At 72.9% G+C, this 115,343-nt stretch carries 86 protein-coding genes and 1 tRNA gene (2 of these 87 cut by a window edge); 58 read left to right on the top strand and 29 right to left on the bottom strand.

All coding sequences use genetic code 11. The features are described from left to right. Window positions 1-704 carry the 5' portion of a hypothetical protein gene (locus tag WA788_RS08760; RefSeq protein WP_335973643.1) on the bottom strand. Its footprint begins 223 nt before the window's first position, so 704 of the gene's 927 nt are visible here — the first part of the coding sequence; the start codon lies at window positions 702-704; its stop codon lies off the left edge, out of view. Window positions 705-856: 152 nt separating this feature from the next. Here WA788_RS08760 and pepN point away from each other — a divergent pair, with 152 nt between their 5' ends. The 3 genes from pepN to WA788_RS08745 all read left to right on the top strand — a co-directional run bounded on the left by pepN (window position 857) and on the right by WA788_RS08745 (window position 6,696). Next, window positions 857-3,358, top strand: a complete 2,502-nt coding sequence (pepN, locus tag WA788_RS08755) for an aminopeptidase N (protein ID WP_335973639.1) — start codon at window positions 857-859, stop codon at window positions 3,356-3,358. Between the two features lie 426 nt (window positions 3,359-3,784). Beyond that, on the top strand, window positions 3,785-5,170 hold the full coding sequence (locus WA788_RS08750) for a pyridoxal phosphate-dependent decarboxylase family protein (protein WP_335973633.1): 1,386 nt from the start codon (window positions 3,785-3,787) through the stop codon (window positions 5,168-5,170). Continuing rightward, the gene (locus tag WA788_RS08745; RefSeq protein WP_335973632.1) at window positions 5,167-6,696 is read left to right on the top strand and encodes a lysine N(6)-hydroxylase/L-ornithine N(5)-oxygenase family protein; all 1,530 of its coding nucleotides are present in this window, start codon (window positions 5,167-5,169) and stop codon (window positions 6,694-6,696) included. The genes WA788_RS08750 and WA788_RS08745 overlap by 4 nt, the downstream gene beginning before the upstream one ends. Here the strand turns inward: WA788_RS08745 and WA788_RS08740 are convergent. Next, on the bottom strand, window positions 6,665-8,494 hold the full coding sequence (locus WA788_RS08740; RefSeq protein WP_335973630.1) for a bifunctional metallophosphatase/5'-nucleotidase: 1,830 nt from the start codon (window positions 8,492-8,494) through the stop codon (window positions 6,665-6,667). The two genes, WA788_RS08745 and WA788_RS08740, sit on opposite strands and share 32 nt — an antisense overlap. Before the next feature lie 285 nt (window positions 8,495-8,779). Here WA788_RS08740 and pyk point away from each other — a divergent pair, with 285 nt between their 5' ends. From pyk to WA788_RS08710, 6 genes are all read left to right on the top strand, one after another. After that, window positions 8,780-10,216 carry a pyruvate kinase gene (gene pyk / locus WA788_RS08735; protein WP_335973628.1) on the top strand — a complete coding sequence of 479 codons (1,437 nt, stop codon included), beginning with the start codon at window positions 8,780-8,782 and terminating at the stop codon, window positions 10,214-10,216. Between the two features lie 533 nt (window positions 10,217-10,749). Then, window positions 10,750-11,997, top strand: a complete 1,248-nt coding sequence (locus WA788_RS08730; protein WP_335973622.1) for a branched-chain amino acid ABC transporter substrate-binding protein — start codon at window positions 10,750-10,752, stop codon at window positions 11,995-11,997. A gap of 147 nt (window positions 11,998-12,144) precedes the next feature. After that, complete coding sequence (locus WA788_RS08725; RefSeq protein ID WP_335973620.1) at window positions 12,145-13,074, top strand: branched-chain amino acid ABC transporter permease; 930 nt, start codon at window positions 12,145-12,147, stop codon at window positions 13,072-13,074. Between the two features lie 5 nt (window positions 13,075-13,079). Further along, window positions 13,080-14,990, top strand: a complete 1,911-nt coding sequence (locus WA788_RS08720) for a branched-chain amino acid ABC transporter permease (protein ID WP_335973618.1) — start codon at window positions 13,080-13,082, stop codon at window positions 14,988-14,990. Window positions 14,991-14,998: 8 nt separating this feature from the next. After that, window positions 14,999-15,901, top strand: a complete 903-nt coding sequence (locus WA788_RS08715; protein ID WP_335973615.1) for an ABC transporter ATP-binding protein — start codon at window positions 14,999-15,001, stop codon at window positions 15,899-15,901. Continuing rightward, entirely contained in the window at window positions 15,898-16,614 is a 717-nt protein-coding gene (locus WA788_RS08710; protein WP_335973613.1) for an ABC transporter ATP-binding protein, read from the top strand. Before WA788_RS08715 ends, WA788_RS08710 begins: the two co-directional genes overlap by 4 nt. 106 nt (window positions 16,615-16,720) lie before the next feature. Here WA788_RS08710 and WA788_RS08705 read toward each other — a convergent pair whose 3' ends face one another. Continuing rightward, a complete protein-coding gene (locus tag WA788_RS08705; protein ID WP_335973610.1) occupies window positions 16,721-17,356 on the bottom strand; it encodes an ANTAR domain-containing response regulator in 636 nt (211 codons plus the stop codon). Between the two features lie 104 nt (window positions 17,357-17,460). On the opposite strand from WA788_RS08705, the gene WA788_RS08700 reads away from it, so the two are divergent. Together WA788_RS08700 and WA788_RS08695 are read left to right on the top strand one after the other, a co-directional pair. Beyond that, a tRNA-Leu gene (locus WA788_RS08700) sits at window positions 17,461-17,535 on the top strand. 107 nt (window positions 17,536-17,642) lie between these two features. Continuing rightward, window positions 17,643-18,392 carry a transcriptional regulator gene (locus tag WA788_RS08695; RefSeq protein WP_335973608.1) on the top strand — a complete coding sequence of 250 codons (750 nt, stop codon included), beginning with the start codon at window positions 17,643-17,645 and terminating at the stop codon, window positions 18,390-18,392. Window positions 18,393-18,457: 65 nt separating this feature from the next. On the opposite strand, the gene WA788_RS08690 is transcribed toward WA788_RS08695, so the two are convergent. Both WA788_RS08690 and WA788_RS08685 read right to left on the bottom strand, forming a co-directional pair. Continuing rightward, window positions 18,458-18,946, bottom strand: a complete 489-nt coding sequence (locus WA788_RS08690; RefSeq protein ID WP_335973605.1) for a PaaI family thioesterase — start codon at window positions 18,944-18,946, stop codon at window positions 18,458-18,460. Window positions 18,947-19,060: 114 nt separating this feature from the next. Beyond that, complete coding sequence (locus tag WA788_RS08685) at window positions 19,061-21,346, bottom strand: FdhF/YdeP family oxidoreductase (protein ID WP_335973603.1); 2,286 nt, start codon at window positions 21,344-21,346, stop codon at window positions 19,061-19,063. Window positions 21,347-21,615: 269 nt separating this feature from the next. Between WA788_RS08685 and polA the strand changes: the two genes are divergently transcribed. Together polA and WA788_RS08675 are read left to right on the top strand one after the other, a co-directional pair. Then, the gene (gene polA, locus WA788_RS08680; RefSeq protein ID WP_335974152.1) at window positions 21,616-24,282 is read left to right on the top strand and encodes a DNA polymerase I; all 2,667 of its coding nucleotides are present in this window, start codon (window positions 21,616-21,618) and stop codon (window positions 24,280-24,282) included. Window positions 24,283-24,487: 205 nt separating this feature from the next. After that, entirely contained in the window at window positions 24,488-25,774 is a 1,287-nt protein-coding gene (locus tag WA788_RS08675; protein WP_335973600.1) for a lytic transglycosylase domain-containing protein, read from the top strand. A gap of 78 nt (window positions 25,775-25,852) precedes the next feature. Here WA788_RS08675 and hrpB read toward each other — a convergent pair whose 3' ends face one another. Both hrpB and WA788_RS08665 read right to left on the bottom strand, forming a co-directional pair. Continuing rightward, window positions 25,853-28,369 carry an ATP-dependent helicase HrpB gene (gene hrpB, locus WA788_RS08670; RefSeq protein ID WP_335973597.1) on the bottom strand — a complete coding sequence of 839 codons (2,517 nt, stop codon included), beginning with the start codon at window positions 28,367-28,369 and terminating at the stop codon, window positions 25,853-25,855. Further along, the gene (locus tag WA788_RS08665) at window positions 28,366-29,235 is read right to left on the bottom strand and encodes a class I SAM-dependent methyltransferase (RefSeq protein WP_335973593.1); all 870 of its coding nucleotides are present in this window, start codon (window positions 29,233-29,235) and stop codon (window positions 28,366-28,368) included. The genes hrpB and WA788_RS08665 overlap by 4 nt, the downstream gene beginning before the upstream one ends. A gap of 293 nt (window positions 29,236-29,528) precedes the next feature. Here WA788_RS08665 and rpsA point away from each other — a divergent pair, with 293 nt between their 5' ends. The 5 genes from rpsA to WA788_RS08640 all read left to right on the top strand — a co-directional run bounded on the left by rpsA (window position 29,529) and on the right by WA788_RS08640 (window position 34,325). Beyond that, complete coding sequence (gene rpsA, locus WA788_RS08660; RefSeq protein ID WP_335973589.1) at window positions 29,529-31,031, top strand: 30S ribosomal protein S1; 1,503 nt, start codon at window positions 29,529-29,531, stop codon at window positions 31,029-31,031. Window positions 31,032-31,226: 195 nt separating this feature from the next. Then, window positions 31,227-32,162 (top strand): PAC2 family protein, encoded by a 936-nt coding sequence (locus WA788_RS08655; protein WP_335973584.1) that lies wholly within the window; start codon window positions 31,227-31,229, stop codon window positions 32,160-32,162. An 85-nt stretch (window positions 32,163-32,247) separates the two neighbouring features. Next, window positions 32,248-32,856: a dephospho-CoA kinase gene (coaE, locus tag WA788_RS08650; protein ID WP_335973580.1), complete on the top strand. Its 609-nt coding sequence runs from the start codon at window positions 32,248-32,250 to the stop codon at window positions 32,854-32,856. A gap of 135 nt (window positions 32,857-32,991) precedes the next feature. Further along, the gene (locus WA788_RS08645) at window positions 32,992-33,357 is read left to right on the top strand and encodes a tetratricopeptide repeat protein (protein ID WP_335973576.1); all 366 of its coding nucleotides are present in this window, start codon (window positions 32,992-32,994) and stop codon (window positions 33,355-33,357) included. A gap of 32 nt (window positions 33,358-33,389) precedes the next feature. After that, window positions 33,390-34,325, top strand: a complete 936-nt coding sequence (locus WA788_RS08640) for a slipin family protein (RefSeq protein WP_335973572.1) — start codon at window positions 33,390-33,392, stop codon at window positions 34,323-34,325. Between the two features lie 63 nt (window positions 34,326-34,388). Here the strand turns inward: WA788_RS08640 and WA788_RS08635 are convergent, their stop codons facing one another. Continuing rightward, window positions 34,389-34,916: a methylated-DNA--[protein]-cysteine S-methyltransferase gene (locus WA788_RS08635; protein WP_335973568.1), complete on the bottom strand. Its 528-nt coding sequence runs from the start codon at window positions 34,914-34,916 to the stop codon at window positions 34,389-34,391. A gap of 141 nt (window positions 34,917-35,057) precedes the next feature. On the opposite strand from WA788_RS08635, the gene uvrB reads away from it, so the two are divergent. From uvrB to WA788_RS08610, 5 genes are all read left to right on the top strand, one after another. Beyond that, on the top strand, window positions 35,058-37,154 hold the full coding sequence (uvrB, locus tag WA788_RS08630; RefSeq protein ID WP_335973564.1) for an excinuclease ABC subunit UvrB: 2,097 nt from the start codon (window positions 35,058-35,060) through the stop codon (window positions 37,152-37,154). A 182-nt stretch (window positions 37,155-37,336) separates the two neighbouring features. Beyond that, entirely contained in the window at window positions 37,337-37,915 is a 579-nt protein-coding gene (locus WA788_RS08625) for a TerD family protein (protein ID WP_335973561.1), read from the top strand. Window positions 37,916-38,001: 86 nt separating this feature from the next. Next, a complete protein-coding gene (locus WA788_RS08620; RefSeq protein WP_335973556.1) occupies window positions 38,002-39,915 on the top strand; it encodes a TerD family protein in 1,914 nt (637 codons plus the stop codon). A 115-nt stretch (window positions 39,916-40,030) separates the two neighbouring features. Then, window positions 40,031-41,095: a TerC family protein gene (locus tag WA788_RS08615; protein ID WP_335973554.1), complete on the top strand. Its 1,065-nt coding sequence runs from the start codon at window positions 40,031-40,033 to the stop codon at window positions 41,093-41,095. A gap of 138 nt (window positions 41,096-41,233) precedes the next feature. Further along, complete coding sequence (locus WA788_RS08610) at window positions 41,234-42,283, top strand: cytochrome c oxidase assembly protein (RefSeq protein ID WP_335973551.1); 1,050 nt, start codon at window positions 41,234-41,236, stop codon at window positions 42,281-42,283. Between the two features lie 62 nt (window positions 42,284-42,345). Here the strand turns inward: WA788_RS08610 and WA788_RS08605 are convergent, their stop codons facing one another. Then, window positions 42,346-43,002: an MBL fold metallo-hydrolase gene (locus tag WA788_RS08605; protein WP_335973549.1), complete on the bottom strand. Its 657-nt coding sequence runs from the start codon at window positions 43,000-43,002 to the stop codon at window positions 42,346-42,348. Between the two features lie 245 nt (window positions 43,003-43,247). On the opposite strand from WA788_RS08605, the gene uvrA reads away from it, so the two are divergent. The 11 genes from uvrA (at window position 43,248) to WA788_RS08550 (ending at window position 56,404) form a co-directional block, all read left to right on the top strand. Continuing rightward, window positions 43,248-46,226: an excinuclease ABC subunit UvrA gene (uvrA, locus tag WA788_RS08600; RefSeq protein ID WP_335973546.1), complete on the top strand. Its 2,979-nt coding sequence runs from the start codon at window positions 43,248-43,250 to the stop codon at window positions 46,224-46,226. Window positions 46,227-46,343: 117 nt separating this feature from the next. Next, window positions 46,344-46,775 (top strand): Rieske (2Fe-2S) protein, encoded by a 432-nt coding sequence (locus tag WA788_RS08595; RefSeq protein ID WP_335973541.1) that lies wholly within the window; start codon window positions 46,344-46,346, stop codon window positions 46,773-46,775. Between the two features lie 59 nt (window positions 46,776-46,834). Next, a complete protein-coding gene (gene uvrC, locus WA788_RS08590; protein ID WP_335973538.1) occupies window positions 46,835-48,979 on the top strand; it encodes an excinuclease ABC subunit UvrC in 2,145 nt (714 codons plus the stop codon). 296 nt (window positions 48,980-49,275) lie between these two features. Beyond that, a complete protein-coding gene (gene rapZ / locus WA788_RS08585; protein ID WP_335974149.1) occupies window positions 49,276-50,133 on the top strand; it encodes an RNase adapter RapZ in 858 nt (285 codons plus the stop codon). 2 nt (window positions 50,134-50,135) lie between these two features. Beyond that, a complete protein-coding gene (locus WA788_RS08580; protein ID WP_335973536.1) occupies window positions 50,136-51,155 on the top strand; it encodes a gluconeogenesis factor YvcK family protein in 1,020 nt (339 codons plus the stop codon). Next, the gene (whiA, locus tag WA788_RS08575; protein WP_103884000.1) at window positions 51,146-52,123 is read left to right on the top strand and encodes a DNA-binding protein WhiA; all 978 of its coding nucleotides are present in this window, start codon (window positions 51,146-51,148) and stop codon (window positions 52,121-52,123) included. The genes WA788_RS08580 and whiA overlap by 10 nt, the downstream gene beginning before the upstream one ends. Window positions 52,124-52,312: 189 nt before the next feature. After that, window positions 52,313-53,320 (top strand): type I glyceraldehyde-3-phosphate dehydrogenase, encoded by a 1,008-nt coding sequence (gene gap / locus WA788_RS08570; RefSeq protein WP_335973531.1) that lies wholly within the window; start codon window positions 52,313-52,315, stop codon window positions 53,318-53,320. A 149-nt stretch (window positions 53,321-53,469) separates the two neighbouring features. Continuing rightward, window positions 53,470-54,684, top strand: coding sequence for a phosphoglycerate kinase (locus WA788_RS08565; RefSeq protein WP_335973527.1), 1,215 nt, complete (start codon window positions 53,470-53,472; stop codon window positions 54,682-54,684). Between the two features lie 6 nt (window positions 54,685-54,690). Then, window positions 54,691-55,476, top strand: coding sequence for a triose-phosphate isomerase (gene tpiA, locus WA788_RS08560; protein WP_335973525.1), 786 nt, complete (start codon window positions 54,691-54,693; stop codon window positions 55,474-55,476). Window positions 55,477-55,602: 126 nt separating this feature from the next. After that, on the top strand, window positions 55,603-55,839 hold the full coding sequence (gene secG, locus WA788_RS08555; RefSeq protein ID WP_335973522.1) for a preprotein translocase subunit SecG: 237 nt from the start codon (window positions 55,603-55,605) through the stop codon (window positions 55,837-55,839). Window positions 55,840-56,068: 229 nt separating this feature from the next. Further along, window positions 56,069-56,404: an RNA polymerase-binding protein RbpA gene (locus tag WA788_RS08550; RefSeq protein ID WP_073497103.1), complete on the top strand. Its 336-nt coding sequence runs from the start codon at window positions 56,069-56,071 to the stop codon at window positions 56,402-56,404. A gap of 61 nt (window positions 56,405-56,465) precedes the next feature. Here the strand turns inward: WA788_RS08550 and WA788_RS08545 are convergent, their stop codons facing one another. After that, complete coding sequence (locus WA788_RS08545) at window positions 56,466-57,353, bottom strand: MurR/RpiR family transcriptional regulator (protein ID WP_335973515.1); 888 nt, start codon at window positions 57,351-57,353, stop codon at window positions 56,466-56,468. Between the two features lie 58 nt (window positions 57,354-57,411). On the opposite strand from WA788_RS08545, the gene WA788_RS08540 reads away from it, so the two are divergent. From WA788_RS08540 to pgi, 3 genes are all read left to right on the top strand, one after another. Continuing rightward, a complete protein-coding gene (locus tag WA788_RS08540) occupies window positions 57,412-58,554 on the top strand; it encodes a BadF/BadG/BcrA/BcrD ATPase family protein (protein ID WP_335973513.1) in 1,143 nt (380 codons plus the stop codon). 137 nt (window positions 58,555-58,691) lie between these two features. After that, entirely contained in the window at window positions 58,692-59,456 is a 765-nt protein-coding gene (locus tag WA788_RS08535) for an SIS domain-containing protein (RefSeq protein ID WP_335973512.1), read from the top strand. A gap of 127 nt (window positions 59,457-59,583) precedes the next feature. Continuing rightward, the gene (gene pgi / locus WA788_RS08530; protein ID WP_335973511.1) at window positions 59,584-61,242 is read left to right on the top strand and encodes a glucose-6-phosphate isomerase; all 1,659 of its coding nucleotides are present in this window, start codon (window positions 59,584-59,586) and stop codon (window positions 61,240-61,242) included. A 67-nt stretch (window positions 61,243-61,309) separates the two neighbouring features. On the opposite strand, the gene pgl is transcribed toward pgi, so the two are convergent. From pgl to tkt, 5 genes are read right to left on the bottom strand one after another with little or no spacing between them, the layout of a single operon-like run. Beyond that, window positions 61,310-62,092: a 6-phosphogluconolactonase gene (pgl, locus tag WA788_RS08525; RefSeq protein WP_335973510.1), complete on the bottom strand. Its 783-nt coding sequence runs from the start codon at window positions 62,090-62,092 to the stop codon at window positions 61,310-61,312. Beyond that, window positions 62,089-63,162 (bottom strand): glucose-6-phosphate dehydrogenase assembly protein OpcA, encoded by a 1,074-nt coding sequence (opcA, locus tag WA788_RS08520; protein ID WP_335973508.1) that lies wholly within the window; start codon window positions 63,160-63,162, stop codon window positions 62,089-62,091. The genes pgl and opcA overlap by 4 nt, the downstream gene beginning before the upstream one ends. Then, entirely contained in the window at window positions 63,159-64,700 is a 1,542-nt protein-coding gene (gene zwf / locus WA788_RS08515; RefSeq protein WP_335973504.1) for a glucose-6-phosphate dehydrogenase, read from the bottom strand. The genes opcA and zwf overlap by 4 nt, the downstream gene beginning before the upstream one ends. A 1-nt stretch (window position 64,701) precedes the next feature. After that, entirely contained in the window at window positions 64,702-65,820 is a 1,119-nt protein-coding gene (tal, locus tag WA788_RS08510) for a transaldolase (RefSeq protein WP_335973501.1), read from the bottom strand. Window positions 65,821-65,855: 35 nt separating this feature from the next. Further along, window positions 65,856-67,943, bottom strand: coding sequence for a transketolase (tkt, locus tag WA788_RS08505; protein ID WP_335973498.1), 2,088 nt, complete (start codon window positions 67,941-67,943; stop codon window positions 65,856-65,858). 316 nt (window positions 67,944-68,259) lie between these two features. On the opposite strand from tkt, the gene WA788_RS08500 reads away from it, so the two are divergent. The 4 genes from WA788_RS08500 (at window position 68,260) to WA788_RS08485 (ending at window position 74,627) form a co-directional block, all read left to right on the top strand. Continuing rightward, complete coding sequence (locus WA788_RS08500) at window positions 68,260-69,219, top strand: heme o synthase (protein ID WP_335973494.1); 960 nt, start codon at window positions 68,260-68,262, stop codon at window positions 69,217-69,219. A gap of 489 nt (window positions 69,220-69,708) precedes the next feature. Beyond that, the gene (locus WA788_RS08495) at window positions 69,709-72,837 is read left to right on the top strand and encodes a GH92 family glycosyl hydrolase (RefSeq protein ID WP_335973490.1); all 3,129 of its coding nucleotides are present in this window, start codon (window positions 69,709-69,711) and stop codon (window positions 72,835-72,837) included. Window positions 72,838-73,010: 173 nt separating this feature from the next. After that, on the top strand, window positions 73,011-73,346 hold the full coding sequence (locus WA788_RS08490; RefSeq protein WP_335973489.1) for a hypothetical protein: 336 nt from the start codon (window positions 73,011-73,013) through the stop codon (window positions 73,344-73,346). A 213-nt stretch (window positions 73,347-73,559) separates the two neighbouring features. Beyond that, a complete protein-coding gene (locus tag WA788_RS08485) occupies window positions 73,560-74,627 on the top strand; it encodes an amidohydrolase (protein WP_335974145.1) in 1,068 nt (355 codons plus the stop codon). Window positions 74,628-74,675: 48 nt separating this feature from the next. On the opposite strand, the gene WA788_RS08480 is transcribed toward WA788_RS08485, so the two are convergent. Beyond that, window positions 74,676-75,749 carry a COX15/CtaA family protein gene (locus WA788_RS08480; RefSeq protein ID WP_443033993.1) on the bottom strand — a complete coding sequence of 358 codons (1,074 nt, stop codon included), beginning with the start codon at window positions 75,747-75,749 and terminating at the stop codon, window positions 74,676-74,678. Between the two features lie 74 nt (window positions 75,750-75,823). Between WA788_RS08480 and WA788_RS08475 the strand changes: the two genes are divergently transcribed. Continuing rightward, a complete protein-coding gene (locus WA788_RS08475) occupies window positions 75,824-77,128 on the top strand; it encodes a glycosyl hydrolase family 28-related protein (RefSeq protein ID WP_335973482.1) in 1,305 nt (434 codons plus the stop codon). A gap of 97 nt (window positions 77,129-77,225) precedes the next feature. Here the strand turns inward: WA788_RS08475 and WA788_RS08470 are convergent, their stop codons facing one another. Next, on the bottom strand, window positions 77,226-77,807 hold the full coding sequence (locus WA788_RS08470; RefSeq protein WP_335973479.1) for a TetR/AcrR family transcriptional regulator: 582 nt from the start codon (window positions 77,805-77,807) through the stop codon (window positions 77,226-77,228). A 111-nt stretch (window positions 77,808-77,918) separates the two neighbouring features. Here WA788_RS08470 and WA788_RS08465 point away from each other — a divergent pair, with 111 nt between their 5' ends. Further along, a complete protein-coding gene (locus tag WA788_RS08465; protein WP_335973474.1) occupies window positions 77,919-78,899 on the top strand; it encodes an NADP-dependent oxidoreductase in 981 nt (326 codons plus the stop codon). Here the strand turns inward: WA788_RS08465 and WA788_RS08460 are convergent. From WA788_RS08460 to WA788_RS08445, 4 genes are all read right to left on the bottom strand, one after another. Then, on the bottom strand, window positions 78,896-79,681 hold the full coding sequence (locus tag WA788_RS08460; RefSeq protein ID WP_335973472.1) for a hypothetical protein: 786 nt from the start codon (window positions 79,679-79,681) through the stop codon (window positions 78,896-78,898). The genes WA788_RS08465 and WA788_RS08460 overlap by 4 nt on opposite strands. 97 nt (window positions 79,682-79,778) lie before the next feature. Continuing rightward, the gene (locus tag WA788_RS08455) at window positions 79,779-81,491 is read right to left on the bottom strand and encodes an MFS transporter (protein WP_335973470.1); all 1,713 of its coding nucleotides are present in this window, start codon (window positions 81,489-81,491) and stop codon (window positions 79,779-79,781) included. Between the two features lie 40 nt (window positions 81,492-81,531). Continuing rightward, complete coding sequence (locus tag WA788_RS08450; protein WP_335973467.1) at window positions 81,532-82,329, bottom strand: ABC transporter permease; 798 nt, start codon at window positions 82,327-82,329, stop codon at window positions 81,532-81,534. 13 nt (window positions 82,330-82,342) lie between these two features. Then, entirely contained in the window at window positions 82,343-83,269 is a 927-nt protein-coding gene (locus tag WA788_RS08445; protein WP_335973465.1) for an ABC transporter ATP-binding protein, read from the bottom strand. Window positions 83,270-83,426: 157 nt separating this feature from the next. On the opposite strand from WA788_RS08445, the gene WA788_RS08440 reads away from it, so the two are divergent. The 11 genes from WA788_RS08440 (at window position 83,427) to WA788_RS08390 (ending at window position 94,532) form a co-directional block, all read left to right on the top strand. Further along, window positions 83,427-84,329 (top strand): helix-turn-helix transcriptional regulator, encoded by a 903-nt coding sequence (locus WA788_RS08440; RefSeq protein WP_335973461.1) that lies wholly within the window; start codon window positions 83,427-83,429, stop codon window positions 84,327-84,329. Then, window positions 84,326-85,747, top strand: coding sequence for a Fe-S cluster assembly protein SufB (gene sufB, locus WA788_RS08435; RefSeq protein ID WP_335973457.1), 1,422 nt, complete (start codon window positions 84,326-84,328; stop codon window positions 85,745-85,747). Before WA788_RS08440 ends, sufB begins: the two co-directional genes overlap by 4 nt. A 64-nt stretch (window positions 85,748-85,811) precedes the next feature. Then, window positions 85,812-86,993 carry a Fe-S cluster assembly protein SufD gene (sufD, locus tag WA788_RS08430; RefSeq protein WP_335973453.1) on the top strand — a complete coding sequence of 394 codons (1,182 nt, stop codon included), beginning with the start codon at window positions 85,812-85,814 and terminating at the stop codon, window positions 86,991-86,993. An 8-nt stretch (window positions 86,994-87,001) separates the two neighbouring features. After that, complete coding sequence (locus WA788_RS08425) at window positions 87,002-87,319, top strand: non-heme iron oxygenase ferredoxin subunit (protein WP_335974141.1); 318 nt, start codon at window positions 87,002-87,004, stop codon at window positions 87,317-87,319. Window positions 87,320-87,326: 7 nt separating this feature from the next. Continuing rightward, window positions 87,327-88,091, top strand: coding sequence for a Fe-S cluster assembly ATPase SufC (sufC, locus tag WA788_RS08420; protein ID WP_335973450.1), 765 nt, complete (start codon window positions 87,327-87,329; stop codon window positions 88,089-88,091). A gap of 23 nt (window positions 88,092-88,114) precedes the next feature. Then, window positions 88,115-89,365, top strand: coding sequence for a cysteine desulfurase (locus WA788_RS08415; protein WP_435129808.1), 1,251 nt, complete (start codon window positions 88,115-88,117; stop codon window positions 89,363-89,365). Window positions 89,366-89,378: 13 nt separating this feature from the next. After that, window positions 89,379-89,834 (top strand): Fe-S cluster assembly sulfur transfer protein SufU, encoded by a 456-nt coding sequence (gene sufU, locus WA788_RS08410; RefSeq protein ID WP_335973447.1) that lies wholly within the window; start codon window positions 89,379-89,381, stop codon window positions 89,832-89,834. Then, a complete protein-coding gene (locus WA788_RS08405) occupies window positions 89,831-90,190 on the top strand; it encodes a metal-sulfur cluster assembly factor (RefSeq protein WP_335973444.1) in 360 nt (119 codons plus the stop codon). Before sufU ends, WA788_RS08405 begins: the two co-directional genes overlap by 4 nt. A 287-nt stretch (window positions 90,191-90,477) precedes the next feature. After that, window positions 90,478-91,209: a DUF4232 domain-containing protein gene (locus WA788_RS08400; protein WP_335973440.1), complete on the top strand. Its 732-nt coding sequence runs from the start codon at window positions 90,478-90,480 to the stop codon at window positions 91,207-91,209. Between the two features lie 188 nt (window positions 91,210-91,397). Next, window positions 91,398-93,071 carry an MGH1-like glycoside hydrolase domain-containing protein gene (locus WA788_RS08395; RefSeq protein ID WP_335973434.1) on the top strand — a complete coding sequence of 558 codons (1,674 nt, stop codon included), beginning with the start codon at window positions 91,398-91,400 and terminating at the stop codon, window positions 93,069-93,071. Between the two features lie 138 nt (window positions 93,072-93,209). Then, a complete protein-coding gene (locus tag WA788_RS08390; protein ID WP_335973430.1) occupies window positions 93,210-94,532 on the top strand; it encodes a ricin-type beta-trefoil lectin domain protein in 1,323 nt (440 codons plus the stop codon). Window positions 94,533-94,653: 121 nt separating this feature from the next. Here the strand turns inward: WA788_RS08390 and WA788_RS08385 are convergent, their stop codons facing one another. The 3 genes from WA788_RS08385 to WA788_RS08375 all read right to left on the bottom strand — a co-directional run bounded on the left by WA788_RS08385 (window position 94,654) and on the right by WA788_RS08375 (window position 102,217). Further along, window positions 94,654-98,832, bottom strand: a complete 4,179-nt coding sequence (locus WA788_RS08385) for a carboxypeptidase regulatory-like domain-containing protein (protein ID WP_335973429.1) — start codon at window positions 98,830-98,832, stop codon at window positions 94,654-94,656. 460 nt (window positions 98,833-99,292) lie between these two features. Continuing rightward, window positions 99,293-100,285, bottom strand: a complete 993-nt coding sequence (locus tag WA788_RS08380) for a hypothetical protein (protein ID WP_335973425.1) — start codon at window positions 100,283-100,285, stop codon at window positions 99,293-99,295. Window positions 100,286-100,525: 240 nt separating this feature from the next. After that, window positions 100,526-102,217 (bottom strand): MFS transporter, encoded by a 1,692-nt coding sequence (locus tag WA788_RS08375; protein ID WP_335973423.1) that lies wholly within the window; start codon window positions 102,215-102,217, stop codon window positions 100,526-100,528. 340 nt (window positions 102,218-102,557) lie between these two features. Here WA788_RS08375 and WA788_RS08370 point away from each other — a divergent pair, with 340 nt between their 5' ends. Next, window positions 102,558-104,513, top strand: a complete 1,956-nt coding sequence (locus tag WA788_RS08370; RefSeq protein WP_335973420.1) for a protein kinase domain-containing protein — start codon at window positions 102,558-102,560, stop codon at window positions 104,511-104,513. Window positions 104,514-104,651: 138 nt separating this feature from the next. After that, window positions 104,652-106,511, top strand: coding sequence for a DUF2264 domain-containing protein (locus WA788_RS08365; protein WP_335973416.1), 1,860 nt, complete (start codon window positions 104,652-104,654; stop codon window positions 106,509-106,511). Between the two features lie 90 nt (window positions 106,512-106,601). On the opposite strand, the gene WA788_RS08360 is transcribed toward WA788_RS08365, so the two are convergent. Further along, window positions 106,602-107,879 (bottom strand): MFS transporter, encoded by a 1,278-nt coding sequence (locus WA788_RS08360; RefSeq protein WP_335973411.1) that lies wholly within the window; start codon window positions 107,877-107,879, stop codon window positions 106,602-106,604. 116 nt (window positions 107,880-107,995) lie between these two features. Here WA788_RS08360 and WA788_RS08355 point away from each other — a divergent pair, with 116 nt between their 5' ends. Beyond that, entirely contained in the window at window positions 107,996-108,895 is a 900-nt protein-coding gene (locus WA788_RS08355; protein ID WP_335973408.1) for a LysR family transcriptional regulator, read from the top strand. A gap of 21 nt (window positions 108,896-108,916) precedes the next feature. Here the strand turns inward: WA788_RS08355 and WA788_RS08350 are convergent, their stop codons facing one another. Further along, window positions 108,917-111,094 carry an alpha-L-rhamnosidase-related protein gene (locus tag WA788_RS08350; RefSeq protein ID WP_335973407.1) on the bottom strand — a complete coding sequence of 726 codons (2,178 nt, stop codon included), beginning with the start codon at window positions 111,092-111,094 and terminating at the stop codon, window positions 108,917-108,919. 421 nt (window positions 111,095-111,515) lie between these two features. Between WA788_RS08350 and dapD the strand changes: the two genes are divergently transcribed. Further along, window positions 111,516-112,493, top strand: a complete 978-nt coding sequence (gene dapD, locus WA788_RS08345; protein WP_335973406.1) for a 2,3,4,5-tetrahydropyridine-2,6-dicarboxylate N-succinyltransferase — start codon at window positions 111,516-111,518, stop codon at window positions 112,491-112,493. A gap of 40 nt (window positions 112,494-112,533) precedes the next feature. On the opposite strand, the gene WA788_RS08340 is transcribed toward dapD, so the two are convergent. The 3 genes in view from WA788_RS08340 to WA788_RS08330 are tightly spaced (at most 46 nt apart) and all read right to left on the bottom strand, a layout consistent with a single transcriptional unit that may run on beyond the window. Next, window positions 112,534-113,823 (bottom strand): hypothetical protein, encoded by a 1,290-nt coding sequence (locus WA788_RS08340; protein WP_335973403.1) that lies wholly within the window; start codon window positions 113,821-113,823, stop codon window positions 112,534-112,536. Window positions 113,824-113,869: 46 nt separating this feature from the next. After that, window positions 113,870-114,511, bottom strand: a complete 642-nt coding sequence (locus tag WA788_RS08335) for a histidine phosphatase family protein (protein ID WP_335973400.1) — start codon at window positions 114,509-114,511, stop codon at window positions 113,870-113,872. Further along, on the bottom strand, window positions 114,508-115,343 hold the 3' portion of the coding sequence (locus WA788_RS08330; RefSeq protein WP_335973397.1) for an FGGY-family carbohydrate kinase. Its footprint extends 691 nt past the window's final position; 836 of the gene's 1,527 nt are visible here — the last part of the coding sequence; its start codon lies off the right edge, out of view — the gene reads right to left on this strand; it ends in the stop codon at window positions 114,508-114,510. The genes WA788_RS08335 and WA788_RS08330 overlap by 4 nt, the downstream gene beginning before the upstream one ends.

The following is a 115,343-nucleotide window of genomic DNA, read 5'->3' as shown; positions in this document are numbered from 1 at the left end:
GGCCGGCGCAGGTCCTGCCGGGCCCGCTCGAGCCCCGCCCGGTAGGCGTCCGCGGCCTGCGGACTGCGCAGCCAGGGCTCGATGTCGTCGCCGAGGGCGAGCGCCCGCTTGGCCAGGACGTACCCGAACTCCTCGGGCGTGAGGTAGCCGAGCTTGTACGCGGCCATGGTGATCCGCTCCGCGCGCAGTGCGGGCTCCTCCCGGTAGGCGTCCAGCAGCAGCCAGCCCGCGCCGAGGTAGGCGGCCGCGGTGTCGGTGAGGATCTCGTTGTCGCGGGTGCCGGGGAACTCCAGCCCCAGCCGGTGCAGGTAGACGTGCGTCACCTCGTGGGCGAGCGCGGCGCCCACGTCCCGGCGGTCGGTGCGGAACCGGGCGTGCAGCTCCACGAAGTACTCCGGGCCCGCGGCCAGTTCGACGCTGCCCGCGTGCGCCATGTCGCGGAACCCCACCACCATGCGGGCGTCCGGCAGCCGCAGGTGCCGCACCATCACCCGGGCCACCCGCAGCGCGCCCAGATACGGGTCCTCGTCGTCGGGGAAGTCCACCAGCTCCGGCCGCACACTCGCCGCGAACCGGGCCACCCCGTCCGCCGACAGCCGCCGGTACAGCGCGGTCAGCGCCCGCCGCACCGTGTCCAGATGCGGGAAGCCGTGCACGATCGGCCCCCCGGCCGCCTCCGCGCCGCCCCGCGCCGACCCGTCCATGGCCACCTCCCCGCGCCCCTGCGAGCGTAACCCCTCCACCGGTACGCGCGCCGGGCCCCGCGGCACCGCGGCCTCGCACAGGTGCGCCGGCCTCGTATCCATGATCGGCGAAGGCGTTCCACCAGCGGCTTTCGTGCGGCAGCATGAAGGGCATGCCTGCTCTCAACCGCGCCGAGGCCGAGACCCGCGCCCGTGACCTGGCCGTAGCGCACTACGCGATCGACCTTGACCTCACCCGGGGAGCCGAGCGCTTCGGATCGACCACCGTCATCCGCTTCGCGGCCCTGCGCGACTGCGACACCTTCGCCGAGGTCGAACCGGCCGCCCTGCACCGGGTGCTGCTCGACGGCACCCCGGTCGACACCGCACTGCTGGACGGCAACCGGCTGCCGCTGCCCGGACTCGCGCAGGGCCCGCACGAACTGCGCGTCGAGGCCGACATGGCCTACTCGCACACCGGCGAGGGCATGCACCGCTTCACCGACCCCGCCGACGGCGAGACCTACCTCTACACGCAGATGTTCCTCGCCGACGTACGGCGGGTCTTCGCCGCCTTCGACCAGCCCGACCTGAAGGCCCGCTTCGAGGTGGCCGTCACCGCGCCGGAGCACTGGACGGTGCTCGGCAACGGCATCGCCACCCGCACCGCTCCCGGCCGCTGGCAGATGGCCCCCACCCCGCCGCTGCCCACCTACGCCGTCGCGGTCGCCGCCGGCCCCTACCACGCGGTGCGCGCCGAGCACGCCGGGCTGCCCTTCGCGCTGCACGCCCGCCGCTCGCTCGCCGCGCACCTGGACCGCGCCGCGCCCGACCTGCTCGCCTTCACCTTCCGCTGCTTCGACCGCTACCGCGAGATGTTCGCCGAGCCGTACCCCTTCGACTCCTACGACCAGGCGTTCGTGCCCGAGTTCAACTTCGGCGCCATGGAGAACCCCGGACTGGTGGTCCTGCGCGACGAGTACGTCTACCGCTCGGACGCCACCCCCACCGAACTGCGCAACCGCGCGGTGGTCATCGCCCACGAGATGGCCCACATGTGGTTCGGGGACCTGGTCACCCTGCGCTGGTGGGACGACATCTGGCTGAACGAGTCGTTCGCGGAGTACATGGGCTACCAGGTGGTCTCCGAGGACCCGCAGTTCGCCGGCGCCTGGACCGACTACGGCGCCAACCGCAAGTACCGCGGCTCCGACAGCGACCAGCGCCCCTCCACGCACCCCGTCGCACCGCTGCCCGAGGACGTGCCCGACACCGCGTCCGCGCTCACCAACATCGACGGCATCTCCTACGCCAAGGGCGGCTCCGCGCTGCGCCAACTGGTCACCTGGATGGGCCGGGAGGACTTCCTGGCCGGCCTGAACGCGCACTTCGCCCGCCACCGCTTCGGCAACGCCCGCCTCGCCGATCTCATCGCCTCGCTGTCGGCCGCCACCGAACGCGACGTGCCCGCCTGGGCCGAGGCGTGGCTGCGCAGCACCGGCATCGACACCCTCACTCCGTCCGCGTCCCTCGCGCCCGGCGGCTGGCGGCTGGAGATCGGGCACAGCGGCCACCGCCCGCACCGCATCGACGTCGGGCTCTACGACCGCGCGCCCGGCGACACCGCGCGGCTGGTGCTGCGCGAACGCGCCACCGTGGACATCACGGCCACCGCCGCCGTCGAGCGCCGCACCTTCGACGGCGCCCGGCCCGACCTGGTGCTGCTCAACGACAACGACCTCAGCTACGTCAAGGTCCGCTTCGACGACCGCTCGTGGGAGGCGGTGCGCGACGCGCTCGGCAGCATCCCCGACCCGCTGTCGCGCTCCGTCGCCTGGAACGCGGCGCGCGACCTGGTACGGGACGCCCGGCTGGCGCCCGCGCAGTACCTGGACCTGGTGGGCCGGCACCTGCCGGGGGAGGCCGACCCGTCGATCGTGCACGGGGTGCTCACCTTCGCCCGGGTGACCGTCGCCGACCGCTACCTCGGCCCGCAGGCGCGGCCCGCGGCGCTCGCCGTACTCGCCGCCACCGCCCGCGCGCTGCTCGCCGAGGGCCGCCCCGGCAACCGGCTCACCGCCCTGCGCGCACTGGCCGCCTCCGCGGCGGGCGACGCCGGGACGGCCGAACTGCGCGGCTGGTACGACACGGGCACCGGGCCCGGCGGCGCCACCCTCGACCAGGAACTGCGCTGGCTGCTGCTGGCACGGCTGGCCGTCCTCGGCGCGGCCGACAGCGCCGACATCGACGCGGAACTGGCCCGCGACCCCGGCGCCGCCGGACACGAGGCCGCCGCCCGCTGCCGCGCGTCCCTGCCCGACCCCGAAGCCAAGGCCGCCGCCTGGCAGGCGATCTTCCACGAGTCGCGCTCCGCGCACCTGGTCGGCGCGGCCGCGGACGGCTTCTGGCACCCCGAGCAGCGGGAGGTGCTCGCCGACTACCTGCCGCGCTACTACCCCGACGCGGCAGCGGCCGCCGCCCGGCGCGGCCCCGCGATCTCCGACGCCGTCGCCCGCCGCGGCTTCCCCGGCACCGAAGTCACCCCACCCGCCTTGGCGTTGGGCCGCGCCGCCCTGGACGACCCCACCCTCACCCCGGCCCTGCGCCGCGCCCTGACCGACCAAGTCGACGACCTCGCCCGCGCCCTGCGCATCCACCAGGTCTTCCCCGCCTGAGCGGGCCCCTTTCCCGCACCGACGCCAGGGCGTCACGGGGTGCCGCGCGGGCGGTCCGTGAGGCCAGCGCGGTGCGTGGGCCGCGGGGCTTTGTGGGGTGCCCTGGCGGGTGCGGGGGCCCGGTCCGCTCTGGGGCCGAGCCCGTCCGCTCGTTCGGCCCCGGCCGGAAGGCCGTTCGGCTCGGGGAGCGGAGAGGCGGCGCCCCTCCGTCCACACCCCGGCCCCGCCCGGCGGGAGATGTGACGTAGCGTGGATCTTCAACTGGCCTGAAATCGAGGCGAGTTGGGGAGAGTTCGGGGGACGGGCGCGGGTCGGGGTGGGGACGTACCCATTCGGGGCAGCGGTCGTTGAACACAACGCCCTTGTCGTGCGCGCCGGCGGGCGCCGGTCGGGCCGCGCCGTGCCGCCGCTGAGTGAGGAACACCCATGCCGATGCCCGGACTTGCCGGAGGACGTGGAACCGCCGAGGCGCTGCGCCCCCTGGTGGACACCGTCTGCGGCGCGCTGGCGGACGGCGCCCGCGACCGCGGCGGTCCGATGCCGGGCGGCGGACCGCAAGGCGTCGCCCGGCTCGTCGAGCAGGCCGCCCCCGACGTACTGCCGCTGGCCGGCACCGGCGAGCACGAAGCACTCGCCACCCTGGTGCACCTCATGGCGGCCGGCGCCGCCGACCCCGCCGACCCGCTGTGCGCCGCCCACCTGCACTGCCCGCCGCTGGCGGTCGCGGTGGCCGCGGACCTCGCCGCCTCCGCGCTCAACCCGTCCATGGACTCCTGGGACCAGGCCCCCGCCGCCAGCGCCCTCGAAGCACGGGTGACCGCGGCGCTGGCCGCCCTCGTCTACCCCGACCTGCCCGCGCCCGACGCGCTGGTGACCACCGGCGGCACCGAGTCCAACCAGCTCGCCCTGCTGCTCGCCCGCGAGCGCGCCGCCGGCGGCCCCCGGGTCCAGGTGGTGTGCGGCGCCAACGCCCACCACAGCGTCCAGCGCGCCGCCTGGCTGCTCGGCCTGCCGCAGCCGATCGTGCTCGACACCCCCGCCGGCGTCCTCGACCCGGCCGCCGTGGACACCGCACTCGACCAACTGCCCGGCCGCCCCCTGGTGGTGGCCACCGCCGGCACCACCGGCAGCGGCGCCATCGACCCGCTGCCCGCGATCGCCCACGCCGCCGGGCAGCACGGCGCCGAACTCCACGTCGACGCCGCCTACGGCGGCCCCCTGCTGTTCAGCAGCCGCGAGGCCGCCAAGCTCGACGGGTTGCAGTCCGCCGTCTCCGTCACCCTCGACCTGCACAAACTCGGCTGGCAGCCGGTCGCCGCCGGACTGCTGGCCGTACCCGACGGCACCGCGCTGCGCCCGCTGACCCACCAGGCCGACTACCTCAACGCCGCCGACGACACCGAGGCCGGCCTGCCCGACCTGCTCGGCCGCTCGCTGCGCACCAGCCGCCGCCCCGACATCCTCAAGGTCGCCGTCACCCTGCGCGCCCTGGGCCGCGAGGGCGTCGCCGCCCTCGTCGACGCCGTCTGCGACCTCGCCCACGACCTCGCCGACCGCATCGAGCGCCACCCCGCGCTCACCCTGCACGCCCGGCCCGCGATCAGCACCGTCCTGTTCCGCCCGACCGCCGCGGACGACGAGGAGACCGCCGAGCTGCGGCGCCGCCTGCTCCACGAGGGCCGCGCCGTACTCGGCCGGGCCCGCGCCGACGGCCGGCTCTGGCTCAAGGCCACCCTGCTCAACCCGCACCTGCGCCCCGACGACCTCGACCGGCTGCTCCACCTCACCACGGAAGGCACCACGGCACGATGAACCCCACCCCGTCCGGCGCCGACGGCGCCCCCGGCACCGCCGCGCCCGCGGAGGAGCCCTTCGACCTGCTCGGCGTCGGCATCGGCCCGTTCAACCTCTCCCTGGCCGCGCTCGCCGACGGCGTCCCGGAGCTGACCGCCGCCTTCTACGACCAGCGCCCCGACTTCCGCTGGCACCCCGGGTTGCTCATCGACGGCGCCACCCTCCAGGTGCCCTTCCTCGCGGACCTGGTCACCCTCGCCGACCCCACCAGCCGCTGGAGCTTCCTCAACTGGCTGCGCGGCCGCGACCGGCTCTTCCCGTTCTACTTCGCCGAGCGCTTCCATGTGCACCGCGCCGAGTACGACGCCTACTGCCGCTGGGTCGCCCAGGCACTGCCCACCACCCACTTCGGCCAGCAGGTCGACAGCGTGCGGTGGAACCCGGCCCGCGCCCTGTTCGAGGTGGACCACACCCACGTCGACGCGCACGGCGAGGCCGAGGCGCTGGCCCGCACCTACGCCCGGCACCTGGTGATCGGCGTCGGCACCCGGCCGCACGTCCCCGAGCCGCTGCGGCCGCTCGCGGACTCCCCGGCGGTGCCGGTCGTGCACTCCTCGCGCTACCTCCAGGAGCGCGAACGGCTGCTGGCCGCCGAGCACATCACCGTGGTCGGCTCCGGGCAGTCCGGCGCCGAGGTCTTCCTCGACCTGCTGCGGCAGCGCCCGCCCGGCCGGGAGCGGATCACCTGGCTGGCCCGGACCCCGGCGTTCGCGCCCATGGAGTACAGCAAGCTCGGCCTGGAGCACTTCACCCCCGACTACACCCGCTACTTCCACCAGCTCGCCGAGCCGGTCCGGGACCGGCTGGTGCCGCAGCAGTGGCAGCTGCACAAGGGCATCGACACCGAGACGATCAGCGAGATCCACGACGAGCTGTACCGCCGCTCCCTGGAGGGCGGCTGGCCCGACGCGGTGCTCGCGCCGGGCGTCAGCGTCCGCACCGCCGGCCGGCTGGGCACGCAGAGCGTCGAGTTGCACGTGGAGCACGCCGAACAGGGCACCCGCACCCGGCTGGTGACCAACGCGGTGGTGCTCGCCACCGGTTACGAGGAGCGCCCGCTGGACCGGCTGCTCGACCCGCTCGCGCCGTACGTCGGGCGGGACGCGTCGGGCCGGCCGCAGATCGACGCCCGCTACCGGATGCGGCTGGACCCCTCGGTCTCCGGCCGGATCTACGTGCAGAACGCCGAGCGCCACACGCACGGCGTGGGCGCGCCCGACCTGGGGCTCGCCGCCTGGCGGTCCGCGGTGGTGCTCAACGACCTGACCGCGCTGCTGACCGGCACGGAGCACTACCGGCTGCCGGACCGGACCGCGTTCACCACCTTCGGCCTGCCCGGCCCCGCCCCGGCCGGCGGACCGGGCGCGGGGCAGGGGACAGGGCAGGGGACAGGGCAGGGGACGGGAGCGGGTGCGGGGACGGGGACGGGGGCTGCCGACACGGCCCAGGAGCTCAGCCGAACAGCGGAACTCCGTCGCGGGTGAGCTGCCACTGGTCGCCGCCGAAGCCGGCCGGGTCGATCGTGCCGTGCGCCTGCACCCACGCGATGATGGTGTTGCGGATCTCGTCGGAGGTGGACCACACCGACTGCGCGGCGGCCACGTGCGGGTAGTTGCTGCCGCCGCTGGAGCGGTAGTTGTTCACCGCGAGCACGAACTGCGCGGCCGGGTCGAGCGCCGCGCCGCCGTGCGTGAGGTTGGTGATCCGCGAGCCGGCCGGCTGCGCGATGTCGATGTCGTACGACACCCCGCTGAGCACGTCGTAGCTGAAGTCGGGGGTGTTGTTCGCGTTGGTGATCTTCGTGACGTCCACGGCGGCGTCCGGCGCGGTCTGCACGAAGTACTCCGCGGACCACTCCAGGTAGTCCTTGATCTGGGCGCCGGTCAGCAGCTTGGCGTCCAGGGTGTTCTCGTAGACGTACAGGCCCGCCACGTCGCGCAGCGAGACCTGCCCGGCGGGGATGGCCGCGGTGCGGGAGAAGGGCGACGCCTGGGAGAGCACCGGCAGGTCGGCGTAGTCGGTGCCGGCCAGCGCGGCGGTGACGGTGTCGGCCTGGACCTTGTTGATGAAGTCGATGATCGGGGTGTCCTTGTAGGTGGACTCCGCCGCGGACATCGCCTCGGTGCAGGTGCCGACGACCTGGTTGACGTAGTCGACGACCTTCTGGTGCTCGTCGCGCACCAGCTTGGCGACGGCCGGGTCCTCCTCGACGGTGTTGGCGTTGCGCACCTCGGCCTTGACGGAGGTGACCTTCCAGCGGCCGTGCTCCAGCTCCAGGTCGATGTCGAAGACGCTCAGCCGCATGCCCCACATCAGCGGCTCGGACAGCACCACGGTCCTGCCGGTCTCCTCGTTGACCACCAGGGTCTGCGGGCGCTCCACGTGGGTGTGGCCGACCAGGATCGCGTCGATGCCGGGCACCTGCGCGGCGACCAGCGAGGAGGCGTTCTCCGGGTAGGGCACCGCGTCGCCGTAGGTGGTGCTGCCGTCCAGACCGGAGTGGTCGGTGCAGAACACCACGTCGCAGCCGAGCGCGCGCAGCTTGGGGACGTACACCCGGGCCTGCTCGACCAGGCCGGGGAAGGACAGCTGGCCTTGCACGTTGGCCTTGTCCCACACCGCGATGCCCGGGTTGGTCAGGCCCAGGATGCCGACCTTGATGTTCGGGCCGCCCTTCACCCGCAGTTCCTTGACGAGGTAGGGCGGGAAGGCCGGGCGCAGCGTCTTGGCGTCCACGGCGTTCGCCGCCAGCAGCGGGAAGTCGCACTGGTCCTGGAAGGCGCGCAGCAGCGGGATGCCGTAGTTGAACTCGTGGTTGCCCAGGGCGGCGGCGTCGTAGCGCATGTGGTTCATGGCCAGCGCCATCGGGTGCTGGGGGCCCTTCTTCGCGCCGGTGATCGGCTCGACGCGGGCGAAGTAGTAGGACAGCTGGGTGCCCTGGATGATGTCGCCGGCGTCGACGAGCAGGGTGCGGTCGTGGCCCTTCTCGGCGCGGGCGTCCTCGACGAGGGTGGCGAGCTTCGCCATGCCGACGTCGTTGTGGGTGGCGTCGTCGTACTCGGCGTCGGTGAAGTAGTCCCAGTTCAGGGCGTGGCCGTGGACGTCGGTGGTGCCCAGCACCCGCAGGCTGTAGGTGGTGGGCCGGTGGCCGTGGCCGGGCGCGGGCTGCCGGTCGGCCGCCTGCGCCGGTGCCGCCGCCACCGCACCGGCCGCTCCGGTGAGCGCGACGCCCGCACCTGTCGCGGCGGATCGGTTGATGAAGTCCCTGCGGTTGAGCGGCATGTCGGGTTCTCCCTGAAGGGGTCGGGCGGTGGGCGCGGCCGGACGGCATCGCGACGCGCGTAGATTCTGGACCAGAGGAGGGGCCCGGCAACACCCCCGGGGAGTGAACGGCCCGCCGCTCGTACACGATGGGCCGACGAAGACGGCGCGCGAGGACCCCGGACCGCTCATCGGAGCGGGTGCCCGCACACACTTCGACACTTGTCAACAACCGTTAATCCGAACGTCGTTGGGCTGTTGGCGTCACCGCGCTCCCTACCAACGAGTAAGTCATACGCTCGACACATGCGCCGAGCCAAAATTGTCTGCACCCTGGGTCCTGCCACCGAGTCCTACGACCAGATCAAAGCACTGGTCGAGGCGGGGATGGACGTCGCCCGCCTGAACCTGAGCCACGGCGGCTACGCCGAACACGAGGACCGCTACCGCCGCGTACGCAAGGCCGCCGACGAGACCGGGCGCAGCGTCGGCATCCTCGCGGACCTTCAGGGCCCGAAGATCCGGCTGGGACGTTTCGCCGAGGGGCCCGTACTGCTTGAACGCGGCGACGAGTTCACCATCACCGTCGACGACATCGAGGGCGACCAGACGATCTGCGGCACCACCTACAAGGGCCTGACCGCCGACGTCGCCCGAGGTGAGCGCATCCTCGTCGACGACGGCCGGGTCACCCTGGAGGTGACCGACGTCGAGGGCCCCCGCGTGCACACCATGGTGATCGAGGGCGGCATGGTCTCCGACAACAAGGGCCTGAACCTGCCCGGCGTCGCGGTCTCCGTCCCGGCGCTGTCCGACAAGGACATCCGCGACCTGCGCTGGGCGCTGCGCACCGGCGCCGACGTCATCGCGCTGTCCTTCGTGCGCAGCGGGCGCGACATGGACGACGTGCTGCGGATCATGGCGGAGGAGGGGCGCCGGGTCCCGGTGATCGCCAAGATCGAGAAGCCGCAGGCGGTGGAGAACCTGGAGGACATCGTCGACGCCTTCGACGGCATCATGGTCGCCCGCGGCGACCTGGGCGTCGAGATGCCGCTGGAGGCCGTGCCGATCGTCCAGAAGCGCGCGGTCAAACTCGCCCGGCGCAACGCGAAACCGGTCATCGTCGCCACCCAGATGCTCGACTCGATGATCGACAACTCCCGCCCCACCCGCGCCGAGGCCAGCGACGTCGCCAACGCGGTGATCGACGGCACCGACGCGGTGATGCTCTCCGGCGAGACCAGCGTCGGCAAGCACCCGATCGAGACGGTCAAGGTGATGTCCCGGATCGTGGCCGCCGCCGAGGAGGACATCCTCGCCGCCGGGCTGCCGCCGCTCACCGACAGCAACAAGCCGCGCACCCAGGGCGGCGCCGTGGCCCGCGCCGCCGCCGAGATGGGCGACTTCCTCGGCGCGTCGTACCTGGTGGCCTTCACCCAGTCCGGCGACACGGTGCGCCGGCTGTCCCGCTACCGCTCGCCGATCCCGGTGCTCGCCTTCACCCCCGAGGAGGACACCCGCTCCCAGCTCAACCTGACCTGGGGCGTCGAGACGTTCCTCGGCCCGACGGTGCAGACCACCGACGAGATGGTGCAGCAGGTCGACGAACAGCTGCTGCGGATCGGCCGCTGCAAGAAGGGCGACGTCGTGGTGATCACGGCCGGTTCGCCGCCCGGAATGCCCGGCACCACCAACATGGTCCGGGTCCACCACATCGGTGAGGACGACTCCCCGAAACGGTAATGCACCATTGCCGACGTTGGTGCTGACTTCCCAGCTTGGAGCGGTCGGCGCCCCTTCTCCAATAGCGGGCCCCGCCGGACGGACAGTCCGCGGGGCCCGTCGGTTTTCGGCCAGTGGCGGAAACTCCGAACCCTCGCAATTAACACTCTGTTACCTGTCTGCAATACGCAATCGGCGGCCCGCGCTCCCTCGTCGCCGCCGTGCGCCGCCGCCCCCGTATTCCCGTTGCGTCGATCTTGTCCGAAATGACGGCGTACCGCTGCCGCCGGCCTGCCGCGCCCACTCGAAGTGCACGTTCTCATCATGCGGACCCCGCGCAAAGCACCCAAACAGCACGGCAAACCTCAACTGAAGCTCAAGAACAGACGTTTGGCATAACAAGACAGTCACACTCTTCGCCGTACTGCTCCCCGACCCCCCATCACGCGCCTAGAGTCACGGCCAGTCACCGCGCCTCCGAATTAGCGATCGGACTGAAGCGTGCGACTTCGACCGTCCACGAGGACCGGTCGAGCCAGGGGAAAGGACCGCTTGTGCGACACCGCTCTTTGCTGCTGCTCACCTCCGTATTGACCACAGGAGCCCTCACTCTGACCGCCTGCGGATCGCGCAGCGACGACAGCAAGAAGAGCGGCGGCGACGGTGGTGGCAGCGGCGTCACGCTCACCATCGGCGTCGACGCGCCGCTCACCGGCCAGAACTCCGCCACCGGCCTGGGCCTGCAGTACGGCACGCAGCTCGCGGTGGACGACGCCAACTCCAAGAAGCTCGTGCCCGGCGTGACCTTCAAGGTCAAGGCGCTGGACGACAAGGCGCTGCCCGCCACCGGCCAGCAGAACGCCACCGCCCTGGTGCAGGACAACAACGTCATCGGCGTGGTCGGCCCGCTCAACTCCGGTGTGGCCGAATCCATGCAGCAGGTCTTCGCCACCGCCAACCTGGTGGAGATCTCGCCGGCCAACACCAACCCCGACCTCACCCAGGGCAAGAACTGGGCCACCGGCAAGAAGGTCCGCCCCTTCAAGACCTACTTCCGCACCGCCACCACCGACGCCAACCAGGGCGGCTTCGCGGCGGACTACGCCTACAACACCCTGAAGAAGAAGGACGTCTTCGTCGTCGACGACAAGCAGGCCTACGGCGCCGGCCTCGCGTCGATCTTCAAGAGCAAGTTCGCCGCCCTCGGCGGCAAGATCGCCGGCACCGACCACGTCAACACCGGTGACACCGACTACTCCGCGCTGGTCACCAAGATCAAGCAGTCGCACGCCGACATGCTCTACTACGGCGGCCAGTACGACGAGTCCGAGCTGATCACCAAGCAGCTCAAGGCCGGCGGCGTGAACATCCCGCTCATGGGCGGCGACGGCATGTACTCCGACACGTACATCAAGACCGCGGGCGCGGCCGCCAACGGCGACCTCGCCACCTCCGTCGGCGTCCCCGTCGACACCCTCCCGGCCGCCCAGAACTTCATCAAGGCCTACAAGGCCGCGAAGTACCCCGGCGACTACGGCACCTACGGCGGCTACTCCTACGACGCCGCCACCGCCATCATCAACGCCGTCAAGAGCGTCATGGACGCCAACGGCGGCAAGCTGCCGGCCATGAACGACGCCCGCTCCAAGGTCGTCGACGCCGTCCAGAAGACCGACTTCCAGGGCATCGCCGGCCACGTCTCCTTCGACCAGTACGGCGACACCACCAACAAGCAGCTCACCGTCTACCAGGTCAAGAACGGCAAGTGGACCGCCGTGAAGAGCGGCGTCTACACGGGCTGACCGACCCCGCAGCACCGAGGGCCGCGCGGCCGGTCACCCCGGCCGCGCGGCCCACTGCTTGCCACCCCCGCGACCCACCCGCCCGCCGCACCACCCACCCGCGACCCGTCCCCACCCACCTGCTCCCAGCGACATGGAGGCCATGCGGTGCACACCCTGCCGCAACAGCTGGCCAACGGGCTGTTCCTCGGCTCGATGTACGGGCTCATCGCCATCGGCTACACGATGGTGTACGGCATCGTCCAGCTCATCAACTTCGCCCACGGCGAGATCTTCATGACCGGCGCGTTCGGCGCGCTCACCGTATGGAACGTCCTGCCCGACGGCATGAACATCTGGGCCGCACTGCCCCTGATGCTCATCGGCGGCGCCATCGTCTCCGTGCTCATAGCCGTCGGCGCCGAACGGTTCGCCTACCGGCCGCTGCGCGGCGCACCACGCCTCGCCCCGCTGATCACCGCGATCGGCCTCTCCCTCGCCCTCCAGCAGGCGATCTTCGTCTGGTACCCCGGCGCCGACAACGCCAAGAACTTCCCGCAGCTCGGCACCCACCCGTACCACCTCGGCTCCATCAGCGTGCAGCGCAACGACATCTTCCTCGTCGTCGCCGCCGCGATCTGCATGATCGGCCTGGCCGCCTTCGTCCGCACCAGCCGCACCGGCCGCGCCATGCAGGCCACCGCGCAGGACCCGGACACCGCCCAGCTCATGGGCATCGACACCAACCGCATCATCGTGATCGCCTTCGCCATCGGCGGCCTCTTCGCCGCCGTCGCCGGCGTCGCCTTCGGCCTGAAGTACGGCCAGATCAACTACAACATGGGCTTCCAGGCCGGCCTGAAAGCCTTCACCGCCGCCGTCCTCGGCGGCATCGGCAACATCTACGGGGCCATGCTCGGCGGACTCGTCCTCGGCATCGCCGAAGCCTGCGCCACCGCCTACATCGCCAACATCCCCGGCATGCACCAGCTCGGCGGACAGGGCTGGGCCAACGTATGGGCATTCGTCCTGCTCATCGTGGTCCTCCTGGTCCGACCACAGGGCCTGCTGGGTGAACGCGTAGCGGACAGGGCGTGACACCCATGACCGACATCCCCGCCACCGAGGCGCTCCAGCCCACCCCGCTCGGCACCACCCGCCCCGACGCCCCGCGCGCCGACTCCTACCTCAGCCTGCCGCCCGCCGCCGCCCGCATCGCGACCCTCGTCGGCGCCGTCGGCACCGTGGCCTCCACGTTCATGTCGTGGACCTACACCTCCGACTTCCCCGGCGACCTCACCGTCAACGGCTACCCCGGCGGCCTCCAGGTCCTCACCCTGATCGGCGCCGTCCTCACCGGGCTCCTCGCCCTCGGCGCCTTCGGCGTCAAGGGCCTGACCTGGCTGGTGCCCAACCGCTCCGCCAACGCCGTCCTCCTGCTGGCCGCCGGCACCTTCGCCACCACCTGGTACGCCGTCATCGCCATCGCCCAGGAACTCGGCGGCCTGGCCAACCTCAACCCCGGCGGCTTCGTCGCCGCCGTCGCCTCGCTCGTCCTGCTCGTCGGCGCCCTGGCCCTGCCCATCAACCGCCAGCCGCTGGACGCCACCGACGCCGAGTACTACGAACTCGGCCGGCTGAGCGAGAACGGCGCCGCCCGCGCCACCTACCGCCGGCTGCGCCAGGCCCGACTGCACCACACCGAACTGTCCGTCCCCGACCCGGCCCGGGCCCCCGCGTGGGTGCAGTACCTGGCCATCGTCGTGGTCGCCGCCGTCGGCGTGAAGGTCCTCACCTACGGCCTGGCCACCGGATACACCGAACTCTTCGTCGGCTACCTGATCCTGGTCGCCTTCACCCTGTGGTCGTTCAACGCCGCCGGACTCACCCGGCAGTTCTCCAAGATCACCGCCGACCACCGGCCGTTCGCCATCCTGATGGGCATCCTCGCCGCCATCGCCTACCCGTTCGTGCAGAACAACGAGCACTGGGCGAACCTCGGCGTCAACATCCTCATCTTCGGCACCGTCGCCCTCGGCCTGAACATCGTCGTCGGCCTTACCGGCCTGCTCGACCTCGGCTACGTCGCCTTCCTCGGCGTCGGCGCCTACGCCGCCGCCCTGGTCTCCGGCTCCGAGTACTCCATCTGGTCCGGCGTCCAGTTCCCGTTCTGGGCCGCCGCCCTCACCGGCATGGCCGCCTCGCTCGTCTTCGGCGTCCTCATCGGCGCCCCCACCCTGCGGCTGCGCGGCGACTACCTGGCCATCGTCACCCTCGGCTTCGGAGAGATCTTCCGCATCGCGGTCAACAACCTCGACGGCGTCTCCGGCCCCAAGGTCACCAACGGCCCGAACGGCATCTCGCAGATCCCCGACCTGTCGATCTTCGGCTACAACCTCGGCGACCCGCACACCATGGGCTCCATCACGCTGGGCCGGTTCGCCAACTACTACCTGCTGATGCTCGTCATCACGGTGATCGTGGTCCTCGTCTTCACCCGCGCCTCCGACTCCCGGATCGGCCGCTCCTGGATCGCCATCCGCGAGGACGAGACCGCCGCCACCGCCATGGGCATCAACGGCTTCCGGGTCAAGCTCATCGCGTTCGCGCTCGGCGCCTCCCTCGCCGGCCTGGCCGGCACCGTCAGCGCCCACGTCACCTACAGCGTCGTGCCCAACCCGTACCAGTTCTCCGGCGCCGCACCGCCCAACTCGGCGTTCCTGCTCGCCGCCGTCGTCCTCGGCGGCATGGGCACCGTCACCGGACCCGTCCTCGGCGCGGCCCTGCTCTACCTCATCCCCGAGAAGCTCGGCTTCCTCCAGCGCTACGAACTCCTCGCCTTCGGCGTCACCCTCGTACTCATCATGCGGTTCCGGCCCGAGGGCATCATCGCCAACCGCCGCCGCCAGCTGGAGTTCCACAAGGACGAACCCCCGGCCCCGGACGAAACCCTCGTCCCCGCACAGCCGGCCGTCGGCGGCGACGGCGCGGCCGCCGGCGCGGCAGGGGCGTGAAGGACACCATGACCACGACGACCAGCACCCCCGCCGCCCCGGCGGCCACCCCCGGCAGCACCCCGCTGCTCCAGGCCAGCGGCGTCATCATGCGCTTCGGCGGCCTCACCGCCGTCCGCGACGTCAGCCTCACCGTCAACAGCGGTGAGATCGTCGGCCTGATCGGCCCCAACGGCGCCGGCAAGACCACCTTCTTCAACTGCCTCACCGGGCTGTACGTCCCCACCGAGGGCTCCGTCCGCTACCAGGGCACCGTCCTGCCGCCCAAGCCCCACCTCGTCACCAAGGCAGGCGTCGCCCGCACCTTCCAGAACATCCGGCTGTTCGCCAACATGACCGTGCTGGAGAACGTCCTCGTCGGCCGGCACACCCGCACCCGCGAGGGCCTCTTCTCCGCCCTCATCCGCGGACCGCGCTACCACAAGGCCGAGGCCCGCTCCCGGGAACGGGCCATGGAACTCCTGGAGTTCACCGGCCTCGCGACCAAGGCCGACCACCTCGCCCGCAACCTCCCCTACGGCGAGCAGCGCAAGCTGGAGATCGCCCGCGCGCTCGCCAGCGAGCCCGGGCTGCTCCTGCTCGACGAGCCCACCGCCGGCATGAACCCGCAGGAGACCCGCGCCACCGAGGAACTGGTCTTCGCCATCCGGGACCAGGGCATCGCGGTGCTCGTCATCGAGCACGACATGCGGTTCATCTTCAACCTCTGCGACCGCGTCGCCGTCCTCGTCCAGGGCCAGAAACTGGTCGAGGGCACCGCCGACGTCGTCCAGAGCGACGAGCGCGTCGTCGCGGCCTACCTGGGCGAGCCGTTCGAGGCGGAACCGGCGGCCGAACCGGAACCGGCGGCCGACGGCGACAACGAGGCCGGCACCGGCACCGGCGCGCAGGAGCAGGAGAACGACCGATGACCGCACTGCTCGAAGTAGAGGACCTCCGGGTCGCCTACGGCAAGATCGAGGCCGTCAAGGGCATCTCGTTCACCGTCGAGGCCGGCCAGGTCGTCACCCTCATCGGCACCAACGGCGCCGGCAAGACCACCACCCTGCGCACCCTCAGCGGCCTGCTCAAGCCGATCGGCGGCCGGGTCACCTTCGACGGCAAGGTGCTCACCCGGGTACCCCCGCACAAGATCGTCTCCCTGGGCCTGGCCCACTCCCCGGAGGGCCGGCACATCTTCCCCCGGCTCAGCATCGAGCAGAACCTGCTGCTCGGCGCCTTCCTCCGCCGGGACGCCGCCGGCATCACCAAGGACGTCGAGCGCGCCTACGAGCTGTTCCCGATCCTCGGGGAACGCCGCAAGCAGGCCGCCGGCACCTTGTCCGGCGGCGAGCAGCAGATGCTCGCCATGGGACGCGCCCTGATGTCCCAGCCCAAGCTGCTGATGCTCGACGAGCCCTCCATGGGCCTCTCGCCGATCATGATGCAGAAGATCATGGCCACCATCGTCGAGCTGCGGTCCCAGGGCATGACCATCCTGCTCGTCGAACAGAACGCCCAGGCCGCCCTCTCGCTCGCCGACCAGGCCCACGTCATGGAGATCGGCAGCATCAAGATCTCCGGCAGCGGCCAGGAACTCCTGCACGACGAGGGCGTCCGCAAGACGTACCTCGGCGAGGACTGACCGGCGCCCCGGGGCACACCGGGGACCGATCGACGGGTAAGGCCCGCACTCCTGGAGTGCGGGCCTTACCCGTACCGTGCAGCCGCCCTGTACCGCGGGCGGGGACCTACTTCTCCGTCACCTCGTCGATGACCGCCTGCGCCACCGCCTGCATCGACATCCGCCGGTCCATCGACGTCTTCTGAATCCAGCGGAACGCGGCCGGCTCGGTCAGCCCGTACTTGGTCTGGAGCACGCTCTTCGCCCGGTCCACCAGCTTGCGGGTCTCCAGCCGCAGCGACAGGTCGGCGATCTCCGCCTCCAGGGCGCGCAGTTCCTGGAAGCGGCTCACCGCCATCTCGATCGCCGGCACCAGGTCGCTCTTGGTGAACGGCTTCACCAGGTACGCCATCGCGCCCGCGTCCCGCGCCCGCTCGACCAGCTCGCGCTGGGAGAAGGCGGTGAGCATCAGCACGGGGGCCAGCTTCTCCCCGGCGATCCGCTCCGCGGCGCTGATGCCGTCGAGGACCGGCATCTTGACGTCCAGGATCACCAGGTCCGGGCGGAGCTCCTCGGCGAGCTTCACCGCGGTCTCGCCGTCGCCCGCCTCGCCGACGACCGCGTAGCCCTCCTCCTCCAGCATCTCCTTCAGGTCCAGCCGGATCAGCGCCTCGTCCTCGGCGATGACGACCCGCGTGGTCGCGGGCGGCACATGCGGGGCAGCGTCATCCTGCGCGGGTGTGGGCTCGTCGGGGGCGCTCACGGTGCGGTGCTCCTCGGGTCATGGCGTCGAATCCTGCTACCTGAGCCTACCTAGCTCGGGTAGAGTTTGAACACGGAGGTGGTAGGCTGACCTCTGTTTTGAAGGCCCCGGTAGCCCAATTGGCAGCAGGCAATGGATTCAAAACCCATACAGTGTCGGTTCGAGTCCGACTCGGGGCACTTTACCTTCGAATCGAAGGCTGACGCACTCGTGGGAGCTACTCCGACCGGGTGAACATCCCCGGCGGGCATTCCCTCCGTCGGATCATGTGTCGATCATGGTTCGTATGTACGATTCCGCGACGCGACGCCACGCGCTGGCGGAGATGGCCACCGGCCGCAGCCTGAACTCCGTGAGCCGCTCCACCGGCATATCGCGTGCCGCACTGCGGAGTTGGCGCGACCACGGCATCGAGCCGGTCAGCCGCGGCGCCGCGCCGCTGCGCACGGACGGCCCCGCCTATCCCTACCTGCTCGGCCTCTACCTCGGCGACGGCTGCCTCAGCGGCAACGGCCGCGGCGTGTACGCGCTGCGCATCGCGTGCGGCAACGCGTGGCCGGGGCTCATCGACGCCTGCGAGGCCGCGATCCGCGCCGTCCGCCCGGAAGGCCCCGTCTTCCGGGTGCAGCAACAGGGCTGCGTCCAGGTCACGTCGCTGAGCAAGCAGTGGCCGACCGTCTTCCCTCAGCACGGCCCGGGCCGCAAGCACGAGCGGAGCATCGCGCTCGCTCCCTGGCAGCAGGAGAGGGTGGACGCGTGTCCGTGGGAGTTCGTGCGCGGCCTGATCCACTCCGACGGCTGCCGGATCACCAACTGGACCGTCCGCACGATCGGCGGCCGGCCGAAGCGCTACGAGTATCCGCGGTACTTCTTCACCAACACCTCGGCCGACATCCGGGCCCTCTTCACCAACACGCTGGACGCCGTCGGCGTCACCTGGACCGAGAGCCGCCGCCGGGGCGGGGCGGCGAACATCTCCGTCGCCCGCCGGGAGGCCGTCGCGCTCATGGACCGCCACGTCGGCCCCAAGCACTGAGCGGCCGTCCCGGGGCGGGTCCGGCCGGGGCCGCTCAGGCGGGGCGGTGGGCCGGCCGGGGGCGCTCAGGCGGTGGCGGTGGGGGCGGGCTGGGGCGGGGAGGCGGGGCGCAGCATGCAGGTGAGGCGCGCGGTGCAGACCCGCTTGCCGCTGGCGTCGTCGGTGATGACGATCTCGTAGCTGGCCGAGGACCGCCCCCGGTGCACCGGCGTCGCCGTCCCCGTCACGCTCCCACTGCGCACACTGCGGTGATGCGTCGCATTGAGGTCCACCCCGACCGCGATCTTGCTCGGCCCCCCGTGCAGCATCGCCCCGACCGACCCCAGCGTCTCCGCCAGTACCGCGGACGCCCCGCCGTGCAGCAGCCCGTACGGCTGCGTGTTGCCCTCGACGGGCATGGTGCCCACCACCTTCTCGGACGTGGCCTCGACGATCTGGATGCCCATCCGCCCGCCGAGCGGCCCGGCCGAGAAGAACGACGGCAGGTCGATGCCGAGCCCGGCGTACTGCGCCAGGGTCTCCGGGGAGAACTGGGTGGGGGTCTGCTCGCCCATGCGGGTCGGCTCCGTTCTGCCGGTGGTGGTGCGGTCGGGAGGCGCGGGACGGCCGGTGCGGCCGGCGCGCAGATCGAGGGTAAGGGCCGGTCGGACCCGCCGTCCGGCCGGGGGTCAGGGCCGGTCCGGCCGGTGCGGTTCGAGCCGGATCACCACGGACTTCGACGCCGGGGTGTTGCTGGTGTCGGCGGTGTGGTCGAGCGGGACCAGCACATTGGTCTCGGGGTAGTACGCGGCGGCGCACCCGCGGGGGGTGGGGTAGTGCACGACGCGGAAGCCGTCGGCGCGGCGCTCGGCGCCGTCGGTCCACTCGCCGACGAGGTCGGCGTAGTCGCCGTCGGCGAGGCCGGCCGCGGCGGCGTCGTCGGGGTGGACGAGGACGACGCGGCGGCCGTTCCGGATGCCGCGGTAGCGGTCGTCGAGGCCGTAGATGGTGGTGTTGTACTGGTCGTGGGAGCGCAATGTCTGGAGCAGCAGCCGCCCGGCGGGGACCTCGGGGTACTCCAGGGGCGCGGCGGTGAAGTTGGCCTTGCCGGTGGCGGTGGGGAAGGTGCGGCTGTCGCGCGGCGCGTGCGGCAGGGTGAAGCCGCCGGGGCGGCGGACGCGGGTGTTGAAGTCGTCGAAGCCGGGGACGACGCGGGAGATGCGGTCGCGGATCTGGTCGTAGTCGGCTTCGAAGTCGGCCCAGGGGATGCCGTGCCGGGGGCCGAGCACCGCGCGGGCGAGGCGGCTGACGATGGCCGGTTCGGAGAGCAGCTGGGGTGAGGCGGGGGGCAGGTTGCCGCGGGAGGCGTGCACCATGCCCATGGAGTCCTCGACGGTGACGAACTGGTCGCCGCCGGCCTGCCGGTCCTTCTCGGTGCGGCCGAGGGTGGGCAGGATCAGCGCGCGGGCGCCGGTGACGGTGTGCGAGCGGTTGAGTTTGGTGGAGACGTGGACGGTCAACCGGGCGTTGCGGACGGCCGCTTCGGTGACGTCGGTGTCGGGGGAGGCGGCGACGAAGTTGCCGCCCATGGCGAGGAAGACCTTGGCGGTGCCGTCGCGCAGGGCGCGGATGGCGCGGACGACGTCGTAGCCGTGGTGGCGGGGCGGCGCGAAGCCGAACTCCCGTTCCAGGGAGTCGAGGAAGGCGGGCGCGGGGCGTTCGAAGATGCCCATGGTGCGGTCGCCCTGGACGTTGGAGTGGCCGCGGACGGGGCAGACACCGGCGCCGGGGCGGCCGACGTTGCCGCCGAGCAGCAGGAAATTGACGACCTCGCGGATGGTGGGGACGGCGTGCTTGTGCTGGGTCAGGCCCATGGCCCAGCACACGACGACGCTCCTGGCGCCGCGTACGAGGGTGTGCAGTTCCTCGATCTCGGCGCGGGTCAGGCCGGTGGCGCGTTCGACCTCGGCCCAGTCGGCGGCGCGGGCGGCGGCTTCGTACTCCTGGTAGCCGTGGGTGTGGGTGGCGATGAAGTCGTGGTCGAGGGCGTCGTCCTCGATCAGGAGGCGGCCCAGGGCGCGGAAGAGGGCCTGGTCGCCGCCGAGCCGGATGGGCAGGTGCAGGTCGGACAGCGCGGTGCCGCGCCCGGCCAGTCCGGTGGCGGTCTGCGGGTTCTTGAAGCGTTCGGTGCCGGCTTCGGCGAGCGGGTTGACGGTGACGATGCGGGCGCCGCCGTGCTTCGCCTTCTCCAGTGCGGAGAGCATCCGCGGGTGGTTGGTGCCGGGGTTCTGGCCGGCGACGATGATGAGTTCGGCGCGGTGCAGGTCTTCCAGGAGCACGCTGCCCTTGCCGACGCCGAGGGTCTCGGTCAGTGCGGAGCCGGAGGACTCGTGGCACATGTTGGAGCAGTCGGGGAGGTTGTTGGTGCCGTAGGCGCGGGCGAAGAGCTGGAAGAGGAAGGCGGCTTCGTTGCTGGTGCGGCCGGAGGTGTAGAAGACGGCCTCATCGGGGCTGTCCAGGGCGGTCAGTTCGCCGGCGATGATCTCGAACGCCCGCTCCCAGGGGACCGCTTCGTAGTGGTCGGCGCCTTCGGGCAGGTACATCGGCTGGGTGATCCGGCCCTGCTGGCCGAGCCAGTAGCCGCTGCGGCGCGCCAGCTCCGAGACGGGGTGGGCGGCGAAGAAGTCCGGGGTGACCCGGCGCAGCGTCGCCTCCTCCGCGACGGCCTTGGCGCCGTTCTCGCAGAACTCGAACGTGTGGCGGCGCTCGCCCTCGGGCCACGCGCAGCCCGGGCAGTCGAAGCCGTTCTTCTGGTTGACCTTCAGCAAGGTCAGTGCGGTCCGCCGCGCGCCCATCTGCGCGTCGGCGATCCTCATGCTCTTCGCGACCGCGGTCAGCCCCGCGGCAGCGTGCTTGGGCGCACCGACATCCGGCGCGTCCTGTACGGGGTCACCACCAGGGGGCTTCTTCGCCATGCCCCCATCCTCCCACCTGCTCACCTTCGAGCGCTTGCGGTCCGGCCCGCCCGTGGTAGCCGGTGAGCCGAAGGGCGCGCCGGTGTCGAAAGGGAGAACACGCGGAGTCCCCGAGGAACGAGGGGTCGAGCATGATCGACCGTCGACACCGGGTTAAAGCGCCCGGAGGCGAACCGGCGGCAAGAAAAAATGTCGGTGGGGCGTGGGAGGATCGGGATGTGGCTGAGAAAGTATCCGGATCGAAGACGACGACCGACCGACCGCGGCTGATGCTGCTCGATGGGCATTCGCTGGCGTACCGGGCGTTCTACGCGCTGCCCGTGGAGAACTTCAACACGGTCACGGGGCAGCCGACGAACGCGGTGTACGGGTTCGCGTCGATGCTGGCGAACACGCTGCGCGACGAGCAGCCCACGCATCTGGCGGTGGCGTTCGATGTGTCCCGCAAGACCTGGCGGTTCGACGAGTACCCGGAGTACAAGGCGACCCGTTCGAAGACGCCGGACGAGTTCAGCTCGCAGGTCGCGCTGATCGGGGAGCTGCTGGACGCGATGGTGGTGCCGCGCTTCGCGGTGGAGGGCTTCGAGGCCGACGACATCATCGCCACCTTGGCCACGCAGGCGGAGGCGCTGGGTTACGAGGTGCTGATCGTCACCGGTGACCGGGACGCCTTCCAGCTCGTCTCGGACCACGTCACGGTGCTGTATCCGACGAAGGGCGTCTCGGAGCTGACCCGCTACACCCCGGCGAAGGTCGAGGAGCGGTACGGCCTGACCCCCGCGCAGTACCCGGACTTCGCGGCGCTGCGCGGCGACCCGTCGGACAACCTGCCGGGCATCCCCGGTGTCGGCGAGAAGACCGCGGCCAAGTGGATCATGCAGTTCGGCTCGTTCGCGGAGCTGTGCGCGCGGGTGGACGAGGTGAAGGGCAAGGCGGGCGAGAACCTGCGGGCCCACCTGGACGCGGTGAAGCTGAACCGGCGGCTGACCGAGATGGTGCGGGACGTGGCGCTGCCCGCGAGCGCGGACGGGTTGGGCCGGGAGCCGTACGACCGCGAGTCGCTCGGCCAGGTGCTGGACGCGCTGGAGTTCCGCAACCCGAACTTCCGGGAGCGGCTGTTCGCCGCCGACCCGGGCGCGGCCGCGGAGGAGGCGGAGATCGCCGAGGGGGTGGCGGTCGAGGGTGTGGTGCTGTCGGCGGGTGAGCTGCCGGGCTGGTTGGAGGGGCACGCCGGGGGCCCGGTGGGGCTGGCGAGCGTGGACACCTGGGCGCTGGGGTCCGGCGCGGTCAGCCAACTCGCGCTGGCCGCGGGGGAGGACGCGGCGTGGTTCGACCCGGCGCAGTTGGACGGGGCGGACGAGAAGGCGTTCGCGCAGTGGCTGGCCGATCCGTCGCGCCCCAAGGTGGTGCACAACGCGAAGAACGCGATGCGGGTCTTCGCCGAGCACGGCTGGCAGTTGGCGGGTGTCGGGATGGACACGGCGCTGGCGGCGTATCTGATCAAGCCGGGCCGCCGGTCGTTCGCGCTGGACGTGCTGTCGGTGGAGTATCTGGGCCGTGAGCTGGCGCCGGCTGCCTCGGACGGCGGCCAGTTGGCGTTCGGCGAGGAGGACGACGGGGAGTCGGCCGCCGCCGAGGCGCTGATGGTGCAGGCGCGGACTGTGCTGGACCTGGGCGAGGTGTTCGGGCAGCGGCTGCCGGAGGTGGGCGCCGCGGAGCTGCTGCGGGACGTGGAGCTGCCGACGTCGGCGCTGCTGGCGAAGATGGAGCGGGCCGGGATCGCCGCGGACCGGGCCCATCTGGAGGGGCTGGAGCAGCAGTTCGCTGCCGCGGTGCGGCACGCGGTCGAGGAGGCGCACGCCTCGGTGGGCCACGAGTTCAACCTCGGCTCGCCCAAGCAGCTCCAGGAGGTGCTCTTCGGCGAGCTGGGCCTGCCCAGGACGAAGAAGACGAAGACCGGTTACACCACCGACGCCGACGCGCTGGCGTGGCTGGCCGGGCAGACCGACCACGAGCTGCCGGTGATCATGCTGCGCCACCGGGAGCAGGCGAAGCTGCGGGTCACCGTCGAGGGCCTGGTCAAGACGATCGCGCCCGAGGGCCGTATCCACACCACGTTCAGCCAGATCGTCGCGGCGACCGGCCGGCTGTCCTCCACGGACCCCAATCTGCAGAACGTGCCGGTGCGTACCGACGAGGGCCGGGCGATCCGCCGGGGCTTCGTCGTCGGCGAGGGGTACGACTCGCTGCTGACGGCCGACTACAGCCAGATCGAACTGCGGGTGATGGCGCACCTGTCGGAGGACGACGGGCTGATCGCGGCGTTCACCTCCGGCGAGGACCTGCACACCACGGTCGGCTCGCAGGTCTTCTCGGTGCCGCGCGACAAGGTCGACGCCGAGATGCGCCGCAAGATCAAGGCGATGTCGTACGGGTTGGCGTACGGGCTGTCGGCGTTCGGGCTGTCCCAGCAGCTCGGGATCGAGGCGGCCGAGGCGCGGGCGCTGATGGAGACGTACTTCGAGCGGTTCGGCGGGGTGCGGGACTATCTGCGCCGCGCGGTGGAGGAGGCCCGCGGCACCGGGTACACCGAGACGCTGCTCGGCCGGCGCCGCTATCTGCCCGACCTCAACAGCGACAACCGGCAGCGCCGGGAGATGGCCGAGCGCATGGCGCTGAACGCGCCGATCCAGGGGTCGGCCGCGGACATCGTCAAGATCGCGATGCTCCGGGTCGACCAGGCCCTCACCGACCGGCAGTTGGCCTCGCGCATGCTGCTCCAGGTGCACGACGAAATCGTGGTGGAGGTCGCTCCGGGCGAACGCGAGCAGGTGGAGGCGCTGGTGCGGCATGAGATGTCCACCGCGTACCCGCTGCGTGCGCCGCTGGACGTCTCCGTGGGCTCGGGCCCGGACTGGGAGTCGGCCGCGCACTAGGGGGAAGCGGCCGGGGGCGGCCGGGGCGCCCGGGGTGGGGGCCGCCGGAAGGGGCCTCGCGGGTCCGGGTGCACACCGCACGACAGCTCCCGGACGCTGTGGATTCACCGACGGGCCATGGTCGCGGGGCTGAAGTTGCCGTAGGGTCGTGCGAGTTGTGGAGCCGGGACAGGCTCACATATCGCTTTCGGGGAGGGACGCCGATATGGCAGCGCGGCGCTTCGGCACCAGCAAGAGGGTTCGTAGGGGAGCGGCGGGCACCGTGGTGGCCGCCGCGGCCATGGCGGCGCTGGGCGCCTCGCAGGCCCCCGGCCTGATCCAGGTCGCCCACGCCGCCGCGCAGGACCAGCAGCAGTCCCAGGCGAGCACCACTCCGGACGGCTCGATCGACGGCGACTCCCCGTACGTCACCGAACTCCCGCCGCTGAGCAGCCCGCAGGGCCCGGTCGCCTCGCCCACCGGCACCGGCACGGACACGGACGTGACGGTGTCCGGCGGCGCGAGCCTGCCGACGACGGTGCTCGCCGCCTACCAGCGCGCGCAGGCGTCGGTCGCGGAGTCCGACCCGGGCTGCCACCTGCCGTGGCAACTGCTCGCCGCGATCGGCCAGGTGGAGTCCGGGCAGGCCCGCGGCGGCGCGGTCGACGCCAACGGCACCACGTACAAGCCGATCCTCGGCCCGGTGCTCAACGGCGACGGCTTCGCGAACATCTCCGACACCGACAACGGCAAGTACGACGGGGACGCGGTGCACGACCGGGCCGTCGGGCCGATGCAGTTCATCCCGTCCACCTGGCGCACCTGGGGCGCGGACGGCAACGGCGACGGGGTGAGCGACCCGAACAACATCTACGACGCGGCGCTCGCCGCCGCGCACTACCTGTGCGCCGACGGCCGGGACCTGGCGGTGCCCGCCGACATGGACCGGGCGATCCTCGGCTACAACCACTCGCAGGACTACCTGAACCTGGTGATGGCCTGGTACGAGCACTTCCGGCAGGGCGGCACCGTCACGGTGCCGGACCGGTCGGGTTCGGCCAGCCCCGCGCTCAGCCCGTCGACATCCCCGACGCCCTCCCCGAGCAAGACGGCCACCCCGACGCCGTCCGCCTCGGGCACCGCCTCGCCGTCGCCGTCCCCGACGAAGAGCGTCAGCGGCACCGTGGCACCCAGCTCCCCGGCCTCCTCCAGCCCGACGACCAGCCCGAGCGGCGGCGCGTCCACCACCCCGCCCACCAGCAGCGACCCGTCGACCTCACCCACCACGCCGCCCACCAGCAGCACCCCGACGGACCCGGGCTGCACCACGGACACCCCGACGCCGACGGACTCCGCCACCGCGAGCCCGACCGACTCGCCGACCGACTCGACCACGCCCGACCCCACGTGCGGCAGCGACGACTCCGGCAGCTCGGACGGTACCTCCCCCTCGGCGACCCCCGACCCCACCGACACGGCGGGCACGGCCACGGGCGCAGCACTCAGCTCGTAAGCGGCCGACCCGCAAGCGGCCGGCTCGTAAGGCGTCAGTGTGTGAGGCGCGCCGGGCTCGTACCGCGGGCGCGGCTCCTCAGCGCCGGGTGGGCGGCGCCGCCGTCGGGTCCTGCGGCCAGGAGTGGCGCGGGTAGCGCCCGCGCAACTCCGCCCGCACCGCCCGGTACCCCTCGCGCCAGAAGGACGCGAGGTCGGCCGTGACCGCGGCCGGCCGCCCGGCCGGGGACAGCAGGTGCACCAGCACCGGCACCCCGGCCACCTGCGGGGTCTGCCGCAACCCGAACAACTCCTGGAGCTTGACCGCCAGTACGGGCTGCTCACCGCTGTAGTCGACGCGGATCTTCGACCCGGTCGGCACCGCGATCCGCTCGGGCACCAGCTCGGCGAAGCGCGCCGCCTCACCGGTCGCCCAGGGCAGCAGCCGCTGCAACGCCGCCCCGGCGTCGGCGCGTTCGAGGTCGGCGCGGCGCCGGGCGGCGGCCAGCTCGGGGCCCAGCCACTCCGGTGCCCGCTCCAGCAGGGCCTGTTCGGCCACGTCCGGCCACGCCCCGCCCAGCACCCGGTGCGCGAACGCCATCCGCTGCCGCAGGCCCGCCGCCTCGCGCGACCAGCGCAGCAGCCCCGTGCCCTCGGCCCGCAGCCCCTCCAGGAGCGCGGCCCGCAGCAAGGACGGCTCGGGGCGGCGCAGCGGCGCGGTGCCCAACTCGATCGCGCCCAGCCGTTCCACGCGGCGCGCGACCACGTCGCCGTCGCGCCACCGCACCTCCTCGTACGACTCCAGGACGCCGCCCGCCGCCTGCCGGGCGATGCCCTCGTCGATGACGGCCGCGACCCGCACCCGCGCACCGGCCCGGCCCGCGCCCCGGTCGGCGACCGCGACGGCGACCCACTCCGCCTCGCCGACGCCGCCGCCGACCTCGGCCGCGGTGCCGCCGGCCATGAGGTAGGCGCCCGGGCCGCGGCGCCGCGCGACCCGTTCGGGAAACGCCAGCGCGGCGACCAGCCCGGCCACCGCGTCGTCGGACAGCCGCCCGCCGCCCGCGGGCGGCTCGGCCGGCTGGCCGCCGCGCGGCAGTGCGGAGCGCAGGGCGGCCTCCAGGCGGCGGGCCTCGGCGCGCCAGCGCCGGGCGTAGGGGTCGCCGCCGCGGCCGGCCCGGTGCCAGGCGGCGGTCAGGTCGGAGCCGTAGGAGCCGGGGAGTTCCTCGGACAGCAGGGCGGTGACCTCCGCGGCCCGGGCGGCGCCCGCCTCGGGGGCGGCGTCCAGCAGGGCACGGCCCAGCCGGGGGTGCAGCCCGAGCAGGGCGAGCCGCCGGCCGCGGTCGGTGGCGCGGCCGGCACCGTCCACGGCGCCGAGCCCGTGCAGGGTGGCGCGGGCCGCGGCGAGCGCGCCGGGCGGGGGGGCGTCGAGCAGGGCGAGCCCCTCGGCGTCCGGCGCACCCCAGCAGGCGGCCTGGAGCGCGAACGCGGTCAGGTCGGCCAGCGCGATCTCGGGCGCGGGCAGCCGCGGCAGCCGGGCGTGCTCGGCCTCGGCCCAGCAGCGGTAGACGGTGCCGGGCGCCTCCCGCCCGGCGCGGCCGGCCCGCTGCTCGGCGGCGGCGCGGGAGACCCGCACCGTGGACAGGGTGCCAAGGCCGCGGGCGTGGTCCATCCGCGGCTCCCGGGCCAGCCCGCAGTCGACCACGACCCGCACCCCGGGCACGGTCAGGCTCGACTCGGCCACGGAGGTGGCCAGCAGCACCCGGCGGCGCTCCCCGGGCCGCAGCGCCGCGTCCTGTACGGCGGCGGGCGCGCGGCCGTACACCTGGAGCACCTCGGTCGGCCCGTCGGTGCCGAGCATCCCGGCGACCCGGGCGATCTCGCCCGCACCGGGCAGGAAGCACAGCACGTCGCCGTCCTGCTCGCGCAGCGCCCGCCGCACCGTGGCGGCCACGTGCTCCAGCAGCGCCGGGTCCACCCGGCCCCTGCTCGCGGCGGACGGAGCACCGCTGTGCGGGGGCCGCGGCGGGCGGGGCGGCGGCGCCCACCGCACCGCGACCGGGTGCAGGACCCCCTCGGCCTCGATCACCGGGCCGTCCAGCAGTTCCGCCCACGCCGCCGTGTCGGTCGTGGCGGACGCCGCCAGCAGCCGCAGTTCCGGGCGCAGCACGGAGCGTACGTCCAGCAGGAAGGCCGTCGCGGTGTCGGCGTCGAGGTGCCGTTCGTGGCACTCGTCGAGCATCACCGTGCCGACCCCGGCCAGTTCCGGGTCGCGTTGCAGCCGCTGGAGCAGCACTCCGGTGGTGACCACTTCCACCGCGGTCGCCGCCGACACCCGCCGCTCGCCGCGCACCGTGAAGCCGACGGTGCCGCCGACCTCCTCGCCCAGCAGCCACGCCATCCGCCGGGCGGCGGCCCGCGCGGCCATCCGCCGCGGCTCGGCCACCAGCACCCGGCCGGTGGACTCCGCGGCCAGCAGCAGCGGGACGAGCGTGGTCTTGCCGGTGCCGGGCGGCGCGGCCAGTACCGCGCGGCCCCGCTCCCGCAGCGCGGCCAGCAGCGCGGGCACGACCGCCGCGACCGGCAGGGCCAGGCCCTCGGGCCGCGGCCGGATCACGGCGCCAGGCAGACGAAGACCGCGGTGCCCGGCAGCAGCCGCCCGCGCAGCGGGGACCAGCCGCCCCACTCCTGCCCGTTCCAGTCCGGCCACTCGGGTTCGACCAGGTCGACCAGGCGCAGCCCGGCCGCGGTGATCTCCCGCACCCGGTCGCCCAGGGTGCGGTGGTGCTCGACGTAGACGGCCAGCCCCCGGTCGTCCTGCTCGACGTAGGGGGTGCGGTCGAAGTAGGAGGCGACGGCGGTCAGGCCCTCGGGGCCCGGCTCGTCGGGGAAGGCCCAGCGCACCGGGTGCGTCACGGAGAACACCCAGCGGCCGCCGGGCCGCAGCACCCGGGCCACCTCGCGGTGCACGCGGGCGGTGTCGGCGATGAAGGGCAGCGCGCCGTAGGCGGAGCAGACCAGGTCGAAGGAGGCGTCGGCGAAGGGCAGCGCGCCCGCGTCGGCCTGCACCAGGGCGGGCGCTGCGGCCGGGGCCGCCGCGGCGGGGACGTCTGCAACTGCATCCCCCGCCTCCAGGTCGATGCGGCGGGCGTGCTGGAGCTGGCGGTGGGACAGGTCGAGCGCGACCGGCCGGGCGCCGCGAGCGGCCAGCCAGCGCGAGCACTGGGCGGCGCCCGCGCCGACCTCCAGCACGTCCAGGCCCTTCAGGCCGGCGGCCGGGCCGAGCAGCGCGGCCTCGGCCTCGTCCAGGCCCTCCGGGCCCCACACGAAGCGGCCGTCGCCGAGGAAGTCGCCGTGCTCGCGCTGGTAGTCGTCGGCGTTGCGGTCCCACCAGCGGCGGTTCGCCCGGCTGCTCTCCGTGCTGCCCGCGGTGCGCCGGGTCGCTTCGGGTTCGGGTCCCTGGATCTCGGGTCCTTGGATCATCGCGGCAGTCGTCGTACTCTCTCAGAGGACCGGCAGGTGGCGGGTTTGCGTCGGTCGGGTCCGTTATGCGCCTGCTGTGCCTCTTCGCGCATTGACCGTGCCCGGCTGCCCCCGTATGCTACAAGTTGCGCTGCGAGCCTGCGCGCCTCAGACGGAGCAGGCCACGCTCGAACTGTTGCAGAACCCTCGGCCCCGCGGCCACGGGCCCTCACATGGTGGGGGCGACAGCTTGAAAAAGGTTCCCGGCGTAGCAGTACCTACGACTTACTGTCCGTACCGGAGTCCTTTCCCTAATGACGAGCAGCACCGAGGCCCCTCGTACCACCCCGCAGGTGGCGGTCAACGACATTGGCAACGAGGAAGCCTTCCTCGCCGCGATCGACGAGACGATCAAGTACTTCAACGACGGCGACATCGTCGACGGCGTCATCGTGAAGGTCGACCGGGACGAGGTCCTGCTCGACATCGGTTACAAGACCGAGGGCGTCATCCCCTCCCGCGAGCTGTCGATCAAGCACGACGTCGACCCCAACGAGGTCGTTGCCGTCGGCGACGAGATCGAGGCCCTGGTCCTCCAGAAGGAGGACAAGGAAGGCCGCCTGATCCTCTCGAAGAAGCGCGCCCAGTACGAGCGTGCCTGGGGCACCATCGAGAAGATCAAGGAAGAGGACGGCATCGTCACCGGTACCGTCATCGAGGTCGTCAAGGGCGGCCTCATCCTCGACATCGGCCTGCGCGGCTTCCTGCCCGCGTCGCTCGTCGAGATGCGCCGGGTCCGCGACCTCCAGCCGTACGTCGGCAAGGAGCTCGAGGCGAAGATCATCGAGCTGGACAAGAACCGCAACAACGTGGTCCTGTCCCGCCGTGCCTGGCTGGAGCAGACCCAGAGCGAGGTCCGCCAGACCTTCCTCACCACCCTCCAGAAGGGCCAGGTGCGCTCCGGCGTCGTCTCCTCGATCGTCAACTTCGGTGCGTTCGTGGACCTCGGCGGGGTCGACGGCCTGGTGCACGTCTCCGAGCTGTCCTGGAAGCACATCGACCACCCCTCCGAGGTCGTCGAGGTCGGCCAGGAGGTCACGGTCGAGGTCCTGGACGTCGACATGGACCGCGAGCGCGTCTCCCTGTCGCTGAAGGCGACCCAGGAAGACCCGTGGCAGCAGTTCGCCCGGACCCACCAGATCGGGCAGGTCGTGCCCGGCAAGGTCACCAAGCTCGTTCCGTTCGGTGCGTTCGTCCGCGTGGACGAGGGCATCGAGGGCCTGGTGCACATCTCCGAGCTGGCCGAGCGCCACGTGGAGATCCCCGAGCAGGTCGTCCAGGTCAACGACGAGATCTTCGTCAAGGTCATCGACATCGACCTGGAGCGCCGCCGGATCTCGCTGTCCCTCAAGCAGGCCAACGAGTCCTTCGGTGCCGACCCGGCCTCGGTCGAGTTCGACCCGACCCTGTACGGCATGGCCGCGTCCTACGACGACCAGGGCAACTACATCTACCCCGAGGGCTTCGACCCCGAGACCAACGACTGGCTCGAGGGGTACGACAAGCAGCGCGAGGAGTGGGAGGGCCAGTACGCCACGGCCCAGGCCCGCTTCGAGCAGCACCAGGCGCAGGTCATCAAGTCCCGCGAGGCCGACGAGCAGGCGGCGGCCGAGGCCGGCTCCGCCTCCCAGGCGGCGGCCTCCGGCGGCGGCGGTGGCGGTTCGTACTCCTCGGAGTCCGACGACAACAGCGGCGCCCTCGCCTCCGACGAGGCGCTCGCCGCGCTGCGCGAGAAGCTGGCGGGCGGCCAGAGCTGACGCTCCCCGCTCCAGGTTCCCCGGTGGGCCCGTTCCTCTCCTCGGAGAGGGGCGGGCCCACCGCCTTTCCGCCGGGCGGACACCCGGGGTGAACACCTGTGCACCGGCCGGAAAACGGGTTCGGGGCGCGCGGGCGGGAATGGCGGGCGGATACGGTTCGTTGTCGCTCACGAGGAGCAAGGGAGGACGATCACCGTGGCCGATCCGCAGGGGCTTTACGAGTACGTACCGGGCGGTGCCGAAGCCGTTGACGAAGCGGTCGGCGACACCGGACCCGTCCTGCTCTACTACTTCGAGGGGTACATGGACGCCGGCGAGACCGGCCAGCAGATCGCCCAGCACCTGCTGGACCGGCTCGACAACCAGCTCGTCGTGCGCTTCGACGCCGACCGGCTGGTCGACTACCGGGCCCGCCGCCCCCTGATGACCTTCGAAAGCGACCACTGGTCGTCGTACGAAGCGCCCTGCATCGACCTGTACCTGGTGCGGGACACCACCGGCACGCCGTTCCTGCTGCTCACCGGCTCCGAACCGGACGTGGAGTGGGAGCGCTTCAGCGCCGCCGTGCTCCAGGTCGTCGAGCGGCTCGGGGTGCGCCTGGCCATCAACTTCCACGGCATCCCGATGGGCGTCCCGCACACCCGCCCGGTCGGCCTGACCCCGCACGGCAACCGGGTGGACCTGGTGCCCGGCCACCGCGCCTGGTTCGAGGAGGCGCAGGTCCCCGGCAGCGCCGCCAGCCTGGTCGAGCTGCGGCTCGCCGAGGCCGGACGGGACGTCCTGGGCGTCGCCGCCCACGTGCCGCACTACCTGGCGCGCTCGCCCTACCCGGACGCCGCGCTCGCCGTCCTGGAGGCCGTCACCGGCGCCACCGGCCTGGTGCTGCCCGACGTCGCGCACGCGCTGCGCCGCGAGGCCCACACCGTCCGCGTCGAGATCGACCGCCAGGTCGCCGAGGGCGACAGCGAACTCGTCTCCGTCGTGCGGGGCCTGGAGAGCCAGTACGACGCGGTGACCGGCTCGCAGAGCCGGGAGAGCCTGATCGCCGAGCCGGTCGACCTGCCCACCGCGGACGACCTGGCCGCCGAGTTCGAGCGGTTCCTCGCCGACCGCGAAGACGACGGCCGCTGACGCCCGCTGACACCCCGTCGGGGCGCCCGCACCGCCCCGCCGGACCCGCCGGGGCCTGCCGAACGGCAGGCCCTAGGCTGCTGCCATGCTGAACGTGGGGCTGACCGGCGGCATCGGTGCCGGCAAGAGCGAAGTGACCCGGCTGCTGGGGTCGTACGGCGCGACAGTGGTGGACGCCGACCGTATCGCCCGCGAGGTGGTGGAGCCGGGCACCCCCGGACTGGCCGCCGTCGTCGCGGAGTTCGGGCCGGACGTGCTGCGCGCCGACGGCGCCCTGGACCGCCCCAGGCTCGGCGCGATCGTCTTCGCCGACGCCGACCGCCTCAAGGCGCTCAACGCGATCGTGCACCCGCTGGTCGCCGAGCGCTCCGCCGCACTCCAGCAGGCCGCCGGGCCGGACGCGATCGTGGTGCACGACGTGCCCCTGCTCACCGAGAACGGCCTCGCCCCGCGCTACGACCTGATCGTCGTCGTGGACGCCGCCCCCGCCACCCAACTCGACCGGCTGGTACGGCAGCGTGGCATGGCCGAGCCGGAAGCCCGCTCCCGGATGGCCGCGCAGGCCGCACGGGAGGAACGGCTGGCCATCGCGGACCTCGTCATCGACAACGACGGCCCGCTGGCGGACCTCGAACCGCAGGTGCGGAAGGTGTGGGAGCAACTGCGGGCACGGGCGGCCGCGGCGGGGGAGTAGCAGCACCCCGGGGCGGGCCGAGGGCGGGGCCGCGCAGGGGCCGGCCGGACCGGGAATGCGGTTGCCGCCGGTCGTGTTGGGTATGTCTGTCCAGACGATCAGTCGTCCCCGTGCCCGAGTTCCAGGGAGGCGGCCTTGCACGAGCGGTCCCCGGAAACCTTTGTCATCGACTACCGCGCCGCGGAGCAACTGCTCTCCGCCCGCGACCCGCGCGGCGCCGTCAAGCTGCTCGACCCCCTGGTCGCCGCGCACCCGGAGAACACCGCGGCCCGGCTGCTGCGGGCCCGCGCGTTCTTCGCCGCGGCCCAACTGCGCCCGGCCGAGCTGGAGTTCCAGATTGTTCTGGAACGGGAACCGGACAACGCCTTCGCACACTTCGCGCTGGCCCGTACCCTGGAGCGCGCCAACCGCTCCGCCGAAGCCCAGCGACACTTCCGGCTCGCCGCCGCGCTCGACCCGCGCCCCGACTACCTGGCAGCTGCCCGCTTCGACGCGAACTGACCCGCGAACCGACCTCGAGAAGGGGCCCGGGCATGGAAGCCGTCGTCGTCCTCGTGATCATCCTCGTCGTTGTCGGCCTGATCGGTCTGAAGAGCAGCGTCAAGGTGGTCAAGCAGTACGAACGCGGGGTGGTCTACCGCTTCGGCCGGGTCAGCGCCCTGCCGAAGCAGCCCGGCCCGCGGATGCTGGTGCCCTTCGTGGACCGTATGACGAAGGTCAACATGCAGGTCATCACGCTGCCGGTGCCCGCGCAGGACGGCATCACCCGCGACAACGTGTCGGTACGGGTCGACGCGGTGCTGTACTTCCGGGTGGTCGACCCGGTCCGGGCCACCGTGGACGTGCAGAACTACCAGTTCGCGATGCTCCAGGTCGCGCAGACCTCGCTGCGGTCCATCATCGGCAAGAGCGAGCTGGACGACCTGCTCTCCGGCCGGGAGCGCCTGCACGAGGGCCTGGAGCTGATGCTGGCCACCCCCGCCACCGGGTGGGGCGTGCACATCGACCGGGTCGAGATCAAGGACGTGGCGCTGCCGGAGTCCATGAAGCGGTCCATGGCCCGGCAGGCCGAGGCAGACCGGGAGCGGCGGGCCCGCATCATCACCGCCGACGGCGAACTCCAGGCGTCGCAGAAGCTCTCCCAGGCCGCGAAGACCATGGACGCCAACCCCTCCGCCCTGCAACTGCGGCTGCTGCAGACCGTGGTGGAGGTCGCCGCGGAGAAGAACTCCACGCTCGTCATGCCGTTCCCGGTGGAGATGCTGCGCTTCTTCGACCGGGCGGCGGCCGGCACCGGCGAGGCCGCCGGCAGCGACGGCACGAAGGCCGAGAGCGCAACGGGCGAGCCGGAGCGTACGGCCGAGGCCGGCGGCGGGACCGGGGCGGACGCGCCCGCGCCCGCGCCGGCCGAGCTGCCCCGGGCCGCCGGGCACCCCCAGATCCCCGACCCGCGCACCTCCGGGGAGTAGCGCGCCGGCGCCGACCGGCCAGAGCAGCGGCGCGGCCCGTTCCCTGGGAACACCGGAGCCCCGTCAGAACAGCGGGGCCGGGAGCACCCCCTCCAGCGCCAGCAGCGTCCGCTTGATCTCCAGACCGCCGCCGAAGCCGCCTATCCCGCCGCCGCTCTCCACCACCCGGTGGCAGGGCACGACCACCGGCAGCGGGTTCGCGCCCATCGCCGCGCCGACCGCCCGGGCCGCGCCCGGCTCGCCGACCCGGTCGGCCAGGTGCTGATACCCCACCACCGTCCCGTACGGCACGCCCGTGGCCAGCTCGCGCAGCACCCGCCGGTTGAACCCCGCGGTCAGCGACCAGTCCAGCGGCAGGTCGAACCGCCTCAGCTCCCCCGCGAAGTACGCGTCCAGCTGCTCGGAGACCGGCGCGGCGCGCACCGGGTCCTCCACCACCGGGCACCCCAGCCGCCGCTCCAGCGCGGCCACCTGCCGCGCCACCGTCCGCGGACCGGCCCGGAACGCCACCAGCACCAGCCCCTGACCGCTGCACGCGGCCATCAGCGGCCCCACCGCCGTCTCCTTCACCACCCACGCCACCTCGTCCATGCCCACCACGGTAGACCCGGGGTCCGACAACGCCCCCCGAACGCCCCCTGCCGCCGCGAAACCGCAGGTCAGAAGCGGTCCGCAGGGTGGGCCGGGGCGAGCGCGGCGCCGATTGTCACAGGGGAGCCGTACGGTGGTGTCATGCGGCCCGTTTCAGACATCGAACGCACTGTGGCGCCTTTCGAGGTCGTCAGTCCCTACCAGCCCAGCGGCGACCAGCCGGCGGCGATCGACGACCTCGAACGCCGTATCCGCGCCGGCGAGCAGGACGTGGTGCTGCTCGGCGCGACCGGCACGGGCAAGTCGGCGACCACCGCGTGGATGATCGAGCGGCTCCAGCGCCCCACCCTGGTGATGGCGCCGAACAAGACGCTGGCCGCCCAGCTCGCCAACGAGTTCCGCGAGCTCCTGCCGAACAACGCGGTCGAGTACTTCGTCTCCTACTACGACTACTACCAGCCGGAGGCGTACGTCCCGCAGACGGACACCTACATCGAGAAGGACTCGTCGATCAACGAGGAGGTGGAGCGGCTGCGCCACTCGGCGACGAACTCGCTGCTCACCCGCCGGGACGTCGTCGTGGTCGCCTCCGTCTCCTGCATCTACGGCCTGGGCACCCCGCAGGAGTACATCGACCGCATGGTCCGGCTCAAGGTCGGCGACGTGATCGACCGCGACCAGCTGCTGCGCAAGTTCGTCGACATCCAGTACACGCGCAACGACCTGGCGTTCACCCGCGGCACCTTCCGGGTCCGCGGCGACACCGTCGAGATCTTCCCGGTCTACGAACAGCTCGCGGTCCGCATCGAGATGTTCGGCGACGAGATCGAGGCGCTGTACACCCTGCACCCGCTCACCGGCGAGGTGATCACCGAGGACGAGCAGGTGTACGTCTTCCCCGCGACGCACTACGTGGCGGGACCCGAGCGGATGGAGCGGGCCATCGCCGGGATCGAGGCGGAGCTCGCCGACCAGCTCGCCCTGCTGGAGAGGCAGGGCAAGCTCCTCGAGGCCCAGCGGCTGCGGATGCGCACCACCTACGACATCGAGATGATGCGCCAGATCGGCACCTGCTCCGGCATCGAGAACTACTCGCGGCACATCGACGGCCGCGGCCCCGGCTCCGCGCCGGACACCCTCATCGACTACTTCCCCGAGGACTTCCTGCTGGTCGTCGACGAGTCGCACAACACGGTGCCGCAGATCGGCGCGATGTACGAAGGCGACGCGTCCCGCAAGCGCACCCTCGTCGACCACGGCTTCCGGCTGCCCTCCGCGCTGGACAACCGCCCGCTGAAGTGGGAGGAGTTCCTGACCCGGGTCGGCCAGAAGGTCTACCTGTCGGCGACCCCGGGGCCGTACGAACTCTCCCGCGGCGACGGCGTGGTGGAGCAGATCATCCGGCCGACCGGGCTGATCGACCCCGAGGTCGTGGTCAAGCCCACCGAGGGCCAGATCGACGACCTGGTGCACGAGATCCGGGTGCGCGCCGAGAAGGACGAGCGGGTCCTGGTCACCACCCTCACCAAGAAGATGGCCGAGGACCTCACCGACTACCTGCTGGAGCTGGGCGTGCAGGTGCGGTACCTGCACAGCGACATCGACACCCTGCGCCGGATGGAGCTGCTCCAGGAGCTGCGGGCCGGCGAGTTCGACGTCCTGGTCGGCATCAACCTGCTGCGGGAGGGCCTGGACCTGCCCGAGGTGTCGCTGGTGGCGATCCTCGACGCGGACAAGGAGGGCTTCCTGCGCTCGGGCACCTCCCTGATCCAGACCATCGGCCGCGCCGCCCGCAACGTCTCCGGCCAGGTGCACATGTACGCCGACCGGATCACCCCGGCGATGGAGAAGGCGATCGACGAGACCAACCGCCGCCGGGAGAAGCAGATCGCGTACAACACCGAGCGCGGCATCGACCCGCAGCCGCTGCGCAAGAAGATCGCCGGCATCCTGGATGCCTACGCCCGGGAGGAGGCCGACACCCAGGAGCTGCTCGGCTCCGGGCGGCAGCGCTCGCGCGGCAAGGCGCCGGTGCCGGCGCTGGGGGCGAAGTCCGGCGGGAAGCGGACGGCGGCCGCCCTGCCCGCCGAGGAACTGGCCGACCTCATCGCCGAGCTGACCGAGCAGATGCACACCGCGGCCGGCGAGTTGAAGTTCGAGGTCGCCGCCCGCCTGCGGGACGAGCTCGGCGACCTGAAGAAGGAGCTGCGGCAGATGCGGGAGGCGGGGATCGCGTAACCGCGGCAACACCGGCCCCGGCCACCCGTGTTGTGCCGCAGCGGCGCCGGCGGGCAAACGGAATCCCACGGCGACGAACCGGGATACGGTCCGGCGGCGTCTTGTTAGGGTGCGGACACGACTTTCCGTGCCAGAGCCGCGGACCAACCGATACGAACACAACGGGCGAGAGGGGACAGCGCGTGACGGTCAACATGACCAAGGGGCAGAAGATCAGCCTGAGCAAGGCTGACGGGGGGACGCTGACCGCGGTCAGGATGGGGCTGGGCTGGCAGGCCGCGCCGCGCCGGGGCCTGTTCGGCAGCCGCACCCGTGAGATCGACCTCGACGCCTCCGCGGTCCTCTTCGCCGACAAGCAGCCGGTCGACGTGGTGTTCTTCCGCCACCTGACCAGCGACGACGGCTCGGTCCGGCACACCGGCGACAATCTCGTCGGCGGCGCGGGCCAGGGCGGCGACGACGAGTCGATCATCGTCGACCTCCAGCGGGTCCCGGTGCACGTCGACCAGATCGTCTTCACCGTGAACTCCTTCACCGGCCAGACCTTCGCCGAGGTGCAGAACGCGTTCTGCCGCCTGGTGGACGAGACCAACGGCCAGGAGCTGGCCCGCTACACCCTCACCGGCGGCGGCCCGTACACCGCGCAGATCATGGCCAAGGTGCAGCGCGGCGCGAGCGGCTGGTCGATGACCGCGATCGGCACCGCGGCGAACGGCCGGACGTTCCAGGACCTGATCCCGGCGATCCTTCCCGCCCTCTAGGCGCAACACCGCGCGCCGCGCCCCGGAGCACCGGGCCGCGGTGCGCGGACGACCGGCACGACAACGAAAAGCAGGGGGCGGCTGGCATGACGGCCGAACTGGTCCGGGGGCAGAACCACCCGCTGCCCGGCAACCGGCTGGAGATCCGGGTGTCGGCAGGGACCCCGGTGGTGGCCGCGGTCACCCTGGGGGACGAGCACGGCCGCGCCGTCGGGCCGGACGGCGCCGACGCCACCGCCGGCCGGGAGTGGCTGGCCCACCCCGGCGCGCCGCAGTTGCCCGGCGTGGAGGTGCCGCGGCAGGCCGCCGCCGAGCACCGCCTCGCCGTGGACCTGGGCGCCATGCCGCAGCAGGTGCACCGAGTGCACATCCTGCTGGCCCTGCCGGCCGGCCGGGTCGGCGCCCCGGCGAACTTCGGTGCCGCGCCCGCCCCGCACGTGGCCGTCACCACCCCCGACGGCACCGCCATCGCCGGCTGCACCCTCACCGGCCTCGGCAGCGAGACGGCCCTGCTCGCCGTGGAGCTGTACCGGCGGCAGGGCGCGTGGAAGGTCCGCGCGGTCGGCCAGGGGTACGACGGCGGGCTGCCCGCGCTGCTGCTCGACCAGGGTGTGCCCGACGCCCGTACCGTCGCGGACGAGATCCATGAGGCGGTCGACCGCGAGCAGTCCCGTTCGGTGGACGCCCCCGTACCGCCCGCCGCCCCGGCGGCCGTCCCGGCGCCCGGTGCGCCCGGTGAGCCCGCGCGGTCCGGCCCGGTCGACTACCGCCACCCGCGCCGCCGTACGGCCGCCCAAGATGCCCAGGACGCCCAGGCCCCCGCGTCCCCGGCTCCGCCGCAGCCGCCCGCGGCCTCCGCCCCGGCCGCACAGCCCGCCCCGGCCGCCGCTCCCACCGGCCCGCCCGCCCCCGTCGCCGGGGACGCGGGCGGCTGGAGCATGGAGGAGCGGCTGCACAACCAGATCTGGGGCATGTTCGAGGACCTGGCCCGTACCGTCGCCGCCTACCGCAGCGCGGAGGACTTCGCGCAGTCCCGCTACGACCAGGAGTTGGACGCGCTCCTGGCCGATCCGCGCACCCGCGGCGGCGCGCAGGCCGAGGCCGCCCGGGACCAGGCGATGACCAAGCGGGTCGCGCTGATCGACCAGGCGCGGGCGGTCCTCGACCGCGACCTCGCCCAGCTCGCCGCCGAGGCCGAGGTGGTCGATCCCGCGCTGCCGCCCGCCTTCGCCGGCTGGGAGAACCCGGCCTGGCACGCCTACGAGGTGCCGCGCCGCCCGGCGATCGCGGTGCGGCTCGGTGGCCTGACCGTGCCCGAGGCGCCCGAGTTGGACATCCCGCTGCTGGTCCGGCTGCCGCTGGAGCGCGGCCTGTGGGTCGACAGCGCCGAGGACCGCGGGAAGGCGCTGGAGGTCGCCGTGGCGATCGCCGCCCGGCTGACCGCCTGCCACCCGGCCGGCGGCTTCGCGATGCAGGCGCTGGACCCGGCCGGTTCGGCCTCGGGCGCGCTCGCCCCGCTGTACGCCGGCGGCGCCCTGGTGCTGCCGCCGCCGGCCGCGGGCGCCGCGGGCGTCAGCGAGGTGCTCGGCCGCCTCACCGCGCGGGTCGACCTGCTCCACATGGCCATGCGCGGCGGCGCGGCCGACGCCCTGCCGCCCGGCTTCGACCAGGCCGAGCAGCTCCTGATCGTCAACGAGTTCCCGTACGGCTTCGACGACCGGGCGGTCAACCAGCTGCGCTACCTCGCCGACGAGGGGCCCGCCGCGGGCGTCCACCTGCTGCTGGTCGCCGACCGGGACGACGCCTCCGCGTACGGGCCGGTGCTGGACCCGCTGTGGCGCTCGATGCTGCGGCTGACCCCGCTGCCCAGCGACCACCTCGCCGACCCGTGGGTGGGCCACGCGTGGACGTACGAACCGGCGCTGGTGCCGCCGGGCAGCCAGGTGGTGGCGCAGGTGCTGCACAAGCTGGCGGCGGCGCGCCCGGCGTACGGCATGTGACGGTGCCCGGCGGGGCGGGGCGGGGCGCGGCCTCGCCCCGGCGGCGGTCTTTACCGTCTCTTGGCGATTCGGGTAAGGTCGCTTGACCGACCGAGACCGCCGGAGAGAGACCCCCGTGGATGTTTCCCTCACCGTCTGGTCGCTCACCATCGCCGGGCTGATCGCCCTCATCGGCGCCGACTTCCTCATCGGCCGCACCCCCCATGACGTGTCCGTCCGCGAGGCCGGGGTCTGGACCGCGGTCTGGGTCGTGCTCGCCGCGCTGTTCGGCGTCGGGCTGCTGCTCCTCGGCGGCGCCGCCCCGGCCGGGGAGTTCCTGGCCGGCTACGTCACCGAGAAGGCGCTCAGCGTCGACAACCTCTTCGTCTTCGTGCTGATCATGGCGAGGTTCTCGGTGCCCTCGCCCTACCAGCAGCGGGTCCTGCTGGTCGGCGTGCTCATCGCGCTGCTGCTGCGCGCGGTGTTCATCGCGGCGGGCGCGACGATCGTGGCCGCCTTCTCCTGGGTGTTCTTCGTCTTCGGCGCCTTCCTGGTGTGGACCGCCTGGAAGCTGGTCCGGGAGGCGATGGAGGGACCGCCCGCGGGTGAGGGGGAGTTCGAGGAGAACAAGCTGCTCAGGGCGGTGCGCAGGCGCGTTCCGTCGACCAGCCGCTACCACGGCACGCTGCTGTTCGTCACCGAGGACGGGCAGCGGCTGATGACCCCGATGCTCGTGGTGATGCTCGCCATCGGCAGCACCGACGTGCTCTTCGCGCTCGACTCGATCCCGGCGATCTTCGGCCTCACCCAGGACCCGTACATCGTCTTCACCGCCAACGCCTTCGCACTCATGGGCCTGCGCCAGCTGTACTTCCTCATCGGCGGGCTGCTCAGGCGCCTGGTGCACCTGTCGTACGGGCTGTCTCTGATCCTGGGCTTCATCGGCGTCAAGCTGCTGCTGCACGCCCTGCACGAAACCGGGGTGCACGTGCCGCAGATCTCCGTCCCCGTCTCCCTGGGGGTGATCCTGGCGGTGCTCGCGGTGACGACCGCCACGAGCCTGCTCGCCGGCCGCCGAGGGGTCCCGGCGGGGGCGCTGACCGTGGGGGAGCAGTCCCGTCAGGGTCCCGTCGACAGTGGCGCTGACCAGGGCGGACGGGACACGCGTCGGCAGGTCCGCGAACGCGGCCCGGACCTCTGACGGGCCCCTGCCGCAGCCCTCGGGGCGGGCTGCGGAAGCCGCGACACAGCCGCCCGCACCCGCCCCCCTGCGTCGGGCCGCGTCCGGCCGGGGACTAGCGTGTCAGCGTCGGTCCCGGACCCCGCGAAAGGCGCAGATGTGGCGACCACGGCAGCCGCACCCGGCTTCCAGGCACTGCCCGAGCTGACCGGGAGCCGCTTCCTCGGCACCTGGCACCTCGACGGCGTCGCGCTGGCCGCCGTCCTCCTGCTCGCCCTGGCATACGGCTACGGCGTACGGCGCAGGCTCGCGTCCGGCGGCCGCTGGCCGCTGTGGCGGGCCGCGCTGTTCTACGTCTTCGGCCTGGGCACCGTGGTCTTCGCGACCATGTCGGCGCTGGCGGTCTACAACCGGGTGCTGTTCTGGCCGGCCGCGGTGCAGAACATCCTGCTCGACCTGTTCGCGCCGCTCGGCCTCGCGCTCGGCGACCCGATCGGCCTGGCCGCCCCCGGCGGGCGGCTGCACCGCGCGTTCTCCTCCCGCCCGGTGCGCGCGCTGACCTACCCGCTGATCAGCTCGGTGCTGGTGCTCGTCTCCGAACTGACCATCTACTTCACGCCGTACTTCGCGCACTCGCTGGCGAACGACGCGGTACGGCAGCTGATGCACCTGCAACTGCTGCTCACCGGCTGCCTGTTCGTGCTGCCGATGCTCAGCCGCCAGGAGATGCTGCCGCGCTGGTGCAGCCACCCGGTGCGCGCGCTGCTGGTCTTCCTCGACGGGCTCTTCGACTCGGTGCCGGGGATCGTCGTGATGACCAGCGGCACCCTCGTGGCCGGGAACTGGTACCACGCGCACGGCCGCGACTGGGGGCCGTCGGTGCGGCGGGACCAGATGCTCGGCGGCGGCCTCATGCTGGCGCTGGCCGAACTCGTCGGGCTGCCGTTCCTGCTGCTGGTGTTCCTGGAGTGGTGGCGGGCCGAGCGGGACCGGACCGCGGCGCTCGACGCGGCCCTGGACCGCGAGGCCGCGCGGACCGCGCCCGCGCCCGTGGCGGCGCCCGAGATCCCGCAGGCGGCCCCTCCCACTGGTGCCGCTGCCTCCGCCGCTCCCGTGGCCGCGGCGGCGGCCGAGGTGCCGGCGACCACCCGCCCCTGGTGGGAGACGGACGAGGGCGAGATCGGCGCGCGGATGCGCCGGGGGCGCTGAGCGGCGCGGCCGGGGCCCGTACCTGACGGGGCCCCGGCCGCGATGAGAGTGCCCGGCGCTGCCTACCAGCCGCGCTCGCGCCACTCCGCGAGGTGCGGGCGCTCGGCGCCGATGGTCGTGTCGCTGCCGTGGCCGGGGTAGACCCAGGTCTCGTCCGGGAGCGCGTCGAAGAGCTTCGCCGACACTCCGTCCAGCAGGCTGGTGAAGGCGGCCGGGTCGTCGTGCGTGTTGCCCACGCCGCCGGGGAACAGGCAGTCGCCGGTGAACACGTGCGGGTGGCCGTGCGGATCGTCGTAGATCACCGCGATGCTGCCCGGGGTGTGGCCCACCAGGTGCCGGACGGTCAGGCGCAGCGGGCCCAGCGGGATGGTGTCGCCGTCGTCGAGCAGGGTGCCGGTGGGGACGGGGATGCCCGGGGCGTCCTCGCGCCCGGCGTACGTGGCCGCGCCGGTGGCCGTCACCACGTCCTGGAGCGCCTGCCAGTGGTCGCCGTGCTGGTGGGTGGTGACCACGGAGGTGAGACCATCGGAGCCGACGGCCTCCAGCAGGGCCCCCGCGTCGTCGGCCGCGTCGATGAGCAGCTGCTCGCCGGTGGCCCGGCTGCGCAGCAGGTACGCGTTGTTGTTCATGGGGCCGACCGCGATCTTCGTGATGATCAGGTCTTCCAGTTCGTGCACGTCGGGCTTGCCGCCGACCGTGACCTCTCCCGTATACGCCATGGGCACCAGCGTAGGGCCTGCGGCAACGGGGCCGCGGGCGCCACACGATCGGGTGAAACGGGTAGCGGAAGCCCGGAAATCGAATGCACGTGCTATAGGGTCGTAGATGTCGCCGCGGCCGGGACCGACGGCGGCGCCAGGGCCGGCAAGAGGTCCGACTGGAAGAAAAGCTGGCCGCTCCCCGTTTACGCTTTTCGGGGGGTAGCAGACTGTTCATCACCCCTCCTACGGAAAGGTGCACTGGCGTGGCCGACCGACTCACCGTCCGCGGCGCTCGCGAGCACAATCTCCGGAACGTCTCGCTGGACCTGCCCCGGGACTCGCTGATCGTCTTCACCGGCCTGTCCGGTTCCGGGAAGTCCTCGCTCGCTTTCGACACCATCTTCGCGGAGGGCCAGCGCCGGTACGTCGAGTCGCTCTCGTCCTACGCCAGGCAGTTCCTCGGGCAGATGGACAAGCCCGACGTGGACTTCATCGAGGGCCTGTCCCCGGCCGTCTCGATCGACCAGAAGTCCACCTCCCGCAACCCCCGCTCGACCGTCGGCACCATCACCGAGGTCTACGACTACCTCCGGCTGCTCTTCGCCCGGATCGGCAAGCCGCACTGCCCGCAGTGCGGCCGCCCGATCGCGCGGCAGTCCCCGCAGGCGATCGTGGACCGGGTGCTGGAGCTGGAGGAGGGCAGCCGCTTCCAGGTGCTCTCCCCGCTGGTGCGCGAGCGCAAGGGCGAGTTCGTCGAGCTCTTCTCCGACCTCCAGACCAAGGGCTACAGCCGGGCCCGGGTCGACGGCGCCACCATCCAGCTCACCGACCCGCCGAAGCTGAAGAAGCAGGAGAAGCACACCGTCGAGGTGGTCGTCGACCGCCTCACCGTCAAGGACAGCGCCAAGCGCCGCCTCACCGACTCCGTGGAGACCGCGCTGGGACTGTCCGGCGGCATGGTCGTCCTCGACTTCGTCGACCTGCCCGAGGACGACCCGCAGCGCGAGCGGATGTTCTCCGAGCACCTCTACTGCCCGTACGACGACCTGTCGTTCGAGGAGCTGGAGCCGCGCTCCTTCTCCTTCAACTCGCCCTTCGGCGCCTGCCCGGACTGCACCGGCATCGGCTCCCGGATGGAGATCGACCCCGAGTTGATCGTCCCCGACGACCAGAAGTCGCTCGACGAGGGCGCCCTGTCGCCCTGGTCCGGCGGCATGTCCAAGGGGTACTTCGACAAGCTGGTGCAGAGCCTCGCCGAGGAGCTCGGCTTCCGCACCGACATCCCGTACGCCGGGCTGCCCGCCCGCGCCAAGAAGGCGCTGCTCCACGGGCACAAGTCCGAGGTCCGGGTGGCGTACAAGACCCGCTTCGGCCGCGAGCGCTCCTACACCACGCACTTCGAGGGCGTGATCCCCTACGTCCGCCGCCGGCACAACGAGTCGGAGAGCGACTCCAGCCGCGAGCGCTTCGAGGGGTACATGCGGGCGGTGCCCTGCCCCACCTGCCAGGGCCGGCGGCTGAAGCCGATCGTGCTGGCCGTCACCGTGCAGGACAAGTCGATCGCCGACGTCGCCGCGATGTCGATCAGCGACTGCGCCGACTTCCTGGCCGGGATGAAGCTCGCCGCCCGGGACCGGAAGATCGCCGAGCGCGTCCTCAAGGAGGTCAACGAGCGGCTGCGCTTCCTGGTCGACGTCGGCCTGGACTACCTCTCGCTCAACCGCGCCGCGGGCACCCTGTCCGGCGGCGAGGCCCAGCGGATCAGGCTGGCCACCCAGATCGGCTCCGGCCTGGTCGGCGTGCTCTACGTCCTGGACGAGCCGTCCATCGGCCTGCACCAGCGCGACAACCACCGGCTGATCGAGACCCTGGTCCGGCTGCGCGACCTGGGCAACACCCTGATCGTCGTCGAGCACGACGAGGACACCATCAAGACCGCCGACTGGGTGGTGGACATCGGCCCCGGCGCCGGCGAGCACGGCGGCAAGGTCGTCCACTCCGGCTCCCTGAAGGAGCTGCTGGCCAACGACGAGTCGCTGACCGGCCAGTACCTCTCCGGCAAGCGCTCCATCCCGACCCCGGAGCTGCGCCGCCCGATCGACCGCTCCCGGCGGCTGACCGTGCACGGCGCCCGCGAGCACAACCTCCAGGACATCGACGTGTCCTTCCCGCTGGGCGTGCTCACCGCGGTCACCGGCGTCTCCGGCTCCGGCAAGTCCACCCTGGTCAACGACATCCTGTACACCCACCTCGCCCGCGAGCTGAACGGCGCGCGCAGCGTCCCCGGCCGCCACACCCGGGTGGACGGCGACGACCTGGTGGACAAGGTGGTGCACGTCGACCAGTCGCCGATCGGCCGCACCCCGCGGTCCAACCCGGCCACGTACACCGGCGTCTTCGACAACGTCCGCAAGCTCTTCGCCGAGACGATGGAGGCGAAGGTCCGCGGCTATCTGCCCGGCCGCTTCTCCTTCAACGTCAAGGGCGGCCGCTGCGAGAACTGCTCGGGCGACGGCACCATCAAGATCGAGATGAACTTCCTCCCGGACGTGTACGTACCGTGCGAGGTCTGCCACGGTGCGCGCTACAACCGGGAGACCCTCGAGGTGCACTACAAGGGCAAGTCCATCGCCGAGGTGCTGGACATGCCGATCGAGGAGGCGCTCGACTTCTTCGAGGCGGTGCCCGCCATCGCCCGCCACCTGCGCACACTCAACGAAGTCGGCCTCGGATACGTCCGGCTCGGCCAGCCCGCGCCGACACTCTCCGGCGGCGAGGCCCAACGGGTCAAGCTCGCCTCCGAGTTGCAGCGGCGTGCCACCGGCAGCACCGTCTACGTCCTCGACGAGCCGACCACCGGCCTGCACTTCGAGGACATCAGCAAGCTGATCAAGGTGCTCTCCGGGCTGGTCGACAAGGGCAACACCGTGATCGTCATCGAGCACAACCTCGATGTGATCAAGACCGCCGACTGGGTGGTGGACATGGGCCCCGAGGGCGGCAGCGGCGGCGGGCTGGTGGTCGCCGAGGGCACCCCGGAGCAGATCGCGGGCGTCCCGGCCAGCCACACCGGCAAGTTCCTGCGGGACATCCTCAGTCCGGAAGCGGTCAGCGACGCGGCCGTGCCGGCGCCGCGCAAGCGCGCCCCGGCGAAGAAGACCGCCGCGGCGAAGACAGCGGCGGCGAAGACCACCCCCGCCAAGAAGACCGCGGCGCCCCGCAAGCGGGCCGCCAAGGCGTAGGACCACCGGCGGATGGACCCGGTCGGGCGCGCACGGCATGCCGTGGCGTGGGCGCCCGGCGGCGGGCCGTAAGGTACCGACCGCAAGACCGGCCACATCCCGCACCTGGAGCACCCCATGTCCACCGAACTGCCCGCCACCCGCAGGACCGTTCTCCGCGGCGCGGCCCTGGCCGGCGCCGTCGGCGCCGCCGAGGTCGGCCTCAGCGCCTGCGGCGGCAAGAAGAGCGACTCCGCGGACGGGCCGACCAAGCAGGTGGACCTCGGCGCCGCCACCGCGGTGCCGGTCGGCGGCGCCAAGCTCTACCGCGAGGACAAGGTGCTGGTGTCGCAGCCGAGCAAGGGCACCTTCAAGGCGTTCAGCGCGGTCTGCACCCACCAGGGCTGCGTGCTCGACACGGTGGACGGCACCACCGCGTCCTGCCCCTGCCACGGCAGCGAGTTCAACGCCGAGACCGGCGCCGTGGTGCGCGGCCCGGCCGACAAGGCCCTGCCGGCCGTCGACGTCAAGGCGGCCGGCGGCCGCCTGACCGCAGGCCCCGGGGCCTGACCTCCCCACGCGTCCGGATCGTCCCGGGACCGTCAGGCCCCGACAGTAGGGTGGAAGGCATGGCAGACCCCAGCAGCTACCGACCGAAGCCGGGCGAGATCCCCGACTCCCCAGGGGTCTACAAGTTCCGGGACGAGCACCGCCGGGTGATCTACGTCGGCAAGGCGAAAAGCCTGCGCCAGCGCCTGTCGTCGTACTTCCAGGACATCACCCACCTGCACCACCGCACGGCCACCATGGTCACCACCGCTGCCTCCGTGGAGTGGACGGTGGTCTCCACCGAGGTCGAGGCGCTCCAGCTGGAGTACTCCTGGATCAAGGAGTTCGACCCGCGGTTCAACGTCAAGTACCGCGACGACAAGAGCTACCCCTCGCTCGCGGTGACGATGAACGAGGAGTTCCCGCGGGTCCAGGTGATGCGCGGGCCCAAGCGCAGGGGCGTGCGCTACTTCGGGCCGTACGCCCACGCCTGGGCGATCCGCGAGACCGTCGACCTGCTGCTGCGGGTCTTCCCGGTCCGCACCTGCTCCGCCGGGGTGTTCAAGCGCTCCGCGCAGATCGGCCGGCCCTGCCTGCTCGGCTACATCGGCAAGTGCTCCGCGCCCTGCGTCGGCCGGATCAGCCCGCAGGACCACCGCGAACTCGCCGAGGAGTTCAGCGACTTCATGGCCGGCCACACCGGCACCTACCTGCGCCGGCTGGAGCAGCGCATGAAGGACGCGGCCGCCGCCATGGAGTACGAGCAGGCGGCCCGGCTGCGCGACGACATCGAGGCGCTGCGCCGCGCCATGGAGAAGAACGCGGTGGTGCTCGCCGACGCCACCGACGCCGACCTGATCGCCGTCGCCGAGGACGAACTCGAAGCGGCCGTACAGATCTTCCACGTCCGCGGCGGCCGGGTGCGCGGGCAGCGCGGCTGGGTCACCGACAAGGTCGAGGCGGTCGACACCGCGGGCCTGGTCGAGCACGCGCTCCAGCAGCTGTACGGCGACGAGCTGGGCGACGCCGAGCAGTCCGGCGGCAGCGGCGGCGTACCCAAGGAGGTGCTGGTCCCCGCGCTGCCCGAGCCGACCGAGCCGGTGGCGCAGTGGCTGGCCGAGCGGCGCGGCTCGCACGTCAGCCTGCGGGTGCCGCAGCGCGGCGACAAGAAGGACCTGATGGCCACCGTGCAGCGCAACGCGCAGCAGGCGCTGGCCCTGCACAAGACCAAGCGCGCCTCGGACCTGACCACCCGCTCCCGCGCACTGGAGGAGATCGCCACCGCCCTCGACCTCGACACCGCTCCGCTGCGGATCGAGTGCTACGACATCAGCCACCTCCAGGGCGACGACGTGGTCGCGTCCATGGTGGTCTTCGAGGACGGCCTCGCCCGCAAGAGCGAGTACCGCCGCTTCCAGATCAAGACGTTCGCCGGGCAGGACGACGTCCGGTCCATGCACGAGGTGATCACCCGCCGGTTCCGCCGCTACCTCCAGGAGAAGCAGCGCACCAGCGAGTGGGAGGAGCATGAGGAGGACGGACCGGCCGCCGCGGCGGACGGGGGCGGGCCGCTGGGGGACGGGCCGGCGTTCGAGGGCGCCGAGGCCGCGGACGAGGGCGGCTCGGGGCCGGTCGACGGGCCGATCGACCCGGACACCGGCCGCCCCCGCAAGTTCGCCTATCCGCCGCAGCTGGTCGTGGTCGACGGCGGCCGGCCGCAGGTCGCCGCCGCGAGCCGGGCCCTGGCCGAGCTCGGCATAGACGACGTGGCGGTCTGCGGGCTGGCCAAGCGGCTGGAGGAGGTGTGGCTGCCGGGCGAGGACGACCCGGTGATCCTGCCGCGCACCAGCGAGGGCCTGTACCTGCTCCAGCGGGTGCGCGACGAGGCGCACCGCTTCGCCATCGCCTACCAGCGCAGCAAGCGCTCCAAGTCGATGAAGGCCGGCGCCCTGGACACCGTGCCCGGGCTCGGCGCCACCCGCAGGCAGGCCCTGCTCAAGCACTTCGGCTCGCTGAAGCGGCTGCGGGCGGCGACCGTGGCGGAGATCTGCGAGGTGCCGGGGATCGGCCGCGTCACGGCCGAGACGGTCGTCGCCACGCTGGCCGCCGCCGCGCCCGGCGGGCCCGCGGTGAACACGGCGACCGGCGAGATCATCGAGGACAGCGACGTACGGCCCGCCGGGCCCGTGGAAGAACCGTCCGACCATCGGGGGAAGAGCAGATGAGCGACCAGGAAGAACCGAGGACCGGGCTGCCGAACGCGGCCGCCGCCGACGAACGGGCCGGCGGACACGCCCATGACCAGGGCGCGCCTGGCGGCCGTACCCATGACCGCACCGACCGCACCGGCCGCACCGACCGCACCGGCGGCACCGGCGGCACCGATGACAACCGTACGATCGACGACGTCCGCACCACCGACGGGGACCGCACCATCGAAGCGCACCGCAGCGACCACGGCACCGACCAGCCCGGCAGCGCCCCCGGCGAGGCCGGGGCCGGCGGGGAGTCCGGCGCGGCCATCCCCGAACTCGTGATCATCTCCGGCATGTCCGGGGCCGGCCGCAGCACCGCGGCCAAGTGCCTGGAGGACCTCGGCTGGTTCGTCGTGGACAACCTGCCGCCCGCCCTCATCCCCACCATGGTCGACCTCGGCGCCCGCTCCCAGGGGAACGTGGCGCGGATCGCCGTGGTGGTCGACGTCCGCGGCCGCCAGTTCTTCGACAACCTGCGCGAGTCGCTCGCCGACCTCGCCACCAAGGGCGTCAAGCGCCGGGTGATCTTCCTGGAGGCGTCCGACGACGCGCTGGTGCGCCGCTTCGAGTCGGTGCGCCGCCCGCACCCCCTCCAGGGCGCCGGCCGGATCGTGGACGGCATCGCGGCCGAGCGCGACCTGCTGCGCGAACTGCGCGGCGACGCCGACCTGGTGATCGACACCTCCAGTCTCAACGTGCACGAACTGCGCGCCAAACTCGACGCGCAGTTCGCCGGTGAGGAGGAGCCGGAACTCCGGGCCACCGTCATGTCGTTCGGTTACAAGTACGGGCTGCCCGTCGACGCCGACCTGGTGGTGGACTGCCGCTTCCTGCCCAACCCGCACTGGGTGCCGGAGCTGCGGCCCTTCACCGGGCTCAACGACGAGGTCGCCACGTACGTGTTCAACCAGCCCGGCGCCAAGGAGTTCCTCGACCGGTACGCCGAGCTGCTGCACATCATCGCGGCGGGCTACCGGCGCGAGGGCAAGCGCTATGTGACCATCGCCGTCGGGTGTACCGGCGGCAAGCACCGCAGCGTGGCGATGTCGGAACGGCTCGCGGCGCGGCTGGCGGCGGACGGAGTGGAGACGGTGACCGTGCACAGGGACATGGGGCGCGAGTGATCATGACGGGTAGGCGGCGGCGCCGCGGCGGCAAGGACGCCGCGCCGGGCCGCCGGTCCGGGGTACCGCCGAAGGTGGTCGCCCTGGGCGGCGGCCACGGCCTGTCCGCCTCCCTGGCCGCGCTGCGCCGGATCACCGGCGACCTCACCGCGGTGGTCACGGTCGCCGACGACGGCGGTTCCAGCGGGCGGCTGCGCGCGGAGATGGGCGTGCTGCCCCCAGGCGACCTGCGCAAGGCGCTGGCCGCGCTGTGCGGCGACGACGAGTGGGGGCAGACCTGGTCGCGGGTGCTCCAGCACCGCTTCGTCAGCGGCGGGGACCTGCACGGGCACGCGGTGGGCAACCTGCTGATCGTCGCGCTGTGGGAGCAGTTGAAGGACGAGGTGGCCGCCCTGGAGTGGGTGGGCCGGCTGCTGGGCGCGCACGGCCGGGTGCTGCCGATGTCGGCGGTGCCGCTGGAGCTGGAGGCGATCGTCCGCGGCCACGACCCGGCGCGGCCCGACACCGTCTCGACCGTACGCGGGCAGGCCACGGTCGCGCTGACGCCCGGCGAGGTGCAGCAGGTGCAGCTGGTGCCGGCCGACCCGCCGGCGGTGCCGGAGGCGGTGCAGGCGGTGATGGACGCCGACTGGGTGGTGCTCGGCCCGGGTTCGTGGTTCTCCTCGGTCATTCCGCACCTGCTGGTACCGGAGTTGGCCGACGCGCTGGCGCAGACCAGGGCCAGGCGGGTGCTCACGCTCAACCTCGCGCCGCAGCCGGGAGAGACCGAAGGTTTTTCTCCGCAGCGTCACTTGGAGGTTTTGGGCCGACACGCCCCTAAACTCACCATCGACGTGGTTCTCGCCGACGAAGCCGCCGTACCCGATCGGGACAGCCTGGAACAGGCCGCCCAGAAGTTGGGCGCTACGGTCGAACTGGCCCGGGTCGCCGCCCCCGACGGGCCGCGGCACGACCCCGAGTCGTTGGCGGCCGCGTATGACCGGATTTTTCGTATGCGTGGAAGGATCGGCCCATGGCGATGACGGCAGCGGTGAAGGACGAGATCTCCCGGCTCCCCGTCACCCGGACCTGCTGCCGCAAGGCGGAGGTCTCGTCGATCCTGCGCTTCGCGGGCGGCCTGCACCTGGTGAGCGGCCGGATCGTGATCGAGGCGGAGCTCGACACCGGTATCGCGGCGCGCCGGCTGCGCAAGGACATCCTGGAGATCTTCGGGCACGCCTCGGACCTGGTGGTGATGGCGCCGGGCGGGCTGCGCCGCGGCAGCCGGTACGTCGTGCGGGTGGTGGCCGGCGGCGACCAGCTGGCCCGGCAGACGGGGCTGGTCGACGGGCGCGGCCGCCCGATCCGCGGGCTGCCCCCGCAGGTGGTCTCCGGGGCGACCTGCGACGCGGAGGCGGCCTGGCGCGGCGCGTTCCTGGCGCACGGCTCGCTCACCGAGCCCGGCCGCTCGTCCTCTCTGGAGGTGACCTGCCCCGGGCCGGAGGCGGCGCTCGCACTGGTCGGCGCGGCGCGCCGGCTGCAGATCCCGGCGAAGGCCCGCGAGGTGCGCAACGTGGACCGCGTCGTCGTCCGTGACGGTGACGCGATCGGCGCGCTGTTGACGCGGCTGGGTGCCCACGACTCGGTGCTGGCGTGGGAGGAGCGCCGGATGCGGCGCGAGGTGCGCGCGACCGCGAACCGGCTCGCGAACTTCGACGACGCGAATCTGCGCAGGTCCGCGCGGGCCGCGGTCGCCGCCGGCGCCCGGGTGCAGCGCGCGCTGGAGATCCTCGGGGACGACGTGCCCGAGCACCTCGCCGCCGCGGGCCGACTGCGGATGGACCACAAGCAGGCGTCGCTGGAGGAGCTGGGGTCGCTGGCCGAGCCGCCGCTGACGAAGGACGCGGTGGCCGGGCGCATCCGGCGGCTGCTGGCGATGGCCGACAAGCGCGCGTCCGACCTGGGCATGCCCGGCACCGAGGCGAACCTCACCGAGGAAATGGTCGGCTGAGTCCCGTCCCTCCTCCCGGGCGCGGATGCTCCGGCCGCCCGGCCCCGGCGTGTTGCCGCGGTGTGGCCGCGACGTGGCTTGCCGATGTCACCTCGTACACGTCGGGGAGGTAGGGTCGTGGGTGGTCGGGGACATCCCATATTTCGCAGCCGGAGAGGGACTCCGGCGACTGAGCGAGGAGATCGGTTCGTGACGATCCGGGTAGGCATCAACGGCTTTGGCCGCATCGGTCGTAACTTCTTCCGCGCCATCCTGGAACAGGGTGCGGACGTCGAGATCGTGGCTGTCAACGACCTGGGTGACACCGCCACCACGGCGCACCTGCTGAAGTACGACACGATCCTCGGGCGCCTGAAGGCCGAGGTCACGCACACCGCCGACACGATCACCGTGGACGGCCACACCATCAAGGTGCTCGCCGAGCGCGACCCCGCCGCCATCAAGTGGGGCGAGCTGGGCGTGGACATCGTGATCGAGTCCACCGGCATCTTCACCAAGGCCGCGGACGCGGGCAAGCACCTGGCCGGCGGCGCCAAGAAGGTCATCATCTCCGCGCCCGCCACCGACGAGGACATCACGATCGTGATGGGCGTCAACCAGGACGCGTACGACCCGGCCGCGCACCACATCATCTCCAACGCCTCCTGCACCACCAACTGCGTGGCGCCGATGGCGAAGGTGCTGCTGGAGAACTTCGGCATCGTCAAGGGCCTGATGACGACGGTGCACGCGTACACCAACGACCAGCGCATCCTGGACTTCCCGCACAAGGACCTGCGCCGCGCCCGCGCCGCCGCGGAGAACATCATCCCGACCACCACGGGTGCCGCCAAGGCCACCGCGCTGGTCATCCCGGAGCTGGCCGGCAAGCTGGACGGCATGGCCATGCGCGTGCCCGTCCCGACCGGCTCGGTCACCGACCTGGTGGTGGACCTGGAGCGCGAGGTCACCAAGGACGAGGTCAACGCCGCCTTCCAGAAGGCCGCCGAGGGCCAGCTCAAGGGCCTGCTGGAGTACACCGAGGACCCGATCGTCTCCTCGGACATCGTCAACACCCCGGCGTCGTGCACCTTCGACTCGAAGCTGACCATGGTGCAGGGCGGCAAGACCGTCAAGATCGTCGGCTGGTACGACAACGAGTGGGGCTACTCCAACCGCCTGGTGGACCTCGCGGTCTTCGTCGGCGGCCGGCTCTGAGGCACGCCGGAACCGCGGCCGCGTAGCCGTTTCCGTCAGCCACCGCACCGCGATGCGAGCGACAGGGTCCGGACGAGCGCGATGACGCGCCGTCCGGGCCCTGTTCGCGTGGCGTCAGGTGCCGGACCTACTCACAGGAGACCCGACAGATGAAGACGATCGACGACCTGATCGCCGAGGGGCAGGTCGAGGGCAAGCGGGTGTTCGTCCGCGCCGACCTCAACGTGCCGCTGGACGGCGCGACCATCACCGACGACGGCCGTATCCGGGCCGCCGTGCCGACCATCGCCAAGCTCGCCGAGTCCGGCGCCACGGTGATCGTCGCCTCGCACCTGGGCCGCCCCAAGGGCGCGCCCGACCCGAAGTTCTCGCTCGCCCCGGTCCGCGACCGGCTCGCCGAACTCCTGGGCGGCCAGGTGTTCTTCGGTACCGACACGGTCGGCGACCGGACCCGGCAGGCGCTGGCGGGCGCCGCCGCCGGCGACGTGGTGCTGCTGGAGAACCTGCGCTTCTTCCCCGGCGAGACCAGCAAGGACGACGCCGAGCGCGGCGCCTTCGCCGACCAGCTCGCCGCCCTCGCCGACACGTACGTGGGCGACGGCTTCGGCGCGGTGCACCGCAAGCACGCCTCGGTCTACGACCTGCCGGCCCGGCTGCCGCACGCGGCCGGCGGCCTGATCGCGACCGAGGTCGGGGTGCTGAAGAAGCTCACCGAGGACGTCTCCCGCCCGTACGCGGTGGTGCTCGGCGGCTCGAAGGTCTCCGACAAGCTCGGCGTCATCGACCACCTGCTGGAGAAGGCCGACCGCATCCTGGTCGGCGGCGGCATGGTCTTCACCTTCCTCAAGGCCCAGGGCCACGAGGTCGGCAAGAGCCTGCTGCAGGAGGACCAGCTGCCGGTCGTCACCGAGTACCTCCAGCGGGCGAAGGCCAAGGGCGTGGAGTTCGTGCTGCCGGTCGACGTGGTCGGCGCCACCAGCTTCCCGGACCTGGCGACGAAGGCCCCCGCGGACCCGGTCACCGCGCCGGTGGACGCCATCCCGGCCGACGTGATCGGCCTGGACATCGGCCCGGAGTCGCGCAAGCTGTTCGCCGCCAAGCTCGCCGACGCGTCGACGATCTTCTGGAACGGCCCGATGGGTGTCTTCGAGCACCCCGACTTCGCCGACGGCACCCGCGCGGTGGCGCAGGCGCTGGTCGACAGCCCCGCGTTCAGCGTGGTCGGCGGCGGCGACTCGGCCGCGGCCGTCCGCATCCTCGGCTTCGACGAGAACGCTTTCGGCCATATTTCCACCGGCGGCGGCGCCAGCCTGGAATACCTCGAAGGCAAGACCCTGCCCGGCCTTTCCGCTTTGGAGAACTGAAGACCGATGAGTGAGCAGAGCACCCGCACCCCGCTGATGGCGGGCAACTGGAAGATGAACCTCAACCACCTCGAGGCCATCGCGCACGTCCAGAAGCTCGCTTTCGGCCTCACCGACAAGGACCACGACGCGGTCGAGGTCGCCGTCCTGGTGCCCTTCACCGACCTGCGCTCCGTGCAGACCCTGGTGGACGGCGACCGGCTGCGGATCAAGTACGGCGCGCAGGACGTGTCCGCGCACGACCACGGCGCGTACACCGGTGAGATCTCCGGGCCGATGCTGTCCAAGCTGAAGTGCTCCTACGTCGCGATCGGCCACTCCGAGCGCCGCCAGTACCACGGCGAGGACGAGGAGGTCGTGAACGCCAAGGTGAAGGCCGCCTTCGCGCACGGCCTGACCCCGATCCTGTGCGTCGGCGAGGGCCTGGACGTCCGCAAGGCCGGCAACCAGGTCTCCCACACCCTTGCGCAGCTCGACGGCGCCCTGAAGGACGTCCCCGCCGACCAGGCGGCCCGGATCGTCGTCGCCTACGAGCCGGTGTGGGCGATCGGCACCGGCGAGGTGGCCACCCCCGAGGACGCCCAGGAGGTCTGCGGGGCGATCCGCGGCCGGCTCGCCGAGCTGTACGACCAGGAGCTGGCCGACGGCGTCCGCATCCAGTACGGCGGCTCGGTCAAGGCCGGCAACGTGGCCGCGATCATGGCCCAGCCGGACGTGGACGGCGCCCTGGTGGGCGGCGCCGCGCTGGACCCGGAGGAGTTCGTGCGGATCGTGCGCTTCCGCGACCAGTGACGGACCGGTGAAGTCAGGGGTCCGGTGAAGTACCCTGTCGGGGCCGGAGTGGTGTGATCGCACCGCGTCCGGCCCCGCGCCGTAATCGTGTGGTGCCGTCATGTAGCCGAGAGAGTTGGTCCAGCCGTGGTCATCGGGTTCTCCATCGCCCTCATCATCTTCAGCCTGCTGCTCCTGCTGCTCGTGCTCATGCACAAGGGGAAGGGCGGCGGCCTGTCGGACATGTTCGGCGGCGGCATGCAGTCGTCCGTCGGCGGTTCGTCGGTGGCCGAGCGCAACCTCGACCGGATCACCGTGGTGATCGGCCTGCTGTGGTTCGCGTGCATCGTCGCCCTGGGCATCGTGATGAAGACGAACAACTAGTCGCCGCCGCACGGCTCCTGCCCGTCCGACTCGCGCGGGTGGCGCATAAGGCCCGTCCGACTACCGCCGGTTCCAGGCGAATTGACGCCGCGTCGTGAAGACGACTTGTCCGCGACTTATCATGGACGCGCGTCTTGGGATACGGTGCCCTTTCCCGCCAGGTGCGGGGGCGAACCGGTCTCCGTCAAGTGGACGACCTCGCAGCACCATCACGCAGGGAGTTACGACCGTGGCAAGTGGCAACGCGATCCGTGGCAGTCGGGTCGGAGCGGGGCCGATGGGAGAGGCCGAGCGCGGCGAGTCCGCGCCGCGCCTGCGCATCTCCTTCTGGTGCTCCAACGGGCATGAGACCCAGCCGAGTTTCGCCAGCGACGCGCAGATCCCGGAGACCTGGGACTGCCCGCGCTGCGGCTTCCCGGCCGGGCAGGACGAGGAGAACCCGCCGGCACCGCCGCGCACCGAGCCGTACAAGACGCACCTCGCGTACGTACGCGAGCGCCGCTCGGCCGCCGACGGCGAGGCGATCCTCGCGGAGGCGCTGGCGAAGCTCCGGGGCGAGATCTAGCCCCCGGGCCGCTCCTGTCCGTCTCGGACCCGCACGTCCCGCCCCCGGCCGCCGGGCCGGCTCAGCTTCCTGAGCCCGCCCGGCGGCCGGGGGTTTTCCGTGCGCTGTGGGTCGCCCCGAGGTGCGCGGTCAGCGCGATGGACGCGGTCGCCCGCTCGTAGGTGAGCTGCGCGACGCGGGCGTACAGGCAGTCCACGATCAGCAGCACCGAGTGGCGGGTGCCGAAGTTGCCGCGCCGGAAGCTGGTCTCGCCGGAGAACGACGTCAGGCGGACGTCGGCGGCCTGCGCGATGGGCGAGCGCGGGTCGCCGGTGACGGCCACGGTCGCCGCGCCCCGCTCCGCGGCCGTCCGCAGCGGCTCCAGGACCTCCCGGGTGGCGCCGGAGTGGGAGACGGCCACCACGGCGTCGGAGGGCGTCAGCAGGGCCGCCGAGGTCGCCGCGGCGTGCACCTCGGTCCAGGCGTGGGCGGCGCAGCCGATGCCGAAGAGCCGGGCCTGCGTCTCGTGGGCCACGATGCCGGAGCCGCCGACCCCGTAGACGTCGATCCTGCGGGCCCGTGCCAGGGCCTGTGCGGCGCGTTCCAGCGCCTCCCGGTCCAGTTGCTCGGCGGTGTGCCGCAGGGCCCGCAGATCGGCCTCGGCGACCACGCCGATGACCTGCTCCAGGTCGTCGTCCGGCCCGATCCGCGGGCCGAGCGGGGCCGTGCGCGGCTCGGCAGCCGTACGCCCCTGCTCCTGCGCCAGCTCGATCAGCAGCTGCTGGTAGGACTCCAGGCCCAGCGCCCGGCAGAAGCGGGTCACCGTCGCCTGCGAGGTGCCGGTGCGGCGCCCCAGCTCCGCCGCGGAGCCGTGGGTGGCCGCGGCCGGGTCGGCGAGCACCAGCTCGCCGACCTTGCGCAGCGACCCCGACATCCGGGGGAGTTCGGTGCGGATCAGTGCGGTGATCATGACGACCCGTCCCGTCGGGGTTGTGCGCCGGTGAATCCTTCAACCACGATGCGTGGTGATGACGGAAATCTACAGCCACCCGGTGGGCGGCGGCAGCGGTGCCGGGGCGGCGGGCCGGCCGCCCCTGGTCGTGGGTATCGACGCGGGCGGCACCCGCAGCCGGGCGTGCCTGGCCGAGGGCGGGCCCGGCGGCCGGGTGCTGGGCCGGGGCACCGGCGGGCCCGGCAACGCGCTGAGCGTCGGCCGCGCCGACCTGACCCGCCACCTCGCCGCGGCCGTGGGCGAGGCGCTCGCGGAGGCCGCCTCCGCCCCGCGGTGGCGCGCGGACGGTGGCGAGCTGCGCGGCCGGGTCGGCGCGGCGTTCGGCGGGTTCGCGGGCGCGGCGCCGGGGGCGGGGCCGGAGCGCGGGGCGGAGCTGGCCGTGTCCTGCCTGCGCGACGCGCTGGCCGCGCACGGGATCACCGGGGTGCCGGTCGGCATCGGCGGCGACACCGAGGTGGCGCTGGCGGCGGCGCCGGGGGCGCCCGCCGACGGGTTGGTGCTCATCGCGGGCACCGGCGCGATCGCGGCGCGGCTGGCCGGGGGCCGCAGTGCGGCGGTCTCCGACGGCCACGGCTGGCTGCTCGGCGACGAGGGCAGCGGGTTCTGGCTGGGCAACCGCGCGGCCCGGGCGGCGCTGGAGGCGCTGGACGGCCGCGGCCCGTGGACGGCGCTGGTGCCGCGGGTGGTGGCGCACTTCCTGGGCGGGCCGGGCGGTGCGGGGGACACCGCAGGCGGTGAGGGGAGCCGGGGCGGCGGTGAGGGGAGTGCGGGCGGCGAGGAGTTGCGGCGGGCCCTGGCGGTGGGGCCGGCGAGCGACCCGGTGGCGCGCCATCTGCTGGGCGAACTCGTCGTCACGCGGGCCTACGCGCAGGCGCCGGCCCGGCTGGGCGCGCTGAGCCCGGCCGTGGTCGAGGAGGCGGCGGGCGGCGACGCGGTGGCGCGGGGCCTGCTCGACACCGCGGCCGGGCTGCTCGCGGCGACGGTGCGCTCGCTCGGTCCGCGGCCGGGCGAGCCGCTGGTGGTGACCGGCGGGCTGCTGGGGCCAGGCGGGCCGCTGCTGGCGCGGGTGGCCGAGCGGCTGGCCGACCGCGGCTTGCGGGTCTTCCCGGTGGCGGACGGCTCCGCCGGTGCGGCGGCGCTCGCCCGCGGCCTGCTGTGAGGGTGCCTTGACGGCCGGCGGTGGCTCAATGTTTCATCGAGCCAGCACGCGGTTGGTTCGATCAACCAGAAGTTCGGGGCCTGGACCGCGGGTCGCAGTCGTCCGAGCAGCAGCACTTCCGCAGGAGGGACCCGGGCATGGCCGAGGGACAGATCAGCGCCGCGACGTTCGCCGACGAGAGCCGCGCGGCGGTGGAGCGCGCGATCGCCGCGAACGGGGAGTCCGTACCGGCCGCCGCCCGGCTGCTCGCCGACAGCGTGGCCGCCGACGGGGTGATCCACGGCTTCGGCACCGGCCACTCCCAGGCCACCGTGCTGGAACTGGTCGGCCGGGCCGGCGGCCTGATCCCCACCAACCGGATCGGCCTCGCGGACCTGGTGCTGCGCGGCGGCGAGGACCGCGCGGTCCTCGCCGACCCGCTGCTGGAGCGCTCGCCCGGCCTCGCCCGCCGGCTGTACGACCTGGCCACCCCGCGCCCGCAGGACGTCTTCGTGATCGTCTCCAACTCCGGGGTCAACAACTCGATCGTGGACATGGCGCTGCACGTCAAGGAGGCCGGCCACCGGCTGGTCGCGCTCACCTCGCTCACCCACACCCGCGCGGTGCCCGCCCTGCACGCCAGCGGCAGGCGGCTGGCCGACATCGCCGACGCCGTGCTCGACAACTGCGCCCCGGCCGGCGACGCGCTGCTGCCGCTGCCGTCCGGCGGCGCCCTGTGCGGGGTGTCCACGATCACCTCCGCGCTGCTGGTGCAGATGGTCGTCGCCGAGGCCGTCGGCCTGCTGACCGCCGAGGGCCACGACGCGCCCGTCTACGTCTCCGCGAACCTCCCCGGCGGCCACGAGCGCAACGCCGTACTGGAGGAGCGCTACGCCGGCCGCATCCACCGCGGCGGCTTCTGACCTGCGGCACCCGGGTGGGACGCGGCCGCCCGACGGCAGTTGCGCGGCATACCCGGGTGCCGGATCTCGTTCGGCGGCGGCATCAATTAGTTTGGGTGTCGCAGCGAGGACGAGGAGAAGTGGACTGATGTCCGAAACGAACACGCAGGGCACGCCCCGGCTCGACCAGCGCCCCGAATGGCACGCGCTCGCCAAGCACAGCGAGGAGCTGTCCGGCACCCATCTGCGGGACCTGTTCGACCGCGACCCCGACCGGGGCAGCCGCTACACCCTCCAGGTCGGCGACCTCCACCTGGACTACTCCAAGCAGCTCGTCACCGACGAGACGCTCCGGCTGCTGCGGGAACTCGCCGCGGCCACCGGGGTGTTCGAGCTGCGGGACGCGATGTTCGCCGGTGAGCGGATCAACGTCACCGAGAACCGCGCGGTGCTCCACACGGCGCTGCGCGCCCCGCAGTCCGCGACGATCGCGGTCGACGGGCAGAACGTGGTGCCGGCCGTGCACGCCGTGCTCTACAAGATGACGGTCTTCTCCGACCGGGTCCGCTCCGGCGAGTGGACCGGCCACACCGGCAAGCGGATCAGGAACATCGTCAACATCGGCATCGGCGGCTCCGACCTCGGCCCCGCCATGGCCTACGAGGTGCTGCGCGCCTACGCCGACCGCGACCTGACGGTCCGTTTCGTCTCCAACGTGGACGGCGCCGACCTGCACGAGGCGGTACGCGACCTGGACGCGGCCGAGACGCTGTTCATCATCGCCTCCAAGACCTTCACCACCATCGAGACCATCACCAACGCCACCTCCGCCAAGCAGTGGCTGCTCGGACAGCTCGGCGCCGGCGAGGAGGCGGTGGCCAAGCACTTCGTGGCGCTGTCCACGAACGCGGAGAAGGTCGCCGAGTTCGGCATCGACACGCAGAACATGTTCGAGTTCTGGGACTGGGTCGGCGGCCGCTACTCCTACGACTCCGCGATCGGCCTGTCGCTGATGATCGCCATCGGCGCCGAGGCGTTCCGCAGCATGCTGGCCGGCTTCCACCTCGTCGACGAGCACTTCAGGACCGCGCCCCCCGAGCACAACGTGCCGCTGCTGCTCGGCCTGCTCGGCGTCTGGTACGGCGGGTTCCACGACGCCCAGTCGCACGCGGTGCTGCCCTACAGCCACTACCTGAGCCGCTTCACCGCCTACCTCCAGCAGCTCGACATGGAGTCCAACGGCAAGTCCGTGGACCGCGACGGCAAGCCGGTGGACTGGCAGACCGGCCCGGTGGTGTGGGGCACGCCCGGCACCAACGGCCAGCACGCCTACTACCAGTTGCTGCACCAGGGCACCAAGCTGGTGCCCGCCGACTTCATCGGCTTCGCCCGGCCGCTGCCCGAACTCGGCCCGCTCGCCGGGCAGCACGACCTGCTGATGGCGAACTTCTTCGCGCAGACGCAGGCGCTGGCGTTCGGCAAGACGCCCGAGGAGGTGCGCGCCGAAGGGGTGCCCGAGGAGCTGGTGCCGCACAAGACGTTCCGCGGCAACCACCCCACCAGCACCATCCTGGCCACCGAGCTGACCCCGTCGGTGCTCGGCCAGCTCATCGCGCTCTACGAGCACAAGGTGTTCGTGCAGGGCGCGGTGTGGAACATCGACTCCTTCGACCAGTGGGGCGTCGAGCTGGGCAAGGTGCTCGCCAAGCGGGTCGAGCCCGCACTCACCGACGGCGCCGACGTGCCGGGCCTGGACCCGTCCACGAAGGCACTCGTGGCGAAGTACCGCGAGCTGCGCGGCCGCTGAGCCCACACGCGAAGGGCCCGGAACCGACGAACGGTTCCGGGCCCTTCGCGTCCTGCTCCCCGCGTCCTTACGACGAGGCCGCCGGATACAGCTCCGCGGGGATCTTCGCGGCCGCCGCGCGGTCCAGCAGCCACAGCGTGCGGGACCGGCCGTAGGCACCCGAGGCGGGCGCCTGGATCTCGCCCGGCGCGGACAGCGCGAGCGCGACCGCACCCGCCTTGTCCTCACCGGCGGCCAGCAGCCACACCTCCCGCGCCGAGCGGATCGCCGGGAAGGTCAGCGAGATCCGGGTCGGCGGCGGCTTGGGCGAGCCGTGCACCCCGATGACGGTGCGCACGGTCTCCCGGGTGCCGGGGTGCTCCGGGAAGAGCGACGCCACATGGGTGTCCGGGCCGACGCCCAGCATGAGGACGTCGAACGACGGCACCCGGGTGTGGTCCTCCGGACCGGCCGCGGCCGCCAGCTCCGTCGCGTAGGCCGCCGCGGCGGCCTCCACGTCGGACTCGTAGCCGCCGTCGGACGGCGCCATCGGGTGCACCCGCGCCGGGTCGAGCGGCACCGCGTCCAGCAGCGCCTGACGGGCCTGCGTGTAGTTGCGCTCCGGGTCCCCCTCGGGGAGGAACCGCTCGTCGCCCCACCACAGGTCCAGCCGCGCCCAGTCCACGGCGTCCCGCGCCGGGGAGTCGGCGAGGGCGGCCAGCAGACCGTTTCCGTTGCGCCCACCGGTGAGCACCACCGAGGCGGAGCCGCGGGCGGCCTGGGCGTCCACGATCTTCGTGATCAACCTGGCCGCGGCGGCCCGCGCCATCAGCTCCTTGTCCCGGTGGACGACCACCTGCGGCGTGCTCACTTCTGCGCCGCCGCCTTGCCCGAGCCGGACCCGGCCGCCGCCTTCTTGGCCGGGGTGGCCTTGGCCGCGCCGACCGGCTTGTCCGCGGCGGGGCCGCCGGACCGGGAGGAGCCGTTCGCCGCGACCGCGCCGTCGGAACCGTCGGAGTTCAGCAGGTGCTGCACGCCGAACTTGACGGTGGCGCGGTATATGTCGTCCGGGTCCAGCCGGCGCAGCTCCTCGGCGATCAGCTCCGCGGTCTCCCGCCGCTTGAGCGCCACATGGCGGTCGGGCTGACCCGGCACCGCCAGCTCCGCCAGCCCGCCCTCGGGACGGTCCAGGCAGATGTCGCCGTCGGAGGTGACCAGCCGCACCGCGGTCAGCCCCGGACCGCCTGTGACCTTCCGCTCCACCGGCACCCCGAGCCGGTCCGCCAGCCACAGGGCCAGCAGCTCGGCACTGGGGTTGTACGCCTCGCCCTCCACCGCGGCACTGCTGATCTTCCCGTGCTTCTGGTCGAGCGCGGCGGCCAGCATGGAACGCCACGGGGTGATCCGGGTCCACGCCAGGTCGGTGTCACCGGGCACATACGTCTTCGCCCGCAGCGCCAGCGAACCGACCGGGTCCTCGGCCGCGGCCGAGTCGGTGATCCGGCGCGCCGCCAGCCGGCCCAGCGGGTCCTCCGCGGCGTTCTCCGGGGACTTGTCCGGCCACCAGCACACCGCCGGGGCGTCCGGCAGCAGCAGCGGCAGGACCACCGACTCGGCGTGGTTGGCCAGCTCGCCGTGCATGCGCAGCACCACGGTCTCGCCGGTGCCCGCCTCGTCGCCGACCACGACCTCCGCGTCCAGCCGGGCCAGCGCCCGGTCCCGCGGGGAGCGGCCCGGCCGCTTGATGACGACCAGTATCCGGGAGGGGTGCTCCTTGGACGCCTCGTGCGCGGCCTTCAGCGCGTCATAGGCGCTGCCCTCGTCGGTGACGATGACCAGGGTCAGCACCATGCCGACCGCGGGGGTGCCGATCGCCCGTCGGGCCTCGATCAACCCGGCGTTGATCTTCGAGGACGTGGTGTCCGTCAGATCGATTCTCATGGCCTGCGCCAGCTCCTGCCGTCTTGTGCGAGCATCTCGTCCGCCTCGGTCGGGCCCCAGGTGCCGGACGCGTACTGCGCCGGCTTGCCGTGCTTGTCCCAGTGCTGCTCGATCGGGTCGAGGATGGTCCAGGACAGCTCGACTTCCTGGTGCCGCGGGAAGAGGTTCGCGTCACCGAGCAGCACGTCCAGGATGAGCCGCTCGTACGCCTCCGGGCTGGACTCGGTGAACGACTCGCCGTAGGCGAAGTCCATCGTGACGTCCCGCACCTCGGTGGAGGTGCCCGGCACCTTCGAGCCGAACCGCACGGTCACACCCTCGTCCGGCTGCACCCGGATGACCAGCGCGTTCTCGCCCAGCTCCTCGGTGGCGCCGGACTCGAACGGCAGGTACGGGGCCCGCTTGAAGACCACCGCGATCTCGGTGACCCGGCGGCCGAGCCGCTTGCCGGTGCGCAGGTAGAACGGCACACCCGCCCAGCGGCGGTTGTTGATCTCCAGCTTCACCGCGGCATAGGTGTCGGTCTTGGACTTGGGGTCGATGCCGTCCTCCTCCAGGTACCCGAGCACCTCCTCGCCGCCCTGCCAGGCGTGCGCGTACTGGCCGCGCACGGTGTACTTGCCGAGGTCGTCCGGGAGCACGACCGCGCCGAGCACCTTCAGCTTCTCCGCGGTCAGCGCCTTCGGGTGGAAGGAGCCGGGCTCCTCCATCGCGGTCAGCGCCAGCAGCTGGAGCAGGTGGTTCTGGATGACGTCCCGCGCCGCGCCGATGCCGTCGTAGTACCCCGCGCGGCCGCCGATGCCGATGTCCTCGGCCATGGTGATCTGCACGTGGTCGACGTACGACCGGTTCCAGATCGGCTCGTACATCGTGTTGGCGAAGCGCAGCGCCAGGATGTTCTGGACGGTCTCCTTGCCCAGGTAGTGGTCGATCCGGAAGACCTCGTTGGGCGGGAAGACGTCGTGCACGATCTGGTTGAGCTGCTGGGCGCTGGCCAGGTCGTGGCCGAACGGCTTCTCGATGACGGCGCGCCGCCAGGAGTCGCCGCTGCCCTGCGACAGGCCGTGCTTCTTCAGCTGCTGCACCACGTTCGGGAAGAACTTCGGCGGCACGGACAGGTAGAAGGCGAAGTTGCCGCCGGTGCCGCGCGCCTTGTCCAGGTCCTCGATGGTGGACTTGAGCTGCTCGAACGCCTTGTCGTCGTCGAAGTCGCCCTGCACGAACCGGCAGCCCTCGGCGAGCTGCTGCCAGACCTCCTCCCGGAAGGGGGTGCGCGCGTGCTCCTTGACCGCGTCGTGCACCTCCTGGGCGAAGTCCTCGTTCTCCCACTGGCGGCGGGCGAAGCCGACCAGCGCGAAGCCCGGCGGCAGCAGGCCGCGGTTGGCCAGGTCGTACACCGCCGGCATCAGCTTCTTGCGGGACAGGTCGCCGGTGACCCCGAAGATCACCAGGCCGGACGGGCCCGCGATGCGCGGCAGCCGCCGGTCCAGCGGGTCGCGCAGCGGGTTGCCGGCCGTCTGCGTCTCGTCGGTTGCCACCTCACGCCTCCGAAGGGGCGAGGCGCTCGAGTTCGGCCTTGGTGGAGTCCAGCAGTTCGTTCCAGGCCGCCTCGAACTTCTCCACGCCCTCGTCCTCCAGCACCTGCACCACGTCGTCGTACGACACGCCGACCGAGGCCAGCGCGTCGATGTCGGCCTGGGCCTGCGCGTAGTGGGCGCGCACCGTGTCGCCGGTGACCTCGCCGTGGTCGGCGGTCGCCTGGAGCGTCGCCTCCGGCATGGTGTTCACCGTGTTCGGCGCGACCAGCTCCGTGACGTACAGGGTGTCGGGGTAGGCCGGGTCCTTCACGCCGGTGGAGGCCCACAGCGGGCGCTGCTTGTTCGCACCCGCCCGCTCCAGCGCCGCCCAGCGGTCGGAGCCGAAGACCTCTTCGTACGCCTGGTAGGCCAGCCGGGCGTTGGCGACGGCCGCCTTGCCCTTGAGCGCCTTCGCCTGGTCCGAACCGATCTTCTCCAGGCGCTTGTCGATCTCGGTGTCCACCCGGGAGACGAAGAACGACGCGACCGAGTGGATCTCGGACAGGTCCAGGCCGGCCGCCTTGGCCGTCTCCAGGCCGGTCAGGTACGCGTCCATCACCGCGCGGTACCGCTCCAGCGAGAAGATCAGCGTGACGTTGACGCTGATGCCCTTGCCGATGACCTGGGCGATCGCGGGCAGGCCCGCCTTGGTCGCGGGGATCTTGATCAGCGTGTTCGGGCGGTCCACCAGCCACGCCAGCTGCTTGGCCTCGGCGACCGTGGCCTCCGTGTTGTGCGCCAGCCGCGGGTCGACCTCGATGGAGACCCGGCCGTCCTGGTGGTCGCTGGACTCGTAGACCGGGCGCAGGATGTCGGCCGCGTCGCGGACGTCCGCGGTGGTGATCATCCGCAGCGCCTCCTCGACGGTCAGCCGGCGCACGGCGAGGTCCCTGAGCTGTCCGTCGTACCCGTCGCCCTGGGAGATGGCCTTCTGGAAGATCGACGGGTTGGTGGTCACACCCACCACATGCTGCTGGTCGATGAGTTCGGCCAGGTTGCCGGACGTGATGCGCTTGCGCGACAGGTCGTCCAACCAGATCGCGACGCCTTCGTCGGAGAGGCGCTTCAGTGCGTCTGTCATGGGATCTGCATCTCCTGAAATGTTGTGTACGAGCGTCAGCGGTCTGCGGCGGCCAGAGATTCCCGTGCCGCGGCGGCGACGGCCTCGGCGGTGAAACCGAACTCGCGGAAGAGCAGCTTTCCGTCGGCCGAGGCGCCGTAGTGCTCGATGCTGACGATCCGGCCGGCGTCCCCGACGTACCGGTACCAGGTGAGGGCGATCCCGGCCTCGACCGCGACCCGCGCCTTCACCGAGGACGGCAGCACGCTCTCGCGGTACGCCTCGTCCTGCTCCTCGAACCACTCCACGCACGGCATCGAGACCACCCGGGTCGGGATGCCCGCGGCCTGGAGCTCCTCGCGCGCGCCCACCGCGAGCTGCACCTCGGAGCCGGTGCCGATCAGGATCACCTGCGCCGGGCCGCCCTCGGCCTCGAACATCACGTAACCGCCCCGGGCGGTGTCCTCGTGCACCGGGTAGGTCGGCACGCCCTGCCGGGTCAGCGCCAGGCCGTGCGGGGCGCCCTTGCCGATCTCCTTCGTCCAGCGCTGCTGGATCTCGCGCCAGGCGATCGCCGTCTCGTTGGCATCAGCGGGGCGCACCACGTTCAGCCCCGGGATGGCGCGCAGCGAGGCCAGGTGCTCGACCGGCTGGTGCGTCGGTCCGTCCTCGCCGACACCGATCGAGTCGTGCGTCCACACGTACGTCACCGGCAGGTGCATCAGCGCGGACAGCCGCACCGCGTTGCGCATGTAGTCGGAGAAGACGAGGAACGTGCCGCCGTAGACACGGGTGTTGCCGTGCAGCGTGATGCCGTTCATCTCCGCGGCCATGGAGTGCTCGCGGATACCGAAGTGCACGGTCCGGCCGTACGGGTCGGCGCCCGGCAGCGGGTTGCCGGCCGGGAGGAACGACGAGTTCTTGTCGATGGTGGTGTTGTTCGACCCCGCGAGGTCCGCGGAACCGCCCCACAGCTCGGGGATGACCTCGCCCAGCGCCTCCAGGACCTTGCCGGAGGCGGCACGCGTGGCCAGCGAGGCGCCGACCTCGAACTCCGGCAGCCGGTCCTGCCAGCCCGCCGGCAGCTCGGCCGCGGCGACGCGGTCGAACAGCTCGGCGCGCTGCGGGTTCGCGGTGCGCCAGGCGGCGAACGACTTCTCCCACTGCGCCCGCGCGTCCCGGCCGCGGTCGCCGACCGCGCGGGTGTGCGTGATCACCGCGTCGGACACCTCGAAGTGCTGCTCCGGGTCAAAGCCCAGCACCTCCTTGGTGGCGCGCACCTCGTCCTCGCCGAGGGCCGAGCCGTGCGCGGCGCCGGTGTTCTGCTTGTTCGGCGCGGGCCAGCCGATGATCGAGCGGACCGCGACGAACGACGGCCGCTCCGTCTCGGCCTTGGCCGCGACCAGCGCGGCGTGCAGCGCGTGCACGTCGAGGTCGCCGTTCTCCTTCGGGGCCACGCGCTGGACGTGCCAGCCGTACGCCTCGTACCGCTTGACGGTGTCCTCGGAGACGGCCGTCTCGGTGTCGCCCTCGATGGAGATGTGGTTGTCGTCCCACAGCAGCACCAGGTTGCCGAGCTTCTGGTGGCCGGCCATCGAGGACGCCTCGGCGGAGATGCCCTCCTGGAGGCAGCCGTCGCCGGCGATCGCCCAGACGGTGTGGTCGAAGGGGGAGGTGCCCGGCGCGGCGTCCGGGTCGAACAGCCCCCGCTCGTACCGCGCGGCCATGGCCATGCCCACCGCGTTGGCCACGCCCTGGCCGAGCGGGCCGGTGGTGGTCTCCACCCCGCGGGTGTGGCCGTACTCCGGGTGGCCGGGGGTCTTGGAGCCCCAGGTGCGCAGGGCCTCCAGGTCGGCCAGCTCCAGGCCGTAACCGGCGAGGTAGAGCTGCGTGTAGAGGGTCATGCTGGAGTGGCCCGCGGACAGCACGAAGCGGTCGCGGCCGGTCCAGTCCGCGTTCGCCGGGTCGTGCCGCATGATCTTCTGGAACAGCAGGTAGGCCGCGGGGGCCAGGCTCATCGCCGTGCCCGGATGGCCGTTCCCGACCTTCTGCACGGCATCCATGGCCAGGACACGGGCGGTGTCCACGGCCCGCTCGTCCAGATCGGTCCACTCGAGGTCTGTGGTCGTCGGCTGCTTGCTCACCCTGGGTCAGGGCTCCTCTCCACACAAAAGTTGAAAAGCGCCGGTGACTGGTGCCTACCCGACGTTGTCGAGCCTACCGCCGCAGCCGTACGAGCCTTCGACCACGCTGCTGCTTCTGTGGACAACTCCGTTCCCGGTGGCGGCCGGGCGGGGCCGGAGCGCGCGGGACACGCCCGGCGGCGCGGGCACCCCCGGCGGAAAGCCGGGTGTTCCCTACGTCTAGAGTGGCGTGGTACGCGCAGGGACCGTGGTCCGCCGCCGCATCGCGGCCGGTAGGCAGCCGGGACCTGCTGGTCTCATCTCTCGTGGGGTGTTCGTGACAGCCGTCGATTCCCGACCCGCCGGGGTCATCGGGACGGACCCGGGACCGGCGAACTCCGGGCACCGGCCGCCGCGCGCCCGGGTCATGGCGTTCGTGGAGCTGACCAAGCCGCGCATCATCGAACTGCTGCTCATCACGACCGTTCCGGTGATGTTCCTGGCAGCCGGCGGAGTGCCCAGCCTGTGGCGGGTGGTGGCGACCGTGGTCGGCGGCTACCTGTCCGCGGGCGGCGCCAACGCGCTGAACATGTACATCGACCGCGACATCGACGCGCTGATGCACCGCACCGAACAGCGCCCGCTGGTGACGGGGATGGTCTCGCCGCGCGAGGCGCTGGTCTTCGGCGTCGCGCTGTCGGCGGTGTCCACCGCGTGGTTCGCGCTGCTGGTCAACCCGCTCTCGGCGGCGCTGTCGCTGGCCGCGATCCTGTACTACGTCTTCGTCTACACGCTGTGGCTCAAGCGCCGTACCGCGCAGAACATCGTGTGGGGGGGTGTCGCGGGCTGCCTCCAGGTGTTCATCGGATGGTCGGCCGTGCGCAACGAACTCGGCTGGGCGCCCTTCGTGCTCTTCCTGGTCCTGTTCTTCTGGACCCCGCCGCACTACTGGCCGCTGTCGATGAAGGTCAAGGACGACTACGCGCGGGTCGGCGTGCCGATGCTGCCGGTCGTCGCGGGCAACCAGGTGGTCGCCCGGCAGATCGTCCTCTACAGCTGGGTCATGGTGCTCACCTCGCTCACCCTGTGGTGGCCGCTGGGCGACACCTCATGGTTCTACCCGGTGGTCGCGGGCCTGCTCGGCGCGTTCTGGCTGAAGGAGGCGCACGGCCTGCACGCCCGCGCCAAGGCCGGCGTCATGGGCGCGAAGCTCAAGGAGATGCGGCTCTTCCACTGGTCCATCACCTACGCCACGCTGCTCTTCGTCGCCGTCGCCATCGACCCCTTCCTCCACTAGCCCGCCTCTGGCAGATCCCCGCCCGGCCGGTAGGCCCCTGGAGCTTTGGCCCGGTCCCGGCGGGGGCCTCCCCGTGCCCCGCCGCCGAGGTCCCGGTGCCGGGCGCCCGGCCCGGGGTGGGCCGAGGGACCCGAAGCGCTCCTGGGGGACGCCGCGACGGCGTTCGCGGTGCGCCACCCCGGTGAGCGGGCTCTCGGCGACCGTCCACGGATCGCGCCGGCGGGCGCCGCCCCCACCGGCGCCCCCGCGCGGCGGCATCCCAGGACGCTGACGAGGCTTCACCTGCCGGTCCCGGCAGGACTGTTGCTTTGCGCGTCGCCAGCCCCCAAGATGTGCTGGTCTCATCGGGGAGCCCTTGGGGAGGTACGTGTGAGAAGACCGCGCATGCTGCGTGGCACGTTCGCGGCAGCACTCGCCGCGGTGGCGACGCTCGTGGCCGCCGGTACGGCTTCGGCGAATGTGACAACGTTGTCCAACAATCAGACAACGTTGTCATCCACCTCGGCGTCCACGCTGGTGTCCGATCCGGCGAGCTATGTGGACCCGCTCATCGGCACCGGCCGCGGCGGTTCCACCGTCGGCGAGATCAACGACTTCCCCGGGCCGTCCACGCCGTTCGGGATGATGCAGTTCTCGCCGGACACCTCCGGCTCGTACGCCGGCTACCAGTACCACGACGACCAGATCCGCGGCTTCAGCCTGGACCACGCCTCCGTCGGCTGCCGGGCCTTCGGCGACGTGCCGATCCTGCCGATCACCGGCAGCGTCGGCAGCGCGCCGTGGAACCTCACGGAGCACTTCACGCACACCGGCGAGACGGCCGAGCCCGGCTACTACGCGGTGAACCTCGACGCGTCGGGCGTGCGCGCCGAGCTGACCGCGTCGACCCGGACCGGCCTGGCGGCCTTCACCTTCCCCGCGGGCTCCGCAGCCGCGCAGCTGCTGGTCAAGGCCGGCGGCAGCCTCAACGGCGACAAGAGCGCGGACGTGCAGGTGGTCGGCGACCGCGAGGTCACCGGTTCGGCGACCACCGGCGACTTCTGCGGCAAGGGCAACGAGTACACCGTCTACTACGCGATCACCTTCGACCAGCCCTTCACCGCGCACGGCACCTGGGACGGCAAGACGGTGACCGCGGGCGGCGACTCCGCAAGCGCCGCCGGTGCCGGTGCCTACCTGACCTTCGGCGACGGCGGCAGCCGCACGGTGCGGGCCAAGGTCTCGATGTCGTACGTGTCGGTGGCCGGCGCGGAGGCCAACATGGCCGCGGAGGTGCCCGGCTGGGACCTGGACGCGCTGCACCAGCAGACCCGCGACGCGTGGTCGCAGATGCTGGGCAAGGTGCGGGTCGCGGGCAAGGACACCGACGAGCTGAAGACCTTCTACACCGCGCTCTACCACTCGCTGATGCACCCGAACACCTTCAACGACGCCGACGGCCGCTACATCGGCTTCGACGGCAAGGTGCGCACCCTGGCCAAGGGCCACGCCCAGTACACGAACTTCTCCGACTGGGACACCTACCGCTCGCTGGCCCCGCTCCAGGCGATGCTCTTCCCGCAGCAGGCCAGTGACATGGCCCAGTCGCTGGTCAACGACGCGGAGCAGGGCGGCTGGTGGCCGCGCTGGCCGCTGGCGAACGCGTACACCGGCCAGATGACCGGCGACAACTCGGTGCCCCTGATCGCGAACCTGTACGCGTACGGGGCGCGCGACTTCGACCTGAAGACGGCGCTGAAGTACCTGGTCAAGGGCGCGACCACGGTGGACTCCACCCCGGGCGCCTACCAGGAGCGGCCCGGCGTCCAGGAGTACGTCGCGCGCGGCTACGCGCCCAACGACGACGCCGCCAAGGGCGACCACGGGCACGTCGGCGCCTCGGAGACCCTGGAGTGGGCGATCGACGACTTCTCGATCGCGCAACTCGCCAAGGCCGCCGGGCAGAACACCGTGGCGAAGACCTTCACCCGGCGCGGCCAGAACTGGCAGAACATCCTCGACCCGGCGAGCGGCTACCTCGAACCGCGCGGCGAGGACGGCCGCTTCCCGGACGAGACCGGCTTCCAGACCCCCTCGGACGGCCAGTTCGGCCAAGAGGGCTACGACGAGGGCAACGCCGCCCAGTACAACTGGCTGGTCCCGCAGGACATGGCGGGCCTGATCGCCTCGATGGGCGGCCAGAGCGCGGCCGCCGACCGCCTCGACACCTTCTTCTCCCAGCTCAACGTGGGCCCCAACGCGCCCTACATGTGGGCCGGCAACGAGATCGACTTCGGTGTGCCGTGGGTCTACAACCAGGTCGGCCAGCCGTGGAAGACGCAGAAGACGGTGCGGGAGATCGCCACCACGCTCTTCAGCCCGACGCCCGACGGCGAGCCCGGCAACGACGACCTGGGGGCGCAGTCCTCCTGGTACGTGTGGGCGGCGCTCGGCCTGTACCCCGCGACACCGGGCACGGCCGACCTCACCGTGCACAGCCCGATGTTCCAGCGCGTGGTGCTGGACCTGCCGGGCAAGGCCAAGGACCTGGACATCCGCGCGCCCCAGGCGGCGGACGACGCGCCTTACGTCCGTAACCTCACGCTCGACGGGCACTCCTGGGAGCGCACCTACCTGCCGTCGTCAGTGGTCTTCAGCGGCGGGAGGCTGGACTTCACTCTGTCCACCACCCCCGACACGCACTGGGCCGCCTCGTCGGGCGACGCCTCGCCCTCCTACCGCACCGGCGAGCGCGACTTCCTCGCCACCGCGACCCCGAACCAGTCGGTGGTGGCGGCCGGCGGGTCCGCCGCGGACCTGACCGTCCACGTGCAGCGGCTGGCCGGACACCAGGGCTCCCTTTCGGTCAGCGCCTCGCCGCCCAAGGGCCTGAGCGTCACCCCCGCCGCCACCTCCGTCGCGCTGGACCGGAAGACCGGCACCGGCACCGTGAAACTGGCGGTCACGGCGGCCGCGGGCACCGCGGACGGCTACTACGAGGTGCCGCTGACCGTGCGCGGCAACGGCGCCGGGGTCGATCCGGTGCAGCTCAGCGCGATCGTGCTGGTGGCGGCGAAGGACAGCCTGGCCGCGGACTACGACAACACCGGCGCCACACCGGACAGCGACCACGCCGCCGGGGACCTCGACGGCAGCGGCAGCAGCTACTCCCGCGAGGCGCTGGCCGCGGCCGGTCTGGACGGCGGCGCCCGGGTGCAGGTGGCGGGGACGTCGTTCGTGTGGCCCGACGCGCCGGTGGGGCGCCCGGACAACGCGGTTGCCGACGGCCAGACCATCCGGCTCGGGGACAGCGCCAAGGACGCCACCCGCCTGCTGTTCGTGGGCTCGGCGACCAACGGGGACCAGCAGGCCACCGCCCAGGTGACGTTCACCGACGGCAGCACGGCGCAGGCCGACCTGTCCTTCGGCGACTGGGTCAAGCCCGGCGGCGGCTCGACGCCGGTGCTGGGGAACACCGTGGTGGCCACCACCGACCACCGCAACCAGTCCGGTGGCGACGGCGCGCCCGCGTACGTCTTCGCCACCACGCCGTTCGCGGTGCCGGACGGCAAGCAGGTGGCGAGCGTGACGCTGCCGGTCAACGGGAACCTGCACGTGTTCTCGGTGGGCCTGGGCTGAGTCGGCGCGCCTGGCAGACCCCGGCCGGTCGATGGTTCGGCGGAACCGTCGCCCGGCCGGTCCGCCCGGCGGGGATCGGACCCCTTGGCCGATCCCCGCCGGGCCTCGCTTCCGCCGGCCTCGCTCCTTCCGGCTCCTTCCGCACCCGGGTTACCGGTAAGTAGGGTGGGGGTATGGCTGAGAGCAAGGTGGACAACGACCCCCGGGCCGAGCGGCGCGTGCGGCGGCTGACCAGGGAGATCCAGGCGTTCGGGCGGGCCCACGGCGGCACACAGGCGCAGGTCGCGTACCTCGGCGAGCGCGGTGCCCGCATCGTGCTGGTGGGCGAGGACGGCGCGTGGGGCGACCTGGTCGCGCCGGAGTACGAGCTGGCGCGGCGGGCCGTGGACGCGTCGGGGGCGACCGTCCACGAGGCGTTCGACGGGGAGTTGGCCGCGAAGGTGCGGACAGGGCCGTACGAGTGGTCCCGGATGGCCGGCATCCAGCTCGGCGGGCGCGCGGGCGGCTGACGGCGCCCCTGCCCGTACGGCCCCGCGCCGGGTTGTCCCAGGGTGTTCCGCCGTCCGGCGGCGCTCCGGGCCCGCGGTCTGCCCGTCCGACGGGTCCGCTCCCTATCACCCCCCAGGTCGTTAGGCCCTGTGCGGGCCGCCCCCGGTGGCGGCGCGTGCGGGGGCCGGGGCCTGGTCGGGTCCGTGGACGTCGGACGGGACGGGGTGCGGGCGATGGCCGGCGCGGCGCAGGCACACCTGGTGGACGCGCACTGCCACGGGGTGTACCCGGGCGATCTGGGCCTCGGCTCCTTCGAGGCGCGGCTGCCGGGTGCCGCCGCCCCGGGCACCACGCTCTTCGACAGCCCCACCGGGTTCGCGCTGCGCCGCTGGTGCCCGCCGCTGCTGGGGCTGGAGGCCCACTGCGCGCCGGCCCGCTACCTCGCCCGGCGCCGCGAGCTGGGCGCCTACGAGGCGACGCGGCGGCTGCTGCGCGGCGCCGGGATCGCGGCGTACGTCCTGGACACCGGGGAGTGCGCGGAGCTGACCTCGCCGAAGGACCTCGCGGCGGCCGCGGGCGTGCCCGTACGGGAGACGGTGCGGCTCGAACCGCTCGCCCAGCAGGTCGCGGACACCTCCGGCACGGTCGGCGCGTTTCTGGCGAACCTCGCGGAGGCGGTGCACGGCGCCGCGGTCGGCGCGGCGGGCTTCTCCTGCTGCGGGGACGGGACCGCCGGGCCCGCCGGGCTGGACGCGGGCGGCGCGGACGCAGGGCCGCCCGGGCCGGCGGAGGTGCGGCAGGCGGCGGTGGCGTGGCTGTCCGCCCGTACGGTGGGGGCCCGGCCCGACCACCCGGTGCTGCTGCGGCACATCCGGTGGCACGCCGTGGCGACCGGGCTGCCGCTGCTGCTGCGGTACGGAGCCGGCGGGCGCGGGCCGTCGGCCGCCGGGCAGTTCCTGCGGGCCACCGCGGGGCTGGGTACCGAGGTCGTCCTGCTGCCGGGCGGGCCCCATGAGGCGGCGGCCGCCGATCTCGCGGCCGAACTCCCGCACGTCTACGTGGGCATCGGCCGGGACCCGGCCGCGGCGCTCGGGCGGACCCCCTTCGGCAAGGTGCTCTACGCGAGCGGCGCGGGCGGGCTGCCGGAGCTGGCCGTGACGGCGGCGAAGGGGTTCCTGGCGGAGCTGGGGCGGGCGGTGGCGGTGCGGGTCGCCTCGGGGGAGTGGTCGGCCGCGGACGGCTGCCATGTGGCGTCCCTGGTGGCGGCGGGCAACGCGCGGCGGCTGTTCCCGTTCGGGTGAGGGGCCGCCGGGCGGGGCGCCCCGGTCAGGCCGAACTGCCGCCCCCGGTCACGCCGAGATGCCGGACGCCGCCGACTTCGGCGCCTGCGCGGCCGCGGGCACCGTCTCGCCGGGCTCGGCGAAGGGGCGTTCGCGGAAGGAGAGCAGCACCCGCAGGACCGCGATCCACACCAGGCACGCCCCGAACATGTGCAGGTCCACCAGGGCCGCCGGCAGGTGCGTGAAGTACTGGACGTAGCCGATGACGCCCTGCCCCATCAGCACCAGGAACAGGTCGCGGACGCGGTGCTGGGGGCCGACCGGCGCGTCGACGGCGCGCAGCACGAACCACAGGGCGACGGTCAGGCCGACCACCACCCACGCGAAGTCCGCGTGCAGTTGCGCGATCGTCTTCCAGTCCACGTCGATCCGCCGCACCTTGTACGCGCCGCTGGACTCCCCGGGGTGCGGGCCGGCCCCGCTGACCAGGGTGCCGACCACGATGAGGACCGCGGAGGCGGCGGTGAGCAGCTGCCCGAGCTGCCGTACCGGCTTGCCGACCAGCGGGCGGGGCGAGGCGTCGCCCTCGCGCATGCGCAGCCAGGTGAGCGCCGCCACCGTGATCAGGGCCGCGGACAGCAGGAAGTGCAAGGAGACGACGTACGGGTTGAGCTTGGTGAGCACCGTCAGCCCGCCCCACACGGCGTTGAAGACGACCACCCAGAACTGGGCCCACGCCAGCCGGTACGGGCCGCGCCGCAGCGGTGCCTGCGCGCGGATCGCGATGATCGCCCAGCCGACGGTGGCGCACAGCACGTACGTCAGCATGCGGTTGCTGATCTCGATGGCGTGGTGGACGCCCATCTCGCTGGTGCCGAGCAGGCTGTCGCCGCTGCACGTCGGCCAGGTGGGGCAGCCCAGGCCGGAGGCCGTGACCCGGACCGCGCCGCCGGTGATCACGATCACCACGGACATCACCAGCGCCGCGAGCACGGCGCGGCGCACCAGTGCGGGGCGGGGCGTCCACCGGGCGGCGATGAAGGCGAGCGGGTTTCGCACGATGTCGGGCAGCTTCGGCACGCAGCCATGGTAGGCGCACCCTTTGTGCACGGATTCACGAGGGGTGCGAGGTGGGCCGTACATCCCGGGAAAAGCCCCGCAAGCCGGGCCTTGTACCCCTAGCATCGTGGGTGGGACCGATGGGGGAGGGGGCCCGGATGGCCGGGGAGCACCGTGACACCGTCAACCGCAGGCGGCTGCTGTACGGGGGCGCGGCGGCGGCACTGGCCGGGACCGGCACGGCGGCCTGGGCGAGCGGGGCGTGGGACGCGCCCGCGGCCGGGGCGGCCTCCCGGGAGCACCCCGGGTACGCCGACGTGGTGGCCGACTTCGGCGCCAAGGGCGACGGCACCACCGACGACAGCGCCGCGTTCGAGGCGGCCTACGCGTACGCCGAGAAGCGGGCCGCAGGCGGGACCGGCCGCACCGTGATCCTGGTGCCGCCCGGCCGGTACCGGGTCACCCGGCCCGGTGCGCTGCTCGCCGCCGACTCGCCCTCCCACCGCAGGAACGGGCTGCGCTACGTGGGCGCCGGGCTGCGGATCAGCGAGATCGTCTTCGCGCCCGCGACCGTCGAAGGGCCCGACGGCGGCAGCTACCTGTGCCGCAACAACGATACCTGGCAGAACATCTCGTTCGAGGGTTTGCGCTTCACCTCCGGCACCCCGGGCGCCTCCTTCTTCTACTCCTACTCCACCGGCGGCGCGGCCAACTACCGCTTCTCGCAGTGCGAGTGGATGGGGGAGTGGGAGTACGGCGTCGCGCTCGACGGGAGCAACACCAACTCCGAGATGCGGTGGGAGGCGTGCCGGGTCGGCGGCGCCTACCGCAAGGCGTTCCTGTACGCCGGGATGTCGCTGCACTCGACCGACGTGAAGCAGCAGGACCAGTTCCTCAACTACTGGTTCACCGACATGAACGTCACCTACGAGTGGGGCAACTTCCTGGAGTTCCCCTACGGCGGCTCCGTGACCTGCCGCTCCGGCAGCTACATCGTCACCGGCCGCCGCCCCACCCCGCACCCCGACTACGGCTACGAGAGCGCCTTCTTCCGCTTTCCGCGCCCCGCCCACTTCGACGGGGTGCAGCGCTTCCACGCCGAGGACATCCGCTTCGAGCTGCGCGACGACGCGGTGGTCGTCATCGACTGCGCCTGGAACCGCGGCACCGTGCACTTCAACGACTGCGACGACACCGCGCACGCGTACCGGTCCTTCTCCGATGCCCTGCGCGCCCACCGCTACACCCTCACCGACGCAGGGCCGCTCGTCCGCTACGACTCCTGCCAGCTCGTCGGCACCCACCAGTACCGCACCACCCCGCCCGCCACCCCGCCCCCCTGCGTCCGCTACGACATGTGCCGCCTCGCCTCCCACCCCCCGGCCGCCTTCCTCACCCTCCCCCCCGCCCAGCCCCGCGACTTCGCCACCTTCGCGAACTGCCTCCCGTCATCCGCGCCCTGAGCGATCCGGCCGGCGTGCCTCGCGTCCTCGTCCTGTCCGGACAGCATGACGCGGGAGCGGCCTGCGGACACGGAGCGGCGCGGGGTGGTTCGGTCCGTCACGGGGTGGGGCGGAGGCCGTGGGTGAGGATGTCGAGGAGGCGGGCTGCTCGGGTGGGGTGGGTCGGGGGGTGGGCCACGGTGAAGACGCCGATGAGGGCGGCGGCGATGTCCTCGGCGGTGACGTCGGTGCGCAGTTCGCCGGTGGCGCGGCCCGCGTCGAGGATCTCGTCGATGGCCGCGAGCAGTTCGGTGCGGGTGCGGGCGTGGGAGATCTCGCCGGACTCGATCATCGCGAGCAGCGTGTCGAGCATGCCGTTCTTGGTCGCGATCCACTCCCCGAACAGGTCCATCCAGCGGCGCAGCGCCTCGGGCGGGGGGAGGGTGGCGAGCAGTTCGCGGGCGCCGTCGGTGAGCCGCGCGACCTGGTCGCGGTAGACCGCGTCGACGAGGGACTCGCGGGTGGGGAAGTGCCGGTAGAGCGTGGCGATGCCGACCCCGGCCTCGCGGGCGATCGCGCGCATCGACGGTTCGGCGTCGGTGTCGGCGGAGGCGAAGACGCGGGTGGCCACGTCGAGGAGCTGGGCGCGGTTGCGGGCCGCGTCCGCGCGGGGCTCGCGGGTCTCTGGCGGTGTCGGCAAAACGGATCACGCTCCGGTTGTGCTACGGTGCGAGGGCGGGTAACCGGATCATAGTCCGTTTACTGGCGCGCCCGCTCGCCGTCACCGTCACCGTCAAAGGAGACCCTGAGCATGGAACAACCGAGCACCCCCTCACCGGCGACCGCGAGCAGGGCGGTCCGGCTGGAGTCCTTCGGCGGCCCCGAGCGGCTGACCCTCCGCGAGGTGCCCGCGCCGCAGGCGGGCCCGGGGCAGCTGCGGGTGCGCGTCACCGCGGCCGGACTGAACCCGATGGACTGGTTCATGACCTCCGACGCGGACACCGCCGCCCGGTTCGGCCTGAGCCTGCCGTGCGGGTTCGGCACCGACTACGCCGGGGTGGTGGACCAGGTCGGCGAGGGCGTACGCGGGTTCGCCGTCGGCGACCGGGTGTTCGGCGGTGCCATGTCCCGCGCGATCGCCGACCACATCGTGGTGGACGCGGCGGGGGCCATCGCGGTGGGCGGCGACGCGCACCGCACCCCCGACGGCGTCGACGACCGTACCGCCGCCACCCTCACCATCGCGGGCTGCACGGCCGCCGCGGCCCTCGCCGTCGTCGAGCCCGGCCCGGACGACACGCTGCTCGTCGGCGGCGCGGGCGGCGGGGTCGGCGTGTTCGCCGTCCAACTCGCCCGCCGCGCGGGCGCACGGGTGATCGGTACGGGGTCGGCGGCGTCGGCCGACGCCCTGCGCGGCCTCGGCGCCGAGCCGGTCGCCTACGGCGAGGGCCTGGCCGACCGGCTGCGCGCCATGGCCCCCGGCGGCATCACCGCAGCCGTCGACCTCTACGGGACCGAGGTCGTGCAGGCGGCGCGCGAACTGGGCGTTCCCGACGCGCGCATCACCACCATCGCCGCACAGGTCGACGGCATCACCCCCGCGAACGGGGCCGACGCCGCCCCGGGCGCCCTGGAGGAGATCGCCCGCCTGGTCGCCACCGGCGAGCTCCGGGTGCCCCTCGCGGCCGCCTTCCCGGTCGAGCAGATCCGCGCCGCGGTCGAACTCCAGGCCGCACGCCACGTCCACGGCAAGGTCGTCATCGACCTCACGGGACAGGACGCCAGGCCCTAGCTGCCGCCGGGGGCCGAGCGGAGCTCGTCCATGAACTCCACGACCGCCCGGGCGTTGAGCAGCCGGAGCCTGATGGGCGGCCGGCCCGTCACCTTGATCTCCAGTTCGCCGTGGCCGGACGCCTTCACCGACCGCACCTGCGGCCACGCATACTCTCCGCCCTGCCCGTGCGCGGGGGCGTGGACCAGCCCGGTTCGGGTGATGGCGAGTTGTCCCCGGTCCAGCCGCACGCTCCCCTCGGCATGCAGCGCCTCCTCCAGATCGACCTGGAGGGCCGGCACGAGCCGGTGGTCGATCTCCTCGATCAGCCGGGCCATCCGCCGCACCTGTAGCAGCGTGATCGGCACGGCGGCCCCCTCCACCCAGATCAGGCTGCGCTCGTACGTACGGGTGGTCCGGGTCTGGGCTGCGCCCAGCCGCTCGTCCCGGTAGCCCTCCGGGGTGTACTCGGTGGCCCGGACGTCGTCCCACGACACGGCGCGGTCGGGCCCGACCTGGCCGGCGAGGAGCAGGCCGCCCTGGCACAGCAGCACTGCTTGCAGGCCCTGTACCGGCGCCAGGCGCCCGTACGCGATCCCCGCCGCGATCGCCGCGGCGACGGCCACTGCCAGGGGCCACCACGTGCCGGCCGCCACACCGGCGCCCATGCCGATGCCCAGCGCCGCACCGCCGAACCACGCCTGCATCGCCAGCGTCACCGGCCGGTACCGCGGGTGCACGGCGACTACTTCCCCCAGCCCGGCCGCGGCAGCGGCTCTCCCGTACGCTTCCGGCTTGACCACGTCGCCCCCTCTTCCTCGGCGATCGCGACCCTATCCGACCGGTAGGGCCTGCTTAAGCCGACCGGAAGCGATCAATACGTGATCGCAACGGTCGTCGTCATGGGGGTCCGCCCTCGTGTCGACCGCCGCGGCCGGCCTGGTGCGGGCCCGCGCCCCCGGCCCGGCCAACTGGGGCGATCAGGTGGCGGACCCTGGGCCCGGTGGTGGACAGCGCGCCGGCGCGGGCCGCCAGTTCGGCGTCGTACGCGGTCAGGCGGGACTCGTGCTGGCGCAGGTGCTCCTGCCAGGAGGGGACCTGGAACGCCTCCACCCAGGTGGTGGGCTGCTCGGCGTCCCGGTACAGCGACCAGTGCGAGGCGCCGGTGCGGCGGCGGGAGACGGCGAGGGCGGCCATGGCCGCACGGAACTCCGGCAGGCGCTCGACCGGGACCTCGTAGGTGACCTCGACCAGCACGGGGCCGTCGGCCGCGTCGTCGGCGGTGCGGTCGAACGCGAGCATCGGCTCCGGCCAGGGCGCGACGACATCCCGGTCGAAGGTGCCGGTGCGGGCGTGCATCGGCCACACCGCCAGCGAGGCCGCGGTCAGCAGCAGGAGCGCGGTGGCGGCCAGCAGCGCGGCGCGGGTGCTCGTCGCGTTCGCGACCAGACCCCACACCAGGGAGCCGACGCCCTGGCCGCCCATGAAGACCATCAGATAGACCGCGAGCCCCCGGGCCCGTACCCAGGACGGCAGGGCGAGTTGGAGTGTCGTGTTGAGCGTGGACAGCGCGTACAGCCACCCGGCGCCCGTCATGACCAGCACCAGCGCCACCACGGCCGGCTGCGTGACCAGCGCCGCCACGGCACTGCCCGCCGCGAACGCGGCACTGCTCAGCGCGAGCAGCACATTGCGGTCCAGCGCCGCACGAACCCGCTTGACGGTCACCGCCCCCGCGATCGCGCCCACGCCCAGCGCACCCAGCAGCAGCCCGTACCCGCCCGCGCCCTGGTGCAGCCGCTGCGAGGACACCACCGGCAGCAGGCCCCACAGCGCGGAGGCCGGCAGCACGAACAGGGCGGCCCGCAGCAGCACGCGCCGCACCCCGGGCGCGTTGCGGACGTAGCGGGTGCCCGCGGACAGCGCCGACCGCATCCGCTCCGGGGCGCCCCCGGCGGGAGCCGTCGCGCGGTGCCAGACCGCCAGTGCGGCCACCACCCCCAGGAACGAGGCGGCATTGATGCCGAACACGACGTCCGTGCCGGTCGCGGCGACCAGCACACCGGCCAGGGCCGGGCCGACCGCGCGCGCGAGGTTGACGTTGAGGCTGCCCAGTGCCGCCGCGGCCGGGATCTGCGCGCGCGGCACCAGTTCGGGCTGGATCGCCTGCCAGCCCGGGCCGCTCAACGCGCTGCCGCACCCCATCAGGAACACCAGGGCGATCAGCACGGTGGGCGTGGTCAGCCCGGCCGCGGTGAGGACCGCGAGCGCGGTGCTCACGGCCGCCATCGCCACGGACAGGGCGATCAGCAGCCGTCGGCGGTCCAGCACGTCGGCGAGGACACCCGCGGGAAGCGACAGGAACAGCACCGGCAGCAGCGAGGCCGCCTGCACCAGCGAGGTCAGCGTCGGGGCGTTCGGCTGGTGGACGAGCATCCACTGCGCGCCGACGGTCTGCATCCAGGTGCCGACGTTCGAGCCCAGCTGGGCGCACCACAAGGTGCGGTAGGTCGGCAGGCGCAACGGCGCCCACGCCGAGGAATCCGCGTCCCTGCCCGCACCTTCGCCCTCATCGCCCGCGCCGCCGCCGGGTGGTTCCGCCCGCGCCGTCATGCCGTGCCCCTCTCTCCCCGGCACGCCATGGCGCGCCCGCTCACTCCCAGCGGAACCAGCGCCCCGCCGCCGCCAGGCCCAGCACCGACCAGACCGCGAGGATGCCCAGATCGGACCAGGGCACCCCGGCGCCGTGCCGGAGCACCTCGCGCAGGCCGTCCGACAGCGCCGAGATCGGCAGCAGCTCCAGCACGTCCCGCACCGGCCCGGAGAACTTGTCCATCGGCACGATCACCCCGCCGCCGACCAGCAGCAGCAGGAACACCAGGTTCGCGGCGGCCAGGGTCGCCTCGGCCTTGAGCGTGCCGGCCATGAGCAGCCCCAGCCCGGAGAACGCGGCCGTACCCAGCAGCAGGAGCAGCAGCACCGCCGCGGGATCGCCGTGCGGGGACCAGCCCAGCGCGAAGGCGATCACCACCAGCAGCACCACCTGGAGCGCCTCGGTGACCAGCACCGAGCAGGTCTTCGCCGTCATCAGCGCCCACCGCGGCAGCGGCGAGGCGCCCAGCCGCTTCAGCACGCCGTACCGCCGCTCGAAGCCGGTCGCGATCGCCTGCCCGGTGAACGCCGTCGACAGCACCGCCAGCGCCAGCACCCCCGGGGCGAGGAAGTCCACCGACCTGCCCGGGCCGGTGTCCACGATGTCCACCGAGCTGAACAGCACCAGCAGCAGCGCCGGGATCACCACGGTCAGCAGCAGCTGCTCCCCGTTGCGCAGCAGCATCTTCGTCTCCAGCAGCGCCTGCGCCCGGATCATCCGCCCCAGCGGCGCCGCCCCGGGTGCCGGCGCGAACGCGCCCGCCCCGGTGGCGTGCGGGGTGTCGGTGGTGACGCTCATGGCCGCAGCTCCCTCATGCCCGCAGTTCCCTGCCGGTCAGTTCCAAGAAGACGTCCTCCAGGGTGCGCCGCTCGACCGCAAGGTGGTCGGGCATGACGCCGTGCTGGGCGCACCAGGAGGCGACGGTGGCCAGCAGTTGCGGGTCGATGCCGCCCTCGATCCGGTAGGAGCCGGGGGACAGCTCGGCGGCGCGGGTGTCGGGGGGCAGGGCGTTGAGGAGCGAGACGAGGTTGAGGGCGGGGCGGCCGGAGAAGCGCAGGGTGTTCTCGGCGCCCCCGCGGCACAGCTCCTCGGGGGTGCCGGCGGCGATGGTGCGGCCGGCGTCGATGATCGCGACCTGGTCGGCGAGCTGCTCGGCCTCGTCCATGAAGTGGGTGGTGAGGACCACGCTGACGCCGTCGGCGCGCAGCTCGCGGACCAGGTCCCAGGTGGCGTGGCGGGCCTGGGGGTCGAGGCCCGCGGTGGGCTCGTCGAGGAAGACGAGTTCAGGGCGGCCGACGACGGCCATGGCCAGGGCCAGGCGCTGCTGCTGGCCGCCGGACAGCCGGCGGTAGGCGGTGCGTCCGCAGGTGTCCAGGCCGAGGCGTTCGATGAGCAGGGCCGGGTCCACCGGGTCGGCGTGCAGGGCCGCGGCGTGCCGCAGCATCTCCTCGGCGTGGGCGCCGGGGTAGACGCCGCCGGACTGGAGCATCACGCCGATCCGCGGGCGCAGTGCGGCGCCCTGGGTGACCGGGTCCAGGCCGAGGACGCGGGCGGTGCCGCCGTCGGGGCGGCGGTAGCCCTCGCAGACCTCGACGGTGGTGGTCTTGCCCGCGCCGTTGGGGCCGAGCACCGCGGTCACCGAGCCGCGCGGGACGGTCAGGTCGAGGCCGTCGACCGCGGTCTTGGCGCCGTACCGCTTGACCAGACCGGTCACCTCGACCGCGGGCTCGTTTCTCATGGCCACGAGTCTAGGGAGGGCGGGGAGCGGGGTGGGCGGCAGGGCGGAATCCGGCCGGGGGCGGCCCGGAAGTGAGGTCACCCTAAGTGACGTAGCCCACCGTGGGTGCGCGGGGGTGAGCTTGCCCGGGCCCGGCGAATTAAGCAACAATGGCGTTGTGAAAAACGTAGGTGGTGCTGCCCGCAGGGCGGCGGAGGAGCCGACGACCGGTGAGCGGCGCACCCGCAACCGCGTCGCCCGCTCCATCCTGGGCCACGGGCCCTCCACCGCCGCGGACCTCGCCGAGCGGCTGGGCCTGACCCAGGCGGCGGTACGCCGCCACCTCGACGCGCTCGTCGCGGAGAACATCGTGGAGGCCCGCGAGCAGCGGGTGTACGGCAGCCGCGGCCGCGGCCGCCCCGCGAAGGTCTTCGCACTCACCGACTGCGGCCGGGACGCCTTCGACCAGGCATACGACCAGCTCGCCGCGGACGCGCTGGGCTGGATCGCCCAGTCCGCGGGCGGCGGCGAGCAGGGCGAGGCCGCGGTCACCGCGTTCGCGCGGGCCCGCGTCGCCGCCCAGGCCGAGCGGTACCGCAAGCTGCTCGACGCCGCCGCGCCCGGCGAGCGGGCGCAGGCCCTGGCCCGCGCACTGACCGCGGACGGGTACGCTGCAACGGCGCGGAGCGCGCCCGGCCCGGCCGGGGGCACCCCCGGGCGGAGCGTCGGGGGAGAGCAGCTGTGCCAGCACCACTGCCCGGTGGCCCATGCCGCCGAGCAGTTCCCGCAGCTCTGCGAGGCGGAGGCCGAGGTCTTCTCCCGCCTGCTCGGGACGCACGTCCAGCGGCTCGCCACCATCGCGCACGGCGACGGGGTGTGCACCACGTTCATCCCGCAGGCCCAGCAGGGGCGGTCCGCCGCCCCCGCCGACGAGTCGGCGGCGCAGACACCGGAAGCACCCGCACCAACGGCGCCACCGGCGCCCGCACGACCAGCGGCACCCGCATCACCCGCACCATCCGCAGCACCTGCACGCACCGACCACGCACCAGTCAGCACGTCCGGGAGGAACCCCGCATGACTGCTCCCACGGAGACCACTCACCCGGAGCTCGAAGGCATCGGCACCTACGAGTACGGCTGGGCGGACAACGACACCGCCGGCGCCGCCGCCAAGCGCGGCCTCTCGGAGGAGGTCGTCCGCGACATCTCCGCGAAGAAGTCCGAGCCGGAGTGGATGCTGAAGATGCGGCTCAAGGGGCTGCGGCTGTTCGGCAAGAAGCCCATGCCGACCTGGGGCAGCGACCTCACGGGCATCGACTTCGACAACATCAAGTACTTCGTGCGGTCCACCGAGAAGCAGGCGGAGTCCTGGGAGGACCTGCCCGAGGACATCAAGAACACCTACGACAAGCTCGGCATCCCCGAGGCGGAGAAGCAGCGCCTGGTCGCCGGCGTCGCCGCGCAGTACGAGTCCGAGGTCGTCTACCACCAGATCCGCGAGGACCTGGAGGAGCAGGGCGTCATCTTCCTGGACACCGACACCGCGCTCAAGGAGCACCCGGAGCTGTTCCAGGAGTACTTCGGCACCGTCATCCCGGCCGGCGACAACAAGTTCGCCTCGCTGAACACCGCGGTGTGGTCCGGCGGCTCCTTCATCTACGTGCCGAAGGGCGTGCACGTGGAGATCCCGCTCCAGGCGTACTTCCGGATCAACACCGAGAACATGGGCCAGTTCGAGCGGACCCTGATCATCGTCGACGAGGACGCCTACGTCCACTACGTCGAGGGCTGCACCGCGCCGATCTACAAGTCGGACTCGCTGCACTCCGCGGTGGTCGAGATCATCGTCAAGAAGGGCGGCCGCTGCCGCTACACGACCATCCAGAACTGGTCGAACAACGTCTACAACCTGGTCACCAAGCGCGCCGTCGCCTACGAGGGCGCCACCATGGAGTGGATCGACGGCAACATCGGCTCCAAGGTGACCATGAAGTACCCCGCGGTCTACCTGATGGGCGAGCACGCCAAGGGCGAGACGCTCTCCATCGCCTTCGCCGGCGAGGGGCAGCACCAGGACGCCGGCGCCAAGATGGTGCACATGGCGCCGAACACCTCGTCCAACATCGTCTCCAAGTCGGTGGCGCGCGGCGGCGGCCGCACCTCCTACCGCGGCCTGATCGAGATCGGCGAGGGCTCCACCGGCGCGAAGTCCAACGTGCTGTGCGACGCCCTGCTGGTCGACACGGTCTCCCGCTCCGACACGTACCCGTACGTGGACGTGCGCGAGGACGACGTGTCGATGGGCCACGAGGCGACCGTCTCCAAGGTCTCCGACGACCAGCTCTTCTACCTGATGAGCCGCGGCATGACCGAGTTCGAGGCGATGGCGATGATCGTGCGCGGCTTCGTCGAGCCGATCGCCAAGGAGCTGCCGATGGAGTACGCCCTGGAGCTCAACCGGCTGATCGAGCTGCAGATGGAGGGCGCGGTCGGCTGACCGGGCCGCCCCGGCACCACCGCACCCGATCGAAGCACATCCAACGAGGAGCAGCAGTACAGCTATGGCCGAGAACACCCCTGCGGGCAGCACCACGGACGGTGCCATCACGGTGGGGCAGCCGACCGAGCAGCCCGCCGACGCCCGGGTCAGCGCCGCCCCGTCGTACGACGTGGCCGACTTCCCCGTGCCGACCGGGCGCGAGGAGGAATGGCGCTTCACGCCGCTGGCCCGGCTGCGCGGCCTGCACGACGGCACCGCGGAGGCGACCGGCTCGCTGCGCGTCGAGGTGACCGCGCCCGAGGGCGTCACCGTGGAGACCGTGGACCGCACCGACCCGCGGATCGGCAAGGCCGGCAAGCCCGTCGACCGGGTCGCCGCCCAGGCGTTCAGCGCCTTCGAGAAGGCGTCGGTGGTCAGCGTCCCCAAGGACACCGTGCTCACCGAGCCGGTCCGGATCGCCGTGCACGGCGAGGGCGGCGTCTCCTACGGCCACCAGGTCGTGGAGGTCGGCGCGTTCGCCGAGGCGGTGGTGGTGCTGGACCACACCGGTGACGCCACGCTCGCGGCGAATGTCGAGTTCCTGGTCGGCGACGGCGCCAAGCTCACCGTGGTGTCCGTGCAGGACTGGGCCGACACCGCGGTGCACGCCGCCCAGCACACCGCGCTGATCGGCCGCGACGCCGCCTTCAAGTCCGTCGTCGTCACCTTCGGCGGGGACCTGGTCCGGCTGCACCCGCGGGTCGTCTACGGCGCCACCGGCGGTGAGGCCGACCTGTTCGGGCTGTACTTCACCGACCGCGGCCAGCACCAGGAGCACCGCCTGTTCATCGACCACGACACGCCGCACTGCCGGTCGAACGTGGCGTACAAGGGCGCGCTCCAGGGCCAGGACGCGCACGCGGTGTGGATCGGCGACGTGCTGATCCGGGCCGCGGCCGAGGGCACCGACACCTACGAGCTGAACCGCAACCTCGTCCTCACCGACGGCGCCCGGGTCGATTCCGTGCCGAACCTGGAGATCGAGACCGGCGAGATCGTCGGCGCCGGACACGCCTCCGCGACCGGCCGGTTCGACGACGAGCAGCTCTTCTACCTGATGAGCCGCGGCATCCACACCGAGGACGCCCGCCGCCTGGTGGTGCGCGGCTTCTTCGGCGAGCTGGTCCAGCAGATCGGGCTGCCCGACCTGGAGGAGCGGCTGATGGCGAAGATCGACGCGGAACTGGAGGCGGCGGTCGGATGACCAACACCGTGCCCTTCACCCGCGCCTGCGCGCTCAGCGAGCTGACCGACGACACCCCGCACCGCGTCGAGATCGACGGCGTGCCCGTCTCGGTGGTCCGCACCGAGGGCGAGGTGTTCGCGATCAACGACATCTGCTCGCACGCCAACGTCTCGCTCTCCGAGGGCGAGGTCGAGGACTGCCAGATCGAGTGCTGGCTGCACGGCTCCAGCTTCGACCTGCGCACCGGCAAGCCCTCCGGGCTGCCCGCCACCCGGCCCGTTCCCGTATACCCCGTCAAGATCGTTGGGGACGACGTGCTCGTCTCCGTCACCCAGGAGTCCTGAGTCACCCATGGCCACGCTTGAAATCCGCGACCTGCACGTCACCGTCGAAGCCGACAACGCCACCAAGGAGATCCTCAAGGGCGTCGACCTCACGGTGAAACAGGGCGAGACCCACGCCATCATGGGCCCCAACGGCTCCGGCAAGTCCACCCTGGCCTACTCGCTGGCCGGGCACCCCAAGTACACCGTCACCGGCGGCAGCGTCACCCTCGACGGCGAGGACGTGCTGGCGATGACCGTCGACGAGCGGGCCCGGGCCGGCGTCTTCCTCGCCATGCAGTACCCGGTCGAGATCCCCGGGGTCTCGGTCTCCAACTTCCTGCGCACCTCCGCCACCGCCATCCGCGGCGAGGCCCCCAAGCTCCGCACCTGGGTCAAGGAGGTGAAGGAGACCATGGAGCACCTGCACATGGACCCCTCCTTCGCCGAGCGCAACGTCAACGAGGGCTTCTCCGGCGGTGAGAAGAAGCGCCACGAGATCCTCCAGCTCGAACTGCTCAAGCCCAAGGTCGCGATCCTCGACGAGACCGACTCCGGCCTCGACGTGGACGCCCTGCGGATCGTCTCCGAAGGCGTCAACCGGGTCCGCGAGCAGGGCGAGGTCGGCACCCTGCTGATCACGCACTACACGCGCATCCTGCGCTACATCAAGCCCGACTTCGTGCACGTCTTCTCGGCCGGCCGGATCGTGGAGTCCGGTGGCGCCGAGCTCGCCGACAAGCTGGAGGAAGAGGGCTACGAGTCCTACGTGAAGGGTGGCGCTGCCGCGTGACTTCCCCCTCGTCGATCGGCAGGGTGCCGGCCGGCCTCCTCGACACCGAGGCGATCCGCAAGGACTTCCCGATCCTGGACCGCCAGGTCCATGACGGCCGCCGCCTGGTCTACCTCGACAACGCGGCCACCTCGCAGAAGCCCCGCCAGGTGCTGGACGCCCTCAGCGCCTACTACGAGCAGTCCAACGCCAATGTGCACCGCGGCGTCCACGTGCTCGCCGAGGAGGCCACCGCGCTGTACGAGGGTGCCCGCGACAAGATCGCCGCCTTCGTCAACGCACCCAGCCGCGACGAGGTGATCTTCACCAAGAACGCCTCGGAGTCGCTGAACCTCGTGGCGAACATGCTCGGCTGGGCCGACGAGCCCTACCGCGTGGACAGCGACACCGAGATCGTCATCACGGAGATGGAGCACCACTCCAACATCGTGCCGTGGCAGCTGCTGTCGCAGCGCACCGGCGCGAAGCTGAAGTGGTTCGGCCTCACCGACGACGGCCGGCTGGACCTGTCGGACATCGAGCAGGTCATCACCGAGAAGACGAAGATCGTCTCCTTCGTGCTGGTCTCCAACATCCTCGGCACCGTGAACCCGGTCGAGGCGATCGTCCGCCGCGCCCAGCAGGTCGGCGCGCTGGTCCTGATCGACGCCTCGCAGGCCGCCCCGCACATGCCGCTGGACGTCCAGGCGCTCGGCGCGGACTTCGTCGCCTTCACCGGCCACAAGATGCTCGGCCCGACCGGCATCGGCGTGCTGTGGGGCCGCCAGGAGCTGCTGGAGGACCTGCCGCCCTTCCTCGGCGGCGGCGAGATGATCGAGACCGTCTCGATGCACTCCTCCACCTACGCGCCCGCGCCGCACAAGTTCGAGGCCGGCACCCCGCCGATCGCGCAGGCGGTGGGCCTGGGCGCGGCGGTGGACTACCTCAACGCCCTCGGCATGGAGAACGTCGCCGCCCACGAGCACGCGATCACCGAGTACGCGCTCGCCCGGCTGCGGGAGGTGCCGGACCTGCGGATCATCGGCCCGACCACGGGCGAGGACCGCGGGGCCTCGATCTCCTTCACGCTCGGCGACATCCACCCGCACGACGTCGGCCAGGTTCTGGACGAGCAGGGCATCGCGGTCCGGGTCGGCCACCACTGCGCCCGCCCGGTGTGCCTGCGGTACGGAATTCCTGCGACCACCCGGGCGTCGTTCTATCTGTACTCCACCCCGGCCGAGGTCGACGCCCTGGTCGAGGGTCTGGAGCAGGTCCGGAACTTCTTCGGCTGATGGCGGTGCTGCTGTGAAACTCGACTCGATGTACCAGGACGTGATCCTGGACCACTACAAGCACCCGCACGGCCGCGGCCTGCGCGACGGCCAGGCGGAGGTGCACCACGTCAACCCCACCTGCGGGGACGAGGTCACCTTGCGGGTGCGGCTGGACGGCTCCGTGATCGGGGACATCTCGTACGAGGGGCAGGGCTGCTCGATCAGCCAGGCCAGTGCCTCCGTGCTCAACGAACTGCTGGTCGGCAAGGAGATCACCGAGGCGCAGAAGATCCAGGAGACCTTCCTGGAGCTGATGCAGTCGCGCGGCCGGATCGAGCCGGACGACGCGATGGAGGAGGTGCTGGAGGACGCGGTCGCGTTCGCCGGCGTCTCCAAGTACCCGGCGCGCGTGAAGTGCGCCCTGCTGAGCTGGATGGCATGGAAGGACGCCACCGCCCAAGCGCTGGCTGAAGGGAAGCCCGCATGACCGACAACGCTGTGTCCCCCGCGGTGCCCAACGGCCTGAGCACCACCCCGGCCTCCGAGGAGGAGGTGCGCGAGGCGCTCTACGACGTCGTCGACCCCGAACTGGGGATCGACGTGGTCAACCTCGGCCTGATCTACGGCATCCACATCGACGACACCAACGTCGCCACGCTCGACATGACGCTCACCTCGGCGGCCTGCCCGCTGACCGACGTCATCGAGGAGCAGGCGACCACCGCGACCGAGGGCATCGTCCGCGAACTGAAGATCAACTGGGTCTGGATGCCGCCGTGGGGCCCGGACAAGATCACGGACGACGGCCGCGAGCAGCTGCGCGCGCTGGGCTTCAACGTCTGACGGACCCGCTGGGTCCCCGGCTGCCACGACGGGCGGCCACCGCGTACGGACGCGGTGGCCGCCCGTCGCCGATGGCGTTGCCGGTGCCGAGGCCGCCGGGTGCTGCCGGTGGTGCCGGTCGGACGGTATGCGTGGCGTTCGTCGGAGGAATGTCGCGGCGGGTGACCCGTTGTGTCCCTGCGGCGTAACAGGACCCGGACGGCTGCTGACATGGCGAATCTGTGGGTACACGATCAGCACAGAGGCACACACGAGCCTCAGTGACCGCACAGGAAAGGGCAAGGGCCATGCGCACCAGGACCGTCAGGACCGGAACCCTCGTCGTCATGCTCGCCACCGCCGGCCTCGCGCTCGCGGCCTGCGGGCCCGACGACAGCAACGCGTCCGACTCCTCCTCGGCCTCGTCCTCCGCCACCGCCTCGGCGCCGTCCGGGACGGCCACCGTGCCCAACGACGACTCGGCGGACGGCACCGCGAACCCGGCCACCACCGGCGGCGGCACCGGCACGAGTGGCAGCGGCGGCACGAGCGGGTCGAGCGGTTCGAGCGGCGGCAGCGGTACGGGCGGCGCCACCGCGTCGGCCGGCACCACCGTGGCCGGCTGCGCCACCAGCCAGCTCAAGGCGACCACCGCGAACTTCTCCAACGGCGCCGGCAGCACCGGTTTCCAGATCGTCTTCCAGAACACCGGCTCCTCGCCCTGCACCCTGTCCGGCTACCCCGGGGTGTCCTTCGTGAAGTCCGGCGGCGCCCAGCTCGGCAAGGCCGCCCAGCGCACCGCCGACACCCCCGCCACCCGGGTCACCCTGATCCCGAACGCGCACGCCTACGCCGACGTCGTCACCGTCAACGGCCAGGCGGGCTACTCCGCCGCCCAGTGCGACCTGACCTCCGTGCCGGCCCTGCGGGTCTACCCGCCCAACCAGAAGGCGTCGCTGGACCTGCCCTGGAACAAGCAGGAGTGCGTCGGCTCCTCGGTCCAGAACCTGCGGGTCGGGCCGGTGCACAGCAACAAGTAGCCGGCGCGGCCGGGGCCCGGCCGCCGGGCCCTGGGTGCGCAGCGGTGCTGCCGGACCCCTTGGCGGGTGTCAACGCGGGCTGCTAGCTTCCACGGTGACACTTTGACAACGTTGCCAACACTGGTCACGTTCCGGCACGCCGACCGGGCGCCGCTGCCGCGCACCCGGAGGCGAGAGGAGTGGACGCCATGGAGCCGGGTACGTCGGCGCGGGAACCGGGACGCGGAGCGCCGCCCGAGGCGGCGCACCCCACCAGACGCGGCGTTCTGGGCACGGCCGGCACCGGGGTGGTGGCGGGCGCGCTCGCCGCGGCCGGCCTCGGCGGCCTCGGCACCGTGCAGGCGCACGCCGACTCCCCGGCGCGCGGCGGCACTTCGGCCGGCAGCGGCGGCGGGCGGATCGGGTACACCCTGCCGGAGGTGGCCTTCGGCGACACCGCGACCCAGCAACTGCTGGGCACCGCCTACGAGTCGGCGCTGACCGACCTGTTCGGCATCAACACCGCCTACGCCGACCCGGCCACCTATGACGCCGCCGGGCTGGTGACCTATCCCAGCGGGTCGTTCGTGCGGGCCGGCGGCGGCTACCCCTCGCCGCAGCGGTGGACGCGCGACGCGGCGGTCAACGCCTGGAACGCGACGAGCCTGCTCGCGCCGGTGATCGGCCGCAACACGCTGTGGGCCGTGGTGGACCGCGGCGACGACGGCCTGGTGGTGCAGCAGGACAACCAGTGGTGGGACCAGGTGGTCTGGGTGCTCGGCGCCTGGCACCACTACCTGGTCACCGGTGACCGGGAGTTCCTCGCCGACGCCTACCGCACGGCCGCAGGCACGCTCGCGATCCGCCGGGCGAAGAACTTCGACACCGCCCTCGGCCTCTACCGGGGCCCGTCGTTCATGAACGACGGCATCGCCGGCTACCCGGCCCCGCCGTGGACCGCCGGCGTCGACTCCTCGTTCGTGCTGGACTACCCGCACACCGACGAGTTGATGTGCCTGTCCACCAACTGCCTCTACTACGGCGCCCACCGCGCGGCCGGCGACATGGCGCAGGCGCTCGGGCACCCCTCCGAGGCCGCCGCGCACCGGGCTGCCGCAGGGGCCGTACGGGCCGCGATCGACACGCACCTGTGGCGCGCGGACGCGGGCACGTACGGGTACTTCGTGCACGGCGCGGACGCGCTGTCGGGCCGGCTGGACACCTCCCAGGAGGGCGCGGGCCTGGCGTTCGCGGTGCTGCTGGGGGTGGCCGACGCCGCCCGGGCGGCGCAGGTGGTGGCCGGCGCGCACTGGCAGCCGCACGGCATCGTGAACGTGTGGCCGCACTTCGACCGGTTCACCGATGCCAAACCCGGCCGCCACAACGTCACCGTCTGGCCGATGGTCCACTCGATGTTCGGGCACGCCGCCGCCGTCGCCGGGCAGGTGGACCTCTTCGCCCGGGCCGTGCGGGAACTGGCCGCCCTCGTGCAGGGCAGCGGCAACAGCTTCTACGAGCTGTACGACTCGAACTCCGGTGCCGTGGACGGCGGTTGGCAGACCGGCGGGGACGGCACCCAGAGCCACTTCACCTCGCAGCCGGACCAGGCGTGGTCGGCGACCGGCTACCTGCGGATGATCCTCGCCGGGCTGTTCGGGGTGGACTGCACCGAGCAGGGCCTGCGCCTTTCGCCGACGCTGCCGGCCGGCTGGGGACCGGCCACGCTGCGCGGGCTGCCGTACCGCGCGGCGACCGTGGACGTGGTGCTCAAGGGCGCCGGCGCCCGGGTGCGCGCCTGCACGGTGGACGGCCGCCGCGCCGCGCCGCTGCTGCCGGCCGGCGCCACCGGGCACCACACGGTGGAGATCACCCTCGGCGGCTGACGGCCGCCCACCCTTCTCCCGCGCACCGGGTGCCCGACGTGCCCCGGTGCGCGGCGAGCTCAGCCGCACACAGCACAGCACGCAAGCGTGCAGGTCCTCGGAGCCGCGGCACCGCGGCTCCCCACGGTTGGAGGTGGCATGGGAACTTCTCAGGAGAACGGAAGGGCGGCGGCCGGGTACCGGCGGGTGTGGATGCCCGCCGGTATCGCCGCGGCCCTGGCGGCGACGGCGGTGTTCCTCGCGCCCGCCGCGTTCGCCGGCACGTCGGCGACGCCGTCGGCGGGGCGGGCGGTGGCCGCGGCGGCGGGCACCGCGGGACTGGACTACGTGTCGATGGGCAGCTCGTTCGCCGCGGGGCCGGGCATCCCGCCGACCCAGACCAGCACCGGCGCGTCGGCCTGCGCCCGATCGCAGAACAACTACGCGAGCGTGGTGGCGCGGGACATCGGCGCGAACCTCACCGACGTCTCGTGCAGCGGGGCGACCACGGCGAACGTGCTCACCACCGACCAGGCCGGGCAGCCGCCGCAGGTCGACGCGGTCACCAGCGCCACCAAGCTCGTCACCGTCACCATCGGCGGCAACGACGTGGACTACCTGGGCAGCATCGACGCCTACTCCTGCCAGACCAGCGGCGGTTCGAACTGCGGCAGCGTCGACCAGGCGTCCATCGACTCGACCTTCGGGGTGCTGGCCGGGCGGCTGGAGAACGTGGTCACCGCCATCCACGCCACCGCGCCGCAGGCGAAGGTGCTCTTCGTCAACTACTTCACCATCCTGCCGGACTCCGGGGTGTGCACCGGGGTGCCGCTCACCTCCGACCAGGCCGCCTACGAGCGCAGCATCGCGACCCGGCTCGCCGCCGCGACGGCGACCGCCGCCTCGGCGACCGGCGCCACGCTGGTGGACCTGGCCGCCGCCAGCCACGGCCACGACGCGTGCGCCTCCGTGCCGTGGGTGGAGACGTACACGCCCGCGGCCGGCCGTTCGCAGTACCACCCGAACGAGGCGGGGATGAACGGGGCGGCCGCGCTGGTGGAGTCCGCGCTCGCCGCCGCCGGCCAGACTGTCACCGGCCCGGTCGACGCCGGCATCGCGGGCAAGTGCCTGGATGTCGCCAACTCCGGTACGGCCAACGGCACGCATGTGCAGCTGTGGGGCTGCAACGGCACCGGCGCGCAGAAGTGGACGGCCGTGCCCGGCGCGGGCGGCACGCTGCGCGCGCTCGGCGGCTGCCTGGACGTGAGCGGCAGCGGCACCGCCGCCGGCACGCTGGTGCAGCTGTGGCAGTGCAACGGCACCGGCGCACAGCGCTGGCTGCCCGGCGCGAACGGCTCGCTGGTCAACCCGGAGTCCGGGCGCTGCCTGGACGACCCGAACGCCACGACGGCCGACGGCACCCAGTTGCAGATCTGGGACTGCAACGGCACGGCCGCGCAGAGCTGGACCCTGCCGAGCTGACGTCGATCTGACATCCGGTCAACTCATGTCGGCCCAGCGCTGACGAAAGGGGCCGGGGGCGGGTACCGCGAGAACTCGCGGCACCCGCCCCCGGCCTTCTACCGAATCAGCGGCGGTCTGCTCAGTCCTTCAGCAGCGCGAAGTCCGCCGTCGTGGTGGCGCCCTTCTTGATCTTCACGGTGGTCACGGTCGGCTGGTAGCCGTCCTTGGCCACGATCAGCTGGAGCGGGTTGTTGCGCACGTCGAGCCAGAGCGCGTACGTCCCGTCCTTGGCGGTCTTCAGGGTGTAGTGCGTCGCCCAGGTGTCGATCTGGACGGTCGCCCCGGCCAGCGGGCCGCCGCCGGAGGCGGTGACGGTGCCGGCGATCTTCCCCCAGGTGGCCGGGGGCTTGACGGTGAAGGCGACACCGATCGGCGCGAGCCGGTAGGGGGTGTCGGTGGTGAGGCTCAACGAGGCGGTGTAGACGCCGGGTTGGGTGATCTCCGGTGCCGACGCGTCGAGCGTGACGGTGAGGTTCGCGCTCGCGCCCGGCGCCACCGTCAGGGTGTCGGTGCTCTCCGACAGCCAGGTGACGTCCGAGGAGCCGGTCTGGTCGTACCCGGGCAGCACCTCGGCGGTGCCGTCGGGGGTGCTGCCGACCAGGCCGCCGACGGCGTAGAAGCCGGCCGAGCCGCCGCCGCGGTAGAGCGAGGAGTTGGCGTTGGGCAGCGCGGTCCAGGAGTCCGCGCTCGGGTCGTACGCCCAGGTCTGGTTGGTCAGTGCCGCGCTGTCGTTGACGGCGCCGCCCTCGACCAGCAGCAGGCCGTTGGCCGCCGCGTAGGAGGAGCCCCACGCGTCGGTGGGCTGGTCGGCGATCGGCGACCAGGAGTCCGTCGCCGGGTCGTAGACGTAGGCGGAGCTGATGCTGCCGGCGTCGGTGGTGCCGCCGGAGCAGTACAGCTTGCCCGCGATGCCGCCGCAGGACTCCCAGGACACCGGGATCGGGTAGGACGCGGCCGTCGACCAGGAGTCGCTGGACGGGTCGTACACGGTCACGTCGCTCTCGCCGCAGGCGGTGGCGGTGCAGCCGCCGACCGAGTACAGCTTGCCGTCGAGCACCGCCGTGCCCGAACCGGCGTACGGCTTAGGAGAGTTAGCGCCGGTGGACCAGGTGTTGGAGGCGATGTCGTAGATATCCAGCTTGGCGTCCGGGTCACCGGTGGGGCCCCAGCCGCCGGCGGCGTAGAGCTTGCCGTCGATGATGCCGTGCGCGGGCGACTCGCGGGTGTCGGCGGCCGGGGCCAGCTTCGTCCACGCGCCGCTGTCCGCGCTGTAGGCGTACAGGTCGCTGGTGTCGGCGGCGCCGGTGAAGCCGAACGCCGAGTAGACGGTGCCCTGCCAGGTGTCGACGGTGTTGTCGCCGGTGGCCACCGGGAGGTCGGGGACCGGCTGCCAGGCGTCGCCGGCCGCACCCTGCGCCGCGGTCGCCTTGGCGGAGTCGGTCGTCTTGCCCGAACCGGCCTTGTCCGCACCGGGCTTGGCCGCGGAGCCGGAGTGCTTCGCGAGCGCCAGCGGCGAGTAGTCGCCCTTGATCAGGTTGAGCGGGGCGCCCGCGGCCTGCACGGTGGCGCCGCCGGGGGTCTCGCCCAGCGTGACGGTGGCCGGCGCGCTGCCGGTGTTCTTCACGGTGACCTTCTGCGTGGCGCTCGCGCCCCACGCCGCGGTCTTGGCGATCGAGGCCGGGGTGACGCTCAACTGCCCGGCCTTGAGGGTCAGATCGCGGTCCACCGAGCCGTTGGAGGGGACGTTGGCGGTGGCGGTGGCCGAGGTGTAGTGCGAGGCGGCCGCCGTCAGCGGGTGCTTGCCGGTCTTGTGCGAGAACAGCCAGTAGAAGCCGTCGCCGACGTTCGGGTCGTCCGGCGTGGCCACGGTGGTGGTGTGGTCGTCGGGGGCGTCGCCGCTGGTGACGGTGGCGCCGTTGACACCGCTGCCGGTGTTGGCGTCGGTGACGTTGCCGACCACGATGCCGCCGGCCACCGGGTCGTAGCTGCGCTGGCCGATGAAGACGTTGTCCAGCTCCCACCAGTAGGCCCAGCTGCCGGTGTAGTGGAAGCGCACCTGGACACCGCTCTTGCCGGCGTAGTCGGCCAGGGACACCTCGATGTGGCCGTTGGCGGCGGTGGTGGTCTTGTGCCACACGTTGGACCAGGTGCTGCCGCCGTCGGTGGTGACGTCCACGTCGGCCACGGAGTTGCTGTACGACTTGTAGTCGGTGTCGAAGGCCAGCAGCGGGCCGGTGGCCGTGCTGAAGTCCTGGGGCGGCGAGACCAGCGAGGTGTCCTGGCTGTTGGCCTGGCCGAGGTGGTCGCTGTCGACGATGGCGAAGTTGCCGTCACCGCCGGTGGCGTTGGTGCGGCCGCCCTCGTTGGCGAACGACCAGCCGCCCACGGTGCCGTCGGCCTTGGTGACGGTCCAGCCGTCCGGCGGGCCGTCGGTCGAGGTGAAGGGCTCGGTCGAGCCGCTCAGCGAGACGGAGTAGCCCGGCGCGTCGGTGGAGGAGGGGTCGACCGGCACCGACACGTTCGCGGTCAGGTCGGAGGTGCCCACCGTGACCGTCTTGTCCACGGCCTTGTAACCGGGGTAGTCCGCGGTGATGTGCAGGGTGTAGCTGCTGTTCTGCGGCAGCGTCAGCGAGAAGTCGCCGGTGGTCGGGTCGGTGAAGACCGGGCCGCCGGGCACCCCGGCCGCGGTGATCTTCGCGTAGAGCGGCCAGCCGTGGCCGGAGCCGTCGGTGACCTTGCCGGAGACGGTCTGCTGCGGCACCGCGTCCAGCGCGAAGGACTGGGTGACGGTGCCCCCGTCGTCGAGCTGCACGCTGCTCGCCGAGCCGGTCGAGTAGCCGTAGGCGGCGGCCGTCAGGTCGTAGGAGCCCGGCGGGATGTCGAGCTTGTAGGTGCCGTCCGCGCCCGAAGTGGCGCTGTGGTCACCGGCCTTGACGGTGGCGCCGGAGATCGGGTCGCCGGTGGCGTGGTCGGTGACCTTGCCGGTGATCACGCCGTGCGGGCCGCTGCGGAAGGCGTCCAGGCCGTTGGGCGTGCCGAGCCCGGTCGGGCCGTCGTAGCCGGCGCCGGCGGTGCACAGCGCGGCCGGGGAGCAGCTGCCGTTGTTGCCGCTGGTCACGTCGTTGAGCGCGCCGGTCTGGGCGTAGGGGTAGGCGTTGGGGTACGTGTCGGCCGCGGGGGTACCGGCCGACGCGTAGACGCCCGCGATGATCGGGGACGACGCGCTGGTGCCGCCGTACACCGACCAGCCGCCGCCGCCGTAGGTCTGGTAGACCGAGACGCCGGTCTCCGGGTCGGCGACCGCGGAGACGTCGGCGACCGTGCGGTTGGCGCACGCGGTGTCGGTCTGGAAGGCGGGCTTGGGCTCGTAGACCGAGCAGCCCGAGCCCGGGCCGCCGTAGGCGTTGTGCCACACCGACTCGGACCAGCCGCGGGTGGTGCCGGTGTCCTTGGCCAGCGCGGTGCCGCCGACGGAGGTGACGTACTGCGAGGCGGCGGGGTAGCTCACCCCGTAGTCGCCGTCGCCGGAGGAGGCCACGACCGCCACGCCCGGGTGGTTGTAGTACGGGTCCATCGACGTCAACTCGGACGGGTCCTCACCGCTGCCCGGTGAGGAGTCGTAGCCGGTGCCGTAGGAGTTGGAGACGTACTTCGCGCCGAGGGCGACCGCCTCGTCCACCGCGGCGCCCAGGTCCTCGAAGTTCGCCGAGTCCGCCTCGACGAGCAGGATGTGGGCGTTCGGCGCGACAGCGGAGACCATGTCGATGTCGAGGGAGATCTCGCCGGCCCAGCCCGAGTCGGGGGAGGGCAGGTCGTCGGTGTTGCCGCGCTGGCTGACCTTGGTGAAGCAGCCGCTGTCCACGGTGCACGCCGGCAGCCCGAACTGGTCGCGGTAGACGGCCAGGTCGGCCGCGGCGTTCGGGTCGTCGTACGCGTCGACGATCGCGACGGTCTGGCCCGCGCCGCCGTCGGCGGGCAGGGCGTAGGCGCTTTGCAGGTCGCCCGGGCCGAAGCCGGCCGGGGTGGTGGCGAAGGGCTGGACGCCCTTCTTGGCGGAGACATCGGTGCGCCGCAGCGCGAAGCAGGAGAACGCGCCGGGCTTCGCGGTGCCGCACGAGTGGACCACGTCGGTGTGGGACTTGGTGGCCGTCGGCGCGGCCGATGCCGTTGCCGCCAGGGGCACTTGGAGCCCCAGCGCGGCGAGCGCGGCAGTGGTGAGCGCGGCGAGGGCGCCGCGTCTGAGGGACGGTATGCGCAAGGTGGATCTCCTTGGGCGTGACCTGGTGCCGGGACCTGCCCGGCTGCGGCCCGATCGGACCGCTGGCGTATACCTGTGCCTCACCGACCCCTTATGAATCCTTTACGCGTTGACGGATACCTGACATCGTTGCCATGCGTCGGAGCGTCGCATTCACGCCATCCGGCGCACCGGGCCCACACGGCACCCCCACCCCAACCATGGTGAATCATCACGTTACTCACACCGACCGGCCTCTTGACGCGGGGAGTTCACGGAGGTCGGGCGGGCGGGGCAGCGCGGTGAGCTGGGTGGTTCCGCTTCGCGCCCGGCGGGGGCGGTGTGCCGGGCCGGGGGCGAGGCGCACGGGGGCGCGTGGCGGCGGCGGGATGCGCGGGCGAGTTCCGGCCGGATTGGGGCGCGGGGGCGGCGCGAGCGCGGGAGCGCGGGTTCCGCTTACGGTGCCGGCGGGTGCCGCGGCTCAGTCCAGCCAGCCGTTGCGGGCCGCGTGCCAGACCAGTTGGATGCGGTTGTCGACGCCCGCGGCGCGCTGCATCGCCGCGATCCGCCGCTGCACCGTGCGGATCGCCACGCCCAGCGAGCGGGCCATCGCCGCGTCGGTGCTGCCCATGACGAGCATCGCGAGGATGCGCTGCTGGAGACCGCCGCCCTCGGAGCCGGGCCGGGCGAGCGGCACCGCGCCGGACCAGACGCCCTCGAAGAGCGCCACCAGCGCGTCGAGCAACCCGCTCGCGCCGACCACCAGCATCACCGGCTCGGCGGGCGCGGCGCCCGCCCCGAGCGGCACCAGCGCCACCGAGCGGTCGGCGACGCACATCGGGACCGGCAGCCGGTCGGCGGCGCGGACCTCCGCGTCCGGCGGCAGCCCGTCGAGCGCGTCCGGCGCGCCGTCCGGCTGCCGCGCCACGACCGCGCGCTCCACGACGACCTGGCGCCGCACGGCGGGGACGCCGGAGCCGACCGCGCGGAAGAAGCCCGCCCCGCCGGCCCAGTGCGCCCGGCCCGCCGCTGGGCCCGGCCGCCCGTGCGGCTCCACCTCGGGCGGCTGCGCGCCGCCGGGTGCGAAGACCAGCAACTCCGCCCGGGCGCCGCGCAGTACGGCGTCCAACCGGGTGCGGACCGCCTCGGCGCCCTGCACGGCCTGGACCGCCTCCTCCAGGCGGTGGTGGCCCTCGTGCACCTGCTGGTACTCCACCGTGAGCCGGTCGAACAGCTCCCGGCCGCGCAGCAGTTGCTCCTGCGCGCGGGTCAGCAGCGGCAGCAGCCCCTCGTGCGGCGGCCGCGGGTACCAGCGGCCGTCCGGGTCCAGCCGGGCCAGCCCGCGGACCGCCAGCTCCCCGCACGCGGCCCGCGCGGCCTCCGCCGACAGCCCGGCCTGCCGGGCCAGTTCGGCGACCGCCATCCCCCTGGTCGCCACCAGCAGCGGATAGACCCGGTCCGCGGGCGCGCTCAATCCGATTGCTTCAAACGGACGTTCGGCCATGATCATCAACTGTAGCCCCGTTCACCGGCGGAACGCCCGGTTCCGCCGATCGGAGCGGGCCGCCGCGCCCGAGCCTGCGGCGGGTCCACCAGGCCGCGTACGCAAGGCCGTTCACCGGTGACGGACAGTGTCCGCGGCGGCGGACGGTGTCCGCAGGGCCGGACCGGCGCCGGGCCGCGGCGGGCGTGCGGGCCCGCCGCGGCCGCCGGTTCAGCTCCGTTCCGCCGCCAGCGCCGCCAACTCCCGGGCCACGGCCTGCTCGTGCGCCTCGGCGTCCTCGCGGGCCCGCTTCGGGCGCCACCGCCCGGTCATCACGAACACGAACGGCAGGAACAGCACCTGCCCGCCGACGCAGATCCACCACCAGTCGCGCCACTGACCGGGGCCGTCGGCGGACGCCTTCTTCACCCGGGCGCCGTAGGCGTCGAGCACCGCGAGCTGCGGCTTCGCCCGCGCCACCACGGCCAGATCCGCCGGTCCGACCTCCTGCACGGCTTGGGCGGTCAGCGCCGCGGGCGCCTTGCCCGCGGGGTACCTGCCGAGTTCGGCGAAGAGCCGCGGGTGCCGCTGCACGATCGCCAGCGCGGGCGCGGCGGACCGGGAGGCCGCGCTGACCTGCGGGCCGTGCTCGACCAGCGGCGTCACCGACGTGACCAGCACCGGGATGAAGGCCGTGGAGACCGCCACCACGACCCGGACCGTCCAGCCCCACACCGCGAGGCCGGCCGCGGTCGCCGCCGGGTCGCGCTTCTCGACGGTCTCGGTGAAGCCCGCCATCCACGGCCCGTACGCGATGCCGCTGAACACGCCGATGCCCACGAACAGCCAGGCGAAGGTGGAGTATCCGGTGTCCGGGTGGGTGGCGCGGGTGGCGAAGAGCGCGGTGCACACGATCGACCCGAGCGCGCCGGCCACCATGAACGGCTTGCGGACCCGCAGCCGGTCCGACAGCAGCCCGACGGCGACCAGCGCGATCGCGTTCGCCGCCCAGTACCAGTTCGCCAGCGCGTTGGCGCGCTGCTCGCCGTAGCCGAAGGTGGTCGCGAAGTAGACCACGAAGTTGCCGACGGCCGCGTAGTACAGCAGCAGGAACAGCGCGATGGCCAGTGCCGAGCCCGCGACGTCCGGCCGCAGCACGCGCCGCCACTCGCCGCGCCGGGCCGCCGGTGCGACGCCCTTCGCACGCGCCTCCACCAGCGCGCGGTCCCGCAGGCTGACCATCACCTGGTCCCGGACGGCGGGGTCCAGTTCGCGCAGGGCCACCAGCGCGACCGCGAACACCGCGAAGCCCGCGATCGCCGAGTAGCGCAGCTCGTCCTGCCAACTCGAGCTGTCCAGCGTGTGGCTGGTGACCATGGTGACCACGAGGCTGCCGACCACCGGGCCCATCGTCCAGGACCCCATCGCCGTCGCCCGCCCCAACTGCGGGGAGAAGTCCCTGATCAGCGCGGGTGTGGCCACCAGGACGACGCCCTCGACCAGGCTGACCAGGGCGAAGAGCACCAGGTAGGCGGTCTTGCCGCCCGCGTGCGGCAGCCCGAAGAACACCAGCGCCGAGGCGGCCAGCAGCCCGTAGACCACCATGTTCGCCCGGCCCCAGCGGTCGGCGAGCCCGGCGAGCAGCGACGCGAACGCGCCGACGGCGTTGCCGACCACCGAGACCCACACGAAGTAGCGGTAGGTCATCCCGAAGTGCGTGATGATGGAGGTGGCCACGGCGTACTGCACGTAGAGCATGTAGTAGAGCACGACCGTGGTGAGCACCACGATCGCCAGGCAGCCGAGCCGGCGGGCCGTGGGCGGGTAGCCGGGCAGGTCGCGCCGGTAGAGCCGGGCGAGCGCGCCGGGCGCGCCCGGCGCGCCGGGTCTGCCGGCGTCGAACGAGGTCGGGGTGGCGGACATACGTCTCCTCCTGGGGTGCTGGACCCGGGGCACGCGCGGGCGGGGCGGGCGGTGCGGGCGGTGCGTCAGGGCGGGGCGGGGCATGTCGGGGCGTGGCGCAGGGCGCACGGGGCGTCGCGCGTCGCGGACGGCACGGTATGGACCGCGGGTCGCGGGTCGCGGCCGAGGTTGCGGTGAGGGTAGTACCGACCGGTCGGTATGCCTAGGGGGTGCGCGGTGGCAGGCGAAGGTTGCCGGTGGCGGCGGGGACGGTGCGGGGTTTGTGCGGGTGTCGTCACAAGCCCGGTGGGCGGCGGTGCGCTGATGGCGGGGGCCGGGCGGACTCGGATACCGTGCGCGCATGGGTGCGCAAGGGGGGACGGGTGAGCCGCGCGGCGTGGATCTCGGCGGGAGCGGTGCGGCGCCGCTGACGTCGGAGGACCCGCGGCGGATCGGGCCGTACCCGCTGGTGGGCCTGCTCGGTGTGGGCGGGATGGGCCGGGTGTACCTGGGGGTGGCGGAGGGGCGGTACGCCGCGGTGAAGCGGGTGCTGCCGGTGCTGGCCCAGGACGCGGACTTCCTGCGGCACTTCCGGCACGAACTGGACAACCTGGCGCGGCTGCCCGAGGGCGTGAGCGTGCCGCTGCTGGAGACCGGGCGCACCGAGAACCCGCCGTGGTTCGCCACCGCCTACATCCCCGGCCTGACGCTGACGGAGGCGGTACGGCTGCACGAAGGGCCGCTGCCCCGGGAGGCGTTGTGGTACCTGCTGCGTGAACTGGCCGCCCGGCTCAAGACGTTGCACGCGCTGGACATGCTGCACCGGGACGTGAAGCCGTCGAACGTGATGGTCACGGCCGACGGGCTGTTCCTGATCGACTTCGGTATCGCGCGCGCGGCCGACCAGAGCCGGCTGACGCGGACCGGGATGGTGATCGGCACCCCCGAGTACATGTCCCCTGAACAGGCGGCGGGCAAGGGCGGGTTGACCGGTGCGGCGGACGTGTTCGCGCTGGGCAGCCTGCTGTACTTCGCGGGCACCGGCGAGACGCCGTTCGGCAAGGGCTCCGGCCTCGAGGTGCTCTACCGCATCGTGCACAACGAACCGGACTTCGACGCGCTGCGCGAGGTCGATCCGGACCTGGCCGACATCGTCGCCGACTGCCTCGACAAGTCCCCGGCCACCCGGCCGTCCGCGGCGGACCTGCTGGAGCGCTGCGCTCGGGGCCCGGAGGACGCCGGTCCGGCCTGGCCGGCGGCCATCGCCGAACTGCTGGAGCGGCGGGCCGCGTTCGCCGCGGACGTGCCCGCGCCCGACGAACTGACCGCTGCCACGGTGGACCTGAAGTCCGCGGGTGCGGAGAGCGCGGAGAGCGCGGAGCGTGCGGGGGCGGCGGCGGGTGCGGCCGGTGCGGGGGCCGCCGCCGGAGCGGGCGGCGCGGCCGGAAAACCGCCTGCCGCCGAAGTCGCGCCGGTCGGCAGCCGTTCCCCGGAGGCGGCAGCCAAGTCCGCGCCGGAAAAGCGGCGTTCGCGCACGCTGCTGCTGGCGGTGCCCATCGTCCTTGCGGCGGGCGGCATGACGGCCGTCAGTCTGCTGCCGCACGTCTTCTCCAGCACCGACGGGAAGTCGTCCGACCCGCCCTCGGTCGTCCTGACCTCCGGCTCCACGTCCGCCTCCGCCTCGCCGTCGTCCACGACGCCCCGCCGCTCGCCGTCCGGGTCGCCCTCGACGCACTCCTCCGGCAAGGGCAAGGCGTCGGGCTCGGGCGGCACGAAGGCGGGATCGGGATCAGGGTCGGGGTCCGGCTTGTCCGGCGGGAGCGGCGGTTCGTCCTCCGGCGGTTCCAACGGCGGTTCGTCCTCCGGCGGCTCGTCCGGTGGCTCCAGCGGGGGGAGCGGGGGCACCAAGATCGGCTCGGCGGGCACGTACCGCGTCAAGGAGGCGTCCGACGGCACCTGCCTCGTCCAGGACACCAGCAGCGGCGCCCCCAGCACCTACGCGAAGAGCGGCGCCTGCTCCTCGTCGAACGCCTACGCCGAGTGGACCTTCAAGCCCGTCTCGGGCAGCACCTTCGAGGTGGTCAACAAGGGCAGCGGCGCCTGCCTCACCGCCTTCATGCAGAGCGGCTGGACCAACATGGACACCTGCGGCTCGAAGTCCGGCCAGGTCTGGCGGATCGGCAGCACCGTGTCCGGCGGCAGCACGCTGGAGAGCACCACCTACGGCCAGTGCGTGGAGCTGGACACCGCCAGCTCGGCGAAGGTGGCGGGGTGCAACGCCGGGAACTCCGCGCAGCTGTGGAAGTACGCAGGATAGGCGCCCCGGCACAACACCGGCCTCCCACCGGCCCGTTCCCTCTCCCGCTCGCTGCGGCCGCCTGCCGCGGGCGTTGACGCGCGCCGACCGCAGTTGCGAAAATTATCGCAACTTCACTGTCCGGGGAGGCATGACCCGATGAACACCGGGATCGGCGGCGGCGCGCGGGCTCGCGCGGACCTTCAGGCGTACGTCGGGGAGATGGCCGCGGCGCTGGTGCCGTACGCGAGCCCGCACGGGGCGCGGATCAGGCCGGGGCTCAACCTCACGCACCACGACGACGCCGCCGCGGACCTGGAGGGGTACGCCCGGCCGCTGTGGGGGCTGGCCCCGCTGGCCGCGGGCGGCGGCGACTTCGCGCACTGGGAGCTGTGGGCGAGCGGGCTGGCCGCCGGCACGGACCCCGAACACCCCGAGTACTGGGGCGACATCGGCCACTTCGACCAGCGCCAGGTGGAGACCGCCGCGATCGGCTTCGCCCTCGCGCTGGCCCCCGAGCGCTTCTGGGACCCGCTCGACGGCAAGGCGCGCGACCGGGTCGGCCGCTGGCTGGCCGCCTCCCTGCACCGCTCCACCCCGCCGAACAACTGGAACTTCTTCCCGGTCATGGTCGGCCTCGGCCTGGACCGGGTCGGCTTCGCCCACGACCGCGACGCGCGCCGCACCCGGCTGGACACCCTGGAGTCGTACGACCTCGGCGACGGCTGGTACGCCGACGGCGACACCCCCCAGCGCGACTACTACGTCCCCTGGGCCATGCACTTCTACGGCCTGGTCTACGCGGCGCTCGCCGGGGCGGAGGACCCGGCCAGGGCCGAGCGCTTCCGGGAGCGCGCGGCCCTCTTCGCCGCGGACTTCCGGCACTGGTTCGCCGACGACGGCGCCGCGCTGCCCTTCGGCCGCAGCCTCACCTACCGCTTCGCGCAGGGCGCGTTCTGGGGCGCGCTGCCCTACGCCGGGGTGGACGCGCTGCCCTACAGCGAGGTACGGGGCCTGCTGCTGCGGCACCTGCGGTGGTGGCGGGCCCGGCACGAGCAGATCGCGCCCGACGGGGTGCTGTCGATCGGGTACGGCTACCCGCAGCCGCTGATGGCCGAGCAGTACAACGGGCCCGGGTCGCCGTACTGGGCGATGAAGGCCTTCCTGCCGCTGGCGCTGCCGGCCGGGCACGCGTTCTGGGCCGCGGAGGAGGAGCCGCATCCGGCCGCACGGCCCACCACGGAAACACCCGACCCCGAAGCACCCGCCGCCGAACTGCCCTCCGCCGTACCGGAGCCGGCCGGCCGCACCGTGTCCGTGCAGCCGCACGCCGGGGTCGTCCTGATGCGCTCCGGCGGCGACGTGACCGCGCTCAGCGGGCTCCAGCACGGCAGGTGGGCGCGGGCCGGCGTCGCGAAGTACGCCAAGTTCGCCTACTCCACCCGCTTCGGCTTCAGCGTCCCCGCCGGGGAGAGCGGCCTGCTGCACGGCGCGTACGACTCGGTGCTCGCGGTCAGCGACGACGGCCCGCAGGAGGAGCCCGTGCACTTCCGGGTCCGCGAGGTGAGCGAGGACCCGCACACCACGCCCGACGGCACCGTGCGCAGCACCTGGCACCCCTGGCCCGACGTCGAGATCACCACCTGGCTGACCGCGGCGGCGCCCTGGCACCTGCGGACCCACCGCATCCGCACCGCCCGGCCGCTGCTGACCGCCGAGGGCGGCTTCGCCGTCGACCGCCACGGCGGCCCGGCCCGGTCCGAGGGCGCGCCGGGCAGCGCGCTCGCGGTGTCCGCGGCCGGCGACCTCAGCGGACTGCGCGACATCGGCGACGGCGCCGCCCGTACGGGTGAGGTCCTGAACGTGCTCCCCGGCACCAACCTGCTGGCCCGGCGCACCGCGCTGCCCACCCTCACCGTCCGGCTGGCACCGGGCGAGCACTGGCTGCGCTGCGCGGTGCTCGGCGCGTCCCCCGCCGACGCCGCTTCCTGGGACACCCCGCCGGACCCGGCCCACTGAACCGGTCCACCGACCGGCCCACCGACCGGCCCCGGTTCCCTGGACACCGCCGAACGCGGGCGGCACCGGAAGGCCCGCCCGCGGGGGGTGTCACCGCCGGGCGGGGGCGCCGGTCGCGGCGCGGCGGCCGAGCAGCGCCACCGCGGCGAGCATGAGCAGCAGGACCGCGGTGAACCAGGTCATCGCCGTGGTGGTGCTGACGTCGAGGGTCGCGACACCGACGCCGAGGGCGGGCACGCTGAGCCCGACGTAGGAGATGAGGAACAGCCCGGCCAGGGCCTCGCTGCGCTCGGCGGGTGCGGCCGCGGCGGCGACGGCCCCGACCGCGGCCTTGAAGAGCACACCGGCGCCGATGCCGGACAGGATGCCGCCGGCCAGGAAGCCCGGCAGGCTCGCGGTGCGCATCCCGGTCAGCAGCACCACCAGGCCGACGGCCTCGGCGGCCAGGCCGAGGCGGCGCTTGGCGGCGGTGCTCAGCGGACCGGCGAGGGTCTGCGCGACGGCCGCGGCACCGAACACGGCGAACACGATCGCCCCGGCCAGCAGCCGGGAGGGGTGGTGCAGCGTGCCCGCGACGAAGCTGGCCGCGATGGAGGTGAACAGGCCGAAGACCGCGAAGGAGGCGAACCCGGCGGCGGCCGCGGCGATGTAGGAGGGCCGGTCGCCGTGGTCGGCGCTGATCCGCTGCGGCCGGTAGGCGGGACGGACCGGCTGTGCCTCGACGGTCTCCGGGGTGAGGGCGACGCCGACCGCGCTGAGCGCGAGGAGGACGGCGAAGACCAGGAAGGGCACCCGCAGCGGCGCGCCCACGTACTGCGCCAGGATGCCGCCCACCAGCGGGCCGACCCCGAGACCGCCGATGTTGGCGGCCGTCGAGACCAGTTCGAAGCGCTGGCCCGACGCGCCCGGGCGGTGCGCGGTGTGCAGGTCGTGCAGGTGCGCGGTGGCCGTGGCGGTGAGCATGCCGACACCGAGCCCGGTGACCAGCCGCCCGGCCAGCAGCAGCGGCAGCGACGAGCCGGACAGGAACAGCAGCGCGGCCGCGGTCTCCAGGCCCAGCGCGGGCAGCAGGATCTTCTTGCGGCCGACCCGGTCCGAGAGGTGCCCGGCCAGCACCAGGCTGATCACGACGCCCACGGCGAACGTGCCGTAGACGACCGTCACCGTGAAGGTCGAGAACCCGTCGCGGGCCGCGTACAGGGGGTAGAGCGGGGTGGGCAGGGCGGAGAACGCCATCCCGGTGAGGAACGCGAACGCGATCAGCCAGAACCCGGAGCCGTGGCGGCGGCGGTGGGTGGCCGCCGGGAGGACGGGGTCGGCGGGCGCGAGGGCGGTGCGCGGGGTGAGTCCGAGGAGCGGCGAGGTCATGGCGGCGCGTCCGTTCTGGATGGGGAAGGAAGCACCCCCAGATTCCGTCCGCACCGATCATCACGTCAAACGAAAGTTATTGACACCGACGATCAAATGAAGAGATGGTTGCGCCCATGGATCTGCGGCAGCTGGAGTACTTCGTGGCGGTCGTCGAGGAGGGCAACTACACGCGGGCGGCGGCGCGCCTGCACGTGGTGCAGTCCGCGGTCTCGGCGTCGATCAAAAGGCTGGAGCGCGAGCTGGGCGCGCAGCTTTTGGACCGCAACTCCAAGCGGGTGCTGCTCACCGACGCCGGGGCGGCCCTGCTGCCCCGGGCCCGGGTGGTGCTGGACTCCGCCCGCGACGCCGCCGACGCGGTGGCCGAGGTGCACGGCGGGCTGCGCGGCACCCTGCGGCTGGGCACCATGACCTCGGTGGAGCTCATCGACCTCCCGACGCTGCTGGGTGAGTACCACCGCCGGCACCCCGGGGTGCTGTTGCAGATCAGCGCCGCCACCTCCGGGTCGAGGGGGCTGGTCGACGCCCTGCGGGAGCGGCGTCTCGACCTGGCCTTCGTGGCGCTGCCGGGCGCGCGCCCGGCCGACGTGGAACTGACCGGGCTGGCCTCCTCGGTGCTGGACCTGGTGGTGCCGGCCGACCACCCGCTGGCCGGCCGCGGCAGCGTGGCCGTCACCGAACTGGCCGGCCTTGACTTCATCGACTCGCCGCTCGGCTTCGGCACCCGCAGCGTCACCGACGCCGCCTTCACCGCCGCCGCGGTGCCGCGCACGGTCGCCATCGAGATCCCCGACATCGCGACCGGCGCGGCGTACGTCCGCCAGGGCCTGGGCATCGCCTTCCTGCCGCGGTTCGTGCTCGGCCGCGCCGAGGGCCTGGCGCGGCTCACCGTCACCGGGGTGGACCTGCGCTGGCCGCTGTCGCTGGCCGTCCCCACCGACCGGGCGCCCAGCGGCGCCGCCCGGGCGATGATCGCGCTGACCCGCGACTTCGTCCGACCGCAAGGCGCGCCGTGACGGGCGCGCCGCGGCAGGAGGTCAGGCGGGGCGGACGGTGATCTCGCGGGTGCCGGCGGGCAGCCCGGTGAGGACGACCCGGCCGTCCTCCGCCCGGGCGGCTTGGGCGTACGCCCGGCCGTCGGCCCACGCGGTGGCGCCGTCGACCCTGACGGTGTACCCGCCGGTGGCCGGTACGGGGACGGCGACCTCCGCGACCGCGCGGCGCGGGGCGGAGACGGTGAGGTCGAACGTGCCGTGGCCGCGGTCGTGCCAGGACACCGCGATCACCCCGGCGGGGGTGGTCAACTGCCCTTCCGCGCGGCCGAGTCCGCCCGGGTGCGGGGCGATCCGGTAGCCGGCGGCCGAGCCGTCCGCGGCGGGTGCGATGCCCAGCAGCCAGAACGTCAGCGCCGAGGTCGGGCCGGTGGACCAGCCGTGCGCGGCGCTCATGTAGGAGCCGGAGTAGTCCGAGCTGCCGTCGGTGCGGTAGCCCTCCCAGAACGTACTGGCCGTGCCCTGGGGCGCGTCGAGCATGTAGCCCCACTCGCGGCGGATCAGGTCCAGCGCGGTGGCGGCGCGACCCGCCGCGAAGTGCGCGTGCACCTCCATGCCGCCGGGGAAAGGGTGGACCGCCTCGGCGCTCTTCTCCGGGCTGAGCGCCCCGACCGGCGTCCAGCGCGCGCCGAGCGCGGTGCTCACCGCGGCCGCCCGGTCCGCGTCCGGCACCAGGCCGAACCACACCGCCAGCGCGTTCCCGTCCTGCGGGTGGAGGGCGGAGCCCGGCTTGTCGCGGTAGAGACCGGCGCCGCTGTCCCAGTAACCGGCCGCCTCCACCGCGGACTTGAGCGCGGCGGCGCGGGCGGCGCTGTCCTCGGCGGTCGCGGTGTCGCCCGCGGCGCGGGCGAGCGGACCGGCGGTGGCCAGCGCCCGGTACATGATGGCGTTGGCCTCGATGTTCTTGCCGTCGGAGTCGGTGCGCGCCCAGTCGGCGGCGGCCGTGACGTCCAGCAGCCCGTCGCTGTCGATCTTGCCGGTGATGTAGTCCAGCGCGGCCTTGTACCGGGGGTAGATCCCGGTGGTCCACGCGGTGTCACCGGTGTACTGGAGGTAGGCGGCGGTGCCGATCAGCGTCCACAGGTGGTAGGCGTCGGAGTTGCCGATGAAGTCGACGGCAGGGCCCGCGTAGGGGAGGGCGCCGCTGTCGGCCTGGTGGTTGTAGAGCGTCTGGAGGGAGTCGCGGACCGTGCGCATGTCGCCGAGGGAGACGTAGTCGGTGAGCACCGAGATGCCGAGGTCGCCGGGCCACACGGTGCGGTCGCGCTTGGCGCCGTCCACGAGCACGGTCTGCCCGGCCTCGCCGATCCGCGCGCCGTTGTTCCAGCCGACGGCGGGCGGTCCCCAGACCCGGCCCTGGTCGTTGGCCACGATGTTGGTCTGCACCGTGTAGGCGCCCGCGTACCAGACGCGGGTCAGCAGGTCGTCGTCGCAGGAGAAGTAGTTGGGGTAGGCGCGCAGGTCCGCCGCATTGGGCGCGAAGGTGATCTCCACCTGGACGCCGGTGAGTTCGACGGTGCCGCCGGACTGGTTGACGACCGTCAGGTAGCGGAAGCCGCCGCGCAGCTGGCTCGCCGGGTCGGTCGCGTCGGTGCCGGCGACGGGCACGTCGGTCGCGGTGCTGATCCGGCCGGACGGCGCGGCCGGATAGACCACCGGGGGCTCGTCGTTGCTGCCGCCGTTGGAGCCGTCGCTCGACGCGGTACTGACGTACGTCGACAACTCGCTGTAGGTCAGGCCGAGTTGCTGGCTGGCGTCGGTGCCGGCGCCCACGGCGAGGGTGACGTAGCCGCCGACCTCCCTGCCGAAGTCGAGGGTGACCGACGCGCCCGCGCCGCGCAGCCGGGCGGCGGCACCGCGCTTGCGCAGCAGGCCGCCGGCGCCGCTGACGCTGCCCGTGGTGGCGTACACGGCGACGGGGGTGAGGGTGCGGCCGGCGGGGGAGAGGTTGAAGGCGTCCCACCGCCCGCTCGGGGCGGGGCGCGCGCCGGATGCCGCCGCGAGGGGCACGGTGCCCTCGGGAGCCGGCGCGGCGGCCGGTGCGGGCGCGGCGGCCTGGGCCGGTATCCCGCGCAGCGCCGCCGCGGCGACCACCGAGGCGGCCCCCGCGCGAAGGACGTTCCGCCGCTTCGGCCCTGGACCCGGTTCCGTGCTGTGCGACATGGCTCGCTCCTTGTCGAAGCGCCGGCGTGGCGCCGGCGGTCTCGGACACGCTCGGCAACCGCCTTCGGCGCAGCGGGGATTGAAATGTTTCAGCTCTGACCGGTGGACACGCTATCCACGGCTCACCGGTGCGGCAACCGTCGTGCGGGGACCGGTTTTCGGCCGGGGCGCGGCGAAGGTACCGGTCGTATGCGGGCAGAACGGCTGTTCACGGTCGGCTTCCGGTCGGCTTCGGCGTGGGCCGGTACGGCCGGCGCGCGTCCGCGCCCTTGCGCCCGGGCCGGGCCTGATGGGAGGACGGGGAGGCGGACCTGAAACGTTATGGGTTCCACCCCCCGCGGCCGGCCGGTTCCCGAACCGGTCGGCCCGTCGCCGCGAGCGGGTTCGCCCCGCCCCGCGGGGACCGGCTAGCTTGAGGGGCATGACTGACATCCGCCCTGGTGCCGCGGCCGCCGGCCTCGCCACCGTCGCCGACGACGGCACCGTCCTTGACACCTGGTACCCCGCTCCGGAACTGGCCGGGCAGCCCGGGCCCTCGGGCACCGAGCACCTGAGCGAGGAGCGCGCCGCCGAGCTGCTGGGCGCGGCCGCGCCGAAGGCACTGGGCCCCGACCCGCGCCGGGGCGTGCGGGTCGTCGCGGTCCGTACGGTGATCGGCTCGCTCGACGACAAGCCGCTGGACACCCATGACGTCTACCTCCGGCTGCACCTGCTCAGCCACTGCCTGGTCCGGCCGAACGAGCTGAACCTCGAGGGCGTCTTCGGGCTGCTCGCCAACGTCGCCTGGACCTCGCTCGGGCCGGTGCCGGTGGCGCACCTGGAGCAGACCCGGCTCGCGGCGCGCGCGGAGGGCACGCACCTGTCGGTGTTCGGCGTGGACAAGTTCCCGCGGATGACCGACTACGTGGCGCCCGCGGGCGTGCGCATCGCGGACGCCGGGCGGGTCCGGCTCGGCGCGCACCTCGCTTCGGGCACCACCGTCATGCACGAGGGCTTCTGCAACTTCAACGCCGGGACGCTGGGCACCTCCATGGTCGAGGGCCGCATCTCGCAGGGCGTCGTGATCGGCGACGGCTCCGACATCGGCGGCGGCGCGTCGATCATGGGCACCCTGTCCGGCGGCGGCACCCAGCGCGTCTCGGTCGGCGAGCGCTGCCTGCTCGGCGCGGAGTCCGGGCTCGGCATCGCGCTGGGCGACGACTGCGTGGTGGAGGCGGGCCTGTACGTCACCGCCGGCACCCGGGTCACCCTCCCCGACGGCGAGATCGTCAAGGCGGTCGAGCTGTCCGGCGCCGACAACCTCCTCTTCCGCCGCAACTCCACCACCGGCAAGGTCGAGGTCCTCCAGCGCACCGGCTCCTGGGGCGGCCTCAACGCGGCCCTGCACGCCCACAACTGACCCGCCGCCCGACCTACGCCCGCCTGGTCCGCGGGCCCTCTCAGCGGGGGCCGCCGCGCAGGGAGGACAGGACCAGGCGGCCGTAGCGGGTGGTGAGGGCGGCGGCGGTGGCCGCCAGGGAGGCGGCCAGGGCGATCGTGAGGTCGGCGGCACTGGTGTCGCCGAGCACCTGGAGGACGGACAGGGCCGTGGAGAGGGGCAGGCCGAGGATGGTCAGCACACCCAGGGCGCCGGCGATCTGCTGGCTCTCCTGGTTCTGCGCCAGCCGCGCGTAGTCGGCCGCCTCGGTGAGGATCTGCTCGAAGCGGGCGGGCAGCTGGTGCCGGGTGTGGAAGTCCAGCAGCAGGTTGTTGGCCGGGCCGTGGGCGCTGAGGTGCTGGCGCCAGTAGGTGCTGCGGAAGACCGCGATCCGGCGTTCGAGGTCGGCGGAGCGGCGGGCCAGACCGGTGGCGCCGAAGACCGAGGACAGGTCGTCGGTCAGCTCGTCGATGTGGTCGCGCTGCGCGGTGCCCAGCAGCAGCGCGTCGAGGTAGGTGCCGCGCGCGTTGGCGAGGGCGCGGTCGTAGAAGTCACCGGGGCCGGTGTCGCGGCGGTGCCCGAGGAAGGCGGCGCCCTGGCGGAGCACCAGCGCGCTCCAGTCCGCCGAGATCCGGCTCACCTGCGACCGTATCCGGGCCAGCGCCTCCGGGGCCGGCGGCAGGTCCGACGGGCTGCCCCGCGACGCCAGCGCGCGCAGCAGCAGGTCGGCGTCGAGCGGCACATCGGCGGTGTCGCCGGCGCGCATCACCCGGGTCAGGTGGTCCGGGGGCGTGAGGAACGCGACGGTGTACGGGCGGGAGAGGGCGAACGGCCCCGCCGGCGTCGCGGTGTCGGCGGCGCCCGCGAGCAGCGCCGCGGGCGCGAACGGGCCCGACAGCGGGTCCGGGTCGATGGGCTGCCGGCGCCGGCTGACGGCCCGCAGCAGCGGCAGCAGCGGCGCCCCGGCGACCGTGAAGTGCAGGACGGCCAGGCCCTGTCGGGGTGAGCGGCTGGTCGGGGTGCGCAGCAGCTCCATCCCGTCCAGCCGCATCGGCCCCTGCTGCGGGGCGGGGTCCGGCCGGGTGTGCCAGCGCCGGTCGTACAGGGCGCGTCCGGCGGAGGCGGTGAACAGGCCGCGGCGCGCGGCCTCTTCGGCCGCCGCGTCGGGGTGGGCCACCGGCAGCGGGCCCTTCGGCCAGGGCGGGTCCGCCGCGATCCGTACCGGCACCAGCACCGCCAGGATCTGGCGGGTGCCCTCCGCGGCCATGAAGGCGCGCGTCAACTCCTCGTTCCGGCCCCCCGGTTCAGTCACCCCCACACCCTCTCGCCCGCGCTCGGGGGCGCGCAACCGGATGTCCTTATGGTTGCCAGGTGGGGACGTTGAGCGTCAGGAGCGACGCCGTCGTGGCGGACAGCCGCAGTTCGGTGGTGGCGCAGTTGCGCAGTGCGGGGAAGACCCGGCGGTAGTGCTGCGCCGGGATGCCGAGCAACTGGCACAGGACCAGCCGGAACAGGGTGTTGTGGGCGACGACGAGCACGCGCCGGCCCCCGTGGGCGGCCGCGACCCGGCGCAGCGCCGCCGCGCCGCGGGCCGCGGCGGCGAGCGGGTCCTCGCCGCCGGGGAACGGGTGCGCGGCCGGGTCGGCGGTGAAGGCGGCGGCCGCCTCGGGGTGCGCGGCGCGCAGTTCGGCCATGGTGCGGCCCTCGGCGATCCCGAAGTCGGCCTCGGCCAGGCCGGGTTCGACGGCGGGGAGGAGCCCGGTGGCGCGCGCCGCGGGTGCGGCCGTGCGCCGGGCCCGGGACAGCGGGGAGGTGACGATGGCGTCGAGCCCGGCGCCGCCGGCCCAGGCGCCGAGTGCTTCGGCCTGGTCCAGCCCGCGCGCGGTCAGTGCGATGTCGCTGACGCCGGTGTAGCGGTTCTCCTCGTGCCAGACGGTCTCGCCGTGCCGGACCAGGAAGAGCGTGGCCGCGGGGGCCGCAGGCGGAGGGGTGGCGGTCATCCGTGCTCCCGTGCGTAGGCGGCCGTCTGCGCGGGGAGCCAGCCGCGGTGCTCCCATGCGTCCAGCAGCGCCCGGAACGGCTCGTCGAACCGCCGGCTCGCCTCGGGCCGCGGATCGAGGACCGTCCGCACCTTCACCATCGGCCGCAGCCGCGACCAGCCGTCCGGCCCCGACGCGCCGGCCGACCCCGACGCGCCGTCCGGCCCGGCGCCGTGGGCGGCCAGCACCGCCATCCCCAGCGCGGAGTCGGCGTGTTCGGGCACCGCGGCCTGGCGGCCCAGCACGTCGGCCCGCAACTGGTTCCAGTAGGCGCTGCCGGTGGCGCCCCCGGTGAAGGCGACCGGCCCCTCGATCCGCGCGCCGAGCTGCCGCACGTACGCCAGGCACAGCCGCTCCACGTACGCCACGCCCTGGAGCAGCGAGGCGTGCAGGTCGGCGTCGCCGGACGGGGTGCCCAGGGTGAAGGGTTCGGCGTCGGGCGCGAGGAAGGGGAAGCGCTCGCCGCGCGAGACGAGCGGGTAGGACAGCACGCTCGCCGGTTCGTGGGCGGCGGCCGCCCGGTCCAGCCGGGCCAGGTCGGCGCCGGGGAACGCCCGGGCCAGCGCGCCCGCGCCGACGCTGGAGGCCCCGCCCGGCAGCCAGTTGCCGTCCGCGGCACGGTGGTTGTAGAGCACGCCGGCCGGGTCGGTGAGCGGCTGCGCGGTGACGCCCTTGAGCACCAGCGTGGTGCCGAGCACGCTGTTCCACTGCCCGACGTCCCAGGCACCGGAGCCGAGTTGGGCCGCGCAGCCGTCCGTCATGCCCGCCACGACCAGGGTGCCCTCGGCCAGGC

The organism is Streptomyces sp. CA2R106, assembly GCF_037034245.1.
Taxonomy (GTDB): Bacteria; Actinomycetota; Actinomycetes; order Streptomycetales; family Streptomycetaceae; genus Actinacidiphila.
The sequence above is the reverse complement of the archived record's forward strand: the minus strand, read 5'-3'. Positions and strand labels throughout refer to the sequence as shown.

Excerpts from the sequence above, each read along its gene's own strand:
- whiA (WP_103884000.1), top strand. The coding sequence starts at position 51,146 with ATGGCGATGACGGCAGCGGTGAAGGACGAGATCTCCCGGCTCCCCGTC.
- WA788_RS08455 (WP_335973470.1), bottom strand. The coding sequence starts at position 81,491 with ATGACGGCGCGGGCGGAACCACCCGGCGGCGGCGCGGGCGATGAGGGC.
- WA788_RS08710 (WP_335973613.1), top strand. The coding sequence starts at position 15,898 with ATGACCGCACTGCTCGAAGTAGAGGACCTCCGGGTCGCCTACGGCAAG.
- WA788_RS08450 (WP_335973467.1), bottom strand. The coding sequence starts at position 82,329 with ATGAGCGTCACCACCGACACCCCGCACGCCACCGGGGCGGGCGCGTTC.
- tpiA (WP_335973525.1), top strand. The coding sequence starts at position 54,691 with ATGAGTGAGCAGAGCACCCGCACCCCGCTGATGGCGGGCAACTGGAAG.
- rpsA (WP_335973589.1), top strand. The coding sequence starts at position 29,529 with ATGACGAGCAGCACCGAGGCCCCTCGTACCACCCCGCAGGTGGCGGTC.
- WA788_RS08620 (WP_335973556.1), top strand. The coding sequence starts at position 38,002 with ATGACGGCCGAACTGGTCCGGGGGCAGAACCACCCGCTGCCCGGCAAC.
- WA788_RS08690 (WP_335973605.1), bottom strand. The coding sequence starts at position 18,946 with ATGGGCGAGCAGACCCCCACCCAGTTCTCCCCGGAGACCCTGGCGCAG.
- WA788_RS08350 (WP_335973407.1), bottom strand. The coding sequence starts at position 111,094 with ATGTCGCACAGCACGGAACCGGGTCCAGGGCCGAAGCGGCGGAACGTC.
- WA788_RS08390 (WP_335973430.1), top strand. The coding sequence starts at position 93,210 with ATGGGAACTTCTCAGGAGAACGGAAGGGCGGCGGCCGGGTACCGGCGG.
- WA788_RS08395 (WP_335973434.1), top strand. The coding sequence starts at position 91,398 with ATGGAGCCGGGTACGTCGGCGCGGGAACCGGGACGCGGAGCGCCGCCC.
- WA788_RS08335 (WP_335973400.1), bottom strand. The coding sequence starts at position 114,511 with ATGACCGCCACCCCTCCGCCTGCGGCCCCCGCGGCCACGCTCTTCCTG.
- WA788_RS08715 (WP_335973615.1), top strand. The coding sequence starts at position 14,999 with ATGACCACGACGACCAGCACCCCCGCCGCCCCGGCGGCCACCCCCGGC.
- WA788_RS08545 (WP_335973515.1), bottom strand. The coding sequence starts at position 57,353 with ATGATCACCGCACTGATCCGCACCGAACTCCCCCGGATGTCGGGGTCG.
- WA788_RS08480 (WP_443033993.1), bottom strand. The coding sequence starts at position 75,749 with ATGTACGGCCCACCTCGCACCCCTCGTGAATCCGTGCACAAAGGGTGC.
- WA788_RS08675 (WP_335973600.1), top strand. The coding sequence starts at position 24,488 with ATGGCAGCGCGGCGCTTCGGCACCAGCAAGAGGGTTCGTAGGGGAGCG.
- WA788_RS08365 (WP_335973416.1), top strand. The coding sequence starts at position 104,652 with ATGAACACCGGGATCGGCGGCGGCGCGCGGGCTCGCGCGGACCTTCAG.
- uvrC (WP_335973538.1), top strand. The coding sequence starts at position 46,835 with ATGGCAGACCCCAGCAGCTACCGACCGAAGCCGGGCGAGATCCCCGAC.
- WA788_RS08540 (WP_335973513.1), top strand. The coding sequence starts at position 57,412 with ATGACGGAAATCTACAGCCACCCGGTGGGCGGCGGCAGCGGTGCCGGG.
- dapD (WP_335973406.1), top strand. The coding sequence starts at position 111,516 with ATGACTGACATCCGCCCTGGTGCCGCGGCCGCCGGCCTCGCCACCGTC.
- WA788_RS08490 (WP_335973489.1), top strand. The coding sequence starts at position 73,011 with ATGGCTGAGAGCAAGGTGGACAACGACCCCCGGGCCGAGCGGCGCGTG.
- WA788_RS08640 (WP_335973572.1), top strand. The coding sequence starts at position 33,390 with ATGGAAGCCGTCGTCGTCCTCGTGATCATCCTCGTCGTTGTCGGCCTG.
- coaE (WP_335973580.1), top strand. The coding sequence starts at position 32,248 with ATGCTGAACGTGGGGCTGACCGGCGGCATCGGTGCCGGCAAGAGCGAA.
- WA788_RS08740 (WP_335973630.1), bottom strand. The coding sequence starts at position 8,494 with ATGCCGCTCAACCGCAGGGACTTCATCAACCGATCCGCCGCGACAGGT.
- WA788_RS08360 (WP_335973411.1), bottom strand. The coding sequence starts at position 107,879 with ATGACCTCGCCGCTCCTCGGACTCACCCCGCGCACCGCCCTCGCGCCC.
- WA788_RS08720 (WP_335973618.1), top strand. The coding sequence starts at position 13,080 with ATGACCGACATCCCCGCCACCGAGGCGCTCCAGCCCACCCCGCTCGGC.
- WA788_RS08405 (WP_335973444.1), top strand. The coding sequence starts at position 89,831 with ATGACCGACAACGCTGTGTCCCCCGCGGTGCCCAACGGCCTGAGCACC.
- WA788_RS08695 (WP_335973608.1), top strand. The coding sequence starts at position 17,643 with ATGTACGATTCCGCGACGCGACGCCACGCGCTGGCGGAGATGGCCACC.
- WA788_RS08750 (WP_335973633.1), top strand. The coding sequence starts at position 3,785 with ATGCCGATGCCCGGACTTGCCGGAGGACGTGGAACCGCCGAGGCGCTG.
- WA788_RS08565 (WP_335973527.1), top strand. The coding sequence starts at position 53,470 with ATGAAGACGATCGACGACCTGATCGCCGAGGGGCAGGTCGAGGGCAAG.
- sufB (WP_335973457.1), top strand. The coding sequence starts at position 84,326 with ATGACTGCTCCCACGGAGACCACTCACCCGGAGCTCGAAGGCATCGGC.
- sufD (WP_335973453.1), top strand. The coding sequence starts at position 85,812 with ATGGCCGAGAACACCCCTGCGGGCAGCACCACGGACGGTGCCATCACG.
- WA788_RS08535 (WP_335973512.1), top strand. The coding sequence starts at position 58,692 with ATGGCCGAGGGACAGATCAGCGCCGCGACGTTCGCCGACGAGAGCCGC.
- WA788_RS08635 (WP_335973568.1), bottom strand. The coding sequence starts at position 34,916 with ATGGACGAGGTGGCGTGGGTGGTGAAGGAGACGGCGGTGGGGCCGCTG.
- WA788_RS08375 (WP_335973423.1), bottom strand. The coding sequence starts at position 102,217 with ATGTCCGCCACCCCGACCTCGTTCGACGCCGGCAGACCCGGCGCGCCG.
- WA788_RS08665 (WP_335973593.1), bottom strand. The coding sequence starts at position 29,235 with ATGATCCAAGGACCCGAGATCCAGGGACCCGAACCCGAAGCGACCCGG.
- WA788_RS08595 (WP_335973541.1), top strand. The coding sequence starts at position 46,344 with ATGTCCACCGAACTGCCCGCCACCCGCAGGACCGTTCTCCGCGGCGCG.
- WA788_RS08370 (WP_335973420.1), top strand. The coding sequence starts at position 102,558 with ATGGGTGCGCAAGGGGGGACGGGTGAGCCGCGCGGCGTGGATCTCGGC.
- pyk (WP_335973628.1), top strand. The coding sequence starts at position 8,780 with ATGCGCCGAGCCAAAATTGTCTGCACCCTGGGTCCTGCCACCGAGTCC.
- tal (WP_335973501.1), bottom strand. The coding sequence starts at position 65,820 with ATGACAGACGCACTGAAGCGCCTCTCCGACGAAGGCGTCGCGATCTGG.
- WA788_RS08445 (WP_335973465.1), bottom strand. The coding sequence starts at position 83,269 with ATGAGAAACGAGCCCGCGGTCGAGGTGACCGGTCTGGTCAAGCGGTAC.
- WA788_RS08475 (WP_335973482.1), top strand. The coding sequence starts at position 75,824 with ATGGCCGGGGAGCACCGTGACACCGTCAACCGCAGGCGGCTGCTGTAC.
- uvrB (WP_335973564.1), top strand. The coding sequence starts at position 35,058 with ATGCGGCCCGTTTCAGACATCGAACGCACTGTGGCGCCTTTCGAGGTC.
- WA788_RS08355 (WP_335973408.1), top strand. The coding sequence starts at position 107,996 with ATGGATCTGCGGCAGCTGGAGTACTTCGTGGCGGTCGTCGAGGAGGGC.
- WA788_RS08580 (WP_335973536.1), top strand. The coding sequence starts at position 50,136 with ATGACGGGTAGGCGGCGGCGCCGCGGCGGCAAGGACGCCGCGCCGGGC.
- pgi (WP_335973511.1), top strand. The coding sequence starts at position 59,584 with ATGTCCGAAACGAACACGCAGGGCACGCCCCGGCTCGACCAGCGCCCC.
- opcA (WP_335973508.1), bottom strand. The coding sequence starts at position 63,162 with ATGAGAATCGATCTGACGGACACCACGTCCTCGAAGATCAACGCCGGG.
- pepN (WP_335973639.1), top strand. The coding sequence starts at position 857 with ATGCCTGCTCTCAACCGCGCCGAGGCCGAGACCCGCGCCCGTGACCTG.
- WA788_RS08685 (WP_335973603.1), bottom strand. The coding sequence starts at position 21,346 with ATGGCGAAGAAGCCCCCTGGTGGTGACCCCGTACAGGACGCGCCGGAT.
- polA (WP_335974152.1), top strand. The coding sequence starts at position 21,616 with ATGCTGCTCGATGGGCATTCGCTGGCGTACCGGGCGTTCTACGCGCTG.
- WA788_RS08465 (WP_335973474.1), top strand. The coding sequence starts at position 77,919 with ATGGAACAACCGAGCACCCCCTCACCGGCGACCGCGAGCAGGGCGGTC.
- WA788_RS08605 (WP_335973549.1), bottom strand. The coding sequence starts at position 43,002 with ATGGCGTATACGGGAGAGGTCACGGTCGGCGGCAAGCCCGACGTGCAC.
- WA788_RS08400 (WP_335973440.1), top strand. The coding sequence starts at position 90,478 with ATGCGCACCAGGACCGTCAGGACCGGAACCCTCGTCGTCATGCTCGCC.
- sufC (WP_335973450.1), top strand. The coding sequence starts at position 87,327 with ATGGCCACGCTTGAAATCCGCGACCTGCACGTCACCGTCGAAGCCGAC.
- WA788_RS08485 (WP_335974145.1), top strand. The coding sequence starts at position 73,560 with ATGGCCGGCGCGGCGCAGGCACACCTGGTGGACGCGCACTGCCACGGG.
- WA788_RS08745 (WP_335973632.1), top strand. The coding sequence starts at position 5,167 with ATGAACCCCACCCCGTCCGGCGCCGACGGCGCCCCCGGCACCGCCGCG.